This is a genomic window from Campylobacter sp. LMG 17559, from assembly GCF_024723605.1.
Taxonomy (GTDB): domain Bacteria; phylum Campylobacterota; class Campylobacteria; order Campylobacterales; family Campylobacteraceae; genus Campylobacter_D.
The window spans coordinates 57,672-173,014 of record NZ_JANQCZ010000001.1; the positions used below are offsets into that span (position 1 = coordinate 57,672).

At 29.7% G+C, this 115,343-nt stretch carries 118 protein-coding genes, 1 pseudogene and 1 riboswitch (2 of these 120 cut by a window edge); of the genes and pseudogenes, 48 read left to right on the top strand and 71 right to left on the bottom strand.

Features of this window, described 5'->3' with window-relative positions:
• Window positions 1–105 carry the 5' end (the start) of a bifunctional phosphopantothenoylcysteine decarboxylase/phosphopantothenate--cysteine ligase CoaBC gene (coaBC, locus tag CAMP5082_RS00315; protein WP_337205576.1) on the bottom strand. The gene continues 1,059 nt to the left of window position 1, outside the view, so the window shows 105 of its 1,164 coding nt (coding positions 1–105); its start codon is at window positions 103–105; its stop codon lies off the left edge, out of view.
• On the bottom strand, window positions 102–1,394 hold the full coding sequence (gene glmU, locus CAMP5082_RS00320; RefSeq protein WP_337205577.1) for a bifunctional UDP-N-acetylglucosamine diphosphorylase/glucosamine-1-phosphate N-acetyltransferase GlmU: 1,293 nt from the start codon (window positions 1,392–1,394) through the stop codon (window positions 102–104). The genes coaBC and glmU overlap by 4 nt, the downstream gene beginning before the upstream one ends.
• 136 nt (window positions 1,395–1,530) lie before the next feature.
• Here glmU and fliP point away from each other — a divergent pair, with 136 nt between their 5' ends.
• From fliP to CAMP5082_RS00355, 7 genes are read left to right on the top strand one after another with little or no spacing between them, the layout of a single operon-like run.
• Window positions 1,531–2,265, top strand: a complete 735-nt coding sequence (gene fliP / locus CAMP5082_RS00325) for a flagellar type III secretion system pore protein FliP (protein WP_012661688.1) — start codon at window positions 1,531–1,533, stop codon at window positions 2,263–2,265.
• A 9-nt stretch (window positions 2,266–2,274) separates the two neighbouring features.
• Window positions 2,275–3,186 (top strand): AEC family transporter, encoded by a 912-nt coding sequence (locus tag CAMP5082_RS00330; RefSeq protein ID WP_263708127.1) that lies wholly within the window; start codon window positions 2,275–2,277, stop codon window positions 3,184–3,186.
• Between the two features lie 8 nt (window positions 3,187–3,194).
• Window positions 3,195–4,943 (top strand): bifunctional anthranilate synthase component I family protein/class IV aminotransferase, encoded by a 1,749-nt coding sequence (locus tag CAMP5082_RS00335; RefSeq protein ID WP_337205578.1) that lies wholly within the window; start codon window positions 3,195–3,197, stop codon window positions 4,941–4,943.
• Window positions 4,940–5,503 (top strand): anthranilate synthase component II, encoded by a 564-nt coding sequence (locus tag CAMP5082_RS00340; RefSeq protein WP_337205579.1) that lies wholly within the window; start codon window positions 4,940–4,942, stop codon window positions 5,501–5,503. Before CAMP5082_RS00335 ends, CAMP5082_RS00340 begins: the two co-directional genes overlap by 4 nt.
• Window positions 5,504–5,547: 44 nt before the next feature.
• On the top strand, window positions 5,548–6,804 hold the full coding sequence (locus CAMP5082_RS00345; protein ID WP_337205580.1) for a TolC family protein: 1,257 nt from the start codon (window positions 5,548–5,550) through the stop codon (window positions 6,802–6,804).
• Window positions 6,801–7,541 carry an efflux RND transporter periplasmic adaptor subunit gene (locus tag CAMP5082_RS00350; protein ID WP_039618581.1) on the top strand — a complete coding sequence of 247 codons (741 nt, stop codon included), beginning with the start codon at window positions 6,801–6,803 and terminating at the stop codon, window positions 7,539–7,541. The genes CAMP5082_RS00345 and CAMP5082_RS00350 overlap by 4 nt, the downstream gene beginning before the upstream one ends.
• Before the next feature lie 2 nt (window positions 7,542–7,543).
• A complete protein-coding gene (locus tag CAMP5082_RS00355; RefSeq protein ID WP_337205581.1) occupies window positions 7,544–10,558 on the top strand; it encodes an efflux RND transporter permease subunit in 3,015 nt (1,004 codons plus the stop codon).
• On the opposite strand, the gene CAMP5082_RS00360 is transcribed toward CAMP5082_RS00355, so the two are convergent.
• From CAMP5082_RS00360 to CAMP5082_RS00445, 18 genes are all read right to left on the bottom strand, one after another.
• A complete protein-coding gene (locus CAMP5082_RS00360; protein ID WP_337205582.1) occupies window positions 10,559–10,888 on the bottom strand; it encodes a Spx/MgsR family RNA polymerase-binding regulatory protein in 330 nt (109 codons plus the stop codon).
• Entirely contained in the window at window positions 10,882–12,222 is a 1,341-nt protein-coding gene (locus CAMP5082_RS00365; RefSeq protein WP_263702102.1) for a class II 3-deoxy-7-phosphoheptulonate synthase, read from the bottom strand. The genes CAMP5082_RS00360 and CAMP5082_RS00365 overlap by 7 nt, the downstream gene beginning before the upstream one ends.
• Window positions 12,223–12,274: 52 nt before the next feature.
• A complete protein-coding gene (locus CAMP5082_RS00370) occupies window positions 12,275–12,628 on the bottom strand; it encodes a cupin domain-containing protein (RefSeq protein ID WP_263663138.1) in 354 nt (117 codons plus the stop codon).
• 2 nt (window positions 12,629–12,630) lie between these two features.
• The gene (gene rplS, locus CAMP5082_RS00375) at window positions 12,631–12,987 is read right to left on the bottom strand and encodes a 50S ribosomal protein L19 (protein ID WP_012661698.1); all 357 of its coding nucleotides are present in this window, start codon (window positions 12,985–12,987) and stop codon (window positions 12,631–12,633) included.
• Window positions 12,988–12,998: 11 nt separating this feature from the next.
• Window positions 12,999–13,703, bottom strand: a complete 705-nt coding sequence (gene trmD, locus CAMP5082_RS00380) for a tRNA (guanosine(37)-N1)-methyltransferase TrmD (protein ID WP_263724808.1) — start codon at window positions 13,701–13,703, stop codon at window positions 12,999–13,001.
• Entirely contained in the window at window positions 13,700–14,224 is a 525-nt protein-coding gene (rimM, locus tag CAMP5082_RS00385; protein ID WP_337205583.1) for a ribosome maturation factor RimM, read from the bottom strand. Before rimM ends, trmD begins: the two co-directional genes overlap by 4 nt.
• The gene (locus tag CAMP5082_RS00390) at window positions 14,214–14,459 is read right to left on the bottom strand and encodes a KH domain-containing protein (RefSeq protein ID WP_012661701.1); all 246 of its coding nucleotides are present in this window, start codon (window positions 14,457–14,459) and stop codon (window positions 14,214–14,216) included. The genes rimM and CAMP5082_RS00390 overlap by 11 nt, the downstream gene beginning before the upstream one ends.
• A 2-nt stretch (window positions 14,460–14,461) precedes the next feature.
• Window positions 14,462–14,689, bottom strand: coding sequence for a 30S ribosomal protein S16 (gene rpsP, locus CAMP5082_RS00395; protein ID WP_012661702.1), 228 nt, complete (start codon window positions 14,687–14,689; stop codon window positions 14,462–14,464).
• Window positions 14,690–14,760: 71 nt separating this feature from the next.
• Complete coding sequence (gene ffh, locus CAMP5082_RS00400) at window positions 14,761–16,098, bottom strand: signal recognition particle protein (protein WP_337205584.1); 1,338 nt, start codon at window positions 16,096–16,098, stop codon at window positions 14,761–14,763.
• Between the two features lie 64 nt (window positions 16,099–16,162).
• Window positions 16,163–16,915: a pseudouridine synthase family protein gene (locus CAMP5082_RS00405; protein ID WP_263682110.1), complete on the bottom strand. Its 753-nt coding sequence runs from the start codon at window positions 16,913–16,915 to the stop codon at window positions 16,163–16,165.
• A complete protein-coding gene (gene waaA, locus CAMP5082_RS00410; RefSeq protein WP_337205585.1) occupies window positions 16,896–18,080 on the bottom strand; it encodes a lipid IV(A) 3-deoxy-D-manno-octulosonic acid transferase in 1,185 nt (394 codons plus the stop codon). Before waaA ends, CAMP5082_RS00405 begins: the two co-directional genes overlap by 20 nt.
• Window positions 18,077–18,796, bottom strand: coding sequence for a zinc ribbon domain-containing protein (locus tag CAMP5082_RS00415; RefSeq protein ID WP_149062431.1), 720 nt, complete (start codon window positions 18,794–18,796; stop codon window positions 18,077–18,079). The genes waaA and CAMP5082_RS00415 overlap by 4 nt, the downstream gene beginning before the upstream one ends.
• Window positions 18,797–18,807: 11 nt before the next feature.
• The gene (locus tag CAMP5082_RS00420; RefSeq protein WP_337205586.1) at window positions 18,808–19,533 is read right to left on the bottom strand and encodes a Nif3-like dinuclear metal center hexameric protein; all 726 of its coding nucleotides are present in this window, start codon (window positions 19,531–19,533) and stop codon (window positions 18,808–18,810) included.
• Complete coding sequence (glyQ, locus tag CAMP5082_RS00425) at window positions 19,523–20,383, bottom strand: glycine--tRNA ligase subunit alpha (RefSeq protein WP_039618598.1); 861 nt, start codon at window positions 20,381–20,383, stop codon at window positions 19,523–19,525. Before glyQ ends, CAMP5082_RS00420 begins: the two co-directional genes overlap by 11 nt.
• Window positions 20,380–20,886, bottom strand: a complete 507-nt coding sequence (locus CAMP5082_RS00430) for a DUF3972 domain-containing protein (protein WP_263695382.1) — start codon at window positions 20,884–20,886, stop codon at window positions 20,380–20,382. Before CAMP5082_RS00430 ends, glyQ begins: the two co-directional genes overlap by 4 nt.
• Before the next feature lie 9 nt (window positions 20,887–20,895).
• Entirely contained in the window at window positions 20,896–21,390 is a 495-nt protein-coding gene (gene purE, locus CAMP5082_RS00435; RefSeq protein WP_337205587.1) for a 5-(carboxyamino)imidazole ribonucleotide mutase, read from the bottom strand.
• Window positions 21,387–22,643, bottom strand: coding sequence for a peptidase U32 family protein (locus tag CAMP5082_RS00440; RefSeq protein WP_337205588.1), 1,257 nt, complete (start codon window positions 22,641–22,643; stop codon window positions 21,387–21,389). The genes purE and CAMP5082_RS00440 overlap by 4 nt, the downstream gene beginning before the upstream one ends.
• A complete protein-coding gene (locus tag CAMP5082_RS00445; protein WP_337205589.1) occupies window positions 22,640–23,347 on the bottom strand; it encodes a chemotaxis protein in 708 nt (235 codons plus the stop codon). Before CAMP5082_RS00445 ends, CAMP5082_RS00440 begins: the two co-directional genes overlap by 4 nt.
• Before the next feature lie 201 nt (window positions 23,348–23,548).
• Here CAMP5082_RS00445 and glnA point away from each other — a divergent pair, with 201 nt between their 5' ends.
• A complete protein-coding gene (gene glnA / locus CAMP5082_RS00450; RefSeq protein WP_337205590.1) occupies window positions 23,549–24,979 on the top strand; it encodes a type I glutamate--ammonia ligase in 1,431 nt (476 codons plus the stop codon).
• 28 nt (window positions 24,980–25,007) lie between these two features.
• Here the strand turns inward: glnA and purU are convergent, their stop codons facing one another.
• From purU to CAMP5082_RS00520, 14 genes are all read right to left on the bottom strand, one after another.
• Window positions 25,008–25,835, bottom strand: coding sequence for a formyltetrahydrofolate deformylase (gene purU, locus CAMP5082_RS00455; RefSeq protein WP_257938485.1), 828 nt, complete (start codon window positions 25,833–25,835; stop codon window positions 25,008–25,010).
• Complete coding sequence (locus CAMP5082_RS00460; RefSeq protein WP_337205591.1) at window positions 25,832–26,941, bottom strand: CCA tRNA nucleotidyltransferase; 1,110 nt, start codon at window positions 26,939–26,941, stop codon at window positions 25,832–25,834. Before CAMP5082_RS00460 ends, purU begins: the two co-directional genes overlap by 4 nt.
• Complete coding sequence (ciaD, locus tag CAMP5082_RS00465; protein WP_263678750.1) at window positions 26,910–27,347, bottom strand: effector protein CiaD; 438 nt, start codon at window positions 27,345–27,347, stop codon at window positions 26,910–26,912. Before ciaD ends, CAMP5082_RS00460 begins: the two co-directional genes overlap by 32 nt.
• On the bottom strand, window positions 27,344–27,592 hold the full coding sequence (locus tag CAMP5082_RS00470) for a hypothetical protein (RefSeq protein WP_087699331.1): 249 nt from the start codon (window positions 27,590–27,592) through the stop codon (window positions 27,344–27,346). The genes ciaD and CAMP5082_RS00470 overlap by 4 nt, the downstream gene beginning before the upstream one ends.
• A 61-nt stretch (window positions 27,593–27,653) precedes the next feature.
• On the bottom strand, window positions 27,654–28,829 hold the full coding sequence (locus tag CAMP5082_RS00475; RefSeq protein WP_337205592.1) for an MFS transporter: 1,176 nt from the start codon (window positions 28,827–28,829) through the stop codon (window positions 27,654–27,656).
• Between the two features lie 2 nt (window positions 28,830–28,831).
• A complete protein-coding gene (locus CAMP5082_RS00480; protein WP_257396760.1) occupies window positions 28,832–28,999 on the bottom strand; it encodes a hypothetical protein in 168 nt (55 codons plus the stop codon).
• 2 nt (window positions 29,000–29,001) lie between these two features.
• Window positions 29,002–29,337, bottom strand: coding sequence for a chaperone NapD (locus tag CAMP5082_RS00485; protein WP_263702116.1), 336 nt, complete (start codon window positions 29,335–29,337; stop codon window positions 29,002–29,004).
• Entirely contained in the window at window positions 29,324–30,250 is a 927-nt protein-coding gene (locus tag CAMP5082_RS00490; RefSeq protein ID WP_337205593.1) for a WD40 repeat domain-containing protein, read from the bottom strand. Before CAMP5082_RS00490 ends, CAMP5082_RS00485 begins: the two co-directional genes overlap by 14 nt.
• Before the next feature lie 4 nt (window positions 30,251–30,254).
• The gene (locus CAMP5082_RS00495) at window positions 30,255–30,773 is read right to left on the bottom strand and encodes a nitrate reductase cytochrome c-type subunit (protein ID WP_263708109.1); all 519 of its coding nucleotides are present in this window, start codon (window positions 30,771–30,773) and stop codon (window positions 30,255–30,257) included.
• On the bottom strand, window positions 30,763–31,554 hold the full coding sequence (gene napH / locus CAMP5082_RS00500; RefSeq protein WP_337205594.1) for a quinol dehydrogenase ferredoxin subunit NapH: 792 nt from the start codon (window positions 31,552–31,554) through the stop codon (window positions 30,763–30,765). Before napH ends, CAMP5082_RS00495 begins: the two co-directional genes overlap by 11 nt.
• Window positions 31,551–32,300, bottom strand: coding sequence for a ferredoxin-type protein NapG (gene napG, locus CAMP5082_RS00505; RefSeq protein WP_039618627.1), 750 nt, complete (start codon window positions 32,298–32,300; stop codon window positions 31,551–31,553). Before napG ends, napH begins: the two co-directional genes overlap by 4 nt.
• Before the next feature lie 2 nt (window positions 32,301–32,302).
• The gene (gene napA / locus CAMP5082_RS00510; protein ID WP_337205595.1) at window positions 32,303–35,077 is read right to left on the bottom strand and encodes a periplasmic nitrate reductase subunit alpha; all 2,775 of its coding nucleotides are present in this window, start codon (window positions 35,075–35,077) and stop codon (window positions 32,303–32,305) included.
• A gap of 169 nt (window positions 35,078–35,246) precedes the next feature.
• Window positions 35,247–36,041 (bottom strand): flagellar basal-body rod protein FlgG, encoded by a 795-nt coding sequence (gene flgG / locus CAMP5082_RS00515; protein WP_039626513.1) that lies wholly within the window; start codon window positions 36,039–36,041, stop codon window positions 35,247–35,249.
• A 17-nt stretch (window positions 36,042–36,058) separates the two neighbouring features.
• Window positions 36,059–36,871, bottom strand: coding sequence for a flagellar hook-basal body protein (locus tag CAMP5082_RS00520; RefSeq protein WP_337205596.1), 813 nt, complete (start codon window positions 36,869–36,871; stop codon window positions 36,059–36,061).
• A 135-nt stretch (window positions 36,872–37,006) separates the two neighbouring features.
• Between CAMP5082_RS00520 and rpoD the strand changes: the two genes are divergently transcribed.
• The gene (gene rpoD, locus CAMP5082_RS00525) at window positions 37,007–38,884 is read left to right on the top strand and encodes an RNA polymerase sigma factor RpoD (RefSeq protein ID WP_263678759.1); all 1,878 of its coding nucleotides are present in this window, start codon (window positions 37,007–37,009) and stop codon (window positions 38,882–38,884) included.
• A 20-nt stretch (window positions 38,885–38,904) separates the two neighbouring features.
• Here rpoD and CAMP5082_RS00530 read toward each other — a convergent pair whose 3' ends face one another.
• Complete coding sequence (locus CAMP5082_RS00530; RefSeq protein ID WP_263682097.1) at window positions 38,905–40,998, bottom strand: RNA degradosome polyphosphate kinase; 2,094 nt, start codon at window positions 40,996–40,998, stop codon at window positions 38,905–38,907.
• Between the two features lie 227 nt (window positions 40,999–41,225).
• Between CAMP5082_RS00530 and nrfH the strand changes: the two genes are divergently transcribed.
• Complete coding sequence (gene nrfH, locus CAMP5082_RS00535) at window positions 41,226–41,720, top strand: cytochrome c nitrite reductase small subunit (RefSeq protein WP_039618639.1); 495 nt, start codon at window positions 41,226–41,228, stop codon at window positions 41,718–41,720.
• Window positions 41,721–41,736: 16 nt separating this feature from the next.
• Window positions 41,737–43,554: an ammonia-forming cytochrome c nitrite reductase subunit c552 gene (locus CAMP5082_RS00540; protein ID WP_337205597.1), complete on the top strand. Its 1,818-nt coding sequence runs from the start codon at window positions 41,737–41,739 to the stop codon at window positions 43,552–43,554.
• A gap of 27 nt (window positions 43,555–43,581) precedes the next feature.
• Here CAMP5082_RS00540 and thiC read toward each other — a convergent pair whose 3' ends face one another.
• The 3 genes from thiC to rpe form a co-directional block, all read right to left on the bottom strand.
• A complete protein-coding gene (thiC, locus tag CAMP5082_RS00545; protein ID WP_337205598.1) occupies window positions 43,582–44,880 on the bottom strand; it encodes a phosphomethylpyrimidine synthase ThiC in 1,299 nt (432 codons plus the stop codon).
• A gap of 45 nt (window positions 44,881–44,925) precedes the next feature.
• A riboswitch (TPP riboswitch) is annotated at window positions 44,926–45,029 on the bottom strand.
• Window positions 45,030–45,061: 32 nt separating this feature from the next.
• A complete protein-coding gene (locus CAMP5082_RS00550) occupies window positions 45,062–45,826 on the bottom strand; it encodes a 3'-5' exonuclease (protein WP_337205599.1) in 765 nt (254 codons plus the stop codon).
• Window positions 45,823–46,470, bottom strand: coding sequence for a ribulose-phosphate 3-epimerase (gene rpe, locus CAMP5082_RS00555; protein ID WP_337205600.1), 648 nt, complete (start codon window positions 46,468–46,470; stop codon window positions 45,823–45,825). The genes CAMP5082_RS00550 and rpe overlap by 4 nt, the downstream gene beginning before the upstream one ends.
• A gap of 142 nt (window positions 46,471–46,612) precedes the next feature.
• On the opposite strand from rpe, the gene rpmB reads away from it, so the two are divergent.
• From rpmB to CAMP5082_RS08445, 5 genes and pseudogenes are all read left to right on the top strand, one after another.
• Window positions 46,613–46,807: a 50S ribosomal protein L28 gene (gene rpmB / locus CAMP5082_RS00560; protein WP_012661734.1), complete on the top strand. Its 195-nt coding sequence runs from the start codon at window positions 46,613–46,615 to the stop codon at window positions 46,805–46,807.
• Window positions 46,808–46,832: 25 nt separating this feature from the next.
• Window positions 46,833–47,960: a potassium channel family protein gene (locus tag CAMP5082_RS00565; protein ID WP_337205601.1), complete on the top strand. Its 1,128-nt coding sequence runs from the start codon at window positions 46,833–46,835 to the stop codon at window positions 47,958–47,960.
• Window positions 47,961–48,007: 47 nt separating this feature from the next.
• Complete coding sequence (locus CAMP5082_RS00570; RefSeq protein WP_337205602.1) at window positions 48,008–48,223, top strand: YdcH family protein; 216 nt, start codon at window positions 48,008–48,010, stop codon at window positions 48,221–48,223.
• Window positions 48,224–48,651: 428 nt separating this feature from the next.
• Window positions 48,652–48,936 (top strand): annotated as a pseudogene (locus CAMP5082_RS08440) (methyl-accepting chemotaxis protein); the annotation flags it as partial.
• Between the two features lie 99 nt (window positions 48,937–49,035).
• Window positions 49,036–49,383: a CZB domain-containing protein gene (locus CAMP5082_RS08445; protein ID WP_442863312.1), complete on the top strand. Its 348-nt coding sequence runs from the start codon at window positions 49,036–49,038 to the stop codon at window positions 49,381–49,383.
• Window positions 49,384–49,392: 9 nt separating this feature from the next.
• On the opposite strand, the gene CAMP5082_RS00580 is transcribed toward CAMP5082_RS08445, so the two are convergent.
• The 3 genes from CAMP5082_RS00580 to groES all read right to left on the bottom strand — a co-directional run bounded on the left by CAMP5082_RS00580 (window position 49,393) and on the right by groES (window position 51,990).
• Window positions 49,393–49,962 carry an NUDIX domain-containing protein gene (locus tag CAMP5082_RS00580; RefSeq protein WP_337205604.1) on the bottom strand — a complete coding sequence of 190 codons (570 nt, stop codon included), beginning with the start codon at window positions 49,960–49,962 and terminating at the stop codon, window positions 49,393–49,395.
• A 117-nt stretch (window positions 49,963–50,079) separates the two neighbouring features.
• A complete protein-coding gene (gene groL / locus CAMP5082_RS00585) occupies window positions 50,080–51,717 on the bottom strand; it encodes a chaperonin GroEL (RefSeq protein WP_070256698.1) in 1,638 nt (545 codons plus the stop codon).
• A gap of 12 nt (window positions 51,718–51,729) precedes the next feature.
• Complete coding sequence (gene groES / locus CAMP5082_RS00590) at window positions 51,730–51,990, bottom strand: co-chaperone GroES (RefSeq protein WP_149062447.1); 261 nt, start codon at window positions 51,988–51,990, stop codon at window positions 51,730–51,732.
• Between the two features lie 162 nt (window positions 51,991–52,152).
• Here groES and CAMP5082_RS00595 point away from each other — a divergent pair, with 162 nt between their 5' ends.
• Window positions 52,153–54,696, top strand: a complete 2,544-nt coding sequence (locus CAMP5082_RS00595; protein WP_337205605.1) for a hypothetical protein — start codon at window positions 52,153–52,155, stop codon at window positions 54,694–54,696.
• A gap of 29 nt (window positions 54,697–54,725) precedes the next feature.
• On the opposite strand, the gene hpf is transcribed toward CAMP5082_RS00595, so the two are convergent.
• From hpf to yajC, 13 genes are all read right to left on the bottom strand, one after another.
• Complete coding sequence (hpf, locus tag CAMP5082_RS00600) at window positions 54,726–55,244, bottom strand: ribosome hibernation-promoting factor, HPF/YfiA family (RefSeq protein ID WP_012661742.1); 519 nt, start codon at window positions 55,242–55,244, stop codon at window positions 54,726–54,728.
• A gap of 78 nt (window positions 55,245–55,322) precedes the next feature.
• The gene (locus CAMP5082_RS00605) at window positions 55,323–56,003 is read right to left on the bottom strand and encodes an endonuclease III domain-containing protein (protein ID WP_337205606.1); all 681 of its coding nucleotides are present in this window, start codon (window positions 56,001–56,003) and stop codon (window positions 55,323–55,325) included.
• Window positions 56,000–58,939 carry a DEAD/DEAH box helicase gene (locus CAMP5082_RS00610; protein ID WP_337205607.1) on the bottom strand — a complete coding sequence of 980 codons (2,940 nt, stop codon included), beginning with the start codon at window positions 58,937–58,939 and terminating at the stop codon, window positions 56,000–56,002. The genes CAMP5082_RS00605 and CAMP5082_RS00610 overlap by 4 nt, the downstream gene beginning before the upstream one ends.
• Window positions 58,929–59,333: a bactofilin family protein gene (locus CAMP5082_RS00615; RefSeq protein WP_337205608.1), complete on the bottom strand. Its 405-nt coding sequence runs from the start codon at window positions 59,331–59,333 to the stop codon at window positions 58,929–58,931. The genes CAMP5082_RS00610 and CAMP5082_RS00615 overlap by 11 nt, the downstream gene beginning before the upstream one ends.
• Window positions 59,261–60,172 carry a M23 family metallopeptidase gene (locus tag CAMP5082_RS00620; RefSeq protein ID WP_263678820.1) on the bottom strand — a complete coding sequence of 304 codons (912 nt, stop codon included), beginning with the start codon at window positions 60,170–60,172 and terminating at the stop codon, window positions 59,261–59,263. Before CAMP5082_RS00620 ends, CAMP5082_RS00615 begins: the two co-directional genes overlap by 73 nt.
• Entirely contained in the window at window positions 60,159–61,325 is a 1,167-nt protein-coding gene (locus tag CAMP5082_RS00625) for a Mur ligase family protein (protein WP_337205609.1), read from the bottom strand. Before CAMP5082_RS00625 ends, CAMP5082_RS00620 begins: the two co-directional genes overlap by 14 nt.
• A gap of 1 nt (window position 61,326) precedes the next feature.
• Window positions 61,327–62,694, bottom strand: coding sequence for a hypothetical protein (locus CAMP5082_RS00630; RefSeq protein ID WP_337205610.1), 1,368 nt, complete (start codon window positions 62,692–62,694; stop codon window positions 61,327–61,329).
• Window position 62,695: 1 nt separating this feature from the next.
• Window positions 62,696–63,193 (bottom strand): LPS assembly lipoprotein LptE, encoded by a 498-nt coding sequence (lptE, locus tag CAMP5082_RS00635; RefSeq protein ID WP_337205611.1) that lies wholly within the window; start codon window positions 63,191–63,193, stop codon window positions 62,696–62,698.
• Complete coding sequence (gene leuS, locus CAMP5082_RS00640) at window positions 63,190–65,619, bottom strand: leucine--tRNA ligase (RefSeq protein ID WP_337205612.1); 2,430 nt, start codon at window positions 65,617–65,619, stop codon at window positions 63,190–63,192. Before leuS ends, lptE begins: the two co-directional genes overlap by 4 nt.
• Before the next feature lie 8 nt (window positions 65,620–65,627).
• Window positions 65,628–65,969, bottom strand: coding sequence for a DUF6394 family protein (locus tag CAMP5082_RS00645; RefSeq protein ID WP_039618681.1), 342 nt, complete (start codon window positions 65,967–65,969; stop codon window positions 65,628–65,630).
• Window positions 65,970–65,971: 2 nt separating this feature from the next.
• On the bottom strand, window positions 65,972–66,943 hold the full coding sequence (secF, locus tag CAMP5082_RS00650) for a protein translocase subunit SecF (RefSeq protein WP_214118169.1): 972 nt from the start codon (window positions 66,941–66,943) through the stop codon (window positions 65,972–65,974).
• Complete coding sequence (gene secD / locus CAMP5082_RS00655; protein WP_337205613.1) at window positions 66,943–68,523, bottom strand: protein translocase subunit SecD; 1,581 nt, start codon at window positions 68,521–68,523, stop codon at window positions 66,943–66,945. Before secD ends, secF begins: the two co-directional genes overlap by 1 nt.
• Window positions 68,516–68,791 carry a preprotein translocase subunit YajC gene (yajC, locus tag CAMP5082_RS00660; RefSeq protein WP_012661754.1) on the bottom strand — a complete coding sequence of 92 codons (276 nt, stop codon included), beginning with the start codon at window positions 68,789–68,791 and terminating at the stop codon, window positions 68,516–68,518. Before yajC ends, secD begins: the two co-directional genes overlap by 8 nt.
• Here yajC and CAMP5082_RS00665 point away from each other — a divergent pair.
• Window positions 68,761–70,143, top strand: a complete 1,383-nt coding sequence (locus CAMP5082_RS00665; protein ID WP_337205614.1) for an apolipoprotein N-acyltransferase — start codon at window positions 68,761–68,763, stop codon at window positions 70,141–70,143. The two genes, yajC and CAMP5082_RS00665, sit on opposite strands and share 31 nt — an antisense overlap.
• On the opposite strand, the gene metK is transcribed toward CAMP5082_RS00665, so the two are convergent.
• On the bottom strand, window positions 70,095–71,288 hold the full coding sequence (gene metK, locus CAMP5082_RS00670; RefSeq protein WP_263682081.1) for a methionine adenosyltransferase: 1,194 nt from the start codon (window positions 71,286–71,288) through the stop codon (window positions 70,095–70,097). The genes CAMP5082_RS00665 and metK overlap by 49 nt on opposite strands.
• A gap of 126 nt (window positions 71,289–71,414) precedes the next feature.
• Here metK and sstT point away from each other — a divergent pair, with 126 nt between their 5' ends.
• The 18 genes from sstT to CAMP5082_RS00760 all read left to right on the top strand — a co-directional run bounded on the left by sstT (window position 71,415) and on the right by CAMP5082_RS00760 (window position 88,363).
• On the top strand, window positions 71,415–72,641 hold the full coding sequence (gene sstT, locus CAMP5082_RS00675) for a serine/threonine transporter SstT (RefSeq protein ID WP_337205615.1): 1,227 nt from the start codon (window positions 71,415–71,417) through the stop codon (window positions 72,639–72,641).
• Between the two features lie 9 nt (window positions 72,642–72,650).
• Window positions 72,651–73,529 carry an aspartate carbamoyltransferase catalytic subunit gene (locus CAMP5082_RS00680; RefSeq protein ID WP_337205616.1) on the top strand — a complete coding sequence of 293 codons (879 nt, stop codon included), beginning with the start codon at window positions 72,651–72,653 and terminating at the stop codon, window positions 73,527–73,529.
• A 4-nt stretch (window positions 73,530–73,533) separates the two neighbouring features.
• Entirely contained in the window at window positions 73,534–75,255 is a 1,722-nt protein-coding gene (locus CAMP5082_RS00685) for a M3 family oligoendopeptidase (RefSeq protein WP_337205617.1), read from the top strand.
• A complete protein-coding gene (locus tag CAMP5082_RS00690; RefSeq protein ID WP_074691700.1) occupies window positions 75,248–75,694 on the top strand; it encodes a hypothetical protein in 447 nt (148 codons plus the stop codon). Before CAMP5082_RS00685 ends, CAMP5082_RS00690 begins: the two co-directional genes overlap by 8 nt.
• Window positions 75,691–77,754 carry an ATP-dependent helicase gene (locus CAMP5082_RS00695; RefSeq protein WP_337205618.1) on the top strand — a complete coding sequence of 688 codons (2,064 nt, stop codon included), beginning with the start codon at window positions 75,691–75,693 and terminating at the stop codon, window positions 77,752–77,754. Before CAMP5082_RS00690 ends, CAMP5082_RS00695 begins: the two co-directional genes overlap by 4 nt.
• Complete coding sequence (gene truB, locus CAMP5082_RS00700) at window positions 77,751–78,569, top strand: tRNA pseudouridine(55) synthase TruB (RefSeq protein WP_047208431.1); 819 nt, start codon at window positions 77,751–77,753, stop codon at window positions 78,567–78,569. The genes CAMP5082_RS00695 and truB overlap by 4 nt, the downstream gene beginning before the upstream one ends.
• Window positions 78,563–78,790, top strand: a complete 228-nt coding sequence (gene csrA, locus CAMP5082_RS00705; protein ID WP_012661763.1) for a carbon storage regulator CsrA — start codon at window positions 78,563–78,565, stop codon at window positions 78,788–78,790. Before truB ends, csrA begins: the two co-directional genes overlap by 7 nt.
• Window positions 78,787–79,545, top strand: a complete 759-nt coding sequence (locus CAMP5082_RS00710) for a 4-(cytidine 5'-diphospho)-2-C-methyl-D-erythritol kinase (protein ID WP_337205619.1) — start codon at window positions 78,787–78,789, stop codon at window positions 79,543–79,545. Before csrA ends, CAMP5082_RS00710 begins: the two co-directional genes overlap by 4 nt.
• Entirely contained in the window at window positions 79,542–79,997 is a 456-nt protein-coding gene (gene smpB / locus CAMP5082_RS00715; RefSeq protein WP_039668585.1) for an SsrA-binding protein SmpB, read from the top strand. The genes CAMP5082_RS00710 and smpB overlap by 4 nt, the downstream gene beginning before the upstream one ends.
• A gap of 12 nt (window positions 79,998–80,009) precedes the next feature.
• Window positions 80,010–80,627 (top strand): TlpA family protein disulfide reductase, encoded by a 618-nt coding sequence (locus tag CAMP5082_RS00720; RefSeq protein ID WP_337205620.1) that lies wholly within the window; start codon window positions 80,010–80,012, stop codon window positions 80,625–80,627.
• Window positions 80,611–80,904 carry an ATP-dependent Clp protease adaptor ClpS gene (locus CAMP5082_RS00725; RefSeq protein WP_087684979.1) on the top strand — a complete coding sequence of 98 codons (294 nt, stop codon included), beginning with the start codon at window positions 80,611–80,613 and terminating at the stop codon, window positions 80,902–80,904. The genes CAMP5082_RS00720 and CAMP5082_RS00725 overlap by 17 nt, the downstream gene beginning before the upstream one ends.
• On the top strand, window positions 80,901–83,030 hold the full coding sequence (locus CAMP5082_RS00730) for an AAA family ATPase (RefSeq protein ID WP_337205621.1): 2,130 nt from the start codon (window positions 80,901–80,903) through the stop codon (window positions 83,028–83,030). Before CAMP5082_RS00725 ends, CAMP5082_RS00730 begins: the two co-directional genes overlap by 4 nt.
• Window positions 83,005–83,646, top strand: coding sequence for a leucyl/phenylalanyl-tRNA--protein transferase (gene aat / locus CAMP5082_RS00735; RefSeq protein ID WP_337205622.1), 642 nt, complete (start codon window positions 83,005–83,007; stop codon window positions 83,644–83,646). Before CAMP5082_RS00730 ends, aat begins: the two co-directional genes overlap by 26 nt.
• Before the next feature lie 92 nt (window positions 83,647–83,738).
• Window positions 83,739–84,170, top strand: coding sequence for a flagellar basal body rod protein FlgB (gene flgB, locus CAMP5082_RS00740; protein ID WP_337205623.1), 432 nt, complete (start codon window positions 83,739–83,741; stop codon window positions 84,168–84,170).
• 10 nt (window positions 84,171–84,180) lie between these two features.
• Window positions 84,181–84,675 carry a flagellar basal body rod protein FlgC gene (gene flgC / locus CAMP5082_RS00745; protein ID WP_039618718.1) on the top strand — a complete coding sequence of 165 codons (495 nt, stop codon included), beginning with the start codon at window positions 84,181–84,183 and terminating at the stop codon, window positions 84,673–84,675.
• 3 nt (window positions 84,676–84,678) lie between these two features.
• Window positions 84,679–84,975: a flagellar hook-basal body complex protein FliE gene (gene fliE, locus CAMP5082_RS00750; protein ID WP_337205624.1), complete on the top strand. Its 297-nt coding sequence runs from the start codon at window positions 84,679–84,681 to the stop codon at window positions 84,973–84,975.
• Window positions 84,976–84,978: 3 nt separating this feature from the next.
• On the top strand, window positions 84,979–86,787 hold the full coding sequence (locus CAMP5082_RS00755; RefSeq protein ID WP_337205625.1) for a peptidoglycan D,D-transpeptidase FtsI family protein: 1,809 nt from the start codon (window positions 84,979–84,981) through the stop codon (window positions 86,785–86,787).
• Between the two features lie 7 nt (window positions 86,788–86,794).
• The gene (locus CAMP5082_RS00760) at window positions 86,795–88,363 is read left to right on the top strand and encodes a BspA family leucine-rich repeat surface protein (protein WP_337205626.1); all 1,569 of its coding nucleotides are present in this window, start codon (window positions 86,795–86,797) and stop codon (window positions 88,361–88,363) included.
• Here CAMP5082_RS00760 and hemH read toward each other — a convergent pair.
• The 3 genes from hemH to CAMP5082_RS00775 are packed head-to-tail and all read right to left on the bottom strand — an operon-like array spanning window position 88,350 to window position 91,209.
• Window positions 88,350–89,276 carry a ferrochelatase gene (hemH, locus tag CAMP5082_RS00765; RefSeq protein WP_337205627.1) on the bottom strand — a complete coding sequence of 309 codons (927 nt, stop codon included), beginning with the start codon at window positions 89,274–89,276 and terminating at the stop codon, window positions 88,350–88,352. The two genes, CAMP5082_RS00760 and hemH, sit on opposite strands and share 14 nt — an antisense overlap.
• A gap of 2 nt (window positions 89,277–89,278) precedes the next feature.
• Window positions 89,279–90,136 carry a Gfo/Idh/MocA family protein gene (locus CAMP5082_RS00770; RefSeq protein ID WP_337205628.1) on the bottom strand — a complete coding sequence of 286 codons (858 nt, stop codon included), beginning with the start codon at window positions 90,134–90,136 and terminating at the stop codon, window positions 89,279–89,281.
• Window positions 90,133–91,209: a DegT/DnrJ/EryC1/StrS family aminotransferase gene (locus CAMP5082_RS00775; RefSeq protein ID WP_337205651.1), complete on the bottom strand. Its 1,077-nt coding sequence runs from the start codon at window positions 91,207–91,209 to the stop codon at window positions 90,133–90,135. Before CAMP5082_RS00775 ends, CAMP5082_RS00770 begins: the two co-directional genes overlap by 4 nt.
• A gap of 108 nt (window positions 91,210–91,317) precedes the next feature.
• Here CAMP5082_RS00775 and alaS point away from each other — a divergent pair, with 108 nt between their 5' ends.
• From alaS to CAMP5082_RS00805, 6 genes are all read left to right on the top strand, one after another.
• Window positions 91,318–93,855 (top strand): alanine--tRNA ligase, encoded by a 2,538-nt coding sequence (gene alaS, locus CAMP5082_RS00780; RefSeq protein ID WP_337205629.1) that lies wholly within the window; start codon window positions 91,318–91,320, stop codon window positions 93,853–93,855.
• Window positions 93,855–94,397, top strand: a complete 543-nt coding sequence (maf, locus tag CAMP5082_RS00785; protein ID WP_214118141.1) for a septum formation inhibitor Maf — start codon at window positions 93,855–93,857, stop codon at window positions 94,395–94,397. Before alaS ends, maf begins: the two co-directional genes overlap by 1 nt.
• Window positions 94,397–96,328 carry a penicillin-binding protein 1A gene (locus CAMP5082_RS00790; RefSeq protein WP_337205652.1) on the top strand — a complete coding sequence of 644 codons (1,932 nt, stop codon included), beginning with the start codon at window positions 94,397–94,399 and terminating at the stop codon, window positions 96,326–96,328. The genes maf and CAMP5082_RS00790 overlap by 1 nt, the downstream gene beginning before the upstream one ends.
• A gap of 81 nt (window positions 96,329–96,409) precedes the next feature.
• A complete protein-coding gene (msrP, locus tag CAMP5082_RS00795; RefSeq protein WP_257396805.1) occupies window positions 96,410–97,303 on the top strand; it encodes a protein-methionine-sulfoxide reductase catalytic subunit MsrP in 894 nt (297 codons plus the stop codon).
• Window positions 97,303–97,863: a sulfite oxidase heme-binding subunit YedZ gene (locus CAMP5082_RS00800; RefSeq protein WP_337205630.1), complete on the top strand. Its 561-nt coding sequence runs from the start codon at window positions 97,303–97,305 to the stop codon at window positions 97,861–97,863. Before msrP ends, CAMP5082_RS00800 begins: the two co-directional genes overlap by 1 nt.
• 90 nt (window positions 97,864–97,953) lie before the next feature.
• The gene (locus tag CAMP5082_RS00805) at window positions 97,954–99,849 is read left to right on the top strand and encodes an NAD(P)/FAD-dependent oxidoreductase (protein ID WP_337205631.1); all 1,896 of its coding nucleotides are present in this window, start codon (window positions 97,954–97,956) and stop codon (window positions 99,847–99,849) included.
• A gap of 30 nt (window positions 99,850–99,879) precedes the next feature.
• On the opposite strand, the gene CAMP5082_RS00810 is transcribed toward CAMP5082_RS00805, so the two are convergent.
• The 4 genes from CAMP5082_RS00810 to CAMP5082_RS00825 form a co-directional block, all read right to left on the bottom strand.
• A complete protein-coding gene (locus tag CAMP5082_RS00810; protein ID WP_337205632.1) occupies window positions 99,880–100,404 on the bottom strand; it encodes a DUF2165 family protein in 525 nt (174 codons plus the stop codon).
• Window positions 100,405–100,470: 66 nt separating this feature from the next.
• The gene (locus CAMP5082_RS00815) at window positions 100,471–102,591 is read right to left on the bottom strand and encodes a heavy metal translocating P-type ATPase (protein WP_337205633.1); all 2,121 of its coding nucleotides are present in this window, start codon (window positions 102,589–102,591) and stop codon (window positions 100,471–100,473) included.
• On the bottom strand, window positions 102,581–102,772 hold the full coding sequence (locus CAMP5082_RS00820; protein ID WP_263663078.1) for a heavy-metal-associated domain-containing protein: 192 nt from the start codon (window positions 102,770–102,772) through the stop codon (window positions 102,581–102,583). The genes CAMP5082_RS00815 and CAMP5082_RS00820 overlap by 11 nt, the downstream gene beginning before the upstream one ends.
• Window positions 102,773–103,318, bottom strand: a complete 546-nt coding sequence (locus CAMP5082_RS00825) for a GNAT family N-acetyltransferase (protein ID WP_263737119.1) — start codon at window positions 103,316–103,318, stop codon at window positions 102,773–102,775. It abuts the gene before it with no gap.
• 80 nt (window positions 103,319–103,398) lie between these two features.
• Between CAMP5082_RS00825 and CAMP5082_RS00830 the strand changes: the two genes are divergently transcribed.
• The 6 genes from CAMP5082_RS00830 (at window position 103,399) to CAMP5082_RS00855 (ending at window position 107,172) form a co-directional block, all read left to right on the top strand.
• Complete coding sequence (locus CAMP5082_RS00830) at window positions 103,399–104,106, top strand: YebC/PmpR family DNA-binding transcriptional regulator (RefSeq protein ID WP_263663076.1); 708 nt, start codon at window positions 103,399–103,401, stop codon at window positions 104,104–104,106.
• 9 nt (window positions 104,107–104,115) lie between these two features.
• Window positions 104,116–104,598 carry a peptidylprolyl isomerase gene (locus CAMP5082_RS00835; protein ID WP_263663075.1) on the top strand — a complete coding sequence of 161 codons (483 nt, stop codon included), beginning with the start codon at window positions 104,116–104,118 and terminating at the stop codon, window positions 104,596–104,598.
• A 47-nt stretch (window positions 104,599–104,645) separates the two neighbouring features.
• Window positions 104,646–105,074 carry a trehalose-6-phosphate synthase gene (locus tag CAMP5082_RS00840; RefSeq protein WP_337205634.1) on the top strand — a complete coding sequence of 143 codons (429 nt, stop codon included), beginning with the start codon at window positions 104,646–104,648 and terminating at the stop codon, window positions 105,072–105,074.
• A 49-nt stretch (window positions 105,075–105,123) separates the two neighbouring features.
• Complete coding sequence (locus CAMP5082_RS00845; RefSeq protein WP_337205635.1) at window positions 105,124–105,729, top strand: DedA family protein; 606 nt, start codon at window positions 105,124–105,126, stop codon at window positions 105,727–105,729.
• A 151-nt stretch (window positions 105,730–105,880) separates the two neighbouring features.
• Window positions 105,881–106,657 (top strand): threonine/serine exporter family protein, encoded by a 777-nt coding sequence (locus tag CAMP5082_RS00850; RefSeq protein WP_263737122.1) that lies wholly within the window; start codon window positions 105,881–105,883, stop codon window positions 106,655–106,657.
• Window positions 106,654–107,172, top strand: coding sequence for a threonine/serine exporter family protein (locus CAMP5082_RS00855; RefSeq protein WP_039618755.1), 519 nt, complete (start codon window positions 106,654–106,656; stop codon window positions 107,170–107,172). Before CAMP5082_RS00850 ends, CAMP5082_RS00855 begins: the two co-directional genes overlap by 4 nt.
• On the opposite strand, the gene argS is transcribed toward CAMP5082_RS00855, so the two are convergent.
• The 9 genes from argS to CAMP5082_RS00900 all read right to left on the bottom strand — a co-directional run.
• Window positions 107,169–108,764, bottom strand: a complete 1,596-nt coding sequence (argS, locus tag CAMP5082_RS00860) for an arginine--tRNA ligase (RefSeq protein WP_337205636.1) — start codon at window positions 108,762–108,764, stop codon at window positions 107,169–107,171. The two genes, CAMP5082_RS00855 and argS, sit on opposite strands and share 4 nt — an antisense overlap.
• A gap of 9 nt (window positions 108,765–108,773) precedes the next feature.
• On the bottom strand, window positions 108,774–109,013 hold the full coding sequence (locus CAMP5082_RS00865; protein ID WP_039618758.1) for a twin-arginine translocase TatA/TatE family subunit: 240 nt from the start codon (window positions 109,011–109,013) through the stop codon (window positions 108,774–108,776).
• Window position 109,014: 1 nt separating this feature from the next.
• Window positions 109,015–109,629, bottom strand: coding sequence for a guanylate kinase (gene gmk, locus CAMP5082_RS00870; RefSeq protein ID WP_337205637.1), 615 nt, complete (start codon window positions 109,627–109,629; stop codon window positions 109,015–109,017).
• The gene (locus CAMP5082_RS00875; RefSeq protein WP_337205638.1) at window positions 109,626–111,044 is read right to left on the bottom strand and encodes a hypothetical protein; all 1,419 of its coding nucleotides are present in this window, start codon (window positions 111,042–111,044) and stop codon (window positions 109,626–109,628) included. Before CAMP5082_RS00875 ends, gmk begins: the two co-directional genes overlap by 4 nt.
• Before the next feature lie 59 nt (window positions 111,045–111,103).
• Entirely contained in the window at window positions 111,104–111,874 is a 771-nt protein-coding gene (gene fliR, locus CAMP5082_RS00880) for a flagellar biosynthetic protein FliR (protein ID WP_263664301.1), read from the bottom strand.
• Window positions 111,861–112,496, bottom strand: coding sequence for an ABC transporter ATP-binding protein (locus tag CAMP5082_RS00885; protein ID WP_263679723.1), 636 nt, complete (start codon window positions 112,494–112,496; stop codon window positions 111,861–111,863). The genes fliR and CAMP5082_RS00885 overlap by 14 nt, the downstream gene beginning before the upstream one ends.
• 2 nt (window positions 112,497–112,498) lie before the next feature.
• On the bottom strand, window positions 112,499–113,575 hold the full coding sequence (tsf, locus tag CAMP5082_RS00890) for a translation elongation factor Ts (RefSeq protein WP_337205639.1): 1,077 nt from the start codon (window positions 113,573–113,575) through the stop codon (window positions 112,499–112,501).
• Window positions 113,575–114,360 carry a 30S ribosomal protein S2 gene (rpsB, locus tag CAMP5082_RS00895; RefSeq protein WP_039626640.1) on the bottom strand — a complete coding sequence of 262 codons (786 nt, stop codon included), beginning with the start codon at window positions 114,358–114,360 and terminating at the stop codon, window positions 113,575–113,577. The genes tsf and rpsB overlap by 1 nt, the downstream gene beginning before the upstream one ends.
• A gap of 173 nt (window positions 114,361–114,533) precedes the next feature.
• Window positions 114,534–115,343, bottom strand: partial view of a c-type cytochrome gene (locus CAMP5082_RS00900; protein WP_263679727.1) — the 3' portion only. It continues 318 nt past the right edge of the window; the window shows 810 of its 1,128 coding nt (coding positions 319–1,128); its start codon lies beyond the right edge, outside the window — the gene reads right to left on this strand; it ends in the stop codon at window positions 114,534–114,536.

The following is a 115,343-nucleotide window of genomic DNA, read 5'->3' on the forward strand; positions in this document are numbered from 1 at the left end:
TAGCAAAACTTTAACCCTAAAACCTTCTTTTTTTAATAAAGAAATAAGCTCATAAGCTTTATAAAAAGCTATGCTTCCACTTACTGCTAGTAAGATTGTTTTCATTTTTTACCTAGTTTTTTATAGTAAAAATCTTCTATGATTTGCACTTTTGCCCTATTAATATGTAAAGAACCTTTTTCTATATCCTTACACACAGTGCTTCCTGCTGCGATGATTACCTCATCTTTTATCTCAACCGGAGCGATAAATTGCGTATCTGAACCTACAAAAACATTTTTACCTATTTTAGTTTTATGTTTTTTAACCCCATCATAATTACAAGTGATAGTACCACAACCTATATTAGTTCCCTCATCTATTTCACAATCACCCAAATAACTCAAATGCCCTGCTTTAACTCCATTTAATAAAGCATTTTTGCATTCTACGAAATTTCCTATATGGGTATTTTTAAGCTGACATTTTGGACGCAAATGCGCCAAAGGCCCTACATCGCTATTTTCCACTATACTATCTTCAATCACACTTGAACTTTTAATGATAGAATTAATGATTTTTGATTTTCCTTCTATACGCACATTTTCATATACTTCACACTCACCTACAAACTCAACCTCATCTGAAATAAAAGTCGTCGCAGGCATGTGAAAAATCACGCCTTGCTTCATCCATTCTTTTTTAATCGCTTCTTGCATAAGATCTTGAGCTAGGCAAAGCTCAATTTTATCATTTACCCCCATAAAATCTTGCTCATTCACAAACACCGCATCGATTTCATAGCCCTTTTCTTTTGCTAAATAAACCGCATCGGTTAAATAATATTCTTTGGCTTTGTTATCATTTTTTATCAAAGGTAATACTTCTTTTAAAATTTGTGCTTTTATAGCATAAACACCACTATTGCAAATATTTATAGCAAGTTCTTCTTTGCTTGCATCTTTTGTTTCTACTATTTTTTGAATTTTATTTTCTTTTAATACTATTCTTCCATAACTTTTTGGATCTTTTGCCTCAAAAACTGCCACATTAAAATCACTCTCATTTAAAGCTATTTTTTCTAAATCATCTGCTTTAACTAAAGGCATATCGCCACATAAAATCAATACTTTTTCATGCTTACTCTCATAACCCCTTAAAGCTCCTGCAGTACCTGGAAAATTTTGCAAGTCTTGTTCTAAAAAACGTGTATTTGGAAAATGCTCTAAAACAACTTGTTCAACCTTTTCTTTTTGATGAGAAAGCACCACACACACATCATCACTAATCTTATATGCTTGTTTTAAAATATGTAAAATCATTGCTTTTGAGCAAATTTTTTGAAGTACTTTTGGATTTTGTGATTTCATACGCGTGCCAAGTCCAGCAGCCAAAATAAGCACAGAAATTTTCATAATTTACCTTTGTTTTAAAAATTATTGCTTATTTTAACAAGCTAAAGTAAAAATTCTTATTTTTATAAAATCATTTTTATTCTTTTAAGAGTAAAATTGCTAAAATAACGCTTTTAATTTTAACCAAGGAAATATTTTGAGGGTTTTACTAGCTTTATTTTTATCAAGCTTGGCTCTTTTAGGCGCTGAAGCAACTATACCAACTGTAAATTTAAGCCTTAGTGCTCCAAATAGCCCACAACAACTCGTAACAACCCTAAATATAGTCATAGTTTTAACCATACTAGCTCTTGCGCCTACCATTGTTTTTGTAATGACTTCTTTTTTAAGACTTGTTGTAGTGTTTTCTTTTTTAAGAACAGCTCTTGGCACTCAAACTATGCCACCAAATACTATTTTGGTTACCTTAGCTTTGATTTTAACTTTTTTCATTATGGAGCCTGTGGCTACAAAATCATACAATGAAGGTATAAAACCCTATATCGCTGAACAAATAGGTTATGAAGAAGCTTTTGCTAAAGGTGTTAAGCCTTTCAAAGATTTTATGCTAAAAAACACTAGGGAAAAAGACTTAGCGCTTTTTTATAGGATTAGAAATTTAGAAAATCCAAAAACCATAGATGATGTGCCTTTAACAGTTTTAGTGCCAGCCTTTATGATAAGCGAGCTTAAAACTGCTTTTGAAATAGGCTTTTTACTTTTCTTACCATTTTTGGTTATTGATATGGTAGTAAGCTCGGTATTAATGGCTATGGGTATGATGATGCTACCTCCTGTTATGATTTCTATGCCTTTTAAACTTTTGATATTTGTGCTTGTAGATGGATGGAATTTACTCATACAAAATTTAGTCAAAAGCTTTTTAACTTAGCAGAATAAAATGTATATTTTTTCTTCCTTATTTAGTATATTTTGTTTGCTTTTTGGTGGATATTTTGCTAAAAAAATCAAAATTTTAAAACAAAAACAAGCGCGTGCTTTTTTAGATTTTGCTATTATTTTTGCATTGCCTTGCTTGATTTTTGAGCGTGCTTATCATTTAAATTTTGATTTTTCTTTGATTGTTATTATATTGCTTGGGTTGGGCTGTGCTATTTTTTCAGCATTATGTTGTGTATTTTTAGCTCTTTGTTTTAAATTTAGCAAAAGCACTCTTGTAAGTATTTTTTTACTTTCTAGCTTTGGAAATACTTTATTTGTAGGTATACCTATTATTAGTGGAATTTATCAAGATCCTCATTTTTTGGGAGAGATTATCCTTTATGATGCTCTTGCCACTTCTTTGCCAGTGGCACTGCTTGCTCCCTTTATCATATCTTTAGCTAGTGAGCAAAAGGTAAGCTTTTTACAAAATCTTAAAAAAGTTTTTACTTTTCCACCTTTTGTTGCTTTGATTTTAGGACTTTGTTTTAAGTTTGCTACACTTCCTGATTTTATCTTTGAACCTTTGCGTATGCTTGGAGCTAGTGCCACACCTATAGCGCTTTTTGCCATAGGTTTAAATTTAGGCTTTTTAAGTATAAAAACTTCCTATAAAGCAACTATAATAGTCATTTTTGGCAAAATGATACTCACACCTTTAATCTTTTTAGTACTTTTAAAGCTTTTAAATTTCAAATTAAATCCTAGCTCTATCATCGCTTTACTTGAATCAGCTATGCCTACTATGACAATGGTTGCAGCTATGATTATGAAAGCAAAACTTGATACGAATTTAGCGGTTAGTTCTGTGGCTTTTGGTATAGTTTTTGCCTTTATTTCTTTACCTATTTGGGTATATTTTCTAAGCTAAGGATATCAATGGCATTTGTTATATTTGGAAAATATCTTTATGATGATCTTGCCTTTACCCTCAAAGCCTATACTCAAAAAGAAAGCAAAAAAGCTTTTAAAACCATAGAAAAATATAAAAGTCAATATTATTTTTTAGGTTATATCCAATATGAATTTTATAAATATCTAGAAGATAAAAATTATAAAAGCAAAGAACCTTTTTTGTATTTTTTTGCTTTTAAAACAAGAAAAATCTTTACAAGTGAAGAAAAAAATTTAGACTTTTATCCAAGTTTTTCATCCAATTTAAACCAAGAAAAGTATTTTGAAAGTTTTAACAAAGTTAAAGATGCTATAGCTAAAGGTCAAAGTTATCAAGTTAATCTCACTCAAGAATTACATTTACAATCAAATCTTAATGTGTATGAGAGTTTTTTAAGCCTTTATCCTAAGCAAAATACCCCTTATAAGGCTTATATGAAAAATGAATTTTTAGAACTAGCTTCATTTTCACCTGAGCTTTTTTTTAAAATCAAAAATAAAAAAATCATCACAAAACCCATGAAAGGTACAATCAAACGCTCAAATGATCCAAAAGAAGATGAAAATCTAAAAAACTTTTTAAAATGCGATGAAAAAACCATTAGCGAAAATGTAATGATAGTTGATTTATTGCGCAATGATATTTCAAAACTCATCAAAAAACATTCTTTAAAATGCGAACTTTTTAAGGTTAAAACCTATCCTACCTTACACCAACTCATTTCAAAAATAAGCGGAAAATTAAAGCAAAAAAATGATTATTTTAAAATTTTCAAAGCCCTTTTTCCATGTGGATCTATCACAGGCGCACCCAAAATAGAAACCATTAAACTCATAGAAAATTTAGAGCAAAGAAAACGCGGGGTTTATTGTGGAGCTATAGGTTTAATCTATAAAAACAAAGCAAAATTTAGCGTAGCCATACGCACTTTAGAGAAAAAAAATAATGATGATTTTTTAAGATATGGTGTGGGAAGTGGGCTTGTGTGGGACTCACAAAAACAAGATGAATTTGAAGAATTAAAACTAAAAAGCAAAATTTTAGAACCTAACTTTTACTTGTTTGAAACAATGTATTACAAAAATCATTCTATTTTATTTTTCAAAGAACATTTACAAAGAATTTTAAACTCAGCTAAATTTTTTGGCTTTGATACCCAAAGATTAATACATGATTTTAAAAATATACTAGAGAGTAAAGATAAAAAATCTCATTTTAAATCTTTACAAAATTTTAATAATTTTGTTTTCAATCATCATCATTTTTTTACAAAAAGTAATTTTACTCAAAAAGGCTCAAAAGCTATTAAATTAAAACTTTTCAAAAATGGCCTTTATGAGTTTGATTTTAGCAATATACAAGAAAATTCAAGCAAAAAACTACTCATAAGTAAAGATATCGTAAAAGTAAATCTTTTAACACACCATAAAACTTCTCTGCGTAGTTTATATGAAGCAAATTCTCATCTATGGAAAGAAAATATTTGCTATGACATAGTTTTTTTTAATGAGCAAGGCATACTTTGTGAGGGTTCAAGAACTAATATTATCATAAATTTAAATGATGAGTATTTTACTCCTTATGCCAAAAACTGCCTCAATGGCATTTATAGACAAGCACTCTTAAAACACAAGCTCATCAAAGAAAAAGATATCACTAAAGATGCGCTTTTAAATGCTAAAGAAATTTATGCTATTAATTCTTTAAGAGGCTTAAAAAGGGTGTTTTTGTGAGAGTTTTGATTATAGATAATTATGATTCTTTTACCTACACTATAGCCTTTTATTTAAAAGAATTAAATATTACTTATAAAATCATCAAAAACGATAAATTTAAAAACCCAAAAAAGCTTAAAAAATATGATTTTACCCATCTTTTAATCTCCCCTGGACCAAATTCTCCAAAAGAATCAAAACTAAGCTTAAAAGCTATAAAATATTTTAAAAAAGATAAAAAAATTCTTGGAATTTGTCTAGGACACCAATGCATAGCACATGTTTTTGATGGTAAAATTTCTAAACTTCCAAATCCGACTCATGGTAAAGTAAAAACTATAAAATTTAAACCAAATCCACTTTTTAAAAATCTTAAGCAAAATTTTAAAATTTGTTTATATCACTCTCTTTATGTTAGCCATATAGGTAAAAAATGTGAAATTTTAGCCCATAGTGAAGATAATGTCATCATGGCTTTAAAACATAAAAAATACGACATTTATGGAATCCAATTTCATCCTGAAGCCATACTAAGTCAAAATGGTAAAAAGCTACTTAAAAATTTTCTTGCTTTATAATTACTTTAAGTTATATTTTCTATAATAAAATAAAAAGTTTAAAAATGAAAATTTTATATTTACTTTTCTTGCCTTTATTTTTACTAGCTAATAATCTTAAAGAATTTATAGATTTAAGTTTAAACAATGAAAATTACTTACAAAAGCAACTTCAATTTTCAAAAAGTATTTTAGAACAAGAAAGCGTGCAAAATGCTTATTTGCCAAGTTTACATTTAGGTGTTTCTTATCTTGGCTCAAACAAAGATCGCTTTATCATAGAACCTCAAGAAAGTCTAATGAGTACTCTTTCGCTTAAATTTTTACTTTTTGATGGGGGTAATAGAGAAGCAAAAATCGCTAGCATGCAAAGTCTAAAACAACTTGCTCATCTTGAAAAAGAAAACATGGCAAATTATATGGCGCTTAGTGCTAGTGTTTTGTATTTTAATTATCTTAGTTTAGAAAGTATTATAGCAAGTGATAAACAAAAAGAAATCACTCTGCAAAATCAACTCAAGCGCTTAGAAAATTTTTACCAAGCTGGACTTGCTAGCCAAAGTGAGCTTGAGAGCATAAGAGCAAAATTTGAGTTAAGCTCTTATGAATTGGCTCAAAATGAATTAAAACTATATGAATTAAAAAATGAAATTTATAATCTTAGCAAAACGCATTTTACGCCTTCTTTTCAAAATATTTTACAAGAACCAAGTGCAGAAAAAAACAAAAGCTATGAAATAGCCCTTATGCAAGAAAAATTAAATTTAGAAAATTTAAAAATAGACTCTGCTAGAGCTGAGTTGTTTCCAAAAATATTTTTACAAAATAGTTTTAGTTTTTATGATATGAACTACAATCCTAAATTACCGCATGAGCTAAAATCAACAAGCGAAAGCTTTTTAAAAGAACATGGACAAAGCAATCGTTTTATTTTAGCTTTTGAGTGGAAAATTTTTGATTTTGGTGCTAATCAAAAAGCCTTAGAAGCTCAAAAATATACAAGTAAAATCACTCAATTAGAGCTTGAAAAAACTAAAAGAAAAGTAAATATAGAACTAGATAATCTTTTACAAGAAATTGAAATTTCTAAAGTTAAAATAAAAGCATTAAATGCAAGTTTCAAAGCAGCTAATTTAGCTTTTGAGGCCATTGAGAAAAAATACATTGCAGGACTTTGCTCATATGTAGAATACCTAAATGCATTAGAATTAAAATATAAAAGTCAAAGTCAACTTGAACTAGCTAAAAATGAATATGAAATTACAAAAGCAAGGTATTATTTTACAGCTGGAATTGATATAAAAACAAAGGTTTTAGAATGAAATTAGTATTTTTAATTTTATTTTCTCTACTCACTTTAAAAGCTGAAGAAATTTATGCTAGTTTTGATGTGCTTGCACAAAATCAATCAAAATTATCCTTGCAAAGTGCTGGTATAGTTAAAGCAATTTATGTGAATGTTAATGATAAGGTAAAAAAAGATCAAGTTTTACTTAAACTTGAAGATTCTAGTGAGCAAATAGCCTTAAAATTGGCACAAAATGAATACAAACTTGCCACTCTTGCACTAGAACATGCTAAAAGTTCTTTAGAAAAATTTAAAAAGGTACAAGAAGTTATAGATAAGCAAAGTTATGAAAATGTTTTATTTGAGTTTCAAAAAGCACAAAGCTTGCAACAAAAAGCCTTTTTAAATATACAACACTATAAAGACTTAATCGATAAAAAAACCCTAAAAGCACCTTATGATGGGATTATTTCTAACAAATATATTGACATAGGCGATGGAGCTAAGGGAATTTCTCATGTTTTATTTGATTTTTTTTCTTATCCAAAAGTAAAATTGCTTTTAAGTTTTGATGAAAAATTTAAAGATAAGATAAAAATCAATGATATTTTTATTTATAAAATAGACTCAAATGAAAAAGAATATCAAGGCAAAATCACACTTATTTATCCAAGTATAGACATAAAAACACGAAAAATTTATGCAGAAGTTGAGGCCTTAAACTTTACTCCAGGTTCTTTTGGAGAAGGAAAAATCATCACCAAGGATTAATCTTGTATCGTTTTACTATTAATAATCCTATTGCTGTTTTGATGTTTTTTATCGCTTTGGTGATTTTTGGTACTTTTTCTATTTTTAGTATGCCTATTAATCTTTATCCAAAAGTAGATATTCCTTTGATTAAAATCACCACCACCACTAATGGAGATTTAAAATTCATAGAATCTAAAATAACCAAAGAAATAGAAAATGCAATTTCAGATGTACAAGGGATAAAAAATATCAATTCTACAAGTTATAATAATTTTTCTATTTCTGTTGTTGAATTTGAATTAGGCAAAAATTTAGAAGTAGCTGCAAATGATATTAGAGATAAACTTAATACTATTAATCTTCCAGCAAAGCCAACCTTAGAAAAAATATCCCCTGATGCAGGATCTGTTGTATCATTATTTTTAAGCTCCAAAGATCATTTAAAACTTATGCGTAAGATTGACAATGATATAAAACCATTTTTACAGAAAATTTCAGGAGTTGGAACGATCAATGATATAGCCTTTTTAAAACCACAAGTTCAAATCAAACTCCTGCCTAATGCCTTACAAAAATATCATATTAATGCACTTGATGTAGCTAAAATCATCCAAAGCCATAATTTTAAACAATATCTAGGTGAGTTTGAAAATTCAAAAGATAATTTCACCATCAAAGGATATTTTGAAGCACAAAATTTAAAAGAGCTAGAAAATATACGCATTTTTAGTGGAATATTTTTAAAAGATATAGCAAATATTAGTTATGGCTTAGAAGATCAAAAGCAGTTTGCAATGCTTGATACAAAAGATGGGGTATTACTTGAGCTTAATAAAATTTCTGGTTATAACTCCTTAAAAGTTATAGAAAATATAAAAAATTCTTTAAAAACACTGCAAGCAATAGCAGGCAATGAGATAGAAATTAAAATAGTTTATGATAAAAGCCAAAACATCTTAAAACATATCAATCAGGTTGTTTTTGATATGGTTTTTGGCGTGATTTTGACACTTTTAATAGTGTATGTATTTTTAAGAAATATCAGTGCGACTATTTTAGCTTTTATTGTTTTACCAACTTCAATTATTTCTAGTTTTTTTCTCATTAATCTTTTAGGTTATGATATTAATCGCTTAACCATTATAGCTCTTACTTTAAGTATAGGAATTTTTATAGATGATGCTATAGTCATCATTGAAAGTATAGCCAAAAAAGCAAAAACACTCCCTCCTTTACAAGCTTCATTTGAAGGGATCAAAGAAATAGGCTTTAGCGTCTTAAGCATTAGTGCGGTTTTATTGTGTGTGTTTATACCTATTGCTTATATGAATTCAGTTCCTGGTTTATTTTTTAATGTATTAGCTACTAGCGTTGCTTCTGGTGTGATTATAAGCTATCTTGTAAGTGTATTTCTAATACCTACCTTAAGTGCTAGATTTTTAAATACTAGCGAAAGCACATTTTATAAAAAAAGTGAATTTTTATTTATAAAACTTGACTTATTTTATGAAAAGCTACTTTATAAAGTTTTAGCTAATAAAATTAAATTTATCCTATCAACGCTTGTTGTAATTATTTTATGTTTTTCTTTAGCTCCTAAAATAGGCTTAGATTTTCTACCTATAGAAGAAGATAGTGAAATACAAGTTTTATTAGAAAGCAAAAACGACTTATCTTTAGAAGCTATGAAAGAAAAAAGTTTAAAAGTATATGAAAATATAAAGCAAGATCCAAGTGTTGCTTATGCATATTTACTTATAGGATATAATGACGCAAAAGAAATTAAAAAAGCAAAAATTTATGTAAAATTAAAATCTTTAAATGAAAGAAAATTCAGACAACCTAAGCTTATTAGCCTTTTTCAAGAAAAATTAAACTCCTATGAAGACTTAAAGATAAAAGTTTTAGAACTCCCTAAAATAGAAGGAGCAGGCATTGAAGATCCAGTTCAAATTCAAATTTTAGGTGATGATTTAAAGCTAATAAAAGAAGCTATTAATAGAATGGAAGAAGTGTTTTCAAAACACGAAGGCTTTGTTGTTATAGATGATAATGAAGGGGATTTAAAAGAAGAAATTGCTATTAATATCAATAGAGAAAAAGCTGCCAAACTTGGTATTAACCCTCAAGAACTTGCTTATGTCTTGGCTTATTCCTTTGGAAATTTAAGCGTTGGAAATATGGATTATAAAAATTTTAAAGATGAAATTATCCTTAGCTTTGATGAAGCTTTTAAGCAAAATCCAACTAGTTTAGAGCTAATAGAACTTAAAAATCATGACAATGAAAGTATAAAACTTGCTAGTATTGCTAGCTTTTCTTATAAAAAAGATCTTTCTTTAATTAACAGACACAATAAAACTACTAGTATAAAACTCACTTCAAGCATAGAAAACATTTCTTTAGGTGAAGTAAGAAAAATTTTTGAGTCCAATTTAGCTTATATTTTAGGAAAAAATAACCTATCTTTTGCTTATTCTGGTTTTTTGGACTTTTTAGATGATACCATTAGTGGATTTTTGTTTTCTATATCTTTGGGGATGATTTTGATTTATTTAATCCTTGCTTCTTTGTATTCAAGTTTAATACTTCCTTTAATCATCATGATAAGCATGCCTTTGGCTTTTGGTGGAGCTTGTTTTGGAATTTTTATCACAGGAAATCACTTTTCTTTATTTGTGCTTGTGGCTATTATTTTGCTTTTTGGAATGGTAGGAAAAAATGCTATATTATTAGTAGATGTAGCTAATAAAAAATGCGATGAAGGTATGGAAGTAGAAAAAGCACTAATTTATGCAGGAAAAAGTCGTTTAAGAGCCATTTTAATGACAACTTTTGCGATGATTTTTTCCATGCTTCCACTAGCACTTTCAAGAGGTTCTGGTTTTGAAGGAAATTCTCCTATGGCCATTGCTATTATATTTGGTCTTATTAGCTCAACCTTACTTACACTTTTAGTAGTGCCAGCTTTATTTAAATTTGCTCATAATTTAGATGTAAAAATTAAAAAAATCTACCAAAGAGAGAAAATTTAATTAAAAACTCTCATATTCTTTAGCTATAAAAACTTCATCATCTTTTACAATTAATGGGCGTTTTATGAGTGTTGGACTTTCTAAAATCATTGCTTTAATTTCATCTTGGTTTAAATTTTGAAGTTTTTCTTTATTTAAGCCTAATCTTCTAGCACTCATACCCGCTGTATTTGCAAGCTCTAAAACACTCCTTTTGCTAAGCCAAAAATCTAAAGTTTCCTCATCTAGCTTTTTAATATCTAAAAATTCAAATCCAATTTGCTTAGAATTTAAATAATCCATAGCTTTTTTAACACTATTACAATTTTTAATACCATAAAATTTTAACATTTTCTTGCCTTTTTAACTAAGTCTGCTATGATAAATGCTAATTCTAATGCTTGATCAGCATTTAATCTTGGATCACATTGTGTTTCATAACGTTTAGAAAGTTCTTCTTGAGTGATATTTAAAGAGCCTCCTACACATTCAGTTACATTTTGCCCTGTCATTTCCAAATGCACCCCACCAGGATATACTCCCTCACTCATAGCTATTTCAAAAAACGCACGCACTTCTTGGATGATTTTATCAAATTCTCTTGTTTTAAAATTACCTGACTTAACTGTGTTTGCATGCATAGGATCTATGCTATAAAGTATATTAAATCCTTCTTGTTTTAACTCTTTAAATAATTTTGGCAAGGCATTTTCTATCTTATCACATCCCATACGAATAATGAAATTTAATCTTCCTGCTTCATTATGCGGATTTAAAATACTTACTAGCTTTTTAATCTCATCTAAATCATAATTAGCACTAAGCTTCACACCAAGTGGATTTTTCACTCCACTTAAAAAATGCACATGTGCTTCATCTGCTTTTCTAGTACGCTCACCTATCCAAAGCATATGTGCTGAACAATCATAAATTTCCCCGCTTAAACTATCTACCCTAGTTAAAGCCTCTTCATAAGGTAAAAGCAAGGCTTCATGAGAAGTATAAAAGGCTGTTTGAGAAAGATTTGGAGTATCGGTGATACCACAAGCTTGCATAAAAGCTAAAGCTTGAGTGATTTTTTCGCTAAGTTCATCATATTTTCTCCCAAGTTCTGCCTTTTTTAAAAAACCCAAATTCCACTTATGCACTACTCTTAAATCCGCTAAACCACCTCTTGAAAAAGCTCTTAATAAATTTAAAGTTGTAGCACTTTGATAATATGCTTCTAGCATTCTTTTAGGATCAGCTATTCTTGATTTTTCATTAAATTCAAAACCATTAATAATATCCCCGCGATAACTTGGAAGCTTTACTCCTTCAATTTCTTCAAAATCACTACTTCTTGGCTTTGCAAATTGTCCTGCAACGCGCCCTACTTTAACGATGGGACAAGATCCTGCAAAAGTAAGCACTATAGCCATTTGAAGCATAACTTTGAACATATCTCTTATATTATCAGCGCCAAAATTTACAAAACTCTCCGCACAATCTCCTCCTTGGAGTAAAAATGCTTGTGAATTTACAACATTAGCAAGGGATTTTTTTAATTTATCCACCTCACCTGCAAAAACAAGCGGTGGTAATTTTTCTAATTTTTTAACAACATCTTGTAATTCATTTTCATCAGGATATTGTGGTTGTTGCTGAATTTTATAATTTTTCCAAGAATCTTTAGTCCATTTCATAGCTTAACTTCCTAATTTTAGTAAGCTAAAATTATACAAAATGAGGCTTAAATTAAGATTTTAAAACACTTTTAATGCGTTCAAGACTATCTTGCTTATATAAAGTTAAGCGCACTATAGAATCTTCTAACGCTAAAAGATTATGGATTTCATGAGCTTTTAAACTTACACTATCCAGTGTTTTAAGTAGAATTTTTTGGTTTAAAACTCCAAAATCAATGGAGCCTTTTAATACTTGTATGGTAATATCAAAAGGCGCTTTATGATCTTTCATAAAGCTATCTTTTGACATAGTTATGCAGATTTCTTTAGCATAAGCATTTTCTATTTTCTTAGATATATTTATGCTGTTTTGAATTTCTTGTTCCCAGGAAATTACTTCATATATTTGAGTTCTAAATTTCACTTTTATTTTTTAAGTTCTTTAATACGAGCAGCCTTACCTCTTCTATCTCTTAGGTAGAATAATCTAGCACGGCGTACACGACCTCTTCTTAATACTGTAATACTTTCTAAACTTTCACTATAAATAGGAAAAATTCTTTCAACGCCTACATTGTTAGCACCGATTTTACGTACGATGAAAGTTTCATCTACACCATTTCCTCTACGTGCTATACAAATACCTTCAAAATTTTGAATTCTTGTTTTATCGCCTTCTTTAATGCGAATAGCAAGTCTTAAAGTATCTCCAGCACGAAATTCTGGAACATTTTTACCTTCAATTTGTTTTTGCTCAAATTGCTCAATGTATTTATTTTTCATAACGATATTCCTTAAAATTTGCGTTCATGCTTTTGATACAAATCAGGACGAAAATATTTCGTTTTGCAAGACGCCAAAGTAGTTTTTAAAGCTGTGATTTTAGCGTGATTTCCCTTTAAAAACTCTGAAGGCACATAAAATTTTTTATTTTCCTTTTCAAAAATAAAAGGTTTGGAAAACGATGGGGCTTCCAATAAGTCATTTTCAAAACTTTCTTCACTTAAGCTTTCGCTATTTCCAAGAACATCTTGAATATTTCTGCTAATAGCATCACACATCACCAAAGACGCTAACTCTCCACCTGTAAGTATAAAATCACCTATAGAAAATACCTCATTAGCAAATTCTTCCACAATGCGCTCATCCAAACCCTCATATCTACTACTTACAAAGCAAATATGATCTTTCTTACTTAATCTTTTAGCATCAGTTTGTTTAAAAGTCTTAGCGCAAGGCAAAAGAAAAACAAAATGAACATTTTTATCTTGTTTTTTAATATGTCTTAAGCAATCATACAAAGGCTGAGCTTGTAATAAAAGCCCTGCACCTCCTCCTATTTTATAATCATCTACTTTAAAGTGCTTATTTGCAGTAAAATTTCTAGGATTAACAAAAGCAAATTCTAATATTCCCTTTTCTTTTGCCCTTGCTAAAATAGAAGTTTGAAAATAAGGTTCAATAAGCTCTGGGAATAAACTTACAAAAGTATATTTCATGAATTTTCTAAAATATCTAAAGCAGATCGTGTGAATATTTTTTTATTTTCTACATCAACTTTTTGAATATATTTATCAACATAAGGAATATAAAAGTTTTTAACCTTTGTCTGTAGTTTTTCATCACATTTTATACAAAATAAAAATCCTGCTCCATTTTCTAAAATGTCTTCAACTACACCTAATTTTTGCTCATTTTCAATAATATCACATCCAATTATATCAAAATAAAAATACTCATCTTTTTTTAATTTACAAGTTTCTTTTGTAGCTTCAATAGTTTGAAAAAGAGTAATATTAGTTAAGGTTTTGGCAGCTTCAACACTCTCAAAATCTTCAAATAAAACTAAAGATCTAGTTTTATCAAAAGCCTTTATGGTGTAAATTTTTTGATTAATATCAAAAAATTTAGCACCTATTTTAAACTGCTCATAAAAATCACTAAGATTATGTAATCTTACATAACCTTTTAAACCAACACTTTTCCCAAGTTTAGCAACTTGGATCAAATCATTCTTCAATGGCTTTTACCGTTATACGATATGAAGTTGCATCTTTAACTTTATAAGCCATAATGACTGTTTTTATTGCGTTGATTAATTTTCCATTTTTTCCGATCAACTTACCAGTATCAGATGGATCGACATAAATGATAATTTCAGCAAAATTGTTTTCTAAATTTTGTCTTTGTATATCAACTTTTTCAGGAAAATCAACAATTAATTTTGCGTATTCTCTTAAAAAATTTTCAACCATTTTTATTTGCTTGTAATAGCTGCTACTCTATCGCTTAATTTAGCACCTACACTTTTCCAATAAGCCAAACGTTCAGCATCAAATTTTACCACTTCAGGTTCAACCATAGGATTGTAATATCCAATGCTTTCTATCCAACTACCATCACGTCTTTTTCTGCTATCAGTTACAACTATACGATAAAATGGTCTTTTTTTACGTCCCATTTTTGTAAGTCTGATTACTGTCATTTTAATACTCCTAAAAAAATTAAAATTTTGTTATAGATATTTTAACTCATATATCCATAAAAAAGCTTTAATTATTGCGGTCTTTTAGCTTGCTGCAACATATTCATAAAGTTTTCCATTCCTTTTTTGTTTGAAAATTTCTTTGCCAACTTAGCTGCATTACTAAATTGTTTTAAAAAGCGATTTACTTCCATTTGAGATAAACCAGCACCCTCTGCAATACGACGCTTTCTTGCGTTGTTTAACAAATCAGGATTTTCTCTTTCTTTTGGTGTCATTGATGAAATCATTGCCTTAATATGAATAATTTCTTTAGAATTGTCCAAATCAATATCTTTAATATTTGCTGCCATAGATGATAAACCAGGTATCATGCCAATGATTGATTTCATACTACCAAGTTTTTTAACGCTTTCCATTTGATTTAAAAAGTCATTAAAATTAAATTCACCTTTTTTAATTTTCTTATTAAGTTTTTTTGCTTCTTTTTCATCTATAATAGCTGCGGTTTTTTCAGCCAAAGTCGCTAAATCACCCTCGCCCATGATACGATTAACAATTCTATCAGGGATAAATACTTCTAAATCAGCTACTTTCTCACCAACACCAATAAATCTTAAAGGCACACCAATTTGTTTTGCTATGCCTAGCGCAACACCACCTTTAGTATCTGCATCAAATTTACTTAAAATAACCCCTGTAATTTCTAAAGCCTCATTAAAGCTACTTGCTGTTTTAACTCCATCTTGACCACTCATAGCATCAGCTACATAAAATACTTCATCAGGATTTAAAATAGCTTTTACATCTTTAAGCTCACTCATCAAAGCCGTATCGATTGCTAAACGGCCAGCAGTATCTACAAGCAAAACATCATACATAGAATTTTTTGCTTTTTCTAAAGCTTGTTTAGCAACATTTAAAGGATTACTTTCATTTTCTATGAAAAATAAATCGAGCTCATTAGCTTGAGTGAGTTGTCTTAGCTGTTCTACTGCAGCTAATCTTTGTAAATCACATGCAGCAATTAGTACTTTTTTATTTCTTAACTTTAAATAATTAGCAATTTTAACCGTAGTGGTAGTTTTACCACCACCTTGCAAACCACACATCAAAACAACCGTAGGTGGCTTACTAGCAAATACAAAACCTTGATTTTTACCTTTAACACTAAGAATTTCTTCTAAATTTTTCTTAATTGAATCTAAAAATTGTTTTTGACCTATGCCATTAGTTTTCACATCATTTTCTACTAAAGTAAGTAATTCTTTAGTAACTTTATGATGTACATCTGCTTTTAAAAGGGCTTTTTTTAAAGTGTCAAGAGCGTTTTTTAAAGCTTTTTCATCATCAACAAAACGAAGTTTATTAACTGCGGATTTAAACGACTCACTAACTATTTCAAACACTTTATTTTCCCTTTATTAAAATTTTAAAAAGCTAAATTATAAACCCTTTTAGCTTTAAACGCCTTTAAAAATTTAAATTTTTTACTTCAAAACCATAAGCATTGAAACTCTCATCAAGCAAGGCTTTAAATTGATAATCAAAAATATGCGTTTCATATGAATGCAAATACATTCTAGAAGAGCTAATTTTTGCATATTTTTCATCACCTATAATACCATGTTTTATATGATTTAAATGCACTCTAATTTGATGTGTTCTACCTGTTTTAATGACTGCTTTTATTAAGGTTTTTTTAGCATTTACCATTAAAGGTATAACCTGAGTATGAGCTTCTAAGCCAAATTTATCGATTTTACTAAAGGCTCCAGATTTATTTTTTATAGTAGTTATTTTTTCACAAATTTCAAGTTCTTCAGCAATCACTCCATCAACAATAGCTAAATAACTTTTATAAACATTTTGTTTTTTGTATTCTTGAATGCATTTTAGTCTAAATTCCTCATCTTTACTTAAAAGTAAAACTCCACTTGTTTCCTTATCAAGTCTATTGATTAATTTAGCATTATAAATACCTTCTAAATTCTCACTAATCTCACCATAAGGCTTATTTAAAGCTATGATTTTATCATCTTCAAAAAGTATTTTTGCTTTTTTTATTTTTTGCACAACAAATCTTGTTTTAGAACTCATTAAAGCCCTAGCTATAACAACCTTTTTACCCATAGCAAAAACACAGCCTTTGTCAATCAAATCCTTTGCTGTGTTATTAGAAATTTTTTCTTGCATTGCAAGCAATTTATAAGCTTTTTCTTGCATCTAAACCTTCTTTTATACTTAATATAATTTCATTTAAATCACTTTGTTCTTTAAGTTGTGCTTGTGGTAGTTTTTGCTTTAAAAAAACATTTATATCTTTTGCACTCTCACAAATATACAAACCATCAACTTCTTGATATAAACTTTCTTGATTAAAATAATATTTCCCTGAGATAATAACATTATTCCATCTAGCTGCCTCTATAGGATTATGCCCACCTATATTATCTACAAAAGAGCCGCATAAAAAAACCACATCACTAATCTTATAAAAACTTTCTAGCTCACCTAAAGTATCTAGCAATAAACATTTGGCATTAAAAAAATTTGCAAAATTATTTTCGCTTAATGTAAAGTCTGAAAATTTTTGCATATTATAGTGGTTTTTTTGACAAAAATCTTTTAAAATTCCCTCAACCTCGCCAAAACGCTCTGGATGTCTTGGGGCGATAATCAATTTATCGTTTTCTTCTAAATTAATTTCATTAAGTAATAATCGTTCTTCATTTTCATGTGTACTAGCAAATATAACAATCCTAGCTTTGGGCTTGGAATAGTTTTTCACTTGTTCTTGTTTTATATTAGCTTTGATATTTTTATATGCTATAACATTTTTAGCGCCCAAGCATTCTAATCTTTCTTTGTCTTTTTGACTTTGCGCAAACACAACATCAATATATTTAAAAATCAAACGATAAAAAAAGCTAAAACGCTTATAGTTTTTTAAAGATCTATCGCTAATTCTAGCATTTAATAAAACAACTTTTGCATTATAAAATTTAGCCATAAACACAAGCATAAGCCAAAGCTCTGCTTCAAAAATAACCAAAACTTTACAAGGTCTCATCCAAAAAGGTACAAAAATCTCAAAAGGGAAAAAATTTACTTTTTTAGAATATTTTAAAGCTTCACTAAAACCAGTTTGAGTTATGGTTGAAATTTTACAAGCTGGAAAAAGTTTTATTAAAGGAATAAGGCTTTTAATTTCACCAAAAGAACAAGCATGAAAATACACGTCACCTTGTTTTTGCCTTAAATTTTTGTAAAGAAAGAATCTTGATTTTAATGATATTTTATACTTTTCCTTACAAAAACTTAAAATCAATAAAAAAGGAGCTGCAATTATATATATAATCACAGCAAAAATATAATAAAAAAAAATCAATTTTGATTTTCTTCTTTTTCTTTGTATAAAATTCTTCCACAATGTGGGCAAGTTATGATTTCATCACCTTTTAAAACAGCCAAATAAGTTTTATCATAAATTCTCATAAAACAGCCATAACAAGCATGTTTTTTTACAGGAACTACTGCAGTATTTCCCGCCCATTTTCTAATTTTTTCATAAAAAGTTAAAACTTTTTGATTTATTTCACCTACTAATTTTACCTTTTTATCATAAATTTGTAATCTTTCTTTTTCAATATCCACTAAAACAGTTTTAGTTTGAGCATCGATTTGATCCACTTCATTTTCAAGTTCGCTTCTTTTAGCTTGCAATTCTTGTATAAACTTTTCTTTATTTTCTAAAATTTTATCCAATCTTTCAATTTCTTCATTTGCTGCATCAAGTTGTTCTTTGGCTATATCCTCTTCAATTTTTAAAGCATTTGCTTCTTTTTCGGTTTTTACCGCTGCACTTTTTTTGGCTATTTCTTTTATTTTTACACCAAATTCTGCAATATGATTGTTGTTTTGAATTTTTTGATTTTCTATATCTTTAATATCTTTCTCAAAACCTGCAATTTCTTCTTCTGTCTTATCAAGTAAATTGCGTTTTTCTTTTAAATCTTTTGTAGCATCTTCTACTTTATTTGCAAAACCATCAAGTTCTTTATCAATTTGCGATAAAGCTATAAGTTGTTCTAAATATTTACTCATTGAAATTTTCCTTAAAAATATTGAAATGGATTTTTTGAAACTGATATTATAACTTCTAAATGAAATTTTTGCAAATCTTTTGCTAAAATTTTACCAAAACAAGATTCGCTTTCATAGTGTCCTATATCAATCAAACTAAGTTTATTATGATAACTTTCCAAAGCTTGATGATATTTAAAATCTCCGCTTAAAAAGCAATCTGCCTTAACACTAGAAATTAAATCTCCTCCACTACCTGTGCATATTGCTAAAGTTTTAATTTTCTCATTACCTGCATTTACAACTCTTATGTAATCAAGCTTTAAACTTTTTTTCACATGATTAATTAAATCGCTAAATTTAAAATCAACATCACAATAAATTAAAAACTCATTTTGTTCTTTAATCTTAAAACCTAAAATTTCACGAGCAAAATAAGCATTTAAATGACTTAAGTCAAAATTCGTATGCATAGCAATTAAAGCTATGTTTTTTTGTATCATTTTAGTAAGAATATTTTGCGGATAAAACACTCCGCTTAAGTTTTTTAAACCTTTAAAAATCAAAGGATGATGAACTATAAAAAGTGAATTTTCGCGTGCGTTTTCAATTAAATGCATATCCACATCAAGAGCAAGATAAATTTGATTTACTTCTTGATCTAAAGTTCCAAGTAATAGGCCACTATTATCCCATGAACTTTGCGTACTAAATGGGCTAATAGTATCCAAATAATCATAAATTTCTTTAATTTTCATCTAAACTTTCTTTATACACCAAAGCACAATTTTTAGATAATTCTCTAATTTTAAGCATAAAGTCTTGTCTTTGAGTTACTGAAATAGCTCCTCTTGCATCAAGCAAATTAAAAGTGTGCGCTGCTAACATACAATAATCATATGCTGGTAAAGCAAGCTTTGCTTCTAATGCATTTTTACACTCATTATAAGCATTTTCAAATTGCACATTTAAAGTTTTCACATCACTTACTTCAAAATTATATTTACTAAATTCAAACTCGCCTTGCTTATGAACATCTTTATAAGTAATTTTTTCGCCGTTAAATTCATTCCAAACTATGTCATATACATTATCTACATCTTGCAAATACATTGCAAGTCTTTCTAAACCATAAGTAATTTCAGCACTTACTAAATCTACGCTTATACCGCCAACTTGCTGAAAATAAGTAAATTGTGTCACTTCCATACCGTCAAGCCAAACTTCCCAACCCAAACCCCAAGCACCTAAACTTGGACTTTCCCAGTTATCTTCAACAAAACGAATATCATGTGATTTTAAATCAAAACCTAAATTTTCTAAACTTTTTAAATATAATTCTTGGATATTATCAGGACTTGGTTTAATCAAAACTTGAAATTGATAATAAGCGCCTAACCTATTAGGATTTTCTCCATATCTTCCATCAGTTGGTCTTCTACTTGGTGCTACATAAGCAGTTGCCCATGGTTTTTTTCCTAAACTTCTTAAAAAAGTTGCCGGGTGAAATGTCCCTGCACCTGCTGGAAAATCATAAGGTTGCATAATAGCACAACCTTGCTTTTGCCAAAATTCTTGTAAATTTAATATCATTTGAGAAAAGGTCATTTTTCTTCCTTTATTTCTTCTGACTTTTCAGGCGAATTTGCATATAATTCTACTGTTTTATTCCACATCATTTTATATTTTCTTTTTAGAAATTCTACTTCATTGCGCGCATATTTAAGTTGCTCGTTAAGATTTTCTATAGTTTTTCTATCCTCATCGTAAAGTTCTTGCATAGAATAAAGAGCATCTTTTAAAAATTTATTCTCACCCTTTAAAGCTTCTAAGGTCTCATCCTTAGCATCAAGAACTTTTTCATGTAAATTTAAAATAGTTCCTATAGTTTTTTCTACAAAACTTTCTCCTGCTAAAGTCATAGAATTTACCATAGCAGGTTGTTTTGAGCTCATAGGTACTACACTAAAAGTTCCTTGATTAGCTTCTATATAAATTTTACCCTCTTCTTCTTTGAAATTTAAAGCACCATTTGCCATCATTCCTTTTACAACATCTTCAGATAAATGTACTAATTGACAAAATTCTTTTAATTCCAAGTAAGTTTGCATACATGCTCCTTAAAGAAAAACTTCAATTGTATTAGAATCTTGTATTAATTTTTCTTGTTGCTTTTGTCTATCTTCTAATAATTTTTGCGCTAAAGACTCATCTTCTATTGCTAAAATTTGTACAGCTAAATAAGCTGCATTAATAGCCCCTGCTTTACCTATAGTTACAGTTGCCACAGGAATCCCACTTGGCATTTGCACAGTAGAAAATAAAGAATCCATGCTTGCTAAATTACTTCCTGGCATAGGTATACCTAAAACAGGTTTTGTTGTATGCGCTGCAACAGCTCCTGCTAAATGTGCTGCCATACCTGCTGCGGCAATAAATACTTTAGCACCTTTTTCTTCAGCGTTTTTAATGTATTCTTGAGTTCTTTGAGGACTTCTGTGTGCTGAAGTGATTAAAATTTCATATTTAACATCAAATTTTTCCAAAATTCCCAAAGCTTCTTTTACCACATCATAATCACTCTTACTTCCCATCAATATAGAAACAAATTTCATTCAACACTCCTTCTTAAAAAGCTAAATTCTGGAAGCTTAAACGGTAAAGTAATTTCATTTTCATTACCACTATGAATTTCACTAAATTCTTTATTATTTTTGGCTAATAATTGCTTAAAAACTATAAATTTCTTACCATCATTTTCATAGATTAAACCTAGTTTATTTTCTCCTAATTCTATATTAGAATTAACCGGAGCTAAAATTTCATATTCTTTGTTTAATTCTATCTTGCCTTTACATTTAAAAAACTCACCATCTTCACTAATAGCATGCACTTGATGAGTTCCTTCTTCTATGCTTGTATCATGATTAATAGAATCGGTTTTTTCATAAGCTCTTGAAACTAAATATCCATCCGTAAAACCTCTGTGTTTTAAAGTATGAATTTCTTTTTCATATTTGCTCGCATCGAAAGTATTTTGCAATACATCTTGCACTGCCATTTTATAAGTTCTTGTAGTCAAAGCTACATAGTACTCACTTTTTGTTCTTCCTTCTATTTTAAAAGCATGAATACAATTTTCTTGCATAATTTTTTGAATATATGAGCTTAAATTTAAATCTTTAGAATTAAACACATGTGTGCCATTTTCATCTTCTTCTAATCTAAAAAGCGTATTTGTTTCTGGATTTTTCGCATAAAGCTCATAATTAAATCTACAATCATTTGCGCAAGAGCCACGATTACTCATACGCCCACTTTGTACTGAACTTATTAAACATCTACCAGAATATGCAAAGCACATAGAGCCATGCACAAAACTTTCAAGCTCAATATCACAATTATTTTTTAAATCTTTTGCATCTTTTAAGCCAAGCTCTCTTGCTATAACAACACGCTTAGCTCCCATGTCTTTATAGACTTGAGCGTCTAAATAGTTTAAAATATTAGCTTGAGTGGATACATGAAGATTGATTTCAGGTGCAAGTTCTTTAACTAAACGCATAGCACCTACAGAAGCTACTATAAAAGCATCAGGTTTCATTTCTTTTAATTTTAAAATATGCCTTTTTAAACCCTCAATTTGTGAGCTAAAATGAAAACCATTAATGGTTACATAAATTTTTTTTCCTCTTGTGTGAGTATAATCAATGGCTTCTTTAAAAGTTTCATAATTGAAATCCCTAGCAGTTCTTGCTCTTAATGAAAAATTACTCACTCCCGCATAAACAGCATCAGCTCCATAAGCTAACGCTATTTTTAATTTTGTAAAATTTCCCGCAGGAGCTACTATTTCAGGAACAATCATTTTTTGCCTAAACTTGCGATTAATGCCTCAATATCATCATTGCTTACAACATCTGTAGTTGTATCACCTTCAATATGCACAGCCGATCCTACGCGTTTTTCATCATCAATTTTACCTTCAAATAAACTACTCATGTATCTACTTAAAGCTCTCATAACATTAATAACACGTTCGATTTTTTGACGGTGAATATCTTGGTATTGCATAGCATCCATTGCCATCATAACTTCATCTTGTCCAGTTTGTAAACAACCCGTGATTTCATCTATAATATTTTTAGCATTATTGTTAGTTTCTATAGCTTCTTTAAAGCTTACAACATTAGGAAATTTTGCATTTAGTTTTTCAAAAATTTCTATATTTTTATTCAAAGCATCGCTAATTACACAAAGCTCATTTTCTGAATTTGCAAAGAAATCATTAATAATTTCTAACTTTTCCATCATTTCAGTAGCTTTGATTTCACTATCTCTTGTAACATCATCAAGCTGATGCACAACTTTATGTTCTTTGCTAGGTGGTGGTGGTGGCCATGCCATATCTGCTCTTGCTTTATAATCACCATTAATCATTGCATCAACAATTTGTTTATTTTTTTCCTCATCTTCATACTCTGCTTCAGGCTTTGTTTCTGTTTCTTCTACAGAATCAAGATCTAAATCTTCAGTGCTATTCATTAAAGCATCTAATTCTTCTTGAGTCATTTTTACACCTTTTTAATATAAAAAACTAATGTGAAATTATATTATAAAAAAATATAAACCAATATTAATTTTGTTAATTAATTATATAAATTAATATTTTTTTGTATTTGACCATAAAAAAAATATTAATTTAAACTTAATTTAATAAAAATATACTACAATCTTAAAAAATAAATTAATACCTATTAAAAAGGAGAGAAAATGGGTAAGTTTGTAAATAACATTGGTGAGTTTTTTAGTTATTGTCAAGAACATGAAGTTTTATTTGTTGATTTTAGATTTACTGATATGATAGGTACTTGGCACCATATTACTTACAATATAAAAGCAATTGATGATAAAACTTTTGAAAATGGAATTCCTTTTGATGCAAGCTCTTTACACGGTTGGCAACCTATAGAAAAATCGGATATGATTTTAAAACCTGATGTAGAAAGCGCATTCTTAGATCCATTTACAGCAGATCCTACTATCATAGTAATTTGTGATGTATATGATATTTATAAAGATCAAATGTATGAAAAATGTCCAAGAAGTATTGCCAAAAAAGCAATGCAACACTTAAGTACAAGCAATATCGCCGATACAGCTTATTTTGGTCCTGAAAATGAATTTTTTATTTTTGATAATGTAAAAATAGTTGATTCTTCTCATTGTGCAAAATATGAAGTAGATACTGAAGAAGGTGAATGGAATGATAATAAAGATTTCACAGATAGTTACAATAGCGGACATCGCCCAAGAAATAAAGGTGGGTATTTTCCTGTAAGCCCTATTGATTCTAGTGTAGATATTAGAGCTGAAATGGTACAAGTTTTAGAAAGAGTGGGTTTAAAAACTTTCGTACATCACCATGAAGTAGCACAAGGACAAGCTGAGATTGGTGTAGAATTTGGAAATTTAGTTGAAGCTGCTGATAATGTACAAATTTACAAATATGTAGTAAAAATGGTAGCACATTTAAATGGAAAAACAGCAACTTTTATGCCAAAACCACTCTATGGAGATAATGGAAGTGGTATGCATGTGCATATGAGTCTTTGGAAAGATGGAATAAATTTATTCTATGATAAAGAAGGCTATGGAAAATTAAGCAAATGTGCGATTAATTACATCGGTGGAATTTTAGCTAATGCAAGAAGTGTTGCCGCATTTACCAATCCTAGCTCAAATTCCTATAAAAGAATAGTTCCAGGTTTTGAAGCACCTTGCATTTTAACTTATTCTTGTCAAAATCGCTCTGCAAGTTGTCGCGTACCTTATGGTATTAATGAAAAAAGCGCAAGAATTGAAATAAGATTTCCTGATAGCACTTCTAATCCTTACCTAGCTTTTACAAGCTTGCTTATGGCAGGACTTGATGGTATTAAAAATAAAACCATACCGGTTGGCCCTATGGATGAAAATTTATTCGCATTAACCCTAGATGAAATTAGAGAAAAAGGTATAGAGCAATTACCTCACACTTTAAGAGGATCTTTAGAAGCGCTCATTAGAAAAAATGCTTTCTTAAAGCCTGTTATGAGTGATGTGTTTATCGATGATTATCAACATATGAAATTTGAAACCCAAGTATGGCCTGTAGAAGCTAGACCAACTGCATATGAGTTTAAAACTTGTTATTCTTGCTAATTTTTGATGCCTTTTTGGCATCAAAAATTTAAAACACTATCGTTTTATTTTCGTGTATAAAAATCCTATCATCAAAGACCAAATCCAAAGCCTTAGAAAAAACATTTTTTTCCACATTACGTCCTGCTTGTTGCATAGCCTGCCAAGAATATTCATGAGTAACTGGTATAACATCTTGAGTGATAATTGGTCCCTCATCTAAGTTATTATTTACAAAATGTGCTGTTGCGCCTATAATCTTCACTCCTCTTTCATAAGCTTGCTTATAAGGATTAGCTCCTATAAATGCAGGTAAAAAAGAATGGTGGATATTAATAATCTTTCCTTCAAAATGCTCCACAAAAGATGGAGACAATATTCTCATATATTTTGCTAAAACAATATAATCAAATTCATATTGTTTTAAACACTCTAGTAATTTTTCTTCATGCTCTTGTCTGCTTAAATCCTGCGCTAAAATAGTATGAAAAGGTATGTTAAATTTATCCACTAAAGGTTTTAATATCTCATAATTTGCAATAACTGCTTTAATATTTGCGTTAAATTCCCCACTAAATTGGCGGATAAGTAATTCACCCAAACAATGAGTTTCTTTGGTAGCTAAAACAATAATATCTTTTTTTCTCTTTGGTGTAATTTCAATTTGTGCATTATCAGGAAGCATAGCCTCAAGCGTTCCTTTAAAAGCTTTTATATCAAGCTCACCTTCTAAATGCGCCCTAAAGAAAAAACGATTTTCTCCAACAAATTCATCATTTTTTATAATGTTGATTCTATATTTAAAAATAACATCTGAAATTCTATAAATCAATCCTTTTTCATCACTACTTGAAATTTTTAAAATATATTCATTCATTTTTGCTCCTTTATATAGTTTTTTAATTCTTGTAATCTTCTTTTTTCAAGCTCAATCCCAAGCTCTTTCCCACTAAATCCTTCCTTTAGTAAATCATTTGCACTAATTTTACTTTTAAAAGCATGATAATATAAATTTAATTTCTTTGCTTGTGCCATACGCTCATTATCCCAAAGTCCAAGCCATTTGCAAAGTGGTATTTTTAAAGCAATTTTAGCTAAATTAAAATCATCAATTTTACCTAAAATAAATTCTTGTTCACATTTTTTTAATAGTTCTTTTTTTAATTTTGTTTTATTGAAAAATTCCTCTTTATTTATATGAAAAAAATTCAAATACAAATATAAATACAAAGCCTCATCATAAATTAATTTTTGACTATGCTCTAAAAGTTTTTCAAATTCTTCATTACAGCTTTGATAAAAAAATATTTTTTCTTCTAACTTTAAAATTTTGAAATACTCATAAGCTTTATTTAGTCTTGAAGTTTTAAAAATTTTATAAAGTTCATTATTAATACGCTCTTTAGATAAATCACTTATATCCATAGTTTGCATTAATTTTAAACTTTCTTTTGCAATTGTTAAATCAAACCTGCATGCAAAAGAAATTCCACGAAGCACTCTTAAACTATCTTCAACAAAACTTATATCATCAATATGTCTTATAATCTTTGCTTGTAAATCTTGCAAACCATTAAAAAAATCTAAAAACTTAAAATCAAAAATATTTACCATCAATGCATTAATAGTAAAATCCCTTCTTTTAGCTCCTTCTTGTTCATCATTACAAACTTTAACCTCAAAACCTCTATGGCCTGTAGAAATTTTATTTTCATAACGCGCTAGAGCTAAATCAAATTTTTTGTATTTATATACAAAAAAACTTTTTCCTACTCCATTTGCACCAAGTTTTTGCATAAGCTCATCAAAAAGCTTAGGCTCAATATCATAAATTTCTATATCATAATCATCACTAGATAAATCTAAAAAAGAATTCCTTACACAACCACCTACCAAATAAGCTCTTTGTGTGTAAGGTTTAAGTATATTTTTAATTCTTAAAAAATCTTGATCATTTTTTAAGTCTATCTTCAATCTTTGCAAGTAAAAACTCTAAAAAAGTAATTGTAATATCTAGTCTTTTTTCTATATGCTCATCTTTAGTATTTTTTAATCCTTCAAATAAAACCAAAATACGCTCTCTGATATTTTTTAAGAAAAATTCTTCATTATTTATAATACTTTCTTCTTTTTCCTCTAAAGCTTCAACCTTAATAGTCATAGCTTGTTTATCTTCTTTAACTTTTACTTCTAAATCATCTAATTCTTGGATCAATTCTTGCGCAACTTGATTAATCTCTTTTTTTATTTTATCTTCTTGGATATTAGTATTTTTTTCTTGAGTAATTTCCTCTACCATAGGAGTAAATTCATCATTTTTACTTTTTTTATTATCTAACTCTGAATTAACTTCACTTATGGCCATTTTTGCTAAATCTTCTATATTCATAGTTTTATTAACCACCTTTTAAATTCATTAACTTCTTCTTCGCTTTTCATATTAACAAAAAAATCAAGCATATCATAATTTAAATCTTCATGATTAGAACGCAAACCACTTAAACGCCTTATAGCATCAATGGCATTTTTATTTTGCGGATCTTGCTTTAATATATTTTTATAAATCTCCAAAGCTTCATCTTTTAAACCTTGCGCCTCATAAATAGAGGCTTCTGTTACTGTATATCGCATTATCAACTCACAAAAAATAAAATGTCAAAATTCTAACAAAAAAGACTTTAATTTATTTTAATTTTTACTTAATCACAGGAGCTTTATATGCTAAAAATACAAAAATATTAAGTATTATAGCTACTGTAATAAGCATGATAAAGCCTAAAGTAAAATTTCCAAAACTATCATGGAGCATACCTATAATCCAAGGTGCTTGAGCTGCTATTAAATACCCTATGCCTTGTGACATGGCAGAAAGTTTAGCTGCTATAAAAGAAGTTGAACTTTTTATAGCAATAAACAATAATGAAATTGTAAAAACCCCACTAGATGCAAAACCTAAGAAAATAGCTGCTAACAACAATACTAATTTTACATCACAAAAAAACACCAAAATAAAACTTAAAACATATAAAAAACCCAATGTTATAATAACAAAACCCTTAGTAGCATGAGCTCTTAGTTTTCCTAAAACAATAGGTAATAAAAACGCCACAGGCATACCTATGATTTGAGAAAGTAATAAAACATTAGAACCAAAATCAATTCCAAAACCTTTTTCACTTATCATCACACTAAGCCAAGCAAAAAGACTATAAGATAAAAAACTTTGCAGTCCCATTACAATAGTAACTTTCCAAGCTGTTAAATTCAAAAAAAGATTTATTTTATTGATGTTTTTCTTCTTAGGACGCAATAATCTTTTGTTTTTCAAATGCGGAAAATAAAAAATCAAAGCAATCAAAGCTAAAACAACCCAAAAAAACATAGCTTGAGGCACCTCAAAAATTTTAAGCAAAGGAAGCGATAAAGCCACTCCAGCAATTGAAGATAAACCTATAATTGATCCATATAAACCCATTATTTTATAAGCATTTTTTGCAAATTTTTCTTTTACAAAAGAAGGTAATAAAACATTAGCTATTGCAATGCCTGCCCCAATTAGAAAAACCCCAGAAAATAAACCTATATTACCCCCATAACTTCTAATAAACTCTCCAAAAACAATTAAACACAAAGCAAAAAACAAAGCTTTAATTTGCGAAAAATACGCCACGAAAAAAGATATAAGCCCAAAGGCTATCAAAGGTAAAGTTGTAAGCATTCCTGCTAGGGCTGAATTTATCTTATAATGTTCTTGAATATATTCTATCATAGGACCTATAGAGGTTATAGGTGCTCTTAAATTTAAAGCAAGGGTAATTACAACTAAAATATTAATCCAAAAGAATTTTTTATATGAAATTTGTGTATACATGATTATTTTTGATTTAATATATTTTCAAGGTATTTTTGTTTATCTTGCTTAATATTTTTTTGTTCTATTTGCTTTTGTTGTTTTACTACTTCATTTTCCTTAGAAAAATAAAAATGATCAATAATAAAAACAGAAGAAATGATAAAAATCAAAGGAATCAAAAAAACCATAATCAATACTTTCTAAAGACATTGCCATAGTATTCTATATTATCTTTTTTTAAATTCTCATCAAAAGCATTTGCCTCAAAATTTGCTTTTAAAATTTTTTCTCTTTCTTCGTCTAAATCCTGATAAGAAAAAACCATATTAATACTCACTACCCCATCAAGCTGTTCTAATTGTTTATATGCTTTTAACTCATCATCTAAATTTTCACTTTCTATTACTACTATAATTTTTTCATCCTGAGCTAATTCCACACTACAACAAGGTGTTTTTTGAATTTGTTCTTTGAGTTTTTCTACTTTTTCTTCTTTGGTTAAAATCAACACACTAGAAAGATTCATCTATACTCCAAAATATAATTTTATCTTCATAACCTGCACTAATAAGCTCATGCTCATTTAAAAATATAAGATATTCTAGCAAAAAATCTTTATTTTGGAATTTTTTTATCGTTTTTAAATTTTTAGTATCTATAAGTTCTATGATATTTTTTTCATTATCTCCAAAAACTGCTATTGAGCCATCTTTATTTAAAGCACAAGTATAAATCAAAAAATCTCTTTCTATGTTTTTTTCTTGATCATTTTTCACTATGCCTAATTTTCTATCAGTACTACAGCTTGCAATAATTGTGTTTTTAAAATCAAGTTGATAAATATTATCCTTGTGAATATTCTTATAACTTTTTATTTTTTGCCATTTCTTCACATCAAAAAGCATTAGCTCACCACTTTCAAAACCTGCCACTAATTGAGTTTTAGTTTCATTTAAAACCACATCACTTAAGCTTGAACTAGAAAAAGTAAAATTTTTTACAACGCTTTTTGTTTTTAGATCAAAAAGCTCTATATTAGAACCTAGCAAGGCTAATAAAATAGTATTATCATCTAAAAACAAAGCTTTTTTTGCTCCATCATTAGCTAAATCATAGCTTAAAAGTTGTTTATTTTTATAAACATATAATTTTTTACTTCCAAAATCACCTTCACTTAAAATCAAAATAGCCCCATTTAAGTAATCAATACTATAAATTCTAGGGCTAAGATTTTCTTCGTAAAAATTTTTAATCTTATCCAGCTGAGTGATTTTTTGCATTTTTTTATCTTTAAGGAAATATTGTTTTATTTCTCCATTATCAAGTCCTATAAGCAAACTATTATCAGCAAGCTTTAAAGCGTTTAAATTTGAATCAAGCTTAAACTCATAACTCAATGCATAAATACTCATTAGTAAGATTAAAAACATTTTTTTCATAATTTTATTTTACACCTTCATTTAAAACATCTAAAAGATTAGATTTTTTCTTTGATTCTTCGCTTTTAAATTTTGCTTCAAAGCTATTTCCTACCAAAGGTTCAGCATCGCTTTGTGGCACATGACATTGTGTACAATTAAATCTTGCATCGCTTATCATATCTTTAGTAGATTTGTTTTTTCTTAAATCAAAATAATGACTACTTGGAAGTGGTGTAGCTCCAACATCTTTAGCAATAGTCTTATCATGACAACTTAAGCAAATATTATTATCCTTAGTAATTGGAAGCATATCCTCTAAAGTGTGCGGGATTAATGGCGGAGCATTTTCAAACGATCTTTCAATCAAAACAGACTCACCAGCCACTGCTTGAGAATATTTTGCATCCAATAATTCTACATTTTCACTTTCTAAACTTGTTTTTCTTAAACCTATATCTTTTGAATCAACACTTTTAACAGCAAGCCCACAAGCACTTATTAAAACAGCTGCTGCTAAGGATAAAAAGATTTTATTTTTCATTTTCTCTCCTTAAATTTATTATACTAAAACCTAAAGCATCATCACCGCAAATATCAATACATTTTCCACATCTTATACACTCACCTGATTTTACATCTTGATTTTCTTTACCTATCATCCAAAGCACTTGTTTTTCGGGGCACACTCCAAGACATTTATAACACTTAGTGCATTTTTGTAAGCTATATCTTACTTTTAACAATGAAAAATGCGAACTTAAAGCCCAAAAAGCCCCTAAAGGACAAAAATGCGAACAAGTAAACCTTGGACTAAAAAATGTATCTATACAAAAAATGATCAAAGCCATAAAAAGCCAAGAAATACCACCGAAAATAATCCCTCTTTGGATTATTCCTATATAAGAAAATTCCTCAAAAACAGGAAAAGAAAAAAGAAAAGAAAAAATCAAAACAAAAGCTAAAACATAATAACGCAAATTTTTATTTACATTAAAAACTCTTGCTTGATTAAAACCTAATTTATTTCTAATAAAATAAGCAAAATCAGTAATGATATTGACAGGACAAACCCAAGCACAAAATGCTCTTCCAGCAAAAATAGCATAAAATAAAAATACTATCAAAGCACCACTTAAAGCCATCAAATCTACTTGCAAACTTGCCAAAGCAAGTTGAATAAATGCAAAAGGATCACTTAGTGGCACCGAAGAAAATAAAACCGAAGAGCTTAAATTTCCTTTTAATATAAAATTAAATACACCAAAAGAAAAAAAAGTTAAAATAGACAATTGCATTACTCTTCTTAAAATAAGATACTTCATAGCAATTCTCCATCGTTAAGATAATCTTTAGCCTTATTTTTATTGAAATTTTTATCTGTGTTTACATCTTGCAAACGCTTTTCATCTTTTTCATCCCAACCTTTGATGTAATTATCCCCAGCTTTTCCTAAAACAAATTCTCTAGGCAAAACTTTAATGGCTGCTTTTTGTGTTATACAGGCTTTTTCACAAATCCCACATCCAACACATACTTCATGATCTACCACAGGTAGTAAAAATGCATGCTTTGCTGTTCTTTCATTGCGTTTTGTTTCAAGTTTTAATGCTTTATCCATTAGAGGACAAGCTCTATAACATGCATCACATTGAATTCCCCAATAAGCAACACAACTTGCACTATCAATTATAGCTATACCCATTTTTGTTTTATAAATTCCATCTTTTTGCTCTAAATATTTATGATCTAGAGCATTTGTAGGACAATCCCTTATACAAGGTATATCCTCACATAACCTGCAAGGATTTTCTCTTGCTACAAAAAAAGGTGTACCATTTTTAGCACTATTTTCTAAATTTGCTAACTTTAAAACATCATAAGGACAGGCTTTTACACAAAGTCCACATCGTATACATTTTGATAAAAATTCTTTTTCATCATCTGCCCCAGGAGGTCTTAAAAAATACTCCTGATTTGAGCTAAATGCTAAACTTGCCAAAAATGCACTTCCGCTTCCTATGCATAAAAGCTTAAAAGCAAAGGCTAAAAATTCTCTTCTATTTTTCATTTTTATGCTTTAGTAATTTTTACGGCGCATTTTTTGAAATCTGTTTGATTAGACAACGGACAAGTTGCATCTAGTGTAACTTTGTTTATATATACATTCTCATCAAACCAAGGCACATACACAAGGCCTTTAGAAGGTTTATTTCTACCACGAAAATCTACTCTAGCTTTTACTTTACCACGACGTGATTCTACCCATACAATATCACCTTGATTAATTTTCATAGCCTTAGCATCATCTTCATTCATATAACAAAGTGCTTCAGGTACTGCACGGAAAAGCTCAGGAACCCTCATGGTCATAGTTCCACTATGCCAATGCTCTAAAACCCTACCAGTACATAACCAGAATGGATATTCTTTACTTGGTCTTTCAGGTGCTTTCATAAATGGTCTAAAGAAAATTTTTACTTTGTTTTTTAAACTGTATTTTTCTTTAGTTTTTGGAGCTAGTAAATCTCCTTTTGGTAATTCTTTAGCAAAACCTCCATAAAATGCAAAGTCTGAATTTGGAGCAGCTTTTTTAGCATAATAGTCAAATTTAGTATTAAATCTCCATTGGGTTTCTTTACCATTTACCACAGGCCATCTTAAACCTCTTACTTTATGATAAGTATCAAAATCAGCTAAATCATGTCCATGACCTAAGCCAAATTTGCGGTATTCTTCCCATAGATATTTTTGTACAAAAAATCCATACCCATTAAATTCTTTACCATCACTACCTATAACTTTTCTCTCATCACCAAATACTTCAGAATTATCAAATCCTTTTGCAATAGAATCGTTTGCTTTGAAAGATTTTGCTTCTTTATTAGCAAATAATACATCATATAAAGTATCATCTTCGCTATAACCCATAGCTTTAGCTTCTTCTAAAACACTTGGTAGGGTAAGCTTATCATTTACCTTAGTTTCGCCCCAAACTTCTTTTAATTTAAAGCGTTTTGCAAATTCCATGATTTGCCAAGTATCACTCATAGCTTCACCTACAGGCAGCACTTGTTGCTTCCAGTGTTGAGTTCTTCTTTCAGCATTACCATAAGCACCCCATTTTTCATAAATCATAGCACTTGGTAAAATTAAATCTGCCACCTTAGCACTAATTCCTGGGTAACAATCACTCACAACGATAAAATTATCCATTTCTCTAGCTGCTGCTATCCAGTGATTTGCATTAGCGGTGTTTTGCCAAGGATTATTTACTTGCACCCAAGCAAATTTGATATTTCCATCTTCTAAATCTCTCATGATTTTTAAATATGGAGCACCTGGTTTAGGGTTGATTGTTTTTGCAGGAACTTTCCAAATTTTTTCACTAATTTCTCTGTGTTTAGGATTTGCAACCACCATATCAGCAGGTAAACGATGTGAAAAAGTCCCTACTTCTCTTGCGGTTCCACAAGCACTTGGTTGCCCTGTCAATGAAAACGCACCGCTTCCTGGTTTTGCTTGTTTGCCAAGTAAAAAATGCACCATATAAGCTTGCTCATTCACCCAAGTACCTCTTGTGTGTTGATTAAAGCCCATGGTCCAAAAACTTACGACTTTTCTATTTTTTTCTATATATAAATTTGCTAATTCTTGAAGTTTTTTCTTAAATTCTTCTATGCTTTCATCTTCATTGCCTTTAGCAACTTTAGCAACATAATCAAGCGTATAAGGCTCTAAAGCTTTTTTGAAATCTTCAAATGAAATTTCCCAATGCACATCAGGAGTATTTTGGTGTTTCATTTCAAATTTATCGCCTGCTTTTACCCCCAAATAAGCCAAAGATACTGCTTCTTCTTCATCTACAATAATAGCATTTTGTTTTGCTACAGTATCTTTTTCACTTGCTTTAAATTTAGGATGGTTTGGATTATTTCTCATTCCATAACCAATATCAGCATAACCTGTTGTAAAAATACAATGTTTTTCAATAAATTCTTTATCCATAGCTTCAGGATGATTATAAACAATCTCTCTAGCGATATAATTCCAAATAGCTAAATCAGTATTTGGTTTGAAAATGATTTCAGTATCTGCTATATGAGAAGTTCTATTAGAAAAAGTAGATAAATTTACGATTTTAACTTTATCCAAATTACTTAATTTTCTATCACTTACCCTTGACCATAAAATCGGATGCATTTCTGCCATATTTGCACCCCAAGTAATAATAGTATCAGTAAGCTCTATATCATCATAACAACCAGAAGGCTCATCAACCCCAAAAGTTTGCATAAAACCAACAACAGCACTAGCCATACAATGACGTGCATTTGGGTCTATATTGTTGGATCTAAAACCAGCTTTTACTAATTTTGCAGCAGCATATCCTTCTTGTATAGTATATTGACCACTTGCAAAAATTCCAATCCCCTCCACACCTTTTTCTTTGTAGGCTTTTTTGAATTGTTTTTCCATTTCATCAAAAGCTCTTTGCCAAGAAACTTGTTGAAATTTTCCTTTTTTATCAAACTCACCTTTTGCATTTACACGAAGTAAAGGTGTTACTAAGCGATCTTCTCCATACATAATTTTTGCATTAAAATAACCTTTAATACAATTTAATCCACGATTTACAGGAGCTGCTGGGTCTCCTTTTACAGCGACAATTTTACCATCTAAACTTGCAACTAAAATTCCACAGCCTGTACCACAAAATCTACAAACAGCCTTATCCCAACGCCATTTATTCTCAGTATTTGCAAGTACACTACTTGGAACACTAAGACCTGCAACACCACAAGCACTAGCAATAGCGGTATTTTTAATGAAGTCCCTTCTGTTCATTATATCCCTCGTTATTGTTTTATTTATGTATAAAAGAATACATAAATAAAATATTACTATGATTAGTTTAAATTTAAATTATAATAGAGAATATTTTACAAGTATTTATAAATAGGAGTTTTTTAGTATTTTTTAATATTTTTTGCATATTATAAAACGCTAGTTAATTCTAGCGTTTTAATTGATTTACAATTCCAAGCATATCATCGCTTGTAGTAATAGCTTTTGAGCCAGCTTCATAAGCTCTTTGCCCTGTAATAAGATCAGTCATTTCTTCTACAAGCTGAACATTACTAAGCTCTACAAAGCCATGTTTGATTACAGAAAATCCATTCTCTCCAGCTATACCTGCAATAGGCGCTCCACTTGCATCAGTTTCTACTAAAAGATTATCTCCCAAAGCATGCAAGCCCGCCGGATTAATAAAATTTACAAGCTCAATTTGACCTATTTGAGTTTCAGCTGTATTTCCTGGCTGCATAACAGAAACCGTTCCATCACTTGCTACGTTAATAGCTGTAGCATCCTCAGGTATAGTCATTTCCGGCAAAAGTCTATAACCATCTGAATTTACAATATTTCCTTCAGCATCTTTGGTAAATTGACCATTTCTAGTATAAGCTATAGTTCCATCAGGCATTTGAATTTGGAAAAAGCCATTATTGCCCGCAATTGCCATATCAAGACCTGAAGTTGATGTTTGTTTTAAACTACCTTCACTAAAAATTTTACTCACAGCTGTCACTCTTGAGCCAAGACCCACTTCTATACCACTTGGGTGTTTTGTGGTACTTGAGGTTGAAGTACCTGCGTATTTCATCGTTTGATACATCAAATCTGCAAATTCTGCACGCGATTTTTTATAACCTACTGTATTAACATTTGAAATATTATTTGAAGTTACATCAATTTGTGTTTGTTGTGATACCATCCCTGATGCTGCTGTATATAATGATCTTAACATTTTATCTATCCTTAGTTTTATTTAGTACTTGCTAATTTGTTAATAGCTTCTTGATTTAAATCATCCATATGAGATGTCATAACTTTTTGATACATCTCAACCATTCTATTTGCTTCGATTAATCCTACCATTTCTGTAACTGGATTAACATTTGAACCTTGAGTAAAACCTTGCTTAATGGCATTTGAATTTGGCAAATCTCTAATTTTGTTTAAATTATCGATTTTATACATATTATCACCATCTTTTTGCAAATCTCTTAAATCATCAACTTGCGCTACGAATAATCTTGCTATATCTTGATTAGATGCACTGATGATTCCATTTTTATCCACATTAATAAAAGAAGTGGGATTTCCTATGCGTATGCCATCGTTTTCAGGATTGTTAAAATAATCACTGCTTAAAACTCTATACCCTTGACGATTTACCAAATATCCCTCATCATCAAGCTGGAAATTTCCGTCTTGACTCAATCTTACCTCACCATTATTTGTTTTAATTAAATAAAAAGTATCCTCACGAGTAAGAGCTAAATCCAAAGGATTATGCGTCATTTTCATAGAACCTACGCTAAAATTTGTATAGACGTGATTAACTTGTGGAACCCTATCTATAGTTGTATTTACAAATCTTGCAGCATCTCTTGTATGATTTTGTATAGGTAACTCATCTTGAGTTTCTTTAAAAATCCTTTTAAAATCTGCAATAACAACATTATCTCTTTTATAGCCACTTGTATTTACATTTGCTAGGTTATTAGTTACAACATCTAAGCGATTAAACTGCGTAACCATAGCACCAGTAGCTTGATAATACCCATTTTGCATTGTTTTTCCTAACTAAAATCTTAATTTTCTACATGATAAAGCAAAAGCTGTTCCAAAATGTTTTTATTTGTTTTTAATTAATTTTTAGGCATAATATTTAGTTTTACACTCATTACTTAAATACAAGGGGTATCCATGGCTAATGAAACCAATGTTTTAGAAGAACTTTTCAAAGAAAATTCTAAAGATTATATCACATATGAAAAACTTGTCAAGTATTTTGCAAAGCTTCCAAATGCAACAAGTGCAAAAAAAATCCGCGATTTAATGGATAAACATAAAGTAGAATTAATTTCTTCAGCTGAAATTGCTAAAAAAAGAAATTTAGAAGAAGCAAAAAAACTACAAGAAGAAAAACAAAAATTACAAGATACGAGTTTAGAAAATGAATTTGATTTAGCCAATGAAAACGATTTGCTTGAATGGAGTAGATCAGACTCTCCTGTTAGAATGTATTTAAGAGAAATGGGACAAATAGCTCTTTTAAACAAGGACGAGGAAGTTGAAATTTCTAAAAAAATTGAGCTAGGTGAAGATATTATTATTGATGCTTTTTGTTCTGTGCCTTATTTGATAGATTTTATACTTGATTATAAAGAACCTTTAATCAATAGAGAAAGAAGAGTAAAAGAGCTTTTTAAAAGCTTTGAAGATGATGATAAAAGTGATGATGATAAAAGTGATGATGAAATAGATTCTGAAGAAGAAAATGAAAACGAGGAAAATGAAAACTCAAGTGAAAAAAAACCTAAAAAAGCAAGTAAAAAAGAAGACGAAAGAACCTTAAAAGTTATAGAAAGTTTTAAGGCCCTAGAAAAAGCAAAAAAAGAATGGTTAAAAACCATATCTACTATTAATGCAGAAAAAAATGATGATGAATTGTTAGATAAACTCATAATTGCTTTTAAGAAAAATATATTAAAAGAAAAACTAATGGATCTAGGTCCAACTTCAAAACTTATCTCTGAAATCGTAAAATCCATGGAAACAGCTTTAAAAAGTGATGAGGAATTTGACAAAGAATTAAAACGCTTAGAATATCGTTTGCCAATGTTTTCAGAAGAATTAAAACAAAGACACCAAGATATCTTAAAAGATATTACCAAACTTAGCAAAGAAGAAATCGCTGAACGCGCACTAGAAACTACGATGGTAAGCACTTATATGGAGATAAAAAAACTCATTCAAACTAAAGAAGCTAGTCAAAATTCTTTTGATTTAGAAAAAGATCAACTAAAAGAAATTCTAGAGCAAATAAAACGCGGTAAAAAAATCTCAGATGAAGCTAAAACCAGAATGGCAAAATCAAATTTACGCTTGGTTGTAAGCATTGCTAAAAGATATACCAATCGTGGGTTACCATTTTTAGATTTGATCCAAGAGGGCAATATAGGCTTAATGAAAGCGGTAGATAAATTTGAATACAAACGCGGTTATAAATTTTCAACCTATGCAACTTGGTGGATTAGACAAGCCATTTCAAGAGCTATTGCTGATCAAGCAAGAACAATTAGAATTCCTATTCATATGATAGAAACTATTAATCAAATCAATAAAATCATTCGTGAATATTTACAAAAAGAAGGTAAAGAACCTGATGTAAGCATTATTGCTAAAGAAGTAGGACTTAGCGTAGATAAAGTAAAACAAGTGATTAAAATCACTAAAGAACCAATTTCTCTAGAAGCGCCTATTAGCAATGAAGATGATGGTAAATTTGGAGATTTTGTAGAAGATAGAACTTCAATTTCACCTATGGATCACATCTTAAAAGATGATTTAAAAGAACAAATTGATGAAGTTTTAGATCAGCTTAATGACAGAGAAAAAGCTGTTATTAGAATGCGTTTTGGTTTAATGGATGATGAAAGTGATAGAACCTTAGAAGAAATCGGCAAAGAACTAAATGTCACAAGAGAAAGAGTAAGACAAATAGAAAGCTCAGCCATAAAAAAACTCAAACACCCAAAAGTTGGTAGAAAACTTAAAAATTATATAGAAGGTTGGAAATAATCCTTGCTAAAAAGCAAGGATTAGCTATCTCTAAAAAGCTTCGTTGCTAAATGTGCTGCTCTACTATGATCAGTATCTTTTTTCAAGGTATTAAAAATTCTACTAATATATTCTTCTAAAATTTGTTGAGAATTATTAATTTTTTCTGCTTCATTTAAAGTAATCTTACGATATCTTCCTTCACTGTTTAACTCATAAGCTAAATCATTATCGCTTAATTGTAGTTTTAAAATTTGGGCTAATTTTGCACGCGAATGCTCATCAAAAATAGGAGTCATTAATTCCAATCTTCTTTCTAAATTCCTTGGCATCCAATCAGCACTTGAAATAAAATAATTTGGCTCAGTGTGTTTAAAATATAAAATTCTAGCATGTTCTAAATATTTTCCAACTATACTTCTAACTTTTATATTTTCACTATACCCTTTTACTCCAGGTCTTAAACAACAAATTCCACGCACAATAAGATCTATTTTAACACCCTTATTTGAAGCCTCATATAAAGCTTTAATCACATCACCATCTACTAAAGCATTCATTTTGGCTATGATTACCCCATCTTTTCCATGACTTGCTTCTGTAGCTATCATATCTAAAATTCTTTCTTTGATTTGCTTTGGACTCATTGATAAAGTCTTTAAGCGACGGCTTTTACTATATCCTGAAAGTATATGAAAAAAGGTTGTGGTATCTTGAGAGTATTCTTCTTTAGAAGTAAAATAACTCACATCAGTATAAATTTTAGCTGAACTTGCATTATAATTGCCTGTACTTAAATGATTATAAATTTTTAATTTATCCCCTTCTTTTCTAATCACTTGAGCCACTTTTGCATGCACTTTAAAACCAGTGATTCCATACACCACATGAGCTCCTGCATTTTCTAATGATTTTGCCCAGTGTAAATTATTTTCCTCATCAAAGCGTGCTTTTAATTCCACCATTACTGTAACTTGCTTACCATCACTTGCTGCATCAATTAAAGCTTGGACTATGTTTGAATTTTTTTCTACCCTATAAAGAGTCATTCTTATAGAAACAACCTTAGGATCTTTACTTGCTTCTTTGATAAATTGATACACAGGCTCAAAACTTTCATAAGGTTGTATAGCCAATATATCTTGTTTATCAATTGCACTAAAAATAGATACATTATCTCCAAAAGGTGGTAAAATCTTTGGTGTATACACAGGGTTTAGTAAGTGTGTAAATTCTTTATTAGAAATGATTTGCCACAGTGATGGTAAATTTAAAAGTATGCTGTATTCATAAATGTCTTTATGAAAAATATTCATATGAGAACTTAAAAATTCAATCAACTGCTCATCTGCGCCTTTTTCTATTTGCAAGCGTATAAAAGCACCTTTTCTACGAAGCTTTAAACCCTGCTCTAAAATCAACATAAAATCATCAGCTTCTTCTTCTTCTATCTCCATATCTGCATTTCTAGTTACCCTAAAAGCAGCAGATGATAAAAGCTTATAACCAGGAAAAATATGTTCAGTATGATGGCGCACTATACTTTCTATAGGCACATAAATATTAGAGCTTACTTGATAAAATCTTGGTAAAACCCTAGGTATACGTATCATACCAAATTTTAAAAGTTCAGGATGCATAGGATCGCAAAGTTTTACCGCTAAAGAAAATGAAAGATTATTTAAATGCGGAAAAGGATGGGTTGCATCAACTGCAATAGGCACTATTACAGGAAAAATATTAGAGAAAAAATGCTCATTACATTGTTGTTTTAAATCCTCATCAAGTTCTTCATATAAACGAATAAACAAATTTTCTTTTTCTAAATCTTGAGTTATTTTAGTAAAATACTGCTCTACTACATATTTTTCTTCATGTAAATAATTTCTAATGGCTTTAAGCTGTGCAAGTGGTGTCATTTCATCATTACTTGCTGTGCTTATTCCTGCTATAAAAAGCTGTTTTAATCCAGCTACCCTTATCATATAAAACTCATCTAAATTTGTACAATATATAGCTATAAATTTAAGCTTTTCAAGCAAAGGAAGATCTTTAGAACATTGATCTAAAACACGGGAGTTAAATGCAAGCCAAGAAAGTTCTCTATTAATATACATTGATGGTTGAATTTGCATAATACACCTGCCTTATTTTCTAGTATGTAATATTTTAGTATTTCTTTTATTAAATTTTATTTTATTTTTATAATAGTAAATAAATTTATATAAAAAAATAATACTTTTTTTATCTTATTAAAAAAATTATAAATAAATAATAAATTTATATTTACTTTTTAAGATTTTATAGATAATATAATTATACTTAAGTTCTTGTAACTTAAACTTCATTCAAAGGAGAGACTTTGAAAAAAGCAAACTCAAAACTTTTTGCTGTTTTCCTCTTCTTGCTTGTAATTTTAGCAGGAGTTGGAATGTATACTTTCCATAATGCTAAAGGCACTTCTTATTTTAGCGATGCTAGCGAAAGCTGTAATAATTGTCATATTATGAACGAAGTTTATAATGATTATTTAAAAGCTTCACACTCTAAAGAAGTTGATGGTAAACCAAGAGCAACCTGTAATGATTGTCATTTACCACATAGCTTTTTTGAAAAATGGATTGCTAAAGCTCAAAGTGGTTTAGGACATGCTTATGCATTTACTTTTAAACTTGATTCTTTGCCTACGCATTTGAGTGCAAATGCAAAAAGTAAAGAAATAGTCCAAAATAACTGTATAGAATGTCACAAAGAAATTGCGAGTAACACTATCAACCCTACTCTAGATCCACATAAAGATAATGCTTTAAGTTGTGTGTCTTGTCATCAAGGTGTTGGCCATAAGAGAGGATTTTAAATGAAAGGAGTATTTAATGAATAACAAAGGCATTTTATATAGTGCTATTAGTGCTACTATAGTAGCTATTGCAGGCGTATTGTGGTTAAATCAAGATATCACAGCCAAAACAAACGATTCAGTAGGTGGGATCATCTCTCAAGAAATCGTAAAACTCGGTGATGAAAATCCTACTTTTGATTATTGGGGAAAGAACTTTCCTGATTATTTAGACATGCATACAACAGTGGAAAAACAAGCACCTAATGCAACAGAATTTGGCGGGAATTTAGCTTATTCAAAACTAATTCGCTATCCACAATTAACTGTTCTTTGGGCTGGCTATCCATTCAGTATTGATGCCAATGAAGAAAGAGGTCACTTTTGGGTTCAAGTAGATCAAATGGATACAGCTAGAAACAATAAAGATTTCTTAAATGCACATGGCTTTGCAGGATTTGGTGGTCAACCAACAGCTTGTATGAATTGCCATAGCGGATGGACTCCTTGGCTTTTAAACAACACTGCAAAAGGTGATTGGGTGGCATTTAACTCTGCAAAATATTGGACTATGATTAAAACAGTTCCTGCAGTAAATGGAGCTAAAGAAAACTCGCCTGAGCACAGTGGACCTCATGGTGGAAAAAGAATGGGTGTAACATGTGCAGATTGTCACAACCCAACAGACATGAGTTTAAGACTTACAAGACCAGCTTTAATCAACGCATTAATTTCAAGAGGCTATGAGGCAGATGAAAAACAAGGCGTTAAAGCTTCAAGAAGTGAGATGAGAACTTTAGTATGCTCTCAATGTCACGTTGAATACTACTTCAAACCAACAGGCACCAAAGTAAAAACTATCGGGGAAAGTATAGCTAACGATAGCTCTAAAAAATGGTGGAATGGTACTCAAAAAACTTATGATGAGTTTGATTCTTGGAGAGATGGAAATAAACCAATTGAAATTGAAGTTGATGGTATAGAACTAGCATTTCCTTGGAGTGAGTGGAAAAAAGGTGAGCCATTTAGAATAGAAATGTTTGATGATTATTATGAAAAAAATAGAGAAAATTTCCCAAGTGATTGGGTTCATAAAATCACCAAAGCACCTATGCTAAAAATTCAACACCCAGAAAGTGAACTTTATAGTGGCGGTGTACATGCTGCAAATGGTGTAAGTTGTGCAGATTGCCATATGCCTTACATTAGAAAAGGCGCAAAAAAAGTTACTAACCACAATATCACTTCGCCTTTAGTTGATATCAACTCAGCTTGTAAAACTTGTCACACTCAAAGCGAAAGCTATCTGGCTAAACAAGTAAAAGATATACAAAATTCAGTAGCTCATGATTTAAGAACAGCTGAATATTCTTTAGTAAGCTTGATTAAAGACGTAGAAACTATTCGCGCAGAGCTTGGAAAAATGCCTAAATTCCAAACTGATGGCAAAGCAGATGATGCTAAAATTTCAGCTGAATTAAAAGAAGTATTAGAACTACATAGAAAATCTCAAGTAAGAGCAGACTTTGTAGGTGCTGAAAACTCAACAGGTTTCCATAATCCTAGAGAAGCTTCAAGAATGCTTTTACAATCAGTTGATATGTCAAGACAAGGACAAACTAAACTAGTAGAAATTGCAGCAAAAAATGGTATTAAAGATTTCAAAACTTCAAATTTAGGTTTTGAAGATATTCAAAAATTAAATCCAGGTGAAATTCACTATAAAGTAGATTTAAACGGCAACAAAGCAGGTGATCGCTACTATAAACACCAAGAAGTAAATGGTAATCCACCAGCAAAACTTCTTGAAGATGATAAAAATCTAAAACCTTATAATTATAAAGTGATAGATTAATCAAACTAAACCCTCATAATCGAGGGTTTATTCTTTTATCAAACTAACATCCTCGCCTTTTAAAATTTTATTCATAGTGTTCATAGCACACATTTTTCCACACATTGAACAAGAATTAAGTTCTTCAGGTTTTCTTTCATTAAACATTTTCTTAGCCTTTTCTCCATCAATTGCTAATTTAAACATTTTTTCCCAATCAATATCTTGTCTAGCTTTACTCATTTCATCATCTATTTTTCTTTCTTTAGGAAGTTTAGCTATATCTCCTGCATGAGCTGCTATTTTAGTCGCTACTATACCATCTCTTACATCTTCTAAATTTGGAAGTCTTAAATGCTCAGCAGGAGTTACATAGCAAAGTATATCAGCACCAGCTGCTGCTGCAACTGCTCCACCGATCGCTCCGCTTATATGATCATATCCTGCACCTATATCAGTAACTAATGGTCCTAAGACATAAAAAGGTGCGCCGTTGCAAATTCTTTTTTCAAGTTGCGTATTAGCTTCTATTTCATTAATAGCCATATGACCAGGTCCTTCTATCATCACTTGCACATCTTGAGCCCATGCTCTTTTGGTTAGCAATGAAAGTTCTATAAGTTCAGCAATTTGAGCTCCATCGCTTGCATCATGGGTACAACCAGGTCTTAGCGCATCGCCCAAAGAAAGTGTCACATCAAATTCCTTACATATAGCAAGCAAATCATCATAATATTCATAGAATGGATTTTCAGCATCATTCATTTGCATCCAAGCATAAAGAACCGAGCCTCCTCTTGAAACTATATTAGTAATCCTATCACACTCTTTAAAAACCCTAGCAGCACGAGAATTTATCCCTGCATGAATTGTCATAAAATCCACTCCGCTTTTAGCATGATGATACACTACATCTAAAAAATCTTTTGCCTTAATATCTTTTAAATCTTTCTCTAAAAACCCAACCGCATCATAAACAGGTACAGTGCCTATCATAGCTTTTGAAGTAGCAATTAGCTCATCTCTAAAACGACTAGTTTTGCCATAATTACTAAGATCCATAATAGCTTCTATATTAAATTTATGAGCTAACTCTACCTTTTTCATTTCTTCACTATAATCTACACAATCATTTGAAACACCTAAATTTACATTTACTTTTGTTTTAAGTCCATAGCCAATACCATTTGGATCTAGTGCTTTATGGTTGATATTTGCAGGAATGATAATTTTTCCACATGCTATATTTTCAAGCAAAAAGTCTTCACTTACTTGCTCTTTTTGTGCAACAATTTGCATTTGTTTTGTAAAAATTCCTTCTTTTGCATAAGACATTTGAGTTTTCATTTAAATTTATCCTTAAAATAAAATTTGGATAAATGAAGGGTATGTGAGTAGTTGATAAATTATCCCAACGCTAGCATTACCTAGTTCTGGTGCGGTCTAAGCTTTTAGCTTACTCTCAGCCTGTATCACAAGCTCCCGTCATTTATGCAAAGCAAGTATAGCAATAAATACAAAACAAAGTTTATTTTTTTATTTGATTTTTAGCTTGCTTGCTAAAATGTAACAATTCTTCGGTAGTTTTTATATAAAAAGGAATTTTTTTAAGACAGTATTTTAAAATTTCACTTGCAGCCAAAGCATCACTTAAGGCTCTATGATGCTTACTTTCAATACACAAAAACTCTTTTAGCGCATCAAGACCGTATTTTGGACTTTCAATACACTTTTTAGCTAAATCAATAGTGCATAATCTTCTATTTAAAAGTACCCCAAAATCATTTTCATACATAGCTTTAGATATAAAATGATAATCAAAACGCACATTGTGTGCTACAAAAATACTATCTTTTAAAAACAATTTAAAATCATTTAACACAGTTTTTAAAGAAGGTGCATTTTCTACCATATCCAAACTAATCCCGGTTAATTCTGTAATATTTTCAGGTATGCTTTCTACTTTTATAAAACTCTCAAATCTATCAATTTCTTTATAATTTTGAATTTTAACCGCACCTATTTCTAAAATTTGACCACTTTTTATCCCACCAGTGCTTTCAATATCTACTACACAAAAAATCTCATCTTTTATTTTTGTATTTTTACTTTTTAAGCACAAGCAATTTTGCGCACTAAGCTCCACTCCTAGTCCTAAAAGCTCAAAAATATATAAATCAAAGTCATAATGATTTAATTCTTCTATTTTTGCAAGTTCTTTTAAAACCCAAGGAAAAGGTTTGTTTTCTTTGCTTAGCTTGATGATTAAATCATCGATTTGTTGTTGGCTCAAAATTCAAGCTTTAAAGAATTAATTGCTGTTTTTTTATCTTGTGAGGAAAAAATATAACTACCTGCGACTAAAATATCAGCTCCTGCTTCATCTAAATCAGGCGCATTTAAACCATTTACCCCACCATCTACTTCTATAAAAACTTTAAGATTTTTCCTATCTATCATTTCTCTTAACTGTCTAATTTTATCATACACTAAAGGTAAAAAACTTTGCCCACCAAAGCCTGGATTAACACTCATTAAAAGCACCATATCTACAAATTCTAAAATATGCTCTATACTTGAAATTGGGGTATGTGGATTTAAAACAATAGCAGGATGGATGCCATTTTTTCTTATATACTCACACACTCTAATAGGATGATTTTCAGCCTCTAAATGAAAACTAATAAATTTTGGTTTTACTGGAATAAATAAATCTACAAAACTATTAACATTATGCACCATTAAATGCACATCTAAAGGCACTGAAGTAATTTTTGAAATATTTTCAATCACACAAGGACCAAAAGTAAGATTTGGTACAAAATGCCCATCCATCACATCAATGTGCAACAAATCAGCCCCTGCTTCACACACATCTTTAATCTCATTTTCCAAATTTAAAAAATTTGCAGACAATAAACTTGGCGCTACATACATTTTATATCTCCAATAAAAGTAAAAAATAATTTTATCATACTTATTATCAAATTTTCTTTATGTATTTTTGATAATATTTGATTTTTTTAAGCTTGTTTTAGATACAATGCTAAAAATTATTTTTATTTCATAAGGAAAATTTATGTCAAGAATTTGCCAAATTACAGGAAAAGGACCTATGGTAGGTAACAATGTTAGCCATGCTAACAATAAAACAAAAAGACGCTTTTTGCCAAATTTAAGAACAGTTCGTATTACTTTAGAAGATGGAACTACTAGAAAAGTTAGAGTTGCTGCTTCGACTTTAAGAACACTTAAAAAGCAAAGTAGTAAATAATCCTTAATGTAAATGAGGAATTACTATGTCTTTTTTAAAAAAGCTACAAAAATTCCTCAATTGGTCTCCCTCTCCAAAACCTTCAATTAATCTCAATGATGAGCTTTATGAGCAACTTAAATTTTTAAGAATTCCTCTTATTGCCGTTGTTGTTATGACATTAATTGGGGCTTTTGGTTATATGCTCACAAGTAATTACAACCTTAACGATGCTATTTATCAAGCCGGTATGACTTTTACCACTTTGGGTTATACTGAAGTTAATCCCATACCAACAGCGGGTAGAATTTTTACTGTTGTATATGTACTATTAACTTTTACAATATTTACTTTTTGTATGGGTTTAGTAATAGAAATAGTAAAAAAAGGTGTTTTGTCTAAAATCATCAAGGAAAGAAGAATGCTGCATAAAGTTGCAAGATTAAAAAATCATTTTGTAATATGTTACCATAATGATTTTACCATAGAATTAGCACAGCAATTTAGAGAAAATCATATTCCTTTTGTTGTGGTTGATGAAGTTGAAAATTTCAGCGAGATTGCCGAAAAATATAATTATCCTTATTATATAGAAAGCGCACCTCATACTAATATAGCCTTTTTAAAAACCAATCTTTCTAGCGCAAAAGGCGTAATAACCCTTAGTAATAACATAGCAGATAATATTGCTATCATTGCCTCAGTAAGATTATTTGAAAAAGAACTACAAAGAATTAATCCTTATTTTATACTAGCTAGCTCAAGCAACGAAGATGAAACAGAAAAACTTAAAAAACTTGGAGCAAATTCTATTGTTTCTGCTACAAAATTAGTTGCACAAAGACTTAGTGCGATGTCAGCAAGACCAGATATGGAAAATTTATTAGAAAATTATCTTTATAAAAAAAATAGCCCTATTGATTTAGAAGAGGTTAAAATTCCTGATGAATCGTGGGTGAGATTTAAAAGATTAAAAGAAATTCATTTAAGAGATATGGCAAATGTAAGTATAGTGGGAATTTTAGAAAATAAAAAATTCACACCTATGCCAAGAGGTGATACTTTAATAAGTACTGGAGCAAAATTATTAATCGTAGGTACAGCAGATAGCATAAAAATAGCCAAAAAGATTATAAAAAACAAGCAAAAACCCGATGAGTTAAAATATATTTAACTTATTTTAAGCTATAATCAATTATTAATTTTAAAAAGGAGGCTTATATGCTACATGAATTTAGAGATTTAATTACCGAACTAAAAGGTAAAGACATGCACTTTGATAAATTGTTTGAAGAACACAATGAACTTGATCACAAAATCAAAGACGCTGAAGAAGGCAGAATTCATCTAGATAGCTTAGAAATTGCAAATCTTAAAAAAGAAAAATTAAGATTAAAAGATGAGTTAAACACTTATTTATTAAATTATAAAAAATAATTTCTTTCTAATTTCAACTTTCAAGGAAAACTATGTTTGGAAAAAAAAGTCAATCAAAACAAGACTTTGAAGATTTACAAAATAAAATCAAAGAATTAGAAGAAGAAAACAAAAAACTTCTTTTAGAAAAACAAGAGTTAATCGAAAAATACGAAAAGCAACTTCAAGAAGATTGCGGAAAAACTGCACTCGAAACTCGTCTTTTAGAGATGTTATTAAATGGAATATTAAAAGGCATTTCAAATGTGCAAGGCGATATGCAAGAAAATGTAAATAAAGCTGAAATGATTTCTCAGTATTCTGACTCATCATTAAAAGATATGCAAGAATTAAATGCAATTACACATTCGATTATATCTTCACTTCAAAGCATTATTGAATCAGCTAATCGTTCAAGAGATACAGCGGGTAATTTACACCGCAGTGTTGATGAGATCGCTAATGTTATTAACTTAATCAAAGATGTATCTGATCAAACCAATCTTTTAGCACTAAATGCCGCAATCGAAGCTGCGCGCGCAGGAGAGCATGGTCGTGGTTTTGCTGTTGTTGCTGATGAAGTTAGAAAACTTGCTGAAAAAACACAAAAAGCAACCTCTGAAGTAGAATTAAATATTAATCTATTAAAACAAAATGCAGATGAAATGTATGGACAAAGTGAACAAGTAGAAAAAGTATCATTAGAATCAAATGAACATATTATAAAATTCTCTAGTAATTTTGCTCAATTAATCTCTAATGCAAATTCAACTAGCTCGCACGCTAAAAGTATCACATCTGAAATTTTTATATCTTTAGCAAAATTAGATCATATCGCATTTAAACTAAATGGTTATAATGAAATCATTCATGCTTCAGGCAAAACGCTTTCCGATCATTTAAGTTGTAGGCTTGCAAAATGGATTACGGGTATAGGTAAAGAAAGATTTTCTAGCGGAAGAGCTTTTGGCAAGTTAAATTTACCACACCAAAAAGTGCATGAAAATATCAACCAAGCTGTTGCCTTAGCGCATAATGAAAATACAGGCAATGAATTAGTTCAAAATCAAATTCTAGATAAATGCTCAAATGCTGAAAAAGCCTCTGAAGATTTATTTGCAATCTTTAAAGAAATGCTTGATGAAAAAGACCCAAACATTGAAAACAAAGAAGAAAAATAAAAGGTAAGATTAATTCTTACCTTTAAACCACAAATACGCATATTCAAGTAAAGGGGTTTTGATAGGATTTTCTTTAGAAAATTTTTCAAAGTCTTTTCTTTTTATCCATACTGCTTGAATATCCTCTCCATCAATTCCACCACCATAACCAATTTTATTATCTTCATTAATTTCAGCATAGAATAAAAACTGTCTACTAACACCTGAACCAAAACCTGTATAAAACTCTCCTATTTTTTCTACAACCTTAGGAGCATAACCCAATTCTTCTATACATTCTTCTTTAGCTATTTCTTCCAAACTCAAATCTTTATCAACAAGCCCTGAACAAAGTTCTATACTAAATCCTATCTCATCTAAATGCAAATTATTACGTTTTTGATAATCCCATAAAGGAATTCTAAATTGCTTCACAAAAACAAAAGAATCTTTTTGAGTATGATATAAAAAAACAGAAACACTATCCAATGCTTCTATAAAATCCCAAGTATATTTTTTATTATCTTTGCCTATATAAGTATATCTTTTAGGTTTAATGTATTTTGAGTTGGAAAATCGCTCTTCTTGCAAGTTTTTCATGTAAAATCCTTATAATTTTACATCTATTATAACAAAAATAAAAATCAGTGCAGAAAAATAAAAAAAGAGTGAGTTGCTTTATATAAAAAGCAACTCAAAAGCAACAAAAAGATGGTATTACATCATACCACCCATGCCTCCCATACCGCCCATGCCACTCATATCAGGCATAGCAGGTTTATCCTCTTTGATTTCACTAATTGTAGCTTCAGTTGTTAAAAGCATACTAGCTACTGAAACTGCATTAAGTAAAGCCACTCTTTCTACTTTAACAGGGTCAATAATACCGCTTTCAAGCATATTTACATATTCACCTTTTGCAGCATCAAAACCGGTATTTTCTTCTTTACTATTTTCTACTGTATTAACAACTACACCAGCATCAAATCCAGCATTTTCAGCAATTTGTCTTAAAGGTGCTCTTAAAGCTCTTTCTACAATAGCAGCACCAATAGCCTCATCACCTTGCAAATTCAAGCTGATTTTTGATTTTGCTTTGATTAATGCAGCACCACCGCCTATTACTATACCTTCTTCAACAGCAGCTTTTGTAGCACTTAATGCATCATCAACTCTATCTTTTTTCTCTTTCATTTCAGTTTCAGTAGCAGCACCAACTTTAATTACCGCTACACCACCGCTTAACTTAGCTAGTCTTTCTTGTAGTTTTTCTCTATCATAATCTGAGCTTGTTTCAGCAATTTGAGCTTTGATTTGATTAATTCTTGCATCAATATTTGCTTTTTCACCTGCACCATTTACAATAGTTGTATTATCTTTATCAATGATCACGCTTGAAGCTTGACCTAAATCTTGGATACTAGCACTTTCTAAAGTTCTTCCAAGCTCTTCAGAAATCACTTCACCACCTGTTAAAATAGCAATATCTTCAAGCATAGCTTTTCTTCTATCACCAAAACCAGGAGCTTTAACTGCTGAAATATTTAAAACACCTCTTAATTTATTTACAACTAAAGTTGCTAAAGCTTCACCCTCAATGTCTTCAGCTATAATTAAAAGTGGTTTTCCTGTTTTTTGAATTTGTTCTAAAATTGGTAATAAATCTTTTAAGTTGGCAATTTTTTTATCAAATAACAAAATAAATGGATTTTGCAATTCAGCTGTCATTTTTTCAGTATTTGTAATAAAATATGGGCTTAAATAACCTCTATCAAATTGCATACCTTCAACTACATTTAATTCATCATTGATTGATTTTGCTTCTTCAACAGTGATAACACCATCTTTTCCAACTTTTTCCATAGCATCAGCGATTAAATTTCCGATTTTCTCATCTGAATTTGCAGAAATTGTTGCAACTTGAGCGATTTCTTTTTTGTCTTTAACTTCACGAGAAAGTTTTTTAAGTTCAGCTACTATAGCTTCACAAGCTTTATCCATACCTCTTTTAACTTCGATAGGATTAGCACCTGCTGTGATATTTCTCAAACCTTCTTTAAAAATAGCATGTGCTAAAACTGTTGCTGTTGTTGTTCCATCGCCTGCTTGATCAGCTGTTTTGCTAGCTACTTCTCTAACTAAAGAAGCACCCATATTTTCTAAAGAATCTTTTAATTCTACTTCTTTAGCCACACTTACACCATCTTTTGTGATAGTTGGAGCGCCAAAACTTTTTTGGATTAATACATTACGACCACGTGGTCCCATAGTAACTTTTACTGCATCATTAAGTTTTTTAACACCTTCATAAAGTTTATTTCTTGCTTCGTCTGAAAAAAATATTTCTTTTGCCATTCTTTATCCTTTTTATTTAATAATCCCTAAAACATCATCAATATTAAGAACTAAATACTCTTCATTGTCAAGTTTTATTTCAGTTCCGCCATATTTTGCAAACATTACTTTATCATTTACTTTAACATCTTCTATTTCTTTACTCACTGCAACAACTTCACCATTTAGTGGTTTTTCTTTAGCATTATCTGGTATAATAATCCCAGAAGCAGTAGTTTTCATTTCTTCTAAGCGTTTTACTAAAATACGCTTTCCTAGAGGTTGAAAATTCATTTTTTATCCTTTCTAAAATGTGCCATTTTTAGCACTCTTTGTTTTTGAGTGATAGAATTATACATTAAAGAAAGTTAATTGTCAATAAATTAAGTAAAATATATCATATAAGTTTAGTCTATTACACTAAATTTATATGATATATCATTATAAAGGTTTCTTATGAAAAAAATTCTCTACGTTCTTTTAGGTGTAGTATGTGTAGTATTGCTAGCCATTTATACATTATTATTTACAAGCACAGGCAATACTTTTTTAAAGCCAAGAATCGAAACGATTATTGCTCAAAAAAGCGGTATGAGTGTTAAATTTGAAAATTTTAAAATTAGTTTTTCACAACTTGACATTAAAGCAAATATTGATGATAAATTTTTTGCTAATATAGAAGGTGACATATCACTTTTAAGACTAGGATTTGATTTAAATTATCTTTTAGGACTTAAACAAAATTATATTCAAGAACTTGGCTTAAAAAGCGATAAAGATTTTACATTTAAAGGTAATGCTGTAGGTAAAAGTAGTAATTTTTCAGTAAAAGGCAATGGATTTTTGTTTGATTCTAATCTTAGTTTAGATGCAAAAATCGTTGATTTTTCTCCTATAAATCTTGAATTTATTGGCAAAAATATAGATTTGGCTCAAATTTTAGATTTTGCTAATCTACCAAGATATGCTCAAGGAAAAATTAGTATTATCAGTGATATACAAGCTAAAGATTTAAAACCAAATGGTAACGCTTTGATTAATTTTTACACAAGTTCTATCAACAATACTCTCATTGAAAAAGATTTTAATCTAAGCTTACCAAAACAAAGCTATATAAAGGGTGAAATAAGATCTTTAATCCAAAACAATGAAGTTGTATCTAAAAGTGAAATTTTAAGCAATTTTTTTAAACTTTATACACAAAAAAGTATTTATGATACAACAAAACAAAGCTTAGCTAGTGATTTTGACATCAAAATAGATGATTTTAATCAATTTTCATCTCTAGCTAAAATGAAACTCCAAGGCAAAAGTCAAATTCAAGGCAATTTACTTTTTGCAAACAATCAATTACAAAGATTAGATGCTAACTTGCTTGGATTTGGTGGTAGCTTAAAAGCTGTTTTAGAAAATAATAATCTTAATATCAATACAACTAATATAGAAGTAGCAGAGCTTTTAAAGACTATCTCTATGCCTGCTTTTATTAATTCTAAATTAGTTTTAGATTTAAAAGCACAAGGGCTTGATTTTAAAAATTTCAATCTAAATACTAGGTTAAATAATGCAAATATAAATGTTATAGAATTTAAAAAACTAAGTAATCTTGATTTTCCAAAAACAACTTTTAACTTACAAGCTAAAGCAAATGCGAAAAATTCTTTAATTGATTATGAAGCTTTACTTGATTCAAACATAGCAAAAATACCTCAACTAAAAGGTTCATATAACCTTACAAACAAAGATTTAAAAGCACGAATTAGTGCTTTTGTAGATAATCTTAACAAATTAAAACCTTTAACCAAGCAAAATCTCAATGGACCTTTAAATTTAGATGCCAAAGTTGATCTTAAGGCAAATCAAATTCAAAATCTTGATGCAAATATTAAAATCATGCAAGGGCTTATCAATGCAAAATCTAATGGAAAAAGTTTACAAGCGAAAGTCGATAATATAAAATTAGAGCAACTTTTTCCTTTGATAGGACAAAAAGTTTTAGCTTATGGAGATGTAAATGCTGACATTGATTTAAAAACACTTGATTTTAACAATATTAATGGTGATTTTAAAGCCATTATTAATTCTTCTTTTAATGAAATAGAATTATCCAAGCTTTTGGATAAAAAATTTCCAAAGAATACTTCAGCAAAAATCAATCTTGATGGAAAAATTTCTAAATCAATCATTGATTTTAATGCTAAAGCTCTAAGTTCATTTGCAAATATTAACTCATTAAAAGGAAATTTTGATCTTAATCAAATGGCTCTAGCAAGCACTTATAATATATCATTGCAAGATTTTTCTAAGCTAGGATTTTTAGTCGATAGAAACTTAAAAGGCAAGGCTGATTTTGAAGGAAAATTTGATTTTAAAAACGCTTTAATAGATGCAAGCGTTAATAGTAAAAATATATTTAATGGCTCATTAAATGCCACTTTAAAAAATAATATTTTTAACGCTAAAATGCAAAATACTGATCTTTCAAATTTAGCTCAAAGTTTAGATTTGCCTGATTATTACCAAGCAAAATCAAATTTAAGTATTGACTACAATCTTTTAAAAGAAAGCGGTGTGGTGCTAATGAACTTAGCCGATGGACAACTTAAGAAAAACCTCATCACAAGTGCTTTAATGCTACTTTTACAAAAAGATATCACTCAAGATGTATATCGCAACGGTGAAGCTAAAATAAATATCAATAAAAATCTTATAGATTTAAATTTAAACCTAGTGGCTGATAGAAGTAATATAAACATCAGCAAAGGCAAAGTTGATACAAAAAGCACTAAATTAAACATTCCTTTTAATATCATTATTGATAGAGCAAATTTCAAAGGCATTATAAAAGGAACAACACAAGATCCTAAAGTAAGTCTTGATACAAAAAGTGTTGTAAATTCTATTGTTAATACAATAGGTGGAAATGCTAGTGATGGTGCTAAAAATACAGGTAAAAAAGTAGATCAAGCAATAGATAAAATCTTTAACAAACTCTTCTAATACATCTAGCCTTAAAAAGGCTAGATTTTTTAAAATAAACCAAATTTACCATCTTTTTTCTTATACAGGACCCTCATTTTTGCATCTATGTCATTAAAAACTAAAAATATATCCTTACTTGCTTTTAGCTTTTCTAATGCTTCTTCAATTTCTAAAGGTTTATATAGCTCAAGTTCTGTTGGAACTATCTCATCTTCCTCAATCACACTTGGCAATACTAAATTTTCTTTTATCTCATCTTGATGTTTATGGGTGATATTTTTATCATGCAATCTTCTTAAAACCTTAGAAATTCTATCAATAGCTAAATCTATAGCAGCGTATAAGTCTTTATCTTTTTGCTTTACAACCACTGTATTAATACCAGCTAGGTTAATGCTAAATTCAGCCCAAAATCCTTTCTTTCCATGCCTTTCATCAGCGCTTATAACACAACGTGCAGAAATCACATCTAAGCCATATTTACTTAAAGCATCAAAGCTTTTTTCCACATACTCTTTTATAGACTCAGTTAGCTCAAATTGCTTTCCAACTATACTTGTATTCATTACTTCTCCTTTTTATGAAGTTAAATACATTATAGCACTTTAATCGTAAAAAATTAACTTTTTAAATAAAAAATAAATTTAAAATTTTAAAGGATCTAAAATAAGCGCACCATCTGCTGAAAGTTTTTTACCTTGAAAGTGTGTTTTACAAAAAGAAACAATTAAAGCATGAAAAATTTGATAAAGCTCGTATAGTTTACATTCTTTTTTTAGTAAAACACATAATTCTTGTTGATTTTTAGCTATGCCTTTTTTTAAAAAATCTGCTAATTCATCATAACTTTGACACTCATAGCCTAAATAATTAGCTATTTTTGCACTATAAGCATCAACTACTAAAACTTCTTTTTTACATATATAATTTAAAATTCCATCTACACTTTCTTGACCCAAGCCTTTAATACCTAAAAGCCATTCTCTATCTACTTCTTCTTTAAAAAGTTCAAAAGAATTAAAATTTTGAAAATATTTTTGAGTGAAATTTTTAATATATTTTGCCTTGGTATTATAAAATCCACTTGGCTTTATTAAAAGTGCTAAATCTTGAGTGCTTAAAGTTAATAAATCTTCTATCTTAGTAATATTTGCTTGTTTTAAATTTGTCAAAGCTTTTAATACATTTTTCCAGTTTGTATTTTGACTTAAAACCACAGAAATTAAAATTTCAAACTCGCTTAAAGTATTATTTTCTAGCCACTCAAAATCGTTATAGTTGATATTTGCATTAACTAAAGCTTTAAAAATTTCATATCCGCTCATGCTTTTTCACTCTTTCTTAAATGCATCAAAATAGCCTCGATCACATCATCATCGTCTTTACTTTTTGCCTTAATGACTTCCTTACTCTCATCATCTTTTACAAAACAAATATTTTGCTCATAATTACTCACTAGTTTATAATGCTTGCTAGCTAAAATTTTTATAATGATTAAATCCAAAAACTGCTTAGTAAAAATATCAGGCTTGCCAAAACGATCATTCATCTCACTTTCTATCTCATAAACTTCATTAACACTCATACATTTACTAAGTCTTCTATAAAGCTCTAATCTCAAACGATCTTCACCAATATACTCACTATTTAAAAAGGCATTGATATTAAGCTTTAGATCTATTTTTTTCTCTTTAATTTCTTCTTTTTTGCTTAGCTTATTAATTTCATCTTCTAACATTTTAAGATATAAACTATAACCAATTTGCTCTATATGTCCACTTTGATCCACGCCTAATAAATTTCCACCACCACGAATTTCTAAATCATGATAAGCAAGTACGCTTCCTGAGCCTAAATAAGAATTACTCTCTAAACTCGTAAGTCTTTTTAAAGAATCTTTTGTGATTTTTTCCTTATCTTCAATCAAAAAATAACAATATCCTTGCTTAGCACTACGCCCTACTCTTCCTCTAAGTTGGTGCAAATCAGCCATACCAAAGCGGTCTGAATTTTCCACTATGATAGTGTTTGCATTTGCTAAATCAATACCACTTTCAACTATAGAAGTACAAAGCAATAAGTCATATTCTTTATTTTCAAATTTAATCATTTCTTCTTCAGTAGTTTTAGCATCAATTTTAGAATGCAAGATTAAAATTTTTAAATTCGGAAATAAATCTAAAAGATATTTTTTACACCCATCAATACTTGCTATATGATTGTGTATATAAAAAATCTGTCCTGCTCTTCTTAATTCTCTTGAAATAGCTTCTTTAATCAAAGCGTCATTACTTTCTCTAACAAAGGTGCGCACATCCAAACGATCCTCAGGTGGAGTTTGTAAAACACTATATGATTTTAAAGAACTAAGAGCTTGATTTAAGCTTCTTGGTATAGGCGTTGCTGACATAGATAAAATATGGGAGTTTTTACTTAATTCTTTGAGTTTTTCTTTTTGTTTTACACCAAATTTATGCTCCTCATCTATCACAACTAAACCTAAATTTTCACACTCAACCCCTAAAAGAGAATGCGTTCCAACCACTACACAAGGCTTATTTTCTTTTAAAAATGCCAAAACTTGTTTTTTTTCTTTAGCGCTAGTAAAACGATCTAGCTTAAAAACATCTATATTAAAAGAGTTAAATCTTCGTTTTAAGGTTTTAAAATGCTGGGCTGAAAGCAAAGTAGTTGGCACAAAAAACAAAGCCGTATAGCCACTTTTTACACAAGTAAATATAGCATTCATAGCAACTTCTGTTTTACCAAAGCCCACATCACCACTTAAAAGCCTATCCATTACTTGAGAACTTTTTAAATCTTGAGTGATTTCTTGACAAACTTGACTTTGATCTTTAGTATAAAAAAATCCTGCTTTATTGATAAATTCATCTTGTAATTCTTGAGAAATTTTTAATTCTTTTGCTTTTATCAATGCTCTAGCCGCTGCTAAAGAAACTATATTTGAAGCAATGGCAAATAATTTTTCTTTTAATCTTTCTTTGATTTTTAGAAAACTTCCTTTTCCAAGCTTATCAAGTAAAGGCACGCCACCACTTGCACCGATATATTTATCAATCATATACAAATTCTCAACAGGCAATAAAAGCTTGTCATTATTTAAATACCCAAGAGCTACAAATTCTTTTTTTGCTCCTGCAATTATAATAATCTCAAGACCTAAAAATTTAGCTATACCATAATCTTCATGCACAACAAAATCCCCAACTCTAAGCTCATCTATTACCAAACTTGCTTTTCTAACTCTTTTACTTTTTTCTTTTTTATTTAAAGAGATGATAAACTCATCTTGAGTGCTTAAATTAATTCTTTCTTGGGATATTTTTAATTTAATATTTGGAAATTCTTGTAAATTTAAAGCTTTAAACAAAGCTTCATTCTTTGCTAAAACAGTAATTTTTTTATCTTTATGAAAAGTGAAAAAATCATGATTATAAGAACTTACTAAATCTTTACAAAATCTTGATTCAGGTAAAATATTTTGATTGATTTTACTAATATCTTCTTCAAAATCATTTACATCAAATTTTTTTATGCTTATGAAATTTAAATCTAAATAATCACAAAAACCATCAACACACCAAAAACCTAAAGAATTAACATCATTGATAATGCTTTGACTTTGAAAATTTTGAATTTTTTCTTGTAAATTTTCATATTGCTCTTGATTAAAAGCACTCAAAAATGGACAAATTTCAATCTTTGAAAGTTCATTTGGGATTGATTTTTGTGTATGAATATCAAAATATCTTATACTTTCTATCTCATCTGAAAAAAGCAAAATTCTAAAAGGTTGCTCTTCGTTAATCGCAAAAATATCTATAATATCCCCACGTATTGAAACTTCACCCTTATCTTGAACTATATCTACAAACTCATACCCACTATGTAAAATTTCTTCTTTAAATTTCTCTAAAGCAAGAAGTGAATTTCTTTTAAGAATAATGTTTTTTAAATGCTTTTTTCCGGGGAGTTTTTGTAAGATTGTTTTTATAGGAGAAATTAAAATTTTATTTTCATCTTCTTTATGATAAGCATTCAATACTTTACAAATTTCAAAAAGCTCTTTAGAAAAAGAGCGTAAATCACTACCAAATTCTGCTCTAAAATCAGGCAAAATGAAAGTTTTTAAATTTAAAAATAAACAAACTTGAGCTAATTCATCTGCTTCTTTATCATTCTCACAAACTATTAACTCAGTTTTGTTACTTAATAAATATTCATATAATTTAGCTTGCATTTTCTGAATTTTCTATGCTCACATCAATAGTTGTAAGTTCTTCATCTTTTTCGATTATTTTACTGCTTCCATTAAATTTTCCACCATTTTCAATGCTTAATTGTTTAACTATGATATTACCATTAAGCACACCACCGGATAAAATTTCCAAAGAATCAACTTGCATTTCTCCTTCAAAAATCCCATTAATCACTATCTTACTTGCCTTAACTTGTCCTTTTAAAACACCACTCTTACCTATTACTATCACATTAGAAGAATCAATCACACCTATAATCTCTCCATCTAAATGAAGCATAGAGTCAAAATAAAATTTTCCTTCTATTTTTGCTCCGTTTGAAATGACTGTAGTTTCGGATACTGTAGCAATAGAGCCTTTATTAAAGATTGCCATGGAACTCTCCTTTCTTTATCAAATATTTGTTCATAATTTTTTCGGTTTAAATCTATAAAAATTTTAGGGTCTAAAAGTTTATTAATAAATCTAACCTCATAATGCAAATGTGGTCCCGTAGAAAGACCGGTATTTCCTGTATATCCAAGCAAATCACCTTTTTTTACAAATTGCCCTGCCTTAACAACATCTTTGCGCATCATATGTGCATATACCGTTTTAAAGCCAAAATTATGGATCAAAATCACTGAATAACCATAACCATTATTACTATATGCAGCATACTCAACCACTCCATTTGCCGGTGCATAAATAGGAGTATTTAAAGCTGCTCTTAAATCAATACCTGGATGAAACTCTTTTTTATTTAATATAGGATGATGACGCCATCCGAAATTACCTGTGACTCCATTATCTTCTATCACATGGCCATTTGGAATTTGTGTTAAAAATAAATAGGCTTGATCGTTAGTAAGTTTAACTTTTTCCAATCTTTCTGGTATATCCAAACCCTCATCTTGCTTTAAACCTAAATTTTCTTCAATATCTGCAAGTTGAGTTTGGAGTTCATCATATAAGGCTGTTTTTTCCTCTAAACTTTTTTGCATACTTTCATTTTGAGAAAATAATTTAGTATTTTTTGCTGACAATGTTTCTTGCTCTTTTAAAAGCTCTGAGCGCTTATCTGCTAAATAATTAATATATAAAGCACCCAAAACTATAACAACAAAAACAAAAGTAGTAAAATAAATAATTACTTTTTTTATGATCTGACTTAATAAAAAATGTCTAGAACCATTTACATCTGTGATAGTTAGCGTAAATTTATCTTTCATTATAGCCTCTTAAAAAATTTTCTACCAATACAAAAGAACCAAAAACTAAATACAACTCATCTTTTTTTATTTGTTCAAATTTTTGATAAGCAATATCTAATTTTTCTAAATTTTCTAGCAAAACAGAGCCTGCTAAAGGTCTGTCTTTGCTTTCATATTCATAAATTTCAACTATTTTTACTATAGGCTTTAAAGCTCTTAAAATTTTATAAGAATCTTTATCTAAAAAGCAATTATAAACTAAATGAACTTTTTTTTCCTTGAAAATTTCAGCTAAAGTTAAAGCTGCCATTTCATTATGGCCTACATCAACAAAAATATTTTGACTTATTTGCTCACACCTTCCTTTTAAATCAAGTTTTGGCAAATTACTAATGCTGCAAATCAATTCTTTTTCATTTTTGGCACAAATTTTAGAAAAAGCTTCTAAGGCTAAAAAAAGATTATCTTTTAAAAAAGTTGCTAAATTATATTTTTGAATATATTCCTGTACACAAGGATAAATAATTGTATTTTTATCTAACGAGCTAATATTTAGACTAGCTTGTTTTAATTTTGCTATTTTTTGAGCCAAATTTAATACTTTTGTTTCTTGCTTATTAATTAAAGCTTTAGCACTCATGGCTTTTAATTTTGTTCTTGCTATTTCATCTAAGTTTTTACCCAATAAATCCTGATGATCAAAACCTATTTTAGTAAAAATACTAAAATCTATCTCAAAAACACTTGTTGCATCGTACTCTCCACCTACTCCAGCTTCTAAAATCACATAATCACAATCTTTAAAAACAAAAAATGCTAAAAATGTAGCATACTCAAAATAGCTAAGTTTTTTCACATCATCTAAAAAAACACTTTCCAATTCTTCGTGTGCTTTTTCTAAAAGCTCATTGCCTGTAATTTTTCCATTTAACCAAAATCTTTCATTAAATTCAAAAATATGTGGACTTGTATAATGCCCTACTTTACATCCTTGCTCTAAGAGTAAAAGGGCTAAAAATCTACCTGTGCTTCCTTTGCCATTAGTACCAATAATTTGAATATTTTTAGTTTTTGGGATAAATTTTTTATATTTTTCATACATACTAAACATAAAAAATCTACTGATTTTTTGTACATGCATGGTTTTTTGTGAAAGTGTTTGCTGGAATTTCATACTAAGCTTTTTGCATTAATTCTTTTAAAATATCGCCATCTGGAAATTCTTTTTTTTCTATACAAGAAGATGATAAAACAAGTCTAACTACTTCTTCTTTATAAATAAATTTATAATCATCTATAAGCTTCAAAGCTTTTTCCGTAAAGATTTGAGCATCTTCTAAGCTTTTACCCGGAAAAACAATTAAATAAGAACTTTCATCTAAAATCCAAATTTCAGCTAAATTTTTACATAAGTCTTTGAGGATTTTTTTAAACTTCCCGCTAATAGTTTTAAAACTATCAATGCCATAAGCATTAATAACATGTTCTATATTATTGATTTTAAAGAAAGATAAAGCATAATTAACCGCATAAAGCTTATAATTTTCATCAAGTTTTTTAAGCTCTTGAGCAAGACTCCATTGTTCTCTTTGCTCGTCATCGCTTGTAGCTTGAATTTGAGTTTTAATTTGAGCTATTTGCTCATTTGCATACAAAAGCTTATCTTTTAATGTATCAAAATTAATCTGCACATTACCATTTTCATCTTTAGTTAAAGTATTGATAAATTTCACATCTTCTTGACTATTATCATAAAGCTTTGACACCATTTCATTTAAGCTTTCTAAGTGCTGATTAAAAAAAGAAAGGTTTTTTTGTATATAGTATTTATCTATTGCTTCTTTTTTTTGTAGCATCAAACAATACTCATGTGCAAATTCTTTTCTAGCAATTAATCTAGGATTTTCTTTTAGCTTTTGCTTAAATTGCTCAACTTCTTTACTCTCACCAAATAAAGGCTCTAAAGAAGCTAGTAAAAGTTCAGCTTGTTTTTCATAAGAGCGTTCTTTTAACATAACGATAAGTTTTTCTATTAAAGCGTGAAAATCCAAAAACGCTCGGATGTTAAATTCTTCTAATTTTTTTAAAAGCTCATGATCTTCATAAGATTTTTCAAGTTCTCTCCATTTAGCTCTTAAAAGATATATAGTCTCTAAGTCCATAGCTTGAGATAATCTATGTTGAGTAGTTTGAGCAAGTTCTTTGATTTTTTTATCTTTGCTAATACTAAGTTGCTGAATGATTAAGTCAAGTAAAGCATAAACATCTTCATATTTTCTGCTTACTTGTCTATTAAGCCTAGAGACTAAAAACATCAAAAACTCATCAATAGTTCGAATGCTCTTTCCTTTTAATTCTTGTTTATAAGAATCATCTAAAAGATTAGTATATTTTTCTATTCTAGCTTTATTAAGACTCATAACTCCTGCTTTTTTAGCACACTCTTCAAACACCTCACTATAATTTTCAGGAGTTGGATATAATTTACGCTCTTTTAATTTTATCAATGTTTCTTTTGCAATTTCATTGATATGGCTTGCCATTTTACTTATAACCCCTAATAGCTATAATAGAAACAAACTCATCAAAAGCTTCACTTGATGCGTTTTTAATCGCTTCAAATCTAGCTTGATCACTGATGATAGAGTTTGGATTAATATCAAAATTATAACTTCCTTTAGTATTTACAATTTCTTCCTTGCCATTTTTATAACGCAACACAAACTCCAAATAAAGCTCTGCTTTATAATTAATCACATAACCATTTTTATCATAAACCATAGGATGAAATTCTAATTTTTTCATCGTAACTATAATAGAACTATCTGCATTATACTCATCTGTGATTTTTCTACCAAGCTTATTAAGCATGGCTTCTCTTAGAATGTCTGTTATGTAAACACTGTTTTCAGGATCTTGCTTACTGATATTAATTTTTAAAAATACATTTTCACCCAAAACTCTACTTGCCATCTGCGAAGAGGGAATATATCCACAAGCTATGATGAAAAAAGTAAAAAACAACACTAGATATTTTTTCATTTAATCACCAAATTTACTAATTTCTTATCAATATAAATTTCTTTTACTATGGTTTTGCCCTCTAGCCATTTTGCAACATTTTCTTTAGCTAAAGCTAAAATTTCATCTTCTTTAGCTTGTGAATTTATTTCAATCTGTGCTCTTTTTTTACCATTAACACTAATAGCTATATTAAAACTATCTTTCACAAAAACTTCATCTTTTATTTTTAATACTTTAAAATTTTCACATTTAAACAAATGATCACTAAGCTCAAAACAAACATGAGGAATGATAGGCTCTAAAATATTTAAAATAATATAAAAAGCTTCTTTTGAAACTTCTTTATGATTTATAGCATTTAAGGCATTTAAAGCCTCCATACATGCAGCTATTAAAGTATTAAAGGCAAAGCTTTCTTCATAAACTTCGAAAGATTTTTTCAAAGCTTCATATACTTTTAATCTAGCATATTTTTCTTCTTTATTTAAACTTTGATGATCAATTTCTTGTAATTTTCCACATTCTAAACTCATAGCCTTTTCATAAAGCCTATTGATAAATTTAAACGCACCTTCTAATGCGCTATCGTTCCATTCAAGTTCTTTAGCAGGTGGTGCAGCAAACAGTATAAACAATCTTGCACTATCTGCTCCATATTTTTCTATAATATAATCAGGATCAACCACATTCCCCTTAGACTTACTCATCTTAGTACCATCTTTAGTAACCATTCCTTGGGTTAAAAGTCTATTAAAAGGCTCATCATCTTTTAAATAACCCAAATCCCTAAGTGCTTTTTGGAAAAATCTAGCATAGAGTAAATGTAATATCGCATGTTCAATCCCACCAATATATTCATCAACATTCATCCAATAATTGACACTTTTTTCATCTACTGCTTTTTCTTGCCAAGTTTTATCATCGCTTGCAAAACGCGCAAAATACCAAGAACTTTCAAAGAAAGTATCTAAAGTATCACTTTCCTTTTGTGCTTTTTTACCACATTTTGGACAAATGCATTCTTTCCATATTTCATGTTTATCAAGTGGATTTCCTTCTCCATTTATCACCACATCTTCAGGCAAGGTAATAGGTAAATTTTCTATTTTTTGAGGAACTATGCCACAAAAATCACACTTAATCATTGGTATAGGAGCTCCCCAATATCTTTGTCTAGAAACACCCCAATCACGAATTTTAAAATTGGTAACCTTTTTACCAATACCTAGTGATTCAATTTTTAAACTAATTTTTTCCCTAGCTTCATTGCATTCTAGTTGATCAAATTCGCCACTATTAGTTAAAACGCCTTCTTTTAAAGTGTAACATTGTGCGTCATTTTCATCTTTATAAACTACTTTTTTTATAGCTAAATTATAAGTTTTTGCAAACTCATAATCTCTTTCATCATGAGCAGGCACACTCATAACAGCACCACTGCCATAATCACTTAAAACAAAATTAGCTACCCATAAAGGAATTTTTTCTTTACTTAGTGGATGGATTACATAAAGATTTAAAAAATATCCTTCTTTTGGCGCGGCTTGTCTTTGGCGCGGTGTTTGATTTTGTATATTTTGAATTTTAGCTATAACATCTTGATCTAGTAATTTTTTATCAATTAATTCATTTACTATTTCATGATCAGGCGCTAAAGCAATGTAAGATACTCCATAAATAGTCTCAGCTCTTGTGGTAAAAACATTGATCTTTTTTGCACTGATTTTATTATTTTCTTCTATATCAAAATCAAAACTAAGCCCTGTGCTTTTACCTATCCAATTTTCTTGCATAGTCAAAACTTGACTTGGCCATTTTCCTTCTAACTTTTTAAGATCTTGCAATAATTCATCTGCATAAGCAGTGATTTTTACATAATATCCTGGCATTTTTTTTCTAATGACTTCATGTCCGCAACGCCAACATTTACCATCTTCAACTTGCTCATTTGCTAAAACTGTTTTATCATTCTCACACCAATTAACTTCGGCTTCTTTAGTATAAACAAGTCCTTTTTCATACATTTTGATGAAAAATTCTTGCTCAAATTTAGTATATAAAGGATCAGAAGTAGCAAGCATTCTTTTTTTGGAAAAAGAAAAACCCAAAGAAGCAAGCTCATTTTGCATATAATCAATATTTTCATAAGTCCATTTTTTAGGATGGATACCATGTTTAATCGCAGCATTTTCAGCAGGCATACCAAAACTATCAAAACCTATAGGATGTAAGACGTTAAAACCTTTTTTTCTATAATACCTAGCCATAGCATCACCTATACTATAGTTTCTCACATGTCCCATATGAATTCTACCACTTGGGTATGGAAACATAGATAAAATGTATTTTTTTGGTAAAGAAAAATCATCTTTTGGTTCAAAATATTCTTTTTCTTGCCAAATTTTTTGCCATTTTTTTTCTATTTTACCTGCTTCATATGCCATTTTAACTCCTAATTTTCTTCTTGATTTTTTACTGAATCAACTATAACTAAAATCATTGAAAAGATATTAGCTATCAAAGCACCAATTGCTAAAGTATAAACCATAACATTAGCTTCTGGATTAATTTGTATTAAAGCAAAAGCTGGAATTAAATGCAAATCAGCCACTAAAGAACTAGCAAATAATTCAGCTGCTAAGAAATTTCTAACCCCAATTTTCAATAAAGTAGAAATTAAATTCACACAAGCTGCAATAAATAATGCAACTTCATTTTGATCATATAAAAATCCTGCGGTTGTAGTTAAGCTCATTAGAGCAAAAAAGATATAAATAACCTTACCCCAATTCATTTTTACACCGTTCCTTTTTCATACATCGCTCTTAATTTTTCTTTTTCTTGTTTTTTCTTTACTTTTTCTAATTCTTTTTGGCGATACTGTGCAACGCTGAATTTAAACCATAAAAGCGCTGGACTTGCTACAAATATAGAACTTGCAGTACCTGCTACAATACCCACTATCATAGTTAAAGCAAAACCTTCTATCATAGATCCGCCAAAGAAATAAAGCACTACAACAGTAATTAAAGTTAAGCCCGTTGTTAAAGTAGTTCTTGATAAAGTTGCCGAAACTGATTCGTTAATAATTAGATCAAGTTTTGAATTTTTACTTGTTTTAACACCTTCTCTAATCCTATCAAAAATAATAATCGTATCATTTAAAGAATACCCAAGCACAGTTAAAACAGCCGCCAAAATATCTAAATTTACATCTATTTCAAATAAAGCAATAGCGCCTAAAGTAATGACTATATCATGAATTTCACACACAATAGAAGCCATAGCAAAACGCCATTCAAATCTTACTGCCAAATAAATCAAAATAGCAATCAAAGAAATTCCAACTGCCATAAGACCTTTATTACGCAGTTCATCTCCTACTTTTGGACCTACTACATCCACGCGGCGCACTTCAAATTTACCTGTATCTTTTAATAAATTTGCAATACTTGCTCCAATATCACTTCCCAAGCTATCACTACTTCCTGAAAAACGAATAATAACTTCATTAGCACTACCAAATTCAGTAACGCTAGCACCTTTTAAATTTTCATTGATAGCTAAAGCTTTACGAATTTCAGCCAAAGGAGCTTTTTGCTCGTATTGAAGTTGCACCAAAGTTCCACCGGTAAAATCAATACCAAAATTCAAACCCTTAGTAAAAAGGATAAAAATAGAACCAAAAAATAAAATAAAAGACAAAGAGATGGCTGCAAATCTCATTCTCATAAAATCATAAACATGTTTTTGACTAAAAAATTGCATTAAGGTCTCCTATATCCAAACCATAATCTTGTATTATTGCTTTTTTCCATACGGTTCATAAACATTTCAAACATACCATGAGTTCCAACAATAGAAGTAATCATAGAAACTAAAATCCCTATGCTTAAAGTCACCGCAAAACCTTTTACCGCACCTGTTCCATAAGCATAAAGTACCACTGAAGTAATAAGCGAAGTAATATTAGAATCTAAAATCGCACTCATTGCATGCTTATAACCATTTTCAACACTTTGTCTTATACTAGCACCTTCTCGCAATAATTCTCTAATTCTTTCATTAATAATAACATTAGAATCTACTGCCATACCCACAGTCAGTACAAGTCCTGCCATACCAGGTAAAGTTAAGGTTGCACCAAACATAGCCATTACAGCAATAATCACTAAAATATTTGCTACTAAAGCAATATTAGCAAAAATTCCTGCTATACCATAATACATCACCATAAATGCAATAACCAATATAGAAGCACCTGCTAGGGCTATCATACTCATTTTAATACTATCAGCACCCAAAGATGGTCCAACGCTTCTTTTTTCAAGCATTTTAACCGGTGCTAAAAGTGCCCCACTTCTTAAAGCAATAGCCACATCATGAGCTTCTTCAACAGTAAAACTGCCACTAATTTGACCACTGCCTCCACCTATTCTTTCATTAATTCTTGGAGCTGAATATACTTTATTATCTAAGACTATAGCTAAGCGTTTACCTACATTATTTCCTGTGTAATCTCCAAATTTTTTAGCACCTTCTGAATTTAAGGTAAAATTAATAACAGGAAGATTATTACTTTGCGCAAAACCTACTTTTGCATCTGTTAGCATAGAACCATCAAGAATAGGTATAGATTTTACTAGATATTTAATTTGAGGATTTTTTGCATCTTCAAAAATCAAATCTCCATATTCAGCAGCCTGAGCTGGAGTAAGATTATTTACCTGATCCATCCTAACATCATCTACTTCCATTAATTGCAAATGTGCAGCTTTTGCGATAAGTTCTCTAGCTCTAGCCTCATCTGCAGCAGTTTTAATACCTGGAAGTTCGACTAAAATTTTATCCTCGCCCGATCTTGCTACATTTGGCTCTGCAAGACCAAATTGATCAAGTCTATTTCTAATAGTTTCTACAGCTTGTAAAATAGCTTGTTCATGAGTTAGTTTGATTTCTTCTTGGGTTAAAGAAAGTGTGTAGTGTAAATTTTCATGTGTGACAGCCAAGCCTTTAATGTCTTTTAATAACAAATCAACCTTAGCTACATCATTTTCATCTAATAAGCTAAATTCAATACTAGTATCATTTACTTTGATTTTATCAACAATAATATCTTCTTTATTGATAGAATAGCTAAGAGAAGAGGCTATGGATTTAACCTTTGACTTAACCGCCTCTTCTACTTCTACACCTAATAACATATGCAAACCGCCTTGCAAATCAAGTCCTAGGTTAATCTTAGCACCACTTTGGGTTTGCATAAAAGAAGGTATGGAAAAAATTAATCCTATAAGAAAAACTACAAAGAAAATAATACTTCTATAAGTAATTTTTCCACTACGCATCAATTTTCTTTGCTATGAAATCTCTAGAAATTTTTACAACTACATTTTCATCATTAAGCTTAACTTTGATAAAATCCTCTTCTGGTTTTACCACCTCGCAAATTATCCCACCATTTGTGATGATTTTATCTCCTTTTTCTAAAGATAAAACCATTAATTTGTGGTCTTTTGCTTGTTTTTGTTGTGGTCTAATAACCAAAAAATAAAAAATCGCAAAAAGCACAATGAGAGGCAACAATGAAGTCCAAATATTTCCGTTTTCTGCCATTTCTTCCCCTTTTTTTAAAATTCATAAATTCTAATTCTACCACTTTTAAAATAATAAAAGCCTTTTTTTCTGCACTTTTATTGTCAAATTTTATTTATTTTTCTTTTTTTGAAAATTTACTTTTTGAATTTATTTCACCATTTTTAAGTATATATGGTTTGATTTTATTGCTAAGAAATAAAAGTAAAATAGGATATTTTTATACCGGATTTTTTGTAGGAATTTTATGGTTTTGGTGGATAGCTTTATCATCAATTTATTTTGATTTAGCTTATTTAATTCCTTTAGAAATTATCTTAATCGGATTAATTTATGGATTATTATTTTTAGTATGTTTTTTTCTTAAATATGATTTTTTAAGGCTTTGTGGGATTTTTTTACTTAGTTTTGTTCATCCTTTTGGATTTGATTGGCTAAATTGGGGTGTTTTAAGTGTATATGGAATCTTTGATGCAAGTTATCAAGGCATTATAGCTATGTTTTTGATTGCTTATTTTTATTATGAAAAATACATTTCAAGATATTATAAAATAGCAATCATTTTAATCCTTATTCTAATTGGAGCCCAATATAATCAAAAACAATCGCAAACATTAAATTTAGACTATAAATTAATTCAAACTAATATCTCCCAAGATCAAAAATTCATACAAGAAAATTTACACACTCATTCTAAAGATATATTTTATCAAATCAATCAGGCCATAAAAGAAGGTAAAGAAGTAATTGTTTTTCCTGAAACAGCTTTTGCCTTTGCTTTAAATAAAGCTCCAAGTTATTTACAAGCTTTAAAAGATTTATCAAAACAAATCATCATCATCACAGGTGCTATAAGTACCACACCTAATCATCTATACAATAGCACTTATGTATTTGACAATGGCAACATACAAGTTTTTAACAAACACTATCTTGTGCCTTTTGGGGAAGAAATTCCTATATTTAAAAACTTTTTTAAAAAATATCTTTTAAATATTGATGAATTTTCAAAAGGAAAGGAATTAAATCAATACACTCTAAATAATCAACTCATCACTAATGCTATCTGCTTTGAAGCTACAAAAGAAAAACTTTATAAACACTCAAAAATCATCATCGCTATTTCAAACAATGCTTGGTTTAATTTTTCAAGTGAGTATAAATTACAAAATTTTCTAATGCGTTTTTATGCAAATAATTATAATGTAAGTATATATCATGCAGTTAATGGAAAAGAAAATGCTGTAATTAAGTCAAAAGAGATATTGATTTTAAAGATAAAAGAAAAACTTTTAAAGCAAAATGAAGCTCAAAAGCTTCATTATTATAATGCTTTAAATTCATCAAGAGCGTCCAATTTTTCCCAAGGATAATCAGCCTGACCTACTTGACCACGAGCAGCTACATCAGCATACATGAAAGTATCTTTACTTGGTTTATCAAGATTGAATTTATTTTTAATCCAATTTGGAGTTAATGGGAAAGTTTTCATCACAAAATCACTTAAAATATCATCATTTAATCTTGTGTTTGTTCCCATACAATCCACACTAACAGAAGTTGGTTTAGCTACACCTATAGCATAAGAAAGCTGCACTATGCATTTTTTAGCAAGACCTGCTGCTACGATATTTTTAGCAAGCCATCTTGCAGCATAAAGCCCACTTCTATCAACCTTAGTATAATCTTTAGAAGATTGCGCTCCTCCACCTATTGGAGCATAGCCACCAAAGCTATCTACTATAAGTTTTCTTCCTGTTAAACCACTATCATGTAATGAGCTGTGATTTACATATTTTCCCGTTGGATTGATTAAAATTCTTGTTTTTTCTGGACAAAAAAGCTCTTTTGGTAAATTTGAATCTAAAATCAATTCCATCACCAAAGCTCTTAAATCTTCTATTTTCATACTTTCAACACAAGGAGCTGAAACTACAATAGTATGGATGCTTTGAGGTTTACAATTTTCAAAATTTTCTTTATTTACATAATCAATTGTCACTTGAGTTTTAATATCCACTCCAAGTTTATCAGGATTGTTTTTTGCAAACTCATATACTTTATCGCAAAGCATTCTAGCATAAGAAATAGCTGCTGGCATATATTCTTTTGCTTCATTACTTGCAAAACCAAACATTATCCCTTGATCACCCGCTCCAATTTCTCCATCTTCTTGATCAACACCTTGATTGATATCAGGACTTTGTTCATTTAAAAATACCATTACATCTAAATCATCAGGATGTAAACATTGTTTTTTGCTAAAATGTGGATGCCCATCATAACCAATATCTGCTAGAGCTTTTTTTACAATATTTTCATAATCTTGTTTTTCTAGTTTATGTTTTGATTTAATTTCACCACCAATTACTACTTTATTTCCTGCTACAAAAACCTCACTAGCAACCCTTGAATCTTTATCATGAGTTAAAAAAGCATCCACTATAGAATCAGCTATAATATCAGCACATTTATCAGGATGCCCTGCGCTAACAACTTCAGAAGTAAATAAATACATTAATATTCCTTATCATAAAAATTCTAGCTTTATTCTAACATAAGCTAGCTTAAAAATAAAAAAGCTTATTTAAGCTTTACTTTGTTAGAATAAATTAAAAATTTATCACTACAAAAAAGGTAAAAAATGAGTTTATTTTCTTGTGCAATCAAACGCTATAAAGATGGAAATCTTATTTTACAAATTTGCATAGGTATTATTTTAGGAATTTTAGTAGGTATTTTTTCTAAAGATTTAGCTATTTTTGCAAATATTTTTGGTGCTTTATTTACAGGAGCTTTAAAAGCCATAGCACCGATTTTGGTTTTTATCTTAATCTTAACAACTATTTGCACAAAAGAATTTAATCATGGAAGCGAAAAAATAAAACATATCATTTTCTTATATATATTTGGAACTTTTTTAGCTTCTTTAAGCGCGGTTAGTATAAGCTTTGTCTTTCCCGTAGAATTAGTATTAACCGATATTGAAAAAGCTTCTACTACAAGCCCTGCACATATAGGCGAAGTATTTAAAACCTTACTTTTTCAAATCGTAGATAATCCTATCCACGCCTTATCTTCAGGAAATTATTTAAGTATATTAGCTTGGGCCATAGGTGGGGGTTTTGCCCTAAGGCACTGTTCAAATGACGCAAAACAACTTTTTACTGATATCAACGAAGGTGTATTAAAAATTGTTAAATTTATAGTCAAGCTTGCTCCATTTGGAATTTTTGGACTTGTAGCAAATTCAGTTGCTCAAACAGGAGCAGCAGGACTTTTAAGTTATGTTAAATTATTAATAATTTTAGTTTTAACCATGTTTTTTGTAGCCTTTGTGATTAATGCTTTAATTGTCTTTGCTTATACAAAGAAAAATCCTTATCCTTTGATTTTTATTTGCTTAAAACATAGCGCTGTTTTTGCATTTTTCACAAGAAGTTCTGCAGCAAACATCCCTGTAAATATGGCACTTTGCTCTAAATTAAATATCAATAATAATTTATATAGTATTTCTATTCCACTAGGCGCTACGATTAATATGGCAGGAGCAGCTGTAACCATAGCCATATTAAGTCTTGCAGCAGCTCATACAGTAGGCATTGAAATAAATTTTTTACAAGCTATGCTTTTGAGTGTTTTAGCCGCATTTGCAGCTTGTGGAGCTAGCGGGGTTGCTGGAGGCTCACTCTTACTTATACCACTTGCTTGCTCTTTGTTTAATATTGATTATGACATAGCCATGCAAGTAGTTGCGGTTGGATTTATCATAGGGGTTATCCAAGATAGCGTTGAAACAGCTTTAAATAGCTCAACAGATGTTTTATTTAGTGCTATTTGTTCAGATAATGAGCTTAATTTAAAAATTTAAGGAGGACTTATGAGGCATTTAATTACTACAAAAGATTTTAGCAATGATGAAATCTTGGCTTTATTTAAAGAAGCAAAAGAATTTTTAGATGAAAAACCGCGTACATTTTTAGAAGGAAAAAGTGTCACAACAATTTTCTTTGAAAATTCAACACGCACTCAATCAAGCTTTGAAACAGCTGCAAGAAGACTGGGTGCTAAAGTTTTAAAATTAGATGTTTCAAGAAGTAGTTCAAGTAAAGGTGAAACACTTTTTGATACTGCTGCGAATTTAGATGCAATGGCACCAAGTGCTATTGTAGTTAGACACAAAAACTCAGGTGTGCCTCATACTTTAGCAAATTATACTCATTGTCCTATAGTTAATGGAGGCGATGGTAAACACGCTCATCCTACCCAAGCTTTACTTGATCTTTTTACTATAATGGAGCATTTTGATTATAATGTAAAAGGTAAAAAAATAGCAATAGTAGGAGATATTAAAAACTCACGCGTTGCTGCTTCAAATTTAGAATTATTACCTCGTTTTGGTATAGACATTACCCTAGTAGCCCCACCTCATTTTATGCCAAATTATCCCATTAAAAAAACAAATAAACTAAAAGAAGTCATTGACGATGTAGATATTATCATGAGCCTTAGAACACAAACTGAAAGACACAATATTCCAACCTATGCATCGCTTAAAGATTATGCAAATGATTTTTGCATTAGCAAAGACTTAATAAAAGATAAAAATCTCATTATCTTGCACCCAGGCCCTGTGCATAGAAACATTGATATTAGCGATGAAGTAATGGCTGATAAAAGATGTAAGGTTTTAACTCAAGTTAAAAATGGTGTTGCCATTAGAATGGCTGTATTAAAAAAACTCATTTTAGAAAGCTAAAATCATGCAAAATTGGAACTTAAGTATATTATTTAAAGATGAGCAAGAATTAAATCTTTTTTTACAAAAAACCCAAGATGAAGCTTGTGAATTTAAAAAACAATATGAAAATAATCTTCATAGTTTAGACAATCAGCAATTCTTGCAAGCTTTAAAAAATTATGAAGAATTAATCTTAAAGCTTTCCCACATACTAACCTATGTGTATTTAAATTTTGCTCAAGATACTACCAAGGGTGCTTTTTATGCAAAATATGAAAATTTAAGTAAAAAAATAGAAGAAAATCTTTTATTTTTTGAACTTGAATTTTGCGAGTTAAAAGAAGAAAAAAGTAAAACTTTCATCACATTTTGCAAAGATTATGAGTTTTATTTAAATAATCTTATCAAACACAAAAAACACAATCTTTCTAAAAAAGAAGAAAGAGTCATCTTAGCTCTATCAAGTACAGGTTCAAATGCATTTGCAAGATTATTTGATGAAACCTTTAGTGCTTTAAAATTTAATTTTGAAGGACAAAAATTAAGCGAAGAAGAAATTCTAAGCAAGCTTTATGATAAAGATAGAAGCATTAGAAAAAAAGCTTCAAAATGCTTTAGCAAAACTTTAAAAAAACAAAACAAACTTTTAGTATATATTTTTAATATGATTAAAAGTGAACTTGCTAGTATTTGTGAGTTAAGATCTTATGAAAGTCCTGAAACCCCAAGACATATAAGAAATCAAATTTCTAAAAAAAGTGTTGATGCACTTATTAGTGCTAGCGAGAATAGCTTTGATATTGTTTCTAAATTTTACAATACAAAGAAAAAAATTCTAGGGTATAAAAAGTTAAAAGATTATGATCGTTATGCGCCTATTGGAAAGGAAATGCAAGTTGATTTTGATCAAGGAAAAGATATAGTTTTAAAAGCCTTTGAAAAATTTTCTAAAGATTTTTATATGATAGCAAAAGAAGCTTTTGAGAATAATTGGATCGATGTTTACCCTAAAGAATTTAAACAAAGCGGTGCTTTTTCTCACTCAAGCACGCCACTAAGTCATCCTTTCATACTGTTAAACTATACCAACCAAAGACGCGATCTTTTTACTCTAGCACATGAGCTAGGCCACACTATACATCAAAAACTTTCCTATAAAGTAAGTTTTTTAAATCAAGATACACCGCTAACTACAGCAGAAACTGCTTCAGTATTTGCAGAAATGTTGATTTTTGATTATATTAAAGAAAATTTAGACAAAGAAGAGCTTCTGTCTTTATATGCAGCAAAAATAGAAGATATTTTTGCTACTCTTTATAGACAGATTAATTTTACTACTTTTGAACGCAGATTTCATGCTAAAAAAGAAGAACTAAGCGCTCAAGAACTAAGTGAGATTTGGCTTGAAGAATCAAGAAAAATGTTTCAAGATAGTGTAGTTTTAACCAAAAATTATGGCCTTTGGTATTCTTATATACCACATTTTATACACTCTCCATTTTACTGCTATGCTTATGCTTATGCACAACTTTTAGTTTTAGCACTTTATGGACTATATAAAAGTGGTAAATGTACTGATTTTACTTCGATTTATACTGAGTTTTTAAGTAGTGGGGGAAGCAAAAGTCCAAAAGAACTTGTAGCTATGTTTGGCTTTGATATAGAAAGTGATGAGTTTTGGAATATAGGTTTAGAGCAAGTTAGAATACTAGTAGATGAATTTTTAAGGCTAAGCAATGATTGATAAAATTTTAAACAATAAAAATTTTATAAGTTTAATGCAAAAAAGCATTTATGAATGTTTACAAATTTTAATCCAAGAAGATATTGAGTTTAATATCATTGTAAATACTAAATTTGTTACACTTGAACCTCCTTTACCACCAGAATTAGATGTAGTGAGTAAAAATCCTTATTGTCTTTTTGCTCTTGGTGGTTATACTTTTAAATCCATAGTTTTAACAAATGAGCATATAGAATTTCATGCAGGTTTTGGACCTGATGATTTTGCAACTTTTGTGAAAGTGGATTTAGGGGCAATTACTCAAATTCAAGTTGAAGATAATATCATTTTTGTCAATTTTTCAAACTATTTCAAAAAGCAAAATGATCAAAAATTAAAAGAAAAATCCATGAATGCTTTTTTAAATAATCCTAACAATAAAGATTTATTTAAAAAATGAGTTTTTTTGAAGGTTTAAATGATAGCCAAAAAGAAGCTATCATGCATATTGATGGAGCTATGCTAATACTAGCAGGCGCAGGTAGTGGAAAGACTAAAACCATTACCACTAGGCTTGCTTATTTGATTGATCATGTAGGTATTCCTGCGCAAAACACCCTCACACTAACCTTTACAAATAAAGCTGCTAATGTAATGAAAACAAGAGCCTTAGCACTTTTACAAGATCAAAATCTACACAATCCCCTTTTATGCACTTTTCATAAATTTGGCTTGTTATTCTTAAGACTTTATAGTGAAAGAATTAATAGAGCAAATAATTTTGTCATTATCGATACAGATGATAAAAAGAAAATACTAAAAGATTTAGCTAGCGAAAATTTACAAAGCTCTTTAGTAAGCATAGGTGCTTATATTTCAAATTTTAAAAATCAAAGCAAAAGCGCCCAAGAAATACGCAAAGAATTAGAATTTTTAAAAGATGAAAAAAACAAAAATTACGAAGAAATCATTCATTTATATGAGCAATATGAACATTTTTTAATCCAAAATAATTTCATGGATTTTGATGATTTACTCATGCTAACTAATAAAATTTTAGAAGATGAACAATTTGCAAAAGAGCAAAGTCAAAAATATACTTATATAACAGTAGATGAGTATCAAGATACCAATGCCTTACAATATCAAATTCTAAAAAAACTTTGCACGTCTCATGAAAATATTTGCGTGGTAGGCGATGATGATCAAAGTATTTATGGATGGCGTGGGGCTAAAATAGAAAATATCTTAAATTTCAAAGAGCAATTTAACAATGTAAAATTAGTCAAATTAGAGCAAAATTATCGCTCAACTAGCGCTATTTTACAAGCTGCAAATGAACTTATAGAGCACAATAGAAAAAGACTAGGGAAAACTTTAATTTGCACCAAAGATGAGGGCGAAGAAATCACAATTTTGCAAAATGATGATGAGAAAATTGAAAGCTTTAAGGTTGCAAGAGAAGTTTCAAAACTTTTAAACTCAGGAATTAATCCTAGTGAAATAGCCATACTTTATAGAGTAAATGCTCTATCTCGTGCTCTTGAAGAAGCTTTTAGCAAAGAAAAAATTCCTTTTAAATTGCTAAGCGGAATTCGTTTTTATGAAAGAGCTGAGATTAAAGATATTATTTCTTATTTAAGATTACTTTCAAATTTAAATGATGATTATTCTTTTAAACGCATTATCAACCGCCCTAAAAGAAATTTTGGTAATGCAAGTTTAGAAAAGCTAGAAAATTATGCCAAAGAAAACCATTTGTCTTTATTTGAAAGTCTATGTGCTTTGCAAGGGAGTGGTTTTTTTAGTAAAAAAACAGACAAAGAATTAGAAAAATTCATACTAAGCATACACAAAATCAAAGAAAAAGATGATTTGCTTGCAATGATTTTAGCCTTAGAAGAAGAATTTAAAATCAAAGAATTTTATAAAGATAACCCAGAAGGTGAAGATAAACTTTTAAATATAGATGAACTTTATGCTAACTTAAAAGATAAAATCACTCATGGAAATTATAATGGCTTAGATGATATTTTAAATGAAATTTCTTTACTTAATGAGCAAGATGGACTTGATAAAGAAAGTATTTGTATTATGAGTATTCATGCAAGCAAAGGACTTGAGTTTGATTATGTTTTTATCATAGGTTTAGAAGAAGGATTTTTCCCACTCACTAGCGAATCAAGCAATATAGAAGAAGAAAGAAGACTTGCCTATGTAGCAATCACTAGAGCCAAGAAAAAACTTTATTTAAGCTATGCTAATTCTAGATTTTATAAAGGAAGTCGCACAAGATTAGAAAAAAGTAGATTTTTTGGCGAGAGTAATGTAATCAAAAAAGAATTAACACTAGATCATCAAAAAAATTGCTATAAAAAAGGCGATTTAATCAAACATAAAATTTTTGGCATAGGCAGAGTCACTGGGGTAAGTAAAATAGGTGCTGAAGAAAAACTCACGATTAATTTTGGAGGCATAGAAAGAATGATAATGTCAAGTTTTGTGGAAAAAGTGATATGAATAAACTTTTTGTAGCTTACAAACCAAGTGGAATGAGTTCTAATGCTTTTTTAGGCAAACTCAAAAAAAAATATAAAAACAAAAAAGCAGGTTTTTCAGGAACACTTGATCCTTTTGCAAAAGGTGTTTTACTCATAGCCTTTGATCAATACACAAAACTTTTTCGCTTTTTTGATAAAAATCCAAAGGTTTACAAAGCAACGCTTTGGCTAGGCGTGCATTCACTAAGCCTTGATAATCAAAATATTAAAGAGATCAATCTTATAAATGCTTTTGATGAGCAAATTTTAGAACAAATTAAAAATGAACTTTTAGGTAAAATCACCTACACCCCACCCGCATTTTGTGCAAAAAAAATAGATGGAGTACGCTCTTATGAGCTTGCAAAAAGAGGTTTTGAAGTCAATTTAAAGCCCTGTGTTATGGAAATTTTTTATACTAAAATTTTACACTATAACCACCCCTTTTTAACCATAGAAATAGCAGTTAGTGAGGGTTCTTATATACGCTCTTATTGTGAATTATTTGCTAGAAAACTTGGTATTAAAGCCACGCTAAGCTCATTAGAACGCTTAAGTGAAGGAAAGTTTTTTTATGAGAATGAAAAAGAGTTAAATCCTTTAGCTTATTTAAATCTTAGAAAAAATACGATAAAATACCCCCAAAAATTACACAATGGACAAAAAATATTTTTGGACGATTTGGAAATTCAAGAAGAAGGTAGCTATATTTTAGAAGAAAAAGATTTTTTTTCTATCATTTCTATCCAAGATAATCAAGTGCAATATTATTTAAATAAGGTATTAAAATGTTAATTTTATCAAGAAAAGAAAATGAAAGTATAAAAATCGGAGATGATATAGAAATCAAAGTAGTTCAAACAGGTAAAGGCTATGCTAAAATAGGCATCGAAGCTCCAAAGTCTTTAATGATACTACGCAAAGAGCTTATCGAGCAGGTAAAAAGTGAAAATTTACATGCAATTAGCGATGAAACGATAAAACTTGATGATCTGAGTAAAAAGCTAAAAAAATGAAAGCTTACGCAAAAGCTAATATTTTTTTAAAAATCATAGGAATTGACTCAAGATCTTATCATTTATTACAATCACGCTTTGTCTTATTAAAAGATATTTTTGATGAATTAAGCTTTAGTGATAAAAAAACCAAAGAAGGGTTTGAAATCACTGGAAATTTTACCCAAGATACCATCATACACAAAGCTTATAAAGAATTAGAAAATTTAGGATTTTCTAATGAATTAAATGAATTTTTTAAAGATAAAAGTTTAAAGCTTATCAAAAACATTCCCATAGGTGGAGGCCTTGGTGGAAGTAGCACTGATGCGGTTGCATTTTTATTAATGATCAACGAAACTTTAAATTTAAAACTTAACCAACAACAACTTGAACAAATCTGCCAGAAACTTGGCTCTGATTTAATCTTTTTTTTAAGCGGATATGATAGTGCAAATGTTAGTGGGTGTGGCGAGATTGTAGAATATTTTGAAGATGATTTTAGCCAACTTGATTTTACTTTTCCATCTATTGAATGCTCAAGCGCAAAAGTATATAAAGCATTTGATGAAAGCTCATATGATTTAACAGCGAATTTAAATTTAGCCAAAACACTTAAAACACTCAAAACAAGTGAAATTTTAGAGTATAAAAACACTGATTTAAATGACTTATTTGCTCCTTGTGTAAAAATTTATCCTAAAATGCAAACTTTTCTTGATGAAGCTTATTTTTTAAGTGGAAGTGGAAGTGGAGTTTTTAAGGCTAAACGATGAAAAAAACTATAGTTAAAAACAAAAAAGCTTTTTTTGATTATGAAATTTTGGAAAAATTTGAAGCAGGTATTGTTTTAAAGGGTTCTGAAGTAGTGGCATTAAGAGCTAGTAGAGCAAATTTGAAAGATTCTTTTGTGCGTATTATCAAAGGTGAAATTTTCTTACTTAATGCTCATATTTCTCATCTTAGCACCACTCATTCATTTTACAAACATGATGAAAAAGGTGCGCGAAAACTTTTAATGCATAAAAAGCAAATCGATAGACTTTTTGGTAAAATTAGCACCCAAGGTTTTACTATAGTGCCATTAGAACTTTATTTTAATGAAAAAAATAAAGCAAAAGTCTTAATAGCCTTAGCCAAAGGAAAAAACTTACACGATAAAAGAGAAAGTTTAAAGAAAAAACAAGCAGATCTTGAGGCAAGAGCTGCTATGAAAAATCATTATTAAAAAAGGATTTTGATGAAAAAATTTGCTTATTTATTTTTTACATTTGCTTTTGCATTTTTAATAAATGCTTGCTCAAGCGAAGAAAAAATTGAAAACAAATTTGCATTTGCTGAGTATAAAATGGGTGATGAAATTCTTTTAAAAAGTGTCAATGGTGGTGAAAAAACCTTAGTAAGAACACAAAATGGTTTTGTGGTAAAAGGCGAAGAGAATAAAATTTTAATGTTTGATTTTTTTGGAACCTTTTGCACACCTTGCCAAGAAGAAGCTACCCATTTAACAAGCTTATGGCAAAAAAATACAGATAATTTTATCATCATAGGGCTTAGTCATTTTGAAAATGTAAGCGATCAAACCATAAAAGATTTTGCCATTAAATATGGGGCGTATTATTTTTTAAGCAATTCTAAAGAAAATAATAGAATTGTTGCACAAGCCTTAAAAGATATTAATTACCAAAGCATGGAACAACTTCCTTTTAAAGTAGTTTTAAAAGATGGTATTTATCAAGATTTAACAGACTTTTGGAATAAAGACTCAAAAAGTTATGTGAAATATTATCTTGGAAAAGTTTCTACTCAAACTATGCAAGAAGATATTACTAGGATATTAAATGAGTCTAAAAAGTGAAATTTTAGAACAACAAAAACTAGCAGAACCTAAAATGTTTAAGGTTTTGCTTTTAAATGATGATGTTACCACTATGGATTTTGTAATTGAAATTTTAATGAATATTTTTCATCATGATTTTGAAAAAGCAAGTGCAATTATGCTTGAAATCCATCATCAAGGAAGTGGAGTTTGTGGTATATATACAGAAGAGATTGCACTAAGTAAAAAACAGCAAGTTGACACGGCAGCAAAAAACAATGATTTTCCACTCCAAACAAGGATAGAAGAACAATGAAATATAAAGAATTAATTGACTCATTTATACCAAATGCAAGACATTTAAGCTTTATCAATCATCATGAATTTATCACTTGTGAACATTTGCTTTTTGCTTTAGTTAAGCTTAGCAATGATTTTAAAAATCTACTTGAAGAAATCGGGGATGGTGATTTACAAGGCTTTGAAAATGAGTTAAAAAACTACTTAGCTAAAAATAACGAAATTTTAAAAAAAGAAATAGAACCTATTTTTTCTGTGATCTTGGAAAATATACTACACAAGCTAAATGCAAAAAATCAAACAAGTGTGATTGATTTTATCATCGCACTTTGCAAAGAAGAAAAAGCTTATTCTTATAATATTTTAAAAAAACACCTAATAGAAGAAGAAAAAATAAAAGAATTATTGCAAAATGCTGAATTTGAAAATTTAAAAACCCATACTATAGAGCTAGTTGAACTTGCAAAAAAAAGCAAAATAGATCCTGTTATAGGTAGGAAATTTGAACTTGAAAGAATGATGCAAATTCTAAGCCGTCGCAAAAAAAATAATCCTATTTTAGTTGGTGAGCCAGGCGTTGGTAAAAGTGCCATTATAGATGGACTAGCGTTAGCTATAGCTGAAGAAAAAGTACCAAAACATTTAAAAAACTCAAAAATTTATAGTCTTGATATGGCAAGCTTGCTTTCAGGGACAAAATACAGAGGTGATTTTGAAAAAAGATTAAAAGATATCATTAAAGAATTAGAAAATATCCCTAATGCTATTTTATTTATAGATGAAATTCACACCATAGTAGGAACTGGCGCAAGTAATGAAAGTCATGCAGATATGTCAAATTTATTAAAACCTGCACTAAGTAATGGCAACATTAAATGCATAGGTGCAACTACTTTTATAGAATATAAAAACACCTTTGATAAAAACAAAGCCCTAAGTAGAAGATTTGCAAAAATTGATATAGATGAACCAAGCGAAGAAGAATGTTTTTTAATCTTACAAGGCTTAAAAAGCAAATATGAAAATTTTCACAAAATCAAAATCAGTGATGAAATTTTACAAACAAGTATAAAATTAGCAAAACAATTTTTACATGATAAATTTTTACCAGATAGTGCGATTGATTTAATCGATGAGCTTGGTGCAAGTTTTGCTTTAGAAGATAAAAAAAGTAAAAAAATAGTAAAAATAAAAGATTTAGAAAATACTCTAGCAAGAATGACACATTCTCATAAAATTTATGAAAGCGATCAAGGTAAAATTCTTAAGAACTTAGAGCATGATTTAAAACAAAACATTTTTGGGCAAGATGAAGCTATTAAAGCTTTATGTTCTATTTTAAAACAAAGCTATGCAGGATTAAAAGGTAAAAACACCCCAAAAGGTGTGTTTTTATTTACCGGTTCAAGCGGGGTTGGTAAAACCGAACTTGCGAAAAATTTAGCACAAATTTTAAACCTTAACCTTGAAAGATTTGACATGAGTGAATACTCACAAAAACATGACGTGAGCAAACTCATAGGAACTTCAGCAGGTTATGTGGGCTATGAAGATGGTGGCTTGCTTAGTAATAGTATTAGAAAAAATCCTTTTAGCGTAGTTTTATTTGATGAGATAGAAAAAGCTCATCCTGATTTAACTAATACTTTTTTGCAAATTTTTGATAATGCGAGCTTGACGGATAATAGTGGTTTAAAAGCTGATTTTAAAAATACTATTATCATTATGACTTCAAATTTAGGCTTAAAAGAAAGTAATGAGCTTGGTTTTTTAAGCAGCGATAAAGAAAAAAGTAATAAAGCCATAAAAGATTTTTTTGCGCCTGAGTTTATCAACCGTATTGATAAAATCATTCATTTTAATGACTTAAATCAAGAAATTTTAGAACAAATCGTCCAAAAAGAGCTAGATTTAATGGCGAAAAATTTAAATAATATCACCATAGAAGCTGATAAAAAAGTAAAAGAATTTCTTGCTAAAAAAACCAATAACAAAGAATTTGGGGTAAGATTATTAAAACGCATTATTGCTGAAGAATTAGGAGAGAGATTAAGCGATGAGATTTTGTTTGGAAAATTAAAAAATGGTGGTAAATTAAAACTCAAACTTTCCAAAAATGAAAAAATCGAATTTGTATTCTAAACTTTTAAAAAGCCCTGATGATGCACCTGTTTTTATTAGCGAAAAGCTAGAAGTAGATTTTATACCTCATGCTTATCGTCTAGGGCTTTTTCCATGGACTAGTAATCCTGTTACTTGGTGGTGCCCTTCTCCTAGAATGGTGCTTTTACCTGATGAAGTGCGTATACAAAAAAGCATAAAAAAGGCTTTAAAAACTTATGAAATAAGACTTGATTTTGATTTTAACTCTCTTATAAGTCATTGCGCAAAAAGAAAAAAAACTTGGATAAGTCAAGAATTTATACAAGTTTATACAAAGCTTTTTGAGCAAAATTTAGCTCATAGTGTTGAAGTTTATGAAAACGATATTTTAATCGGTGGTTTATATGGACTTATCATAGGCAAAATATTTTTTGGTGAAAGCATGATAAGTCTTAAAAAAGATGCCTCAAAAGTAGCCCTAATAAGACTTTGTGAGCTTTTAAAACCATATGATTTTTTAATAGATTGTCAAGTGCCTAATGAGCATTTAAAATTTATGGGTGCTAAAGAAATGACAAAAAAAGATTTTTTAAAAACACTAGAAAAAAAAGTTTCACTTGAAAGTGGCTTTAAAAATTTCAAAAATTTACTATAAAAAGATATACTTATAGATAAACAAAATTGCATAAATATTTTGGAATGATTTTTGCTTTTAGTCTATAAAAGCTTTATTTTAAAGGAAAAATTATGATAAGCCCTTTTAAATCAAAAGAACTTATTGTTGATGCTTTAGCAGGAAGAAACCTAAGAAGTCAAATGATTAATTCTAACCTTGCAAATGTTGATACTCCTTTTTATAAAGCAAAAGATATAGAATTTGAAACTGCTTTAGTTAATAGAGCAAATGAAATTTTTAAAAAGAAAGATACCAAAGAGCTTGAATTAGCAAGTACAAATGCAAATCATCAAAAACCTTGGAAATTTCCAGATCCTAATAAATCAACCATTTATTTAAGAGATGGGCATTTAGCAAGAAATGACGCAAATACAGTAGATCTTGATGTAGAAACTACTGAAATGAGTAAAAATACTATGATGATTACTGCTTTAGATGGTGTTTTAAGAAGACAAAGTAATATTTTTTCAACCATCATAGACACAAGCTCTAAATTAGGCTAGGAGAAAAATAATGGCTTATTTAAGTGATTTTGATATTAGCGGATACGGACTTAGCGCGCAACGCTTTAGAATGAATGTAATTAGCTCAAATATAGCTAATGCAAACACTACTAGAACAGCAGAAGGCGGTCCGTATAGAAGAAGAGAAGTGATTTTTAAAGCGACTGATTTTAATGAATTACTAAATAAACAAATCGCTAAAGATAATAATTTTTTAGAATATGAAAATCCTTTAAATGACCCTGCTTCGCAAAAAGATGCAAAACCTGCTATAATGAGCGTAGTGGTTGATAAGGTTGTAAGAGATGATAAAGATTTTCGTATGAAATTTGATCCATCTCATCCAGATGCGAATGAACAAGGTTATGTTGCTTTTCCAAATATAAACCCAGTCATTGAAATGGCCGATTTAATAGAAGCAACAAGAGCTTACCAAGCAAATGTAAGTGCTTTTACAAGTACTAAAACTATAGCACAAAGTGCGATAGATTTACTAAGAGGTTAATAAATGAACACTATTAATGGTATAAATCAATTTAACAATGTTAACAACAAAAACAACAATAGCAACACAAATAACATAGGTGATGAATTTTCAAGCTTATTAAAAAATTCTATTAACAACCTTAATAAAACTCAAGAAACAGCTGAAGCTGCTATGGTAGACATCGCAACAGGCGAAGTAAAAGACTTACACCAAGCAGCAATTGCTATTAGCAAAGCTGAATCAAGTATGAAATTTATGCTTGAAGTTAGAAATAAGGCTATAAATGCATATAAAGAAATTTCAAGAACTCAAATTTAATATATGCTTTCAAACACCATTAGAAATAGAGTTTCAAAGGTAGCTTTTGCTTTTTGTATGGCTCTGTTTTTTATGGCCTTGTTTTTACTTTCTACTTTTTTTCTAACCTCAAAACGCCATATACCAAATACCCAAAAAGAACAATATTTTTCCGCTCTTAGAGGCAATATCATCACAAGCGATAATTTTACAGTAACTTCTAGTAGGCAAATTTATAGAGCAGAGATTGATCTAAGAAGTTTAAATCCTGATAAAAAAGAATTATTCTTAACGCTTTTTCAAATTTATAGTGGTGCAAGCGATGAACAAATGCAAGATATCAAAAAAAGAATGCTTGCAAAAAAAAGAAGAAGTTATAATTTTATTTTACTCCAAGATATTAATTCAAAAGATGCAAGTTATTTAAAAGAATTAGCTAAAAAGCTTTATACTCAAGGTTTTTTTAAGTCTTTTACAAATAACAATGGCAGAGTTGAAACAAGAGGACTTGATATCATAGAACACAAAGAAGATCGCGTGTATATGCCAAAAGACTCACTTACTCCTATCATAGGCTACACAAGAACTTATATGGACGAAAAAAGCGAAATTTTTAAAAATGTCGGCATAAAAGGCTTAGAAAAATATTACAATGAATGCTTAAGTCCTTTACAAAATGCAAAAATCCAAGGTTTAAGAGATATAGGTGGCAATATTATCTTAAATTTACACTCTTATGAAAAGCGTAAAATAGATGGATGTAATTTATACTTAAATATTTCACTAAAACTCCAAAAAGGCTTAGAAAAGGCTATTGATAAAAGAAATGAAGATCTAAAAGCTAATGAAATTATAGTTGCAATTATGGAAAGTAAAAGTGGAAAAATTTTAGCCCTTGCTAGCTCAAGAAGATATGATCCACAAAATCGTGGAAAAGATCTATCTGTGCTTAATGCAAGTGCGATAGAATATGGCTATGAAGCGGGTTCTGTTATAAAGCCTTTTATATTTACCACTGCTTTAATGCTAGATAAAATCAAAGTCAATGAAATCATCAACACCCAAGGTGGTCAATATAAGCTTGGTCGTTTTACTATACGCGATGATCATAGAAAAGATAAAATGAGCATGGAAGAAGTTATTACCTACTCTTCAAATGTCGGTATGATTAAAATCGCCCAAAGATTAAGCAATCTTGAAATCATCTCAGGGCTTAGAATTTTTCGTTTTGGAGAAAGAAGTGGTATTGATCTTCCTTATGAACAAAAAGGAGAAATACCAAATCCAAAAAGATTAAGAGAAGTAGAAAAATCTGTATTAAGCTATGGTTATGGCTTAAAAACAACTTTTATGCAACTTCTAGCTGCTTATAATGTATTTAACAATGATGGAATTTATATCACACCACAAATTGCAAATAAAATTTATCAAGATGGACGCTTAATAAAACTTGATGATGAAGTTAAAAAAGAAAAAATTCTCTCAAGTAAAGCTGCCAAAGAAATGCAACAAATTTTAATCAATGTTATAGAAAAAGGAACAGGTAAAAAAGCACAAACTCAAGGCATTATCATAGGTGGTAAAACAGGTACAGCTAGGATTGCTGAAAGAAAAGGCTATACTTCAAATCGCTATAATGCTTCATTTTTTGGCTTTGCAAATGATGAAAAAAACAATTATACCATAGGAGTTTTGGTAAGAAATCCTACCAAGGCTTATAGTTATTATGCTGCACAAAGTGCTTTACCTATGTTTAAAGATACAGTAAATCTTATGATAAAAGAAAGTTATTTAAAGCCTATAGAAAGTCAAAACAATGACATCAAAAAATAAAATTACAATGATAATAATCTTTTTTATATTGATTTTTTGTTTCGCTTATTTAAAGTACTGGGTTTTATTATTTATATCTTTACTTGTATTTTTGGTTATATTGTATTTACTCAAACTGCAATCAAAAAAGATAATCCACAAACCAAAAACAAAAGAAACTCTTGAATATTTAATACTATCAGATATTCCGCTTAAAAATATAGATACAAGTTTAATTCAAGATATGAGCTATTTATTTAGTAATATTAGTGAAGAAAAATTTATAGGTATAGAAACTTGGGATACAAGTAATGTTGATAACATGGAAGGGATGTTTTTAGGATGTAAAAATTTTAATTCCTATATCAACAACTGGGATGTAAGTAAAGTAAAAAACATGGCTAAAATGTTTCAAGGGTGTGAAAATTTTAATCAAGCTCTAGATAAATGGAATACATCTAATCTTGTTAATACACATAAAATGTTTCAAGGATGTAAAAAATTTAATCAAAATATTAATTCTTGGAATACATCTAATCTAAGAATAACTTCTAAAATGTTTTATAATTGCATAAGCTTTAATCAAGCTCTAGATAAATGGAATACACTTAAAATTACAAATTCAAAATCTATGTTTGAAAATTGTAAAAATTTCACGCATTCACTTGATAATTGGGACATAAAAAACATAACTATCAAAGATAATATGTTTAGTGGCTGTTGCAAATCCATATTTTCTTTGGCAAATTTTAAACAATATGAAAAATTATTCAAAGACCACAAAAACAATACAACACAATCTTTTATTTTTGGTAAAAAAGAATATGCTCATATGTATAATCCAAAAACCAAAAGCGAACTAAAAGCCTTAGTTGATGATTTAAATACAAGCCTTAAAGATATCAATGTAAGCAATATACAAGAAATGGATTGTTTATTTAAAAATAGCAAAAGAAAAGATTTTAGTGGTATAGAAGAATGGGATGTATCAAATGTAACAAGCATGAATGAAATGTTTTATGGATGTAAAAATTTTAATTCCTATGTCAATAACTGGGATGTAAGCAAAGTAAAATACATGAACAAAATGTTTTATGGATGTAAAAAATTCAATCAAAATCTAAATAATTGGAATACAAAAAGTTTAAAGTCCATTGCTGGGATGTTTTACAATTGCAAAACATTTAACCAACCACTAGATAAATGGAATACTAGCAAAATCATCAGCATGCATGCAACTTTTGCTGGTTGCGAAAATTTCAATCAAAATCTAAACAATTGGGACACAACTAAAGTTATAAATATTAGTTATATGTTTTCAAATTGCTTTAGTTTTAATCAAGCTTTGGATAAATGGGATGTTTCAAATGTATTATGGATGGAATATACATTTTTTTGCGATTCTATTTTCAAAATTCCTTTTTCAAAAACTCCAAAATTTAATCAAGATTTAAACAATTGGAATATTGATAGTGTTATAAGCACACAAGGTATGTTTAGTGGATGTACAAGCTTCAATCAAAAACTGTCAAACTGGAATTTGGAAAATATCCCGAGAAAAAAATATATGTTTTTTAATACTGCTATAAAGCATTAATATAAAAAGTATATTTTACTTGATTTAAAATAAACTCTATAAACTCATCGCTATCATTAGGGCAAGCAATAAGCTCATAATCACTTTTTGCTAAGTGTCTATACTCAACTCCAAGTTCAAAAATAGTTTCAGAACAATCTATACAAAAAGATATAGGATAAATCAAAGCTTTTTGATCTAAACTTTCTAAAATATCACTTGTATTTGGTTCAAGCCATTTAACTGGACCTAGTTTTGATTGATAAGATAAAATGATTTGATCAAATTCATTTTTTAGTTTTTCTTTTAAGATACCCACATGCTCTTGCACATGTTTTTCATACAAATCGCCTTTTTTAATCACTGAAAGCGGTAAAGAATGGGCAGAAAAAATCAAAGTTTTATAATCACACTCTTTCTTTTTTTCTAAAATATGCTTTATAATCATTTCATTATAAAGTTCATCTTTATAAAAAACATCAATGATTTTTACATTAGCTTGATTTTGGATATTTCTTAGCTCATTTTGCACCACTTCTAAAGAACTAGTTACAGTGGTTTTAGAATGATGGGGGTATAAAGGAAATAAAATGATTTCTTCATTTTTTTGAAAATCATATTTTGAAAAAACCTCATTTGCAAAGGGTGGTACATAAAGACTAATAAAATCAAAGCTATATTTTTTAGTTTTAGAATTTAATTTATCACATAAACTTTGCGTGATTTGAGTAAGCGGGGATTTCCCACCCATTTTTTCATAGTTTTGCTTCATAGCTTTTAGTCTTGATTTTCTTATCATAAAGGCTACAAATTTTCTTAAAAAAACATTTTTTATCCCTAAAATATAAGGATCATTAAACATATTTTTTAAAAAAACTTCACATTCTTCAAGTTTATTAACCCCGCCCATATTTAAAAAAAATACATATTTCACTATCAAACACCTTCTAAAATTTCTTGCACTCTCAAAGCATCTTCAATGCTAGCTAAATTTTCACAAACTCCATTTTGCAAAAGCTCAAAAAAGGCTTCATGCTCAGCATATAAAGGAGAATTTTCATATAAATTTGGAATTTTTTGCATATTGATAAAAAGTTCAAAATTTTTAAGATCAAGTTCATAAGTATGTTTTTTACCTAAAAGTGTGATTTTTCTTATAATGCATTGTCCATTCCAGCTATCATGAATACTTGCTAAGATATTTTCTAATTTTAAGCTTATCATTACCTCATCTTCAAATTTATCATGATGAAAGCTTTTATAAATATTTGCTTTTAAAATTTGCTCTTGACTTAAAAATCTAACTAAGTCAATATCATGCACACTAAGATCACTTAAAACACCTACATCGTTTATTCTTTGCGGATAAGGCGAAATTCTTTGTATGTTAATACTTATAATCTCATCTTCTAAAAGTTTTTCTTTTAAAGTTAAAATAGCAGGATTAAATCTCTCACAAAAACCCACCCCTACTTTGACTTTGTTTTCTCTAGCTTTTTGCTCTAAGATTAAAATTTCATCAACATTTAACGCCAAAGGCTTTTCTATCAAAACATTTTTTATTTTAGGAAAAACTTTTAAAGCTATATCTAAATGCGTATGGGTAGGCGTAGCAATGATAACACCATCAAGATTTTGTTTTAAAAAATCATCAAAATTTTTATGAAAAAAGTGTTTAAATTTATCTTTACAGAAAGGATCATAAAGATGAATTTCTTTTACTTTTAAATTACGCTCAAGTTCTCTTAAATGGTTTTTACCCATTTTACCAAGGCCTATAAGCCCTATTTTCATTTAAAAGCCTCAATCACTCTAGCTTGGTGCTCTTCTTTTAAAAATGCACTCATAGGTAAGGATAAAATTTCATCACTTAAAAGCTCTGTATTTGGCAAATCACCCTTTTTATAAGCAAGATAATCAAAAGCTTCTTGCAAATGAAGCCCTAAAGGATAATGCACAGCAGTAGGTATACCTTGCTCTTGTAATTTTTGCATGAAATTTTCTCTATTCTTTACACGCACGCTATATTGAGCCCAGGCACTCATAAAATCATCTTTTCTTGGTGGTAAAATACAATTTTTTAAATTTTCATCATAAATTTTTGCTATTGCTTCTCTTTTTTTAATCTCTTCATCTAAGTATTTTAATTTCACATTTAAAATAGCTGCTTGGATAGTATCAAGCCTTCCATTAATACCGATGTATTTATGCTTATATCTTTGTACTTGTCCATGATTTAAATAAATTTTTATTTTTTGTGCTAATTCATCATCTTGGGTAAAAATCGCTCCACCATCTCCATAAGCACCTAAAGGCTTAGACGGAAAAAAGCTTGTGCATGATATATCAGCTATAGCACATGATTTTATACCTTTTTGACTAGCTCCAAAACTTTGCGCACTATCTTCTATCAAAGCAATATTTTGACTTTTACAAAGCTCTTTTAGAGTAAGCATATCGGGCATAAGTCCAAAAATACTCACAGCAATTATAGCTTTAGTTTTAGGCGTGATAGCACTTTGAACTTTTTCTAAACTAAGATTATAATCTTTAAAATCAATATCTACAAAAACAGGTTTAGCGCCGATTAGAGCAACCATTTCAGCTGTAGCTATAAAGGTAAAACTTGGCACTATTACCTCATCATCTTTACCTACACCCAAAGCCATCAAGGCTAAAAATAACGCACTTGTGCCACTTGAACAACCTATTGCATGTTTAATACCTACATATTTAGCTAAATTATATTCAAACTCTTCTAATTTTGCACCACCTATAAAAGAAGTGCTTTGTAAAATTTCACTAATAGCCTCATCGATTTCATTTTTATAAGCATTATATTGAGCATTTAAGTCTATAAAAGGAATTTTCATTGTATTACCTTAGTAAATTTAAAATCATGATTATAAGATAGTTTTACTTAATTTAAAGTATTTTTGGTATTATTTTAAGCAAAAAACTAGCTAGGAAAATCTATGGATATAAGAAAAGAATATTTAGAATTTTTTAAGTCAAAAGGACACGAAATCACTCCTTCAAGCCCTTTAGTGCCTGATGATGCAACTTTACTTTTTACTAATGCAGGTATGGTGCCTTTTAAAAGTATATTTACCGGAGAAGTACCACGTCCTAATCCTCCGCGTAAAACAAGTTGTCAAACTTGTATAAGAGCTGGTGGAAAACATAATGACTTAGACAATGTAGGCTACACAGCAAGACATCATACTTTCTTTGAAATGCTTGGAAATTTTAGTTTTGGAGATTATTTTAAAGAACAAGCCATTGCTTATGCTTGGGAGTTTGTAACTGAAGTTTTAAAACTACCTAAAGAAAGACTATATGTAACTGTACATGAAAGCGATGATGAAGCATATGAACTCTGGCAAAAACATATAGAAAAAGAAAGAATTTATAAATTTGGCGATAAAGATAATTTCTGGCAAATGGGCGATACTGGACCATGCGGACCTTGTAGTGAAATTTTTTATGATCAAGGTGCTGAGCATTTTAATTCTAGTGAAGATTATATGGGTGGTGATGGAGATAGGTTCTTAGAAATTTGGAACCTAGTTTTCATGCAGTATGAAAGAAGTGCTGATGGCACACTTACTCCATTGCCAAAACCTAGTATTGATACAGGCATGGGACTTGAAAGAGTTAGTGCTATAAAAGAAGGAAAATTTAGCAATTTTGATAGTTCTTTGTTTATGCCTATTATTGAGAGTATTGCAAAACTTTGTGGCAAAACTTATACCTACGAAAATGGAGCTAGCTATAGAGTAATCGCTGATCATATTAGATCAAGTGTATTTTTACTTGCTCAAGGAGTTGGTTTTGATAAAGAAGGCAGGGGCTATGTTTTAAGAAGAATTATGCGCCGTGCCTTAAGACATGGATATTTACTAGGTCTTAAAAGAGCTTTTATGTATGAGCTTGTAGATGTAGTGTGTGAGTTAATGGGTGGGCATTATACTTACCTAAATGAAAAAAAAGAATTTATCAAAGAACAAATCAAACTAGAAGAAGAAAGATTTTTAAGCACTATTGAAAATGGCATAGAAATTTTTAATGAAGAACTTAAAAAAACTAAAGATATTTTTAGCGGTGAAGTAGCTTTTAAACTTTATGATACTTATGGTTTTCCACTTGATTTAACCCAAGATATGCTAAGAGAAAAAAATCTTAGTGTAGATGAGGCTAAATTCAATGAGCTTATGCAAGAACAAAAAGATAGAGCCAAAGCTTCTTGGAAAGGAAGTGGAGATAAAGCAGTTAGCGGAGACTTTAAAGTTTTATTAGAAAAATTTGGCAAAAATACTTTTAGTGGTTATGAAAACTATGAAGAAAAAACTAAAATCATGGCTATTTTGGATGAGAATTTTAAAATCATAACCGAAGCTAAGGCAGGAGATATAGCATGGTTAATGCTTGAAAAAACTCCATTTTATGCAACAAGTGGAGGGCAAAGCGCTGATATAGGTTTTATCAATGAAAATGAGGTTTTAGATACACAAAAATTCTTTGATATTAATCTTAGTCAAATGAAATTAAAACAAGATCTTAAAACAAATGATGAAGTGTTAGCTTGCATAGATACTAAAAAAAGAGAACAAATCGCAAGACATCATAGTGCGACACATTTACTACACCATGCTTTAAGAGAAATTCTTGGCTCACACATTAGTCAAGCAGGTTCTTTGGTAGAGCATAATAAATTAAGGTTTGATTTTACTCATCCAAAAGCTCTAAACAAAGAAGAATTAAAGCAAATAGAAGCTTTAGTAAATACTTACATCATGCAAGCAAATGAAGCTAAAATTGAAATTTTGGCTTTAGATGAAGCTAAAAAAAGTGGTGCCATAGCTTTATTTAGTGAAAAATATCAAGAAAAAGTAAGAGTTTTAACCCTAGGAGCTAGTAAAGAGCTTTGCGGTGGCACCCATGTGAAAAATAGCTCTGAAATAGGAAGTTTTTACATCATCAAAGAAAGCGGAGTTAGTGCTGGAGTTAGAAGGATAGAAGCAGTAGTAAGCAAAGCTGCACTTGATTATGTTAATGAAAATTTAAAAGAACTAAACCAAGCTAAAGAAGAGTTAAAAACTCATGATATTTTAAGCTATGTGGCAAAATTAAAAAATGAAATAGCTAGTTTAAAAAATGAATTAAAAAATTCAAACAAAGCAGAATTAAACTCTAAAGAACTAAATGGCATTCAATATTGTGTGCAAAAAATAGATAATGGTGATATAAAAACCATGATAGATGAGTTTAAAAATAAATTTAACAAAGCTGTGATTTTACTTTTACAAGAAAAAGAAGGTAAGATTATCATAGCAGCAGGTGTTAAAGACACTTCGTTAAAAGCTGGTGTTTTGGTAAAAGAAATTGCGCAAATACTTGGTGGAAACGGTGGTGGTAGAGATGATTTTGCAACAGCTGGCGGTAAAGATACAAGTAAAATAGAACAAGCGCTTGATCATGCTAAGAAAATCATAGAAGAAAGTCTTGCTTAATGCTTTATCTAGCTTCAAGTTCGCCTTCACGCGTTGCTTTATTAAAAGAAGCAAATATCGCTTTTGAACAAATTATTATCGATTATGATGAGAGCTTGGTAAAAAAAGATAATCCAAGCTCTTATGTGCAAAAAATTGTTTTAGAAAAAGAAAGGCAATTTTTTGCAAAATATCCTGATTTAAAAAATGTTTTATTTGCTGATAGCATAGTTTGTGCTCAAAATATCATTCTAACTAAAGCTAAAAGCGACAATGAGGCTTTTAATATGCTTAATCTACAAAGCGGCAAAAGCATTAGCGTTTTAAGCGCGATGATTTTGGTTTTAGAAGATAAAAAGATTTTTAATCTTAGCAAGTGTGATTTGATTTTGGATAAATTTGATTTAAAAGATATGCAAGAATACATTGAGTCAAAACTTTATCAAGGTAAAGCCGGAGCTGTGATGTGTGAGGGCTTTCATAAAAAATACATTAAAAAAATCATAGGCCATCAAAGTACAGCACTAGGGCTTAATATAGAACTTTTGAAAGCATTTTTATGATAAAAATTTTAAAAATATTTCTTTCTTTTTGTATAGTGTGTGCAGTTGGAGTTTTTATATTTATTGCTTATTTGTTTTCTGATTCTGATTTAAATCAATACACTTTTAAAGATTACAAACCACCTCTTACAACACAAATTTTTGATAAAAATGGAAAATTAGTTGCAAATGTTTTCGAGCAACACCGCTTTTACGCTCCTTATGAAGAGCTCCCACCAAGACTTATAGAAGCTTTGGTGGCTATTGAAGATACTAGCTTTTTTGAACATGGTGGGGTTAATATAGATGCGATTTTTAGAGCAGCTATTAAAATCATAAGAAGCGGTGGAAAAACCATGGAAGGAGCCTCCACTCTTACGCAACAATTCATAAAAAATACAGAATTAACCCCTGAACGCACTTTAAATAGAAAACTAAAAGAAGCTTTGCTTGCATATAAGATAGAAAGCACTTTAACTAAAGAGCAAATTTTAGAAAGATATTTAAATTTCATCTTCTTTGGACATGGATATTATGGAGTAAAAACCGCTGCGCTTGGGTATTTTAGAAAAAATTTAGATGAGCTTAGTTTGAAAGAAATTGCCATTTTAGTAGGTATGCCAAAGGCTCCAAGCACTTATGATCCTACTAGACATTTGGATCTTTCTTTAGCAAGAGCAAATAGCGTAGTACAAAGGATGTATAATCTTGGTTGGATTTCTAAAGAAGAGTATGAAAATGCCTTAAAAGAGATTCCAAAAGTATATGATGATACTTTAACACAAAATGCAGCTCCTTATGTTACTCAAGAAGTTTTAAAACAACTAAGCGGAATTAAAGATTTAAAAAGTGGTGGTTATAAAATAGAACTTGCCATCGATCTTGATATACAAAGCATTGCAAGAGAGGCTTTAAAATTTGGCTATGATGAAATAGTTAAAAGAGATAAAGATGCAAATTTAAGCACACTTAATGGAGCTATGATAGTAGCAAATCACCAAAATGGAGATATATTAGCTTTAGTAGGTGGGGTAAATTACACAAAAAGTAATTTCAACCGTGCTACTCAAAGTTTAAGACAGCCTGGAAGTTCTTTTAAACCTTTTTTATACCAAATTGCTATTGACATGGGTTATTCTCCTATGAGCAAGGTTGCTGATATTTCAAGAATTTTTGAAAGTACCAAAGAAGATGAGAAAGACTGGAAACCTAAAAATTACGGTGGAAAATTTCTAGGGCTTATAAGCTTAAAAGAAGCGCTAACTGGTTCAAGAAACCTAGCTACCATAAATTTAGCTCTTGCCCTAGGACTTGATGTGATCCATGATAAACTTCAATTTATGGGCTTTGAGAATATACCAGTTGATTTATCTATAGTTTTGGGTAGCTTTGGAATTTCTATTTATGACTATGCTAAACTTTATACAGTATTTGGAAATTATGGCGTGCAAAAAGATTTGATACTCATTAAAAGAGTAATTGATAAAAATGGCAAAATAGTAGTAGAGTTTAACTCTGGAGAAAGAAAAATCAGTGAACCTGAACAAGCCTTTTTAGTTAATGATATGATGCAAAATGTTGTTAAAAAAGGTACTGGACGCAATGCTAGGGTAGAAGGGATTGAAATAGCTGGAAAAACTGGTACTTCAAATAAAAGCATAGATGCGTGGTTTTGTGGCTTGACTCCTGAAATAGAAGCTATCATTTGGTATGGTAATGATGATAATAAACCTATGAAACAAATCGAAGGTGGTGCAAGGACTGCTGCTCCGGTTTTTAAAGAATTTTTAACAAAATACTTAGAACTTTATCCTGATAGTGCCAGAAAATTTATCATTCCAAAAGGAGTTTATCAAGGAATTTATGAAAAGCAAAGAGAATATTATACCAATACTTCTCCATTTCCAAAAAATAACCCTGCTCTATCTGAAAACAGTGAGATAATTTTTTAAAAATATTTTTTTATATAATAAAAATTATCCTTTTATTTTCCTTTATATGTTTTAATATCACAAAACTTATAAAGGAAAATTATGAATATCACAAACGAACAATTATATAAAAAAAGACGCCATTTTTTAAAACTAGGTGCTGGAGCTTTAGTTAGTTCAGCCTTAGTTCAATCTGAATTGATGGCATTAAATTTCTTTCCTGATCCTAATAATGAAAAATTAAAACTTAGCGATGAAAAAATTGCGACTAATTATGTAAATTTTTATGAATTTTCTACTGATAAAAAAAGAGCTGTTGAGCTTGCGAAAAATTTTAATACAAACGGCTGGAAAATAGAAGTTAGCGGGGAAGTTGAAGAGCCTTTGACTTTAACCATGCAAGATTTATTAGCCTTTCCTTTAGAAGAGAGAATTTATAGATTTCGTTGTGTTGAAACTTGGTCTATGGTAGTGCCTTGGGTTGGTTTTGAATTGCGTGCTTTAATAGAAAAATGCAAAGTCAAAAGTGAGGCTAAATTTATAAAATTTACCACTCTTTTTGATAAAAATCAATTTGCTGATCAAGCTTCATTTTTCCCAACTCTTGATTATCCTTATGTAGAGGGCTTAAGATTAGATGAGGCTATGCATCCACTAACGCTTATGGCTGTGGGTATGTATAAAAAGCCTTTATTAGGACAAAATGGAGCGCCGATTCGTCTTGTAGTTCCATGGAAGTATGGCTTTAAAAGTATAAAATCTATTGTAAAAATAGAATTTACCAAAGAACAACCTAAAACTACATGGGAGCTAGCAAACCCTAGAGAATATGGATTTTATGCCAATGTTAATCCAAATGTTTCTCATCCAAGATGGTCTCAAGCAAATGAGCGTCCTTTGGGAGATTTTTTCACCAAGCCTACACAAATGTTTAATGGTTATGAAAAAGAAGTAGCACATTTGTATAAAGATATGGATTTAAAGGTTAATTTTTAATGAGCAAAAAAGTTTATAATATCGGTGGATTTTTAGCCTTTGCTTTAAGTATTATTTTTAGTATTTATCAAATCATGCAAGAATTTGATATTGTAAAATCTATATATTTTTATAGTGGTATATTTGGCTTAATCTTTTTTGGATTGAGCCTGTTTTTTTCACTTTTAAAATATAAACACACAAAAGATTATCCCAAATTTTTAGGTTTTTATGCATTTTTTTGGGCTTTGATTCACTTTTTTAATTATTTTGCTTTTGGAAAAAATTTAGATTTAATACTTTTTTTCAAAGATACTTTTAGTAAAAATTTAGAATTTAGTGGTTTTGTAAGCTTTTTTATACTCACATTTATGTTTATAAGCTCATTTAAGCTTTTTAAAAAAATGAGTAAAATAAGAAAACTTGGATATTTTTGCTTTTTGCTAGTAGCTTGGCATTATTTTTTATCTGCAAAAATACCACAAATTCCACATTTTTTAGCTTTAAGTCTAGCCTTGATTTTTCTACTTATTAAACTATCTAAAAATTATAAAAAGAGAAAAAAAGTAACTTTTTTATAAAAATTTGTATTCAAATGAAACACTTTTAAGAGTAAATATATAAATATATTCTTAAAATAAGACTTGATATATCTTATTTTAAGGACAATCATGCAAAGAAGAGATTTTTTAAATGGAATGGCTTTAACTATACTTGCAGGAATGACTCCTTTGCAAGTATTATATGGTAAAGAAGCCAAAATCGAAGATTTTACCAAAGAATACTATCCTCCAAAATGGCTTGGACTAAGGGGTAGCAATAATGCAAGTTATGAATTTGCACATATGCTAAGAGATGGTGAAAAATTTGACTTTAGCGCTATCAAACCTAAACAAGAATATGATTTGGTTGTAGTTGGAGCTGGAATTAGTGGTTTAGCAGCTGCCTGTTTTTATCAAAACAAATTTGGAAAAGATAAAAAAATTCTTATCCTTGATAATCATGATGATTTTGGTGGACATGCTAGAAGAAATGAAATAGATTTAGAAGATGGTACTATTTTAAGTTATGGTGGTAGCGAAACATTTCAATCACCAAAGGCGTTATATTCTAAAGAAGTAGTAGATTTATTATCATCTTTGGGTGTGGATATTGATGAACTTGCTAAACGTTTTGATGTAAATTTTTATCCTGATTTAAATCTTAGCAGGGGTGTGTATTTTTCTAAGGCTGAATTTGGAGTAGATAAGGTCGTAAGTGGCAACCCTAGAAAAGTAATTTGCGATGATATTCCTGAGGGAAGACATAATGGTAGAAGTGTTGAAGCTTTTATAGGTGATTTTCCTCTTAATAAAAAAGATAAAAAAGATTTAATTACTTTATTTAAAAGCGAAAAAGACTATTTAAAAGGCTTGACAAAAGAGCAAAGAGATGAGTATGTGGCTAAAACAAGCTATAAAAAATTCTTAGAAGAAAAAGTTAAGCTTTCACCACAAGCTGTAAAATTCTTTGAAGGTATGACAGATGACTTTTTGGCTTTAGGTATTGATGCTGTTTCTTGTGAAGATGCTAGAGCTTCATTTTTACCTGGTTTTGACAAACTTGGACTTGATCCAATCGAGGGAGAAGCATTAGCTGAAATGGAAGAACCATATATCCACCACTGTGCTGATGGTAATGCTACTGTTGCTAGATTAATGGTTAGAAGATTAATTCCTGATGTGTCTAAAAAAGGCAAAGATATGGATGAAGTTACTCTAGCTCATTTTGATTATTCTAAACTTGATCTTGCTAAAAACAAAGTGCGTTTAAGATTAAACAGCACTGTTATAAATGTAGAAAATACAAAAGATGGAGCTTTAGTAACTTACGTTAATAAAGGCAAAAATTACAGAGTAAAAGCTAAAAAAGTTGTAATGGCAAATTATAATAGTATGATTCCATACATAGTACCAAGCATGCCACAAGATCAAAAAGATGCTTTGAGTAAAAACGTAAAAACATCACTTTTACACACAAATGTTATTATAAGTAACTGGGAACCATTTATAAAACTTGGAGTACATGAAATTTATTCACCAAAAATGCCTTATGCTAGAACTAAACTTGATTATCCTGTGGATATGGGAGGATACCATCACCCAAGAGATCCTAAAAAGCCTATTTGTGTTCATATGGTATGCTCGCCTTTAGTATTTGCTTCTATGCAAGGAATCGACCTTGAAGGAATGGATGCAAGAGATAGAGCTAGAGTGGGTAGAAATTTATTATTCACTATGAGTTTTGAAGAACATGAAAAAATCGTTCGCGATCAACTTCAAGGCATGTTAGGCTCGGCTGGATTTGACCATGAAAGAGACATTAAGGCTATAGTTGTAAATCGTTGGGGGCATTGTTATTCATATACAGAAAACAGTCTTTTTGATGATAGTGAAGAAGCGCAAAAAACTATAGAACTTGCAAGAAAACCTTTTGGCAATATCGTTATAGCAAATTCAGATGCTGATTGGGATGCTTATATGCACGCAGCAATTGATCAAGCATATCGTGCTGTTAATGAACTATAAAATCAAACTCCTTTTTAGGAGTTTGATGAATCAATCATCATTTTTGATACTAATATAAATTAAAGCTAAAAGCATATAAGTTACTAATCTAGTAGCATCAGGTAAGCCATTCCAAGTTTTGCTCATCCACATACCAAACCATTCTGCAGCCACTACTTGAAAGCCAAAAAACCAAAGTAAACAACAACAAGTTAAAGCAATGATTCCAAATTTTTTAGCTTCATGGAAAGTTTTTACATCTGAATTTCTTGCGTTAAACATATCCAAAGCGCCTTTTAAAGCAGTTAACATAATAAAAGCTTCAAAACAAATAATAAAAATATAGGCAATATGATGGATAGTAGAATTTGTAATAGCTCTATAAACAATAGCATTACCTAAATAATCAGGTTTGGTATCCATGCTCATAACATGTTTTACAAATTGAAAATTTGAATTGTAATCAGTTACATTACCAAAAACAACAATAGCCGCTAAAGAGGCAACTGTAAGCAAGATAATCATTTTAGAATATCTTACTATATTCATCATAGAAAAACCGCAATTGCAATTCATTCTAGTACTCCTTTTTGTTAAATTTATATTAATATAATATAGAAAATATTAAATAAACTTAAATACCTAACGTAATCTTAAAGAATTTAGTACAACTGTTACTGAACTAAAACACATTGCTAAAGCTGCCAAATGCGGACTAAGACTTATAAATGGCACAAAACCTGCTGCAATAGGAATACACAAAGCATTGTAAATAAAAGCCCAAAAAAGATTAAGTTTGATGATATTTTTAGTTTTTTGAGAAAGCTCAAAACAATAAGCTATTAAAGATAAATCATCTTTTATCAAAATCAAATCTCCACTTTTTTTAGCAAGCTCACTTGCTTTGGAAAAACTTATGCTTGCACTAGCTAAATTTAAAGCAGGAGCATCATTGATACCATCTCCTATAAAAAGCACTTTTTCTTTTTTGATTTTTTCTTTTATAAAATCAAGCTTTTGCTCGGGTTTTAAGTCAGAATAATATTCATCAATATTAAGCTCATTTGCTATTTTGGCAACACTTTTTTTATTATCACCGCTTAAAATAATACTTTTTACACCTTTTTGTTTTAAATTTGCTATCAAGTCTTTAGCTTCGTTTTTAAGTTCATTTTTCAAGCAAACCCCACCAAGACAAATTTTATTTTTTGCAAAATACAAACATATAGGTGCTTGATCTTCAAATTCTTGCAAAAATTGTTTGCTTTTTTGTATATCAACACCATTTTCAAGTATTAATTTTTCATTGCCTATTAAATATTTATCTTCATTTTCCTCATAAAGCAAACCACTACCCACTAAAACACTTAATTTTCCTTGCAAATTTAAATTTGCATTCAATTCTTTAGTAAAAGCCTTTGCGATTGGGTGTGAGCTTAAATTTTCAATTTGCGTGAGTTTTTGAAAATTTTCTTGAGTTAGATCATGCTTATAAACACTTAAATCATCTTGGCTTAAAGTGCCTGTTTTATCAAAAATAGCAAGTTTTATACTAGCTAAATTCTCTAGCACTGCTGGATTTTTCACTAAGATAAAATTTTTTGCTCCATTTGCTAAAGCACTAACTATGGCTATAGGGGTTGCTAAGCCCAAAGCACAAGGACAAGAGATTAAAAGCGTAGCACAAGCATGCAAAAATGCTGCATTAATTCCTTCTTTAAAATACCAAAAAGCAAACACAAAAAGTGATAAAATTATAATACAAGCTACAAAATAAGCTGAAATCTTATTAGCTAAATTTGCTAAAGGTGTTTTGACATTACCTGCTTTAAAAACAAGATCTTTGATTTGTTCTAATGAACTTTCAATCGCCTTTTTATTAGCTTTAATCTTTAAACTTCCATTAATCAACACAGTTCCTGCTAAAATCTCATCATCTTGCTTTTTTAAAAGTGGTAAAAACTCTCCTGTTAAAAAACTCACATCAACCTCAGCTTCACCTGCTATAATCACCCCATCAGCAACAACGCTTTCGCCCTCTTTTACTAAAATCACATCATTTTCTTTTACAAAAGCACTGGGTATGCTTTTTATACTTCCATCTTCTAAGATTATATTAGCTTTTTTAATATCTATGTTTTTTAATTTATTTTGATACTCTAAGGATTTAAATTTAGCCTTTTCTTCTAAGTATTTACCTAATAAAACAAAGCTTATAATCATCGCTCCGCCACTAAAATACAAATAACCATCTTTACTAAATATTTCAAAATACACAAAAAAAGAATATACAAAAGAAGCAAAGGCACCTAAGGATATCAAAGTGTTCATATCTAAATTTTTATGTCTTAATCCTTTAAGGGCGTGGATGAAAAAACCTTTTCCACAATAAAAAATCGCTATCATAGATAAAAACATTTGAATTAAAGCAGAAACATTTCCTTGGACAAACATTTCAAAATACATCACAATAGAGCTTAAAATTATACTCATGATAAGCTTTGTTTTCATATTTTTAAGCTCTTTGAGTTTAAACTCGTATAAATTTTGCTCTTCTTGTAATATCTCAAAACCCAAAGCTTTGATTTTTTCTTTGATTTTTACTTCCAAAGATAAATCTTTGAGCAAAAACACTCCACTAGAGTTAACATAAGAAACACTTACATCTTCGACTCCATCAATTTTTGCACAAACTTTTTCTATAGCATTAGAGCAATTAACACAAGTCATATTACCTATTTTTAATTTTAACTCATGCTTCATCTATCTCAAAACCTAAATCTTGCAATTGTTTTTTGAACTCTTCAACTTGTTCTGCTTTTAAATCAATCTCAATGCTTTTTGTTTCAACATTTATTTGCATGGTACCAAATTCATCTTCCAATGAAGCCTTGATTAAATTTACACAACTTTGACAATTAATATTTTTGGTTTTTATAATCATTCATTCTCCTTTTTCTCTGTATTCATATTTATGAGAGTGAAAAATTTTATTTTTTATCAGTTTAAAGCCCATTTTTTCATAAAGCATTTTTGCATTTATATTTTCATCTTCTACGATTAATGAAAGCTTTTTACCATTTTTTAAAGCTTCATTGAAAGCACATTCAATCAATTTCTTAGCAATGCCTTTTCCTCTTGCTTTTTCATCCACACAAATACTATCTAAATAAAACTCATTTTCACATTCTTTTAAAACTTTTTCATTGATTCCTAAAAATTCTAAATGCTCATTTAAAGGCTTATCTAGTTCATCGGCCAAAGCCCCATCATAACAACAAATCGCACCTAAAATTTCCCTATCTTCTTCATAAACATATATATTTTCATAGCTTAAACGATTATTTTCTTGAGTGAAGAAATTTTCTAAAACCTCTATGGCTTTTTGACGATCATTATAACCACTAAGTTTATATATAAAATGATCCATTGCCAAAGCAAGCAATTGTATGCATTTTTTAACATCATCTTTTCTAGCTTTTCTGATCACTCTTTTACTCCTTTAAAATCAAATTTAGACTTCTTAGTTTATACTTTTAACTTTAAAACAATATAAGAAAGAGAGAATTTATGGGAAGAGCGTTTGAATATCGCAGAGCCTCTAAAGAAGCAAGATGGGATAAAATGAGCAAACTTTTTCCAAAACTTGCAAAGGCTATACAAGTAGCAGCAAAAGAAGGCGGAGCTGATCCTGATATGAATCCAAAGCTTCGTAGTGCCATAGCTACTGCAAAAGCTAATAATATGCCAAAAGACAATATCGATGCAGCTATTAAAAGAGCAAGTGGAAAAGATAGTGCTGATATTAAAAATATCCACTATGAAGGAAAAGCAGCACATGGAGCTTTAATCATTGTTGAGTGCATGAGTGATAATCCTACACGCACAGTAGCAAATGTAAAAGCGATTTTTAGCAAAAATGGTGGAGAAATTTTACAAAATGGCTCTTTAACTTTTATGTTTTCACATAAAGCTGTTTTTCATCTTGAAAAATATGATGGAGATTTAGAAGAACTTGAGCTTGAATTCATTGATGCAGGACTTGAAGAGCTTGAGCAAAATGAAGAGGAATTACTAATTATAGGTGATTACACTGCTTTTGGCGAGCTTAGCAATGCCATAGAAAAAAAAGGTTTAGTGCTTAAAAAAGCAGGACTTGAGTATCTTGCTAACAATCCTGTAAATTTTAGCGAAGAACAACTTCTTGATATTGAAAAATTGCTTGATAAATTAGAAGATGATGATGATGTGCAAGCAGTTTATACTAATATAGAATAGGAGCAAAAAATGCTTAAAAAAATCGACACAAAAAATGCAAAAAAATACAATTTTGCTATCATTAGCACCGAAAAAGGTGATATGAAATTAGAATTATTTCCCGATGAAGCACCGCAAACTGTGTGTAATTTTGCTAATTTAGCTAATGATGGTTTTTATGATGAGCTTGTTTTTCACCGCGTGATTCCAAATTTTGTGATACAAGGTGGTTGTCCTTATGGTATAGGCTCAGGTGGCCCTGGCTATGAGATAGAATGTGAATGTGACGATCAAAAACACAAGCACTTAAGAGGTAGCTTATCTATGGCTCACGCTGGCAGAGATACAGGCGGATCGCAATTTTTCATTTGTCACAGCCCGCAGCCTCATTTAGACGGAGTGCATACTATCTTTGGGCAAATTAACCCTGAAGATAAAGAAAGTTTGGAAGTACTAGATAGCATTAGAGCGGGAGATAAAATCAAAACTATCCAAATTTTAGAAAAACTTTAAATTTACATCTCCTTAAAATTGTGCTATGATTTTTAAGGAGATTAATTATGCATTTTATTTTTATTTGTATTCATCTTATTTGCGCTGTATTTTTTATAGCCTATGTATTTTTTGATGTATGTGTTTATTGCTTTGCTTATAAACACGAAAGCAAAGAAGATTGCGATAAAATTAAAAAAGCCTATACCAAATCAAGTATTTTTATTTTTGCTGGTATTTTTATCTTGCTTTTATTGAGTGGTTTTTATCTTTTAAGTTTTTATAAATTTAATTCTTTTTGGGATTTTTTTGCAAGCAATTTTGGCATATTTTTATTTATCAAACTTTTATTATTAATAACAATGCTAGCTTTGACTTTTTATTCTTTATTTTTTATAAAAGTTTTAAAAAGAAAAGATCCTTTAAAATCTCACTTGATTGCATTGATTTTATGTATTTTAATAGTCATTTGCGCAAAAGCGATGTTATATTTTTAAAACATTAAAACTAAACTTATATCATTAGCTTAAAAAATAAAGGTTATTTATGCTTGGTGATATTATAGATTTTTTACTCACTCTTGCAAAAGATTGGGGTTATTGGGGGATTATTTTTCTTATGTTTGTAGAAAGTTCCTTTTTTCCTTTTCCTAGCGAAGTAGTGATGATACCTGCTGGATATTTAGCTCATCAAAACGAGCTTAACTTTTGGCTATGTCTATTTTGTGGGACTTTTGGAGCTCTTTTAGGAGCTTTATTAAATTATTATTTATGTTATTTTTTAGGGCGGGAAGTTCTTTTAAAAATATGCAAATATTTTGGAGTTAATGAAGCAAAATTTGCTCAATTTGAAGCTTTTTTTAATAAACATGGTGAAATATCAACATTTAGCGGTAGATTAATCCCAGGTTTGCGTCAATACATTTCTTTACCTGCTGGACTTGCGAGAATGAATTTAAAAAAATTTATATTTTATACTAGTTTAGGGGCTGGAATTTGGTGTTTAATCTTACTTATATTAGGTTATATTTTAGGTAAAAATGAAGATTTAATCAAAGAATATCTGCATTTTGTTATTGTAGCTTGTATTGTTTTTGCTGCTATGATTGTAGCTATTTATATCTATATTCAAAAAAGAAAAAAGGTATCTTAAAATCTCTATTTTAAACACCTAGTTTAATTAGCTAGGTGTTTTATAATTTTCTTTGATTTAATATATATTTTTCTAAAAACCTTTAAATTTATATGATTTTATATTTGATTTTTGATAAAATCTTATAAAAACTATTTCAAAGAAAAATGTTATGCAAAAACCATCAATTCAAAATTTAACGGATTTTTTAATCGAATACATTAGTGTTTTTCTAAGTGCTGGAACTTATACAGCAAGAGTGGCAAAGTGCGTTGGAAGGATAGCTAATGCGTATGGTTATGAGATTAACATGAATTTTTTCTTTCATCATACCACACTAAATATTTTTGATAAAGATGATAATTCCATACAAAGAACCTATATCATACCTAATAAACACAATCACATTAACTTTAAACTTATTTTAGAGCTTAGTGCATTAAGCTGGCAAATTCATGATCATAAATACAACCTAGAAGAAGCTAAATTTTCTCTTATAAAACTCAAACAAAGCACAAGAAATCCTTTTTTAGCGAATTTATTTTTAGTTTCAGTGGCAAACTCAGCATTTTGCAAGCTATTTGGAGGAGATTTTTATGGTTGCTTATTTGTATTTTTAGCTACTTTAGTAGGTTTTAGCTTAAGAGTTTTACTCACTAGAATAAAAATTGATTTAAGAATTCAATACATTATTTGTTCTTTTTTATCCTCTTTTATTGTATTTTTTGGGGTGGATTTAAAACTCGTGCAAGAAGCTAATGTTGCTTTAGGTTCTAGTATATTGTATTTAATTCCTGGGGTTTATTTTATAAACTCCGTTATAGACATTTTAAAAGATCATATACTCATGGGACTTAGTCGTATTATAAGCGTAGCGATATTAGTATGTTGTATTGCCATTGGAATTTATACTACTCTTAGTATTAGTGATTTTGGGATTTTAAGATGATTGATTATTCTTCTATACTTTGGGATATGTTTTTTGCAGCTTTAACAGGTTTTGGCTTTGCTTATGTGTGTAATCCGCCCTTTAAAACACTCATACTCTCAGCCATATTAGCCGCTATAGCTCATGGCATGCGCTTTACCTTGATGGGATATTTTGGCTTTCAAACCTTGGCTATTGCAACCTTTATAGCTTCTTTTAGTATAGGCTGTCTTGGTTTATTTTTAGCTAAGATTTTTAAAACACCTGCTGAAATCATAGCTTTTCCCGCTCTCATTCCTATGATACCTGGAATTTATGCATATAAGGCCATATTGTATTTAATTTCTTTTATACGCTCAGAAGATATTAGCGAAAAGACTAATTTCTTGATTCAATTTTTTGATCATTTTTTTACAACACTTTCAGTAACACTAGCCTTAGCAGTAGGAGTAAGTGTGACTTTGCTTTTATTTTTTGAGCAAAGCTTTATGATGACAAGAAGTATTAAAAAAAGTAAAAATCACGATCAAAATTAATCGTGATTCATTTTATTTTTTGCTTCTATCCCCATAAGCGCAAAAGCTGTTTTAATACTTAAAGCACATACGGCAAAAAGTTTTAAAAGCTCATCTTCATTATCTGAACCAACTACTTTATTTTCATTATAAAATTTATGAAATAAAGAAGCTAAATTTTTTAAATAATCAGGAATTTTTTGCAAGGCTCTTGACTCAAATGCGTCATTAAGCACTGCTTTTAAATTTAAACTTTCAAATAAAAGATTCATGCCATCTTCATTCAAACTCTCAAATTTAGCATGCATAACATCATCTACACTCTTACCGGCTTTAGCAAATACTTGATGAATTCTTGCATGAGCATAATTAATATAATACACGGGATTAGAACTATCTTCTTTTTTAAACTCGTCTACATCAAACTCTAAATGTGTATCACATTTTTTACTAATAAAAATATATCTTAACACATCACTACCAAGATCTTCTAAAACATCACCCATTAAGATGAAATTTCCTGCTCTTTTGCTCATTTTATAAGGCTCACCATTTTTTAATAATGAAACCATTTGCGCTAAGATAATTTCAAGATTTTGACTATCATGACCTAAAAATTCCATAGCAGCTTTCATTCTAGCTATATAACCATGATGATCAGCTCCCCATATATTAATACACTTATCATAACCGCGGCTCATTTTATCTTTATGATAAACTATATCAGCAGCTAGATAAGTTCCTTTTCCATCATCTTTAATAATCACACGATCTTTTTCATCGCCTTTAGCACTTGATGCAAGCCAGATTTTACCATCTTGTTCATAAGTACCACCATGCTCTTTTAAAGCTTTTAAGGTATTTTCTAATTCATTATAATAACTCGTTTCGCTCACATAAGTATCAATAAATATCTTAGCATCGGCCAAATTTTGCTTGATAATTTTAAGCATTTTATCCTTAGCCCAAAGTGCTAATTGCGGAATGTTTTCTTCTACAAAGAAATCTTTTTCAAAATCAACAAAAGCTTCTTTTGCTACATCTACGATATATTCGCCTTTATAATACTCATCAGGATATTGAACTTGCTCTTTTAAACAATGCTCTTTTACTGCAAGTAATATAGAAAGACCTAAAAGATAAATTTGATTACCCGCATCATTGACATAATATTCTGTATCAAATTTATACCCTAAATGCCTAGCAACCCTAGTTAAAGTATCGCCAAAAATAGCCCCTCTAGCATGTCCTATGTGTAAAGGTCCTGTCGGATTTGCACTCACATATTCAAGTAAAAAACTCTGCTCTTTTTTATCATCTTTTGCAAAATTTTCACTATCGCCCAAAGCTTGCGTAGCCAAAGAATTTAAAAAAGTTTTTGAAAGTTTAAAATTTACATAACCATTTAAAGCCTCTACACTTTCAAAACAATCACAATTTTTTAACTTAGCAACAATATCATTGGCAATTATCATAGGATTTTGCTTTAATTCTTTAGCCAAAGAAAAAGCCAAAGGCGTGGCAAAATGAGCTAGATTTTTATTCTTGGGATTTTCTAAGATAAAATCTCTTCCTAGTTTTTCTTTAATTTCTTTATAAACTAAAGTTTTCAATGTATTGCCTTAAGCTTTTTTTACTTCTTCGTTATTTTCTTTTACAAGAACATCTTTTTCATTGATTTTTTCAATTTTTTGCGCGTCTTCTTGAACGATTTTTTTATCATCTTCTGTATTCATTTCATCTTTAAAAGTTTTAATACCTTTTCCTAAGCCTTTAGCAAGCTCTGGAATTTTTTTTGCACCAAAAAGTAACACTACTATAAGTAATATAATCAACCATTGAGTTCCGCTTGGCATATGCATTTTATTCTCCTTTATTCCATTGAATTTGAATTTGTTTTAAATCATGTTTTGTACTTTTTAATTTTGAAGCTTCAAAAACCGCTTCTAACTCCCTATAGCTTTTTTCAAGATCATCATTTATGATTAAAAAATCATATCGATCTAAATAAGCCATTTCATCGCTAGCATTTTCCAATCTTTTGCTAATATCTTCTATTTTATCAGTATTTCGCTTAAGCAATCTTTTTTCAAGTTCTTTTTTATTTTTAGTTGTAATAAAAACAGAAGTAATATATTCAGGCATTTTTTCTTTAGCTATACAAAAACCTTGCACATCGATATCAAAAATGACACTTTTACCCTCTTGTAATGCTTTTTTCACAGGGATTAACGAAGTGCCATAATAGTTTTTATGCACCAAAGCCCATTCTAAAAAATCACCTTTTTCTATACCTTGTTTAAATTCTTCTTCGCTAATAAAAAAATAATCTACTCCATTTTTTTCATTTTCTCTAGGAGCTCTTGTTGTGCTTGAAATAGAAAAATAAATATTATCTTTTTCTCTAAAAAGCCTTTGAAGCAAGGTACTCTTCCCTGCTCCACTTGGCCCTGAGATGATTAAAATTTGGCCACTCAATGTTTATCCTCATCAAAGCTTATGTTAATGTTTATATTCATTTTCATGCCTTTTAAGGCTGCTTTTAAAGTATCATCAGTAATACTCGAAGTGATAGTTTGAGCTATGCTTTTACTAAGCTCATTTACCATTTCATCTTCTTGTAAATTCTCTGCTTTTTCTTCAGTGTTTACCTTGCTTATTTCTTTCTTTTCTACAATAGCTGGAGCAAGTTCTTCTCCTAAAGCTAACATAATATCATTTTCGTTTAAATTTACAAATTCATCTTGCGTTTCATCTAAAACTTCACTCATATCTTCCTCTATATTTTCCTCATTCACATCGGCTTGTGATTTCATTTGTAAATCTTCACCCTCACTTAAATCCTGCATATCAAAATCACTCATTAAATTCTCATCAATATCACCAAATTCTTCATCTAATTCATCAATAGCAGCTAATTCTTCTTTTATTTTATCTTGAGTGCTTAACTCCTCTTCTGGTTGAAAATCATCTATACTTTCATCTTCAAAAACCTCTTCTACTAAAGGTTCATTTTCTTCTGCAACACTATCATCATCTTTTGCTTCACCAATAAATTGAGCATCTTCAGGTAAATCATCAAAACTCATCTCTTTTTCGCTCATTTCTTCAACCATAGGTAAATCATCAAGAGAATCAAATTCGGCGGGATTTTCTTCTATATTTTCTTCTATATTTTCTTCTATATTTTCTTCTATATTTTCTTCTATATTTTCTTCTATATTTTCTTCTATATTTTCTTCTATATTTTCTTCTATATTTTCTTCTATATTTTCTTCTATATTTTCTTCTATATTTTCTTCTATATTTTCTTCATGTTGTTCATCTACTAATGTTAACTTATCATCTAATTCCTTGTCAATATCAGCTTCATTTGATAATTTAGATTTATCTTCAGCTTCTAATGAATTATCTAAATTTTCTTCAAAAAAATCTTCTTGCAGATTTAAATCATCTTCACTTAAACTTTCTTCATGCTCAGACAAATCAATACCAGCCAAAAGTTCATTTCCATCTAAAGGCATATCTTTATCAATCAAAACATCCTCATCAAAACTCAATTCATCTTCTTCTAAAGTACTATCCTTACTTTCACTTAAAGTTTTTTCATTACCCAAAAGTTCTATAAAATCAGTCGGTAAAAAAGGCTTATATAAACACTCTACGCCTTCTACTTGCTCTTGGTTTCTAGGCAATAAATAAATCAATCTATTGCATTTACTTTTCAATTCATCTAAATTAGCTTCAATATCATGATCTATGATGATAATATCATAAAATTCTTCAAGTTCTTCAGCATTTGCAAGCTCTTCAAATTCATAACCTAGTTTTTGAACCCCTAAACTAATTAATTTTGAAACAGCTACATTAGAATTTATCAGCACAACCTTCATCTGTCATCTCCCAAGTTAAAGAAATGTATTATTTTAAAACATTTTTAATTATTTATTGCTTATATATTGAAAAACAATAACTCCATATGCTCAAAACTTTTTAACATTAAATTTTTAAAATACTGCATCATGATGAGTAAAATAGCAATAAGCACCGCAAAAGATAAAAATATCTTGATAGGATAACCCACCACTAAAAGATTAAATTGTGGCATAGTTTTCATAAGCATACCAAAAATAACATCTGATAATAAAGATATTGCTAAAATAGGAAAAGCCATAGAAAAACCGAGCACAAAGATATTTACCATAGCTTTATTCAAATAAAGCATTAAATTCTCATGCGGATAAAATCCACCCAAACTAATATAATCTAATGAACTAGATATAAAAAGCAATACCAAATGATGACCATCAAATGCTAAAAAAACCAACAATGCAAGCAAATTTAAAACTTGAGAAATTACTGGAGTATTAGCACCTGTAGCTGGATCTAAAATACTAGCCATAGAAAAACCCATGGTAAAAGAAATTTGCTCACCTGCCATTTGTAAAATGGCGAAAATCATTTGTAAAATTAAACCTGCAACCATCCCAAAAAGCACTTCACTTAAAAGATACAAAATAAAAAAAGAATCAGGTGTATTATTTTCAAGTTTTGCCAAAGGATATAAAAACATTGTTAAAAATAAAGCTAAAGTTGTTTTTACTACCAAAGGTATACTATTGTGAGAAAAAAAAGGGAAAAATACTATTAATCCACTCATTCTGGCAAATAAAAGCATGAAAATTACAACATTTTCATCGCCTAAATATTTAACAAATTCCATAATTACTTAAATGATAAATCCTATCACATTTTTTAGCAAGTTCTTGATCGTGAGTCACAAAAACTAAAGCTGCATTATTTTCTTTGACATAACCAATCAAAATATCTAACACATTTAAAGCATTTTTAAAATCTAAATTACCAGTAGCCTCATCAGCAAAAATGATTTTTGGTCTTTTACTTAAAACTCTAGCTATACTTACTCGTTGCTGCTGTCCACCACTTAATTTTGTGATCTTTTGATTCATTAAATCAACAATATCAAGTTTTTTTAATAACTCATAATCGATATTTTGCCTACTCAAAATACTTGCAAGCTCTATATTTTCAAAAGCTAAAAAACCTTTAAATAAATAATGCATTTGAAAAATAATCCCAAAATCTTTTCTACGAATTTCTAATAAAGCTTCATCGTTTAAGGAATACAAATCCTGATTATTATAAAAAACTTTTCCTGATTGAGGTTTTAACAAGGTAGATAAAATATGCAAAAGAGTAGATTTGCCACACCCACTACTTCCACATATTGCAATACAATCTTTTGCATTTAAAGTAAAATTTAGATTTTCAAAAAGCGGAATATCAAAACTATGGCTTAAATTTTCCGCTTTTAAAAGTTCCATTTTTAACCAATTTGCGCAGCAACTTCAGCAGCAAAATCTTCAGTTTTCTTTTCTAGACCTTCACCCACTTCAAAACGAATAAATTCTACTATTTTAATAGCTCCACCAAATTCTTTTTCTTTTTCTGCAATTACTTGCTCGACAGTTTTTTTATCATCCATCGCATAAAACTGTCCCATTAGGGTAAGTCTACCATCAAGCTGAGAATTATCCGCTATAAAGCTATTTAGTTTACCTGGGATAATGTTAGGCCAAATTTTTTCTGGTTTTCCTTGTGCTTGAAGTTCAGCTTTAATAGCTTCTTCAGCTTCTTGGATTATCTCTTGAGTTAATTGCTTTCTACTTGCAAATTTTGGAATTTTAAGCTCTGGCTTATTAGGATCTTTTAATCTTCTTCTTTCTTCATTTTCTTTTTCCAACTCTGCAACTAAAGCTTTATATTCATTTTCTACAAAATCCATATCAAGCTCTTCATAAGATAAATAACTTGGTTTCATTGCAGCAATATGCATACAAAGGTGTTTTAAAAATTCTCCACACTTATTAGCCGTAGCTTCGCTATCACAAGCTGCAGCAATAATAACACCCACGCGTCCATTAGAATGAACATAACCATTTACTGCTCCACTAGCTCCAGCTTTTACAGTAGCAAATCTTCTTACAACTAAATTTTCACCTATAGTTGCAATTTGATTTTTTAAATATTCTTCAAATTTAACACCATTAATCTCACTTGAATGCAACTGCTCAACATTTTGAAGGCTTTTAGCTTGAATATGTGCTGTTGTATCTTTTGTTAAAGCAATAAATTGTTCATTTTTAGCAACGAAATCGGTTTCAGAATTGATTTCACTTACAGTTGCACATTTTAAATCATCACTTACTTTTACACTTACCAAACCTTCAGCAGCTAAACGATCAGCTTTTTTATCAGCTTTTCCAAGTCCTTTTTCTCTTAAAAGTTGTACTGCTTTTTCAAAATCACCATCTGTATCTTTTAAAGCATTTTTACAATCCATCATACCTGCGCCAGTACTTTCGCGCAGTTCTTTTACCATTTGTGCAGTGATTTCAGCCATTACTCTTTATCTCCTTCAAAATCTTCTTCACTCATAGCTTCTTCTAAAACTTCTTTTTTTTCTTCTTCAGAGATTGGTTGTTCTTCATTTACTTCACCATCTTGCTCTCTTAAAGCTTTACCTTCATTGATTGCTTCAGCCATTTCTTGGCAGAAAAGTTGAACTGAACGAATCGCATCATCATTTCCTGGAATTGGGAAATCAACTAAATCAGGATCGCAGTTTGTATCTAGTGGAGCAACCACAGGGATTTTTAATCTATTAGCTTCTTGTACCGCAATTTTTTCTTTAACAGTATCAATAACAAAAATCATATCAGGTTGAGTTTTCATATATCTAATACCACCAAGATATGCTAGTAATTTTTCTTTTTTTCTAGTAAGCATTAAAGCTTCTTTTTTAGTTAAAAGTTTAATACTTCCATCTTCTTCCATTTTTTCTATAACTTCTAATTTTCTAATCGATTGGCGGATAGTTCCAAAGTTAGTCATCATACCACCAAGCCATCTATGATTTACATAAGGCATACCGCATTTTTCAGCATATTCTTTAATCGCTCCACCAGCTTGTTTTTTAGTACCAACAAATAAAATTGTTTTACCTTCTGCAGCAGCATCGCGAACGATGTTATATGTATATCTAAAGTATCTAAGTGTTTTTTGTAAATCAATTACATAGATACCTTTTCTTTCTCCAAAAATAAATTTTTTCATTTTTGGATTCCATCTTCTTGTTTGGTGTCCAAAGTGTACACCACACTCTAATAAATCTCTCATGCTTACCATGAAATTCTCCTTGAAATAAAATAATTAGGTTTATTCCTCCGCATTCTTTAACCCATAAGCAACCTAATAAGGAAATTAATGCGTGTGAAATGAAAGAATATTATATCAAATTTTATTTTATATTTAGCTTATTATTGAAGAAAAAGAACGCCACAAGGCGTTCTTTGGGTAAATTAGTGTAGTTTTGACCAAACTGATCTTTTCCAGCCTATAGCAAAAATACTTAAGATAGCAAAGAATATCATGATATAAATTCCTGTTTGCTCTCTTTCTTCTTTTTTACTATCACCAACTTTTTCAAGATAATTAATAACTTGAGTTTGTGCTTTTTCATTCAAACCAACTCTTGGCATAGCAGTTCCATGAATTTTCTTTTGAGGTTCATTGATGAAGATTTCAAGATAATGTGCACCTTTAGAACGAATCATCATAGATAAATCTGGAGGTGTCATACCAAGATAATTTTTTAAATCACTCATATTTGAGCTTGAAACAAAGCCATCATATTTTACATCATGGCATCTTCCACAAGCATTTTCAAATGTATGTTTGTTTTTAGCAAAATCAAACTCTTTTGCAATTAAAGCTGTTTTTGCTTGCTCTGAAAGCTCTTGATTTTTAGCATATTTTTCTTCTAAATCAGCTTTTAATTTTGCATCAAATTCTTTTTCATATTCACTAGCTGTATTTTTAAAGAATGCAATTAAATCTGCTAAATCTTGATTATCTTGTGTTTCATCGCCACTTAAAGGATAAGCAGGCATTAAGAATGGATTTTCATCATTAAATTTATGTGAAATTTGTAAAGCTTTAACTGGATCAACAATCAATGCTGCTAAAAATTTCTCATCATAGATAGCACCCGCATCACTTAAATCAGGAGGTGTTACACCCAAAGAAGAATCTGTAATAGTAGCAGGAATTCCGACAGCCTTCACACCATGACATGCAATACAATTTCCTTCAAAAAGTTCTTTTCCTTT

Bases quoted from the DNA above. Each gene is read 5' to 3' on its own strand.
- CAMP5082_RS00580 (WP_337205604.1), bottom strand. From the start codon at position 49,962: ATGAAAAACTTGCAAGAAGAGCGATTTTCCAACTCAAAATACATTAAA.
- trmD (WP_263724808.1), bottom strand. From the start codon at position 13,703: ATGAAATATACTTTTGTAAGTTTATTCCCAGAGCTTATTGAACCTTAT.
- CAMP5082_RS00850 (WP_263737122.1), top strand. From the start codon at position 105,881: ATGCAAAAACCATCAATTCAAAATTTAACGGATTTTTTAATCGAATAC.
- CAMP5082_RS00815 (WP_337205633.1), bottom strand. From the start codon at position 102,591: ATGAAGCATGAGTTAAAATTAAAAATAGGTAATATGACTTGTGTTAAT.
- CAMP5082_RS00840 (WP_337205634.1), top strand. From the start codon at position 104,646: ATGCATTTTATTTTTATTTGTATTCATCTTATTTGCGCTGTATTTTTT.
- CAMP5082_RS00665 (WP_337205614.1), top strand. From the start codon at position 68,761: ATGAAGTCCAAATATTTCCGTTTTCTGCCATTTCTTCCCCTTTTTTTA.
- CAMP5082_RS00610 (WP_337205607.1), bottom strand. From the start codon at position 58,939: ATGCAAGCTAAATTATATGAATATTTATTAAGTAACAAAACTGAGTTA.
- CAMP5082_RS00645 (WP_039618681.1), bottom strand. From the start codon at position 65,969: ATGAATTGGGGTAAGGTTATTTATATCTTTTTTGCTCTAATGAGCTTA.
- glnA (WP_337205590.1), top strand. From the start codon at position 23,549: ATGGGTAAGTTTGTAAATAACATTGGTGAGTTTTTTAGTTATTGTCAA.
- purE (WP_337205587.1), bottom strand. From the start codon at position 21,390: ATGAAATTTGTTTCTATATTGATGGGAAGTAAGAGTGATTATGATGTG.
- lptE (WP_337205611.1), bottom strand. From the start codon at position 63,193: ATGAAAAAATATCTAGTGTTGTTTTTTACTTTTTTCATCATAGCTTGT.
- CAMP5082_RS00420 (WP_337205586.1), bottom strand. From the start codon at position 19,533: ATGAAAATTAAAGAAATTTATGATTATTTGGATACTATTAGCCCATTT.
- CAMP5082_RS00755 (WP_337205625.1), top strand. From the start codon at position 84,979: ATGCTTTCAAACACCATTAGAAATAGAGTTTCAAAGGTAGCTTTTGCT.
- CAMP5082_RS00475 (WP_337205592.1), bottom strand. From the start codon at position 28,829: ATGTATACACAAATTTCATATAAAAAATTCTTTTGGATTAATATTTTA.
- CAMP5082_RS00820 (WP_263663078.1), bottom strand. From the start codon at position 102,772: ATGATTATAAAAACCAAAAATATTAATTGTCAAAGTTGTGTAAATTTA.
- CAMP5082_RS00565 (WP_337205601.1), top strand. From the start codon at position 46,833: ATGTCTTTTTTAAAAAAGCTACAAAAATTCCTCAATTGGTCTCCCTCT.
- CAMP5082_RS00490 (WP_337205593.1), bottom strand. From the start codon at position 30,250: ATGAAAAAAATGTTTTTAATCTTACTAATGAGTATTTATGCATTGAGT.
- metK (WP_263682081.1), bottom strand. From the start codon at position 71,288: ATGTATTTATTTACTTCTGAAGTTGTTAGCGCAGGGCATCCTGATAAA.
- purU (WP_257938485.1), bottom strand. From the start codon at position 25,835: ATGAATGAATATATTTTAAAAATTTCAAGTAGTGATGAAAAAGGATTG.
- aat (WP_337205622.1), top strand. From the start codon at position 83,005: ATGAAAAAATCGAATTTGTATTCTAAACTTTTAAAAAGCCCTGATGAT.
- CAMP5082_RS00770 (WP_337205628.1), bottom strand. From the start codon at position 90,136: ATGAAAATAGGGCTTATAGGCCTTGGTAAAATGGGTAAAAACCATTTA.
- rpsB (WP_039626640.1), bottom strand. From the start codon at position 114,360: ATGGTAAGCATGAGAGATTTATTAGAGTGTGGTGTACACTTTGGACAC.
- CAMP5082_RS00845 (WP_337205635.1), top strand. From the start codon at position 105,124: ATGCTTGGTGATATTATAGATTTTTTACTCACTCTTGCAAAAGATTGG.
- CAMP5082_RS00690 (WP_074691700.1), top strand. From the start codon at position 75,248: ATGATTGATAAAATTTTAAACAATAAAAATTTTATAAGTTTAATGCAA.
- CAMP5082_RS00405 (WP_263682110.1), bottom strand. From the start codon at position 16,915: ATGCAAGAAAAAGCTTATAAATTGCTTGCAATGCAAGAAAAAATTTCT.
- CAMP5082_RS00360 (WP_337205582.1), bottom strand. From the start codon at position 10,888: ATGTTAAAATTTTATGGTATTAAAAATTGTAATAGTGTTAAAAAAGCT.
- rpsP (WP_012661702.1), bottom strand. From the start codon at position 14,689: ATGACAGTAATCAGACTTACAAAAATGGGACGTAAAAAAAGACCATTT.
- maf (WP_214118141.1), top strand. From the start codon at position 93,855: ATGCTTTATCTAGCTTCAAGTTCGCCTTCACGCGTTGCTTTATTAAAA.
- CAMP5082_RS00760 (WP_337205626.1), top strand. From the start codon at position 86,795: ATGATAATAATCTTTTTTATATTGATTTTTTGTTTCGCTTATTTAAAG.
- CAMP5082_RS00345 (WP_337205580.1), top strand. From the start codon at position 5,548: ATGAAAATTTTATATTTACTTTTCTTGCCTTTATTTTTACTAGCTAAT.
- CAMP5082_RS00875 (WP_337205638.1), bottom strand. From the start codon at position 111,044: ATGAAGGTTGTGCTGATAAATTCTAATGTAGCTGTTTCAAAATTAATT.
- CAMP5082_RS00365 (WP_263702102.1), bottom strand. From the start codon at position 12,222: ATGAAATGGACTAAAGATTCTTGGAAAAATTATAAAATTCAGCAACAA.
- yajC (WP_012661754.1), bottom strand. From the start codon at position 68,791: ATGGCAGAAAACGGAAATATTTGGACTTCATTGTTGCCTCTCATTGTG.
- CAMP5082_RS00865 (WP_039618758.1), bottom strand. From the start codon at position 109,013: ATGCATATGCCAAGCGGAACTCAATGGTTGATTATATTACTTATAGTA.
- CAMP5082_RS00605 (WP_337205606.1), bottom strand. From the start codon at position 56,003: ATGAGCGGATATGAAATTTTTAAAGCTTTAGTTAATGCAAATATCAAC.
- CAMP5082_RS00530 (WP_263682097.1), bottom strand. From the start codon at position 40,998: ATGCAAATTCAACCATCAATGTATATTAATAGAGAACTTTCTTGGCTT.
- CAMP5082_RS00440 (WP_337205588.1), bottom strand. From the start codon at position 22,643: ATGATTGTTCCTGAAATAGTAGCTCCTGCGGGAAATTTTACAAAATTA.
- ciaD (WP_263678750.1), bottom strand. From the start codon at position 27,347: ATGAATATAGAAGATTTAGCAAAAATGGCCATAAGTGAAGTTAATTCA.
- napG (WP_039618627.1), bottom strand. From the start codon at position 32,300: ATGAAAAATAGAAGAGAATTTTTAGCCTTTGCTTTTAAGCTTTTATGC.
- alaS (WP_337205629.1), top strand. From the start codon at position 91,318: ATGGATATAAGAAAAGAATATTTAGAATTTTTTAAGTCAAAAGGACAC.
- rpe (WP_337205600.1), bottom strand. From the start codon at position 46,470: ATGTATGTAGCGCCAAGTTTATTGTCTGCAAATTTTTTAAATTTGGAA.
- flgG (WP_039626513.1), bottom strand. From the start codon at position 36,041: ATGTTAAGATCATTATATACAGCAGCATCAGGGATGGTATCACAACAA.
- fliE (WP_337205624.1), top strand. From the start codon at position 84,679: ATGAACACTATTAATGGTATAAATCAATTTAACAATGTTAACAACAAA.
- msrP (WP_257396805.1), top strand. From the start codon at position 96,410: ATGAATATCACAAACGAACAATTATATAAAAAAAGACGCCATTTTTTA.
- CAMP5082_RS00720 (WP_337205620.1), top strand. From the start codon at position 80,010: ATGAAAAAATTTGCTTATTTATTTTTTACATTTGCTTTTGCATTTTTA.
- CAMP5082_RS00595 (WP_337205605.1), top strand. From the start codon at position 52,153: ATGAAAAAAATTCTCTACGTTCTTTTAGGTGTAGTATGTGTAGTATTG.
- CAMP5082_RS00335 (WP_337205578.1), top strand. From the start codon at position 3,195: ATGGCATTTGTTATATTTGGAAAATATCTTTATGATGATCTTGCCTTT.
- truB (WP_047208431.1), top strand. From the start codon at position 77,751: ATGAATAAACTTTTTGTAGCTTACAAACCAAGTGGAATGAGTTCTAAT.
- CAMP5082_RS00805 (WP_337205631.1), top strand. From the start codon at position 97,954: ATGCAAAGAAGAGATTTTTTAAATGGAATGGCTTTAACTATACTTGCA.
- CAMP5082_RS00350 (WP_039618581.1), top strand. From the start codon at position 6,801: ATGAAATTAGTATTTTTAATTTTATTTTCTCTACTCACTTTAAAAGCT.
- napH (WP_337205594.1), bottom strand. From the start codon at position 31,554: ATGAAGTATCTTATTTTAAGAAGAGTAATGCAATTGTCTATTTTAACT.
- groL (WP_070256698.1), bottom strand. From the start codon at position 51,717: ATGGCAAAAGAAATATTTTTTTCAGACGAAGCAAGAAATAAACTTTAT.
- smpB (WP_039668585.1), top strand. From the start codon at position 79,542: ATGAAAAAAACTATAGTTAAAAACAAAAAAGCTTTTTTTGATTATGAA.
- CAMP5082_RS00415 (WP_149062431.1), bottom strand. From the start codon at position 18,796: ATGAGTAAATATTTAGAACAACTTATAGCTTTATCGCAAATTGATAAA.
- CAMP5082_RS00725 (WP_087684979.1), top strand. From the start codon at position 80,611: ATGAGTCTAAAAAGTGAAATTTTAGAACAACAAAAACTAGCAGAACCT.
- rplS (WP_012661698.1), bottom strand. From the start codon at position 12,987: ATGAAAAATAAATACATTGAGCAATTTGAGCAAAAACAAATTGAAGGT.
- flgC (WP_039618718.1), top strand. From the start codon at position 84,181: ATGGCTTATTTAAGTGATTTTGATATTAGCGGATACGGACTTAGCGCG.
- CAMP5082_RS00445 (WP_337205589.1), bottom strand. From the start codon at position 23,347: ATGACTCAAGAAGAATTAGATGCTTTAATGAATAGCACTGAAGATTTA.
- CAMP5082_RS00540 (WP_337205597.1), top strand. From the start codon at position 41,737: ATGAATAACAAAGGCATTTTATATAGTGCTATTAGTGCTACTATAGTA.
- CAMP5082_RS00485 (WP_263702116.1), bottom strand. From the start codon at position 29,337: ATGAATCTTTCTAGTGTGTTGATTTTAACCAAAGAAGAAAAAGTAGAA.
- groES (WP_149062447.1), bottom strand. From the start codon at position 51,990: ATGAATTTTCAACCTCTAGGAAAGCGTATTTTAGTAAAACGCTTAGAA.
- CAMP5082_RS00685 (WP_337205617.1), top strand. From the start codon at position 73,534: ATGCAAAATTGGAACTTAAGTATATTATTTAAAGATGAGCAAGAATTA.
- thiC (WP_337205598.1), bottom strand. From the start codon at position 44,880: ATGAAAACTCAAATGTCTTATGCAAAAGAAGGAATTTTTACAAAACAA.
- rpoD (WP_263678759.1), top strand. From the start codon at position 37,007: ATGGCTAATGAAACCAATGTTTTAGAAGAACTTTTCAAAGAAAATTCT.
- CAMP5082_RS00390 (WP_012661701.1), bottom strand. From the start codon at position 14,459: ATGGTTGAAAATTTTTTAAGAGAATACGCAAAATTAATTGTTGATTTT.
- CAMP5082_RS00495 (WP_263708109.1), bottom strand. From the start codon at position 30,773: ATGAAAAATAAAATCTTTTTATCCTTAGCAGCAGCTGTTTTAATAAGT.
- leuS (WP_337205612.1), bottom strand. From the start codon at position 65,619: ATGGCATATGAAGCAGGTAAAATAGAAAAAAAATGGCAAAAAATTTGG.
- CAMP5082_RS00630 (WP_337205610.1), bottom strand. From the start codon at position 62,694: ATGGCAAGCCATATCAATGAAATTGCAAAAGAAACATTGATAAAATTA.
- CAMP5082_RS00800 (WP_337205630.1), top strand. From the start codon at position 97,303: ATGAGCAAAAAAGTTTATAATATCGGTGGATTTTTAGCCTTTGCTTTA.
- glyQ (WP_039618598.1), bottom strand. From the start codon at position 20,383: ATGACCTTTTCTCAAATGATATTAAATTTACAAGAATTTTGGCAAAAG.
- csrA (WP_012661763.1), top strand. From the start codon at position 78,563: ATGTTAATTTTATCAAGAAAAGAAAATGAAAGTATAAAAATCGGAGAT.
- CAMP5082_RS00695 (WP_337205618.1), top strand. From the start codon at position 75,691: ATGAGTTTTTTTGAAGGTTTAAATGATAGCCAAAAAGAAGCTATCATG.
- tsf (WP_337205639.1), bottom strand. From the start codon at position 113,575: ATGGCTGAAATCACTGCACAAATGGTAAAAGAACTGCGCGAAAGTACT.
- CAMP5082_RS00520 (WP_337205596.1), bottom strand. From the start codon at position 36,871: ATGCAAAATGGGTATTATCAAGCTACTGGTGCTATGGTTACGCAGTTT.
- fliR (WP_263664301.1), bottom strand. From the start codon at position 111,874: ATGGAATTTGTTAAATATTTAGGCGATGAAAATGTTGTAATTTTCATG.
- CAMP5082_RS00330 (WP_263708127.1), top strand. From the start codon at position 2,275: ATGTATATTTTTTCTTCCTTATTTAGTATATTTTGTTTGCTTTTTGGT.
- CAMP5082_RS00480 (WP_257396760.1), bottom strand. From the start codon at position 28,999: ATGGTTTTTTTGATTCCTTTGATTTTTATCATTTCTTCTGTTTTTATT.
- CAMP5082_RS00885 (WP_263679723.1), bottom strand. From the start codon at position 112,496: ATGGAACTTTTAAAAGCGGAAAATTTAAGCCATAGTTTTGATATTCCG.
- secD (WP_337205613.1), bottom strand. From the start codon at position 68,523: ATGCGTAGTGGAAAAATTACTTATAGAAGTATTATTTTCTTTGTAGTT.
- rpmB (WP_012661734.1), top strand. From the start codon at position 46,613: ATGTCAAGAATTTGCCAAATTACAGGAAAAGGACCTATGGTAGGTAAC.
- CAMP5082_RS00810 (WP_337205632.1), bottom strand. From the start codon at position 100,404: ATGAATTGCAATTGCGGTTTTTCTATGATGAATATAGTAAGATATTCT.
- napA (WP_337205595.1), bottom strand. From the start codon at position 35,077: ATGAACAGAAGGGACTTCATTAAAAATACCGCTATTGCTAGTGCTTGT.
- sstT (WP_337205615.1), top strand. From the start codon at position 71,415: ATGAGTTTATTTTCTTGTGCAATCAAACGCTATAAAGATGGAAATCTT.
- hpf (WP_012661742.1), bottom strand. From the start codon at position 55,244: ATGAATACAAGTATAGTTGGAAAGCAATTTGAGCTAACTGAGTCTATA.
- CAMP5082_RS00710 (WP_337205619.1), top strand. From the start codon at position 78,787: ATGAAAGCTTACGCAAAAGCTAATATTTTTTTAAAAATCATAGGAATT.
- CAMP5082_RS00830 (WP_263663076.1), top strand. From the start codon at position 103,399: ATGGGAAGAGCGTTTGAATATCGCAGAGCCTCTAAAGAAGCAAGATGG.
- CAMP5082_RS00570 (WP_337205602.1), top strand. From the start codon at position 48,008: ATGCTACATGAATTTAGAGATTTAATTACCGAACTAAAAGGTAAAGAC.
- secF (WP_214118169.1), bottom strand. From the start codon at position 66,943: ATGCAATTTTTTAGTCAAAAACATGTTTATGATTTTATGAGAATGAGA.
- CAMP5082_RS00615 (WP_337205608.1), bottom strand. From the start codon at position 59,333: ATGGCAATCTTTAATAAAGGCTCTATTGCTACAGTATCCGAAACTACA.
- CAMP5082_RS00835 (WP_263663075.1), top strand. From the start codon at position 104,116: ATGCTTAAAAAAATCGACACAAAAAATGCAAAAAAATACAATTTTGCT.
- CAMP5082_RS00680 (WP_337205616.1), top strand. From the start codon at position 72,651: ATGAGGCATTTAATTACTACAAAAGATTTTAGCAATGATGAAATCTTG.
- glmU (WP_337205577.1), bottom strand. From the start codon at position 1,394: ATGAAAATTTCTGTGCTTATTTTGGCTGCTGGACTTGGCACGCGTATG.
- flgB (WP_337205623.1), top strand. From the start codon at position 83,739: ATGATAAGCCCTTTTAAATCAAAAGAACTTATTGTTGATGCTTTAGCA.
- CAMP5082_RS00855 (WP_039618755.1), top strand. From the start codon at position 106,654: ATGATTGATTATTCTTCTATACTTTGGGATATGTTTTTTGCAGCTTTA.
- CAMP5082_RS00430 (WP_263695382.1), bottom strand. From the start codon at position 20,886: ATGCAAACTTACTTGGAATTAAAAGAATTTTGTCAATTAGTACATTTA.
- CAMP5082_RS00625 (WP_337205609.1), bottom strand. From the start codon at position 61,325: ATGAAATTCCAGCAAACACTTTCACAAAAAACCATGCATGTACAAAAA.
- CAMP5082_RS00730 (WP_337205621.1), top strand. From the start codon at position 80,901: ATGAAATATAAAGAATTAATTGACTCATTTATACCAAATGCAAGACAT.